Genomic DNA, 114,780 nt, shown 5'->3' with positions numbered 1-114,780 from the left:
CTTCGGCGGCAGTGCAACCGTCGCGGTCATGCTTGCCGAGATGAGCGGGACGCCCCGCGAACAGGTTGCAATCGTCCTGCTCGTCGGTATCCCGCTCATACTGCTTGCTGCCGTGCAAGCCGCACTTGCTCCGGCAATCGAGACGGTCCTGAACGAGGAGACCATCAAGCGCTTCGCTGCAGTCGTCATCCTCGCGATCGCCGCAAAAACTGCAAGTGCGACTATCGGCGAGTATCTGCCAAGTCCGGGCGTCATCATCGGACTCGGGCTGATCGCGAGTATCGACCCGAACGGCGCTGCGTTCACCCTGATGGACGACCCCGCACTCGTCGTGAACGCGACGCTCGCCGCGGTGTCCGGCGTCGCGTTCGCACTCGCGATCGCAATCAGCGGTCCGTACCTGCACAAGTACATGGACATCGACCGCTTCCGGTTCGGAAGCGCTGTCGCGCTTGGACTGCTACCACTGTCGCTGCTCGGCATGGCCTTCGGACAGGCCCCACTGGCCGCTCTCGTCGTGGCGGCCCTCTTCGCGATCGACCTCCCGTTCGAACGCGACTCGGACTCGGCCGGTTCGGACGGTCCATCTGACGGTTCGTCACCGGTTGCCACGACTGCGTCAGCAGCCACGAGTGTCAGCACGCCATCACCGAGCCCAACGGCATCGTCGAACTCGTCACCAACCCCGTCGTCGTTCGTCCCTGCCGTCGGAACCGGACCACTCGCCGGTGGCGGCGAGGATAGTTCCGACGAGTCAACGCCTGTTACAACCGTCGCAGACGGTTCGGGATCGAAGGGGGGTGCAGAGGCGACTGCGGCCGAAACCAAGCGTGAGCGCGAGAGTAAGAGTAAGGGCGAGAGTGGGCGTGAAGCCGATCCTGAGTCCGAACGTGAACGTGAACGTGAGCACGAGCGCAAACAGACACAAACACAGGTTCAGGCCCAGAGCCACAGCCACGACCAATCGACGAGCCAGGATGACGACGACAACGGACCCTACCCTGGTGACGACACGACTGAAACCGAAGGACGGGCCCCATGGCTGTAGTCCGAATCGAAACCACTTTAGGCACCATCCCCCAACGAGATATCGAGGGGTCGTGGCCAAGCCAGGGATGGCGACTGACTCCAGAGGCACCGCGCCCGGGACGACACTCCAGACTGATATACTGATCGGACACCTGATCAGTGTCCGTGTGATGACCCTCTGGAGTTCCGAGGCGCACCGGAGATATCAGTCGATCGGGGGTTCAAATCCCTCCGACCCCATACCTCTGCGCCGAACAAACCCGTGAGGTGCAGGTATATAATTCGGAGGAGTTGAATCAGGGAGCAGCTTTGCTGCGACTGTGGTTCAAATCCCTCCGACCCCATTTCCTCACTGCGAACAATTTCGTGAGCGGTGCGTAATGGACGAGCGATGGATGTGAACGAGACCGAGGCTCTGCGAACACAGTGAGCAGGTTCTCGGACGTTATTCACATCCCTCTGACCCCATACTTCTGCTGCGAACTAATCCGCGAGCAACAGCAATTGAACAACGAAAGCCTGAACGAGACGATTTTCGCACCGCACACAACACCGTGCGCGAGATAGAGTTTCATAGAAGACTGTTCACGGTGTACTCGAGTCTAGCTAGCAACCATAGCCACAGAGTGGACGTGGATAGTGGTGAGGTTTTCGAGAGGGCAACTGTGCCAGATGAACTCCAAGCACGATAGCGGTTTGCGGGGCTCCTGGCCAGAATCTATGTCACCGACAGGTAATTCATGCGAAGAGTGTCAGGGTAGTCATCCCTGACAGACAAAATACACGTGTTGCAGACGTGTTGGAATGCTAGCCTCGCAGTAGGGGGTACTCCGGCTACGAGACCGTTCCGACATTGAGGGGAAACCGTAATAACGCATTATTTGCGGGCAAGTGTTGCCATCACATACCATAAAGGGTAAAACGATAGTTTGTCAGGTGAACTGACCGTCGTTGATGGTGAGAGACGGGATCGTTTTAGCAGGGCGGTTCCTATGAGTGTTGATGACACCCCCAGTACCAGCGAATAATGAGCGGCGGCTTCATCGAGCCCAACGACGTGATAGTCGGGGACGACATGCCCAGCACGTCCGTTCCAGTATTGCCCGATCGCAGCGACTCAACCCGGTCGTACCGTTCGGCCAAAGCGTTCGGGGAGACCGTTCAGTAGTTAATCAGAAGACAAGGCGGGATGCAGGTGATGACCCCCGTGAGAGTGACGAAGACGAAAACGACGAGAACACCGAACGCGATGGATCAGCGTCCAAGGACGACCAGGACGCTGCTCGGCAGGCAACCCACACGAATCGCACACACCGACGGACGAGGCGACGTGGCACGCAGACACACAGCAGGGCGCGATCACTTCGGGAGAGACGGCTGACGCCATCGAAAACCAGTGTCGACGACCGAGGGAGTGAACGCACTGTCACCGTTCCAGAGCAACAGCTCGTGCAACTTCAGAATACGCTCATCGCTGTCGCACGTGCGGCAAATATCTCGATTGGAGCACCGTGTACGCGCTGTGAGCGCAGTTATCTGATGGCGTCGGATGGCCTGTTGTTCTGTCCGCACTGTAAGTATCGACGCTCGCTCTGAGCCACGTTTGACCCAGCACAAGCGGGCGAAAAACGGTGGATGTGAGGGGTGGATGGTGAGGGGAAGTGGGAAGCGGATAAGCGCGTGAAGCGCGAGTGACCGTTTGGCCACTTCGGTGTGAGGTCGTGTGGGCGGGGACTGGGTCACGACCTCGGTGGCGAACGCAAGCTATCGCAGCGGTACGAACCGAAACACACCGACGGGGTACGTCACACGCCGGTATCCCGTCGTAGATGCGCTGCAGGCGACGACTTCTGGTCACGTCGTCCCTGCGTTTCGTCCCTGTATACCGGAACACGTCCGGCAACCGTGACAATCACGACGGCCTACGTATAGTCACTTCCGTCTCGCGTGCTGTGAGAACCACTGTTTACCAGACCTGTATCGGCAGGAAACGCGACGAACGGGTAGTTGCGCGGCCTCCATTATTGAAAAACCAAACGAACGTATTGCCAACCAGTGTTCAGAAGACTAACGTGCAATAATATCGGTGAGGGAGGCATATTAGCCACAACAACTAGATTGATTAGTGGACAGACCGTTACTTCTCATGTCGGCTANACTAACGTGCAATAATATCGGTGAGGGAGGCATATTAGCCACAACAACTAGATTGATTAGTGGACAGACCGTTACTTCTCATGTCGGCTCCCCGCCGACCCCGCGACGCATTGGCTACCAACTGACAATTGCGAGTGCCGGTGGAACACTCTGCTCAATCGTCGGCGGCAGGCATTCGTGGCTGTGTGCCTGTCGCCATCTTCCAGACACACCTTTTGCGGTCCAATCCAGACTGACTGAGAACCAGCGCGGTCGCGTCCAACACTGACGAGATGGATCCATTACTACCCTAGCCGTTAAAACACCAAATACAGCATCTGACACTGGCGTTCAGGACCTTCACTCAAACGGCAGCCACCCACGGTGAGTTCCCGGCGACCGTCAATCAGCGCGGGAACGAGTGCTCACCGTCGGAGAGTCGGTCGCCGTCTCGAGTGCACGGTGTGCGTAGAACGCGACCGAGAAATCTTGGGGGCTCGGAATCGCACAGGCGAGCCAGCCGATCGCGATAGCAGTCGCAATCGGCGTGTCGATGTCAACGGGAACTGCAACAGGCGAGACGAAGCCAGCACCAACGGCGAAGACGGGGACTGCGAGTGCCAACGGCGCGAGCGCCGCGACCCGAAGTATCCACGCGGGTTCGTGCCCGCGGGGTTGCGGATGCACGACTGCCCACGGACGCCCAGCGAGTATCCCTGCGAATCCCGCAGCGCTCCCTGGGAAGTACGCGAGCTTGTAGTCGATCCGCGCAACGCGAAGGACGAGTGCGTGCATCCACTCGTGTGCCAGCAGGCCGACGACGACCGCAACCGCCAGCGCCCCACCACTCAGGGCCACCGTTACCATACTTTCACTCATCGTTCGGACGGGAACCACCCGAGTGACACATCCCATCGCCGTGATATCGTTCGTCCAGCCATCCCACCACCAAAGTGGTTAGCGTCGATCAGCAAATCCACCCGCCTGCATCGATGGGCGCTTTAAGTGGGGGCGAGTATAGCGCGCCAATGGTTAAGTGGCATCGAATGGTGTTGTATACCATGGCACTACGAGACACACTCGAGTTCGGCCACGCCGACCGGAAGGCCATCTACGAGTACGTCGAGCGCCATGGCACCGTCCCCCCCGAGGAAGTCCAGGAGCGACTCGGGATCGATCCCGGCGGCTTTCGCCACCACGCCGCGATCCTCAAACGCGACGGACAACTCGAGGAGACTGATGGTGAGCTCCACGTCACGATCGACGCCGGAGCCGAAGAGGAGTACGCCGCCGGCGAGGTCGCGTTCCACATCCGACCGGCCAGACAGGAAGACCTCGCGGGTATTGTCGGCGCAATTCGACAGGTTGCCGAAGAGAAAACCTACATCGAAGGCGAAAGCGTCGCCGACGAAATCGATCACGAACAGGCCCTGCTCAGACACAACGAACTCGAGTCCCGGATGTTCTTCGTCGCGACCGTCGAAGACGAGGTCGTCGGCTGGGTCCACCTCTACGCGCCCGAACTCGAGAAGTTGAGTCATACGGCCGAACTCACCGTCGGCGTTGTGGAAGGCTACCGCGGTCACGGGATCGGTTCGCACCTGCTCGCGCGTGGACTCGAGTGGGCTGGTTCGAACGGGTACGAGAAGGTCTACCAGAGTGTTCCCTCGAGCAATGAGGAGGCGATTGCGTTCCTCGAGGCACACGACTGGGAGACGGAGGCTGTTCGAGAGGACCATTACAAGCTCAACGGCCACTACGTGGACGAGGTCATGATGGCGATTGAGCTGTAGGGATACCTCTCCCGATACGATGGTGATCGACAGCTGTCAGAACTCAGTCTGTCACGGTTGACGGCCAGCAGAACAGTCGGCTTGGGATCGAGCCGGTTTCGACTTCAGCTTCGGCCTCGTCTTGGTCTTGGTCTTGGTCTTGGTCTCACTCTGACTCTCGGTTTCGAGCCACTCTACTCGAGTAGGACGAGTAAACCGGGAGTGAGCGAGTAGTGCCAGCGGCGACGGGTAGTGACTCGCGGCCAGCAATCAGCGTGGACTCTCCTCCTGTTCGGCCAGCTCGAACAAGTCGCCGTACCCTTCGTCCGTCGGCAACTGGTCGCGAACGTCGTCGATCGCGCCCGGTTCGACGGCCTCAGTCACGACCTCCATGACGATCTGAGCGTGAAACGCGGCGTCGGCCCGGTCGTCCTCGCCAACTTCCGAGCGTTCGCTGACTCGGTCGATGAACTCCTCGAACTCGAAGCGTTCGACATCGTCGACGTCCTCGAGGAACCGGCCGAGCTCTTCCGGCAGCTGTGCGCCCAGGTTCTCGGCCTCGCCCGGCTGGATGCGCTCCGAAAGCGTCGTCAGTGTCGCCCGCGAGATGCTCAGCGCGGCCTCTCGTGAGTCGAGCTGTGCACCGTGTTGAACCTCGCCGATGACGTCGTCGTACTGCATAAGTCGGCCTTCCGTCCCACTGCAGTTGAGATTGAGCCCTCAGCAGAAAGGTGGCTGAGACGAATTGCAGATTGTCGGTATAGCGCGCTACACGCCTCGTTTTCGTTGTCCATTGTTCCCGACCGGTTGCTCGTGTCGCCGAGCCGTCCCTGTAGAACCGTGTCCCAGAACCGAAAGACAATTTGAGCGGACGGAGCTACTGGTTCCCATGCTTTCGATCGCACTTGCCGGAAAGCCAAACGCCGGCAAGTCCACGTTCTACACCGCGGCGACGATGGCCGAAGTCGACGTCGCCAACTACCCGTTCACGACCATCGACGCCAACCGCGGTGTGAGCTACGTCCGCACCGACTGTCCCTGCCTCGAGCGCGACGAGCGCTGCAACGCCGACGACTGCGAGGATGGCAAACGCTACGTCCCGATCGAACTCATCGACGTCGCTGGTCTCGTCCCCGGCGCACACGAGGGCAAGGGCCTCGGGAACCAGTTCCTCGATGAACTCACGAACGCCGACGTCATCATCAACGTGATCGACGCCTCCGGCGGCACCAACGCAAAGGGCGAACCCGTCGACATCGGCGAGCACGACCCACTCGAGGACATCGACTTCGTCGAGGAGGAGATGGACCTCTGGCTCGCGGATATCGTCGCGCGAAACTGGGAGTCCGTCGAGCGGAAGTCTCGCTCGCCCGACTTCGACATCGACGAGGCGCTCGCGGACATGCTCTCGGGCTTCGGTGCCTCGCCGACACAAATTGCGACTGTCCTCCGGGATCTGGACTACCCCGAGGACCCAATTCAGTGGGAGGACGAGCACCGCGAAGCCCTTGCCCGCGACGTCCGCCAGCGAACCAAGCCGATCGTCGTCGCAGCGAACAAGATCGACGTGGCTCCCCAGGAAAACGTCGAGCGACTGCTCGAACTCGACAAGCCCGTTATCCCGACCACGGCCGAGGGCGAACTCGCACTCCGCCGTGCTGCCGACAACGACCTCGTCGACTACGACCCTGGCGACGAGGCACTCGAGATCGGCGACGGCGTGAGTGACGCACAGCGGGAGGCACTCGAGGGCCTCGCCGACACGATGGGCGAGTGGGACGGAACGGGAATCCAGTCGGCGCTGGACTACGCAGTCTACGACTTGCTGGATCACCTAACGGCCTACCCGGTCGAGGATGCGTCGAAGTGGTCCGATGGGAGTGGAAACGTGCTTCCGGATGCCTTCTTGTTACCAGACGGGGCGACGCCGGTCGATCTCGCGTATACAGTGCACTCCGATATTGGCGACGGGTACCTCCACGCAGTCGACGCGAAGTCGGGCCGAGACGTGGGTGAGGACTACGAACTCGCAGAAGGTGACGTTATCAAGATCGTATCTACTAACTGACTCTATTGTGACAAATAAGACTCTGCGTTTTAGGCGGGCGCGGTGATCAGTACAGGCGAAGGACTGAGCGAACAGACAGACATAACGCAGGGAGATTTATGTCTTCTTGATTACCAATCACAGTATGGTCAGTAGTGGTACTCTTTCGGGCGTGAAAAATTCGGAAATCTCGTTGCTAAATGCAGTTTCGATTGTTGCCGCTACTGCACCGTTTGGATACCTCTTCGAGTTTCTTTTCACGGTTCACGTAGTCTCTGATGAGACGAGAGCGGTGTGGTTAACAACTGTCGCATTCGCCGTTCTGGGCTTGATTGTCTGGTCTATTCGGTCTTAAGCCAGACTGGTCAATTTGCACCAGTAGTGACCGCGAAGGTCGAAGCAGATCAAGATGGAGTTTATAGTTGTGTACACTGTGTGTACTCAGATATGGTTATCAAGATCATGAGTACGAATTAAAGAAACCAATACTTCCTCGTTCCTACTTTTGTCGAGGGGCTTCCCTCTGAAATTTGGAAGCAGCACTGTAGCGGATGGGTGCTACGGTCCTACACCCCGGAAAAGACGGATCAATGCGACGATAGGGCGGATCACTTTCATTACCGCATCCGCGATAATCAGGTCTCGTTCGTGTCTGCGATCGTAACTGTACAGGCCGGGGACAAGCACCAGTGGGAGAATTAGTAATAGCACTCCGACAACTGGTTCTGCTCTTCCCAGTAGTTCTGTATCAACCCAGTAAAGACTAAACCCGACCAGAAGTGTTACCATTCCGGTAATCGCTATTGCATAGGCGATTCGCGATGCCTCAAGGAGTACTGTCTTGCGTGAATAGCCGAAAATCCGGTCCGAATTGCTGGCCATTGTTTCCCATACGTTCTGGTTGGATAATAGCGTTGGGTGTTCTGTCCCATACTGATCCTGTACAGTTACGGACCACTCGAGTACCACCCACAACTGCGGAAATTCCAGTGAAGAATTTGTGCCGGGGAGTGTCGTAAAACCAGGCCGGACCACGGAGTGATCGCTGGAAATCTATTCGACTGTGGAGTCAGTACTCCGGCCGTTGAGCCTGAATGACATCCGAAAGCTGCAGGTGCTCGTCGGCAAGGAGTTCGTTGAGGTCATCAGCAGTGATGATTCCGACCAGTTCGTTACTATCGTCACAAACAGGGAGCCGACGGATACCATGCTCACTCATCAGTTCGGTTGCCTCGTAGAATCCGGCCGTCTGATCGACAGTTGTGATATTGTCGGACATAACATCACTAGCTGTCGTTTCTGCGGGATCCATCCCGTCACCGAGTACGCGCGTTGCGAGGTCGCGGTCGGTAACGATCCCGATCGGTTCGTCACCGTCAGTGATCACAACGCTGCCGACGTGGGACTTATCCATGCGTGTTGCGAGTTCCTGAACGGACTCATCTTCGTGTGCCGTTACGACATCGCTTCGGGCAAGGCTTTCAATAGGCATGAACCCGCCTCGCTGTCCCACTAACACCGATATAAATCCCCACCGTACCACCAACTCACCATGACTTTCAGGCTCGGTCCCGAGAAGAAAGCACAACGTGGTCTGCCGCAGGTCCATCCCTCATGACTGGTCGATCCACCTCACTCCCCCCGAGTCGGCGGCCACAACCAGCAGCGCTTCGTCGCGACATCCCATCCGGCATATCGACGACGCTGGACGAGACTGAAGATGTGCGGAGAAGTCAATTCTCTGCGAGAGACTCACCGACGCTGCTTTTGGATCCCGTCCAACGCGGCCGAACGGGATGGGTATCCGATTCCGAGTGCATCGCAGTCCAAACACTCCCAGCGGTACTCGCCTCTGAACCCCCGGATCGAAACGACGCCATCGCAGTCGGGACAGCGCTTCCGCCGGCGTGACTCTCGTACCTGTGTGAGAATATCCATGACGTTTCGATTCTCGTTCATTCCAGTTCCACTTTCTGTTGTCTATCGTCTCGGTATAGGCTTTCTCGTTCGTGGCTCCGACCGGTAGCTGATACCACGTTGGAATCAGTTTTGACAACTGCGTACGCGATTGGGTTGCTCCAGTAGTGAGCGGCCAGCCCATGACAGTGCGTCTCCACAGCGCACAATGCTGGCTCTCGGGGGCGAGTACCGGTAAACCAGGACACCGATCCGTAGGAGAGGGTGAATCAGTAAGATGTGGCTGTGTCCGTCGAACGTCGCTGCGCGAACGCGGATGGGAGGGGTATGCGGTCAGTTGAGCCAGGATCAACGCCCGGACCAGTCGTCGGTGAGTTGAGTAGTTGGAGTGGGTAAAGTACCACGTGTCAGGTGACCCGTGGAACTCTCGCTGTTCTCTTTAGATGATGCCCATCGCGTCGAGACGCTCCGGCAGATACGTATCCGTCACGAAGTCCAGACCGTGAGACGCGAGCGACTGCTGTTCGGACTTCTTCTCGATCTCTAACTGCAACTCGATCTGCTCCTCCCAGTACTCCGTCTGGAAGCGCGGGTCCTCGAGTTCACTCTCCAGCGCGTTGATGTCCGAATCCGACAGCGGGTCGGTCGGCAGGTCGTACTCGACGATGTCGGCGGGCTGGATGCCGATGTACTTGGCCTCAGGCGTTGCGAGGTACTCCGAGAGGTGTGCCGACTTGATCGAGCCGTAGGCGACCGAGCCGTAGATGCGGTACGACCACGGGTCACCGTCGGCGAAGACCGTGACCGGCAGGTCGAGTTCGTTGTGCAGCCGCTTCGTGATGCGCCGCGTCGCACGGGCGGGCTGGCCCTTCAGGTGGACGATCAGTGCGTTGTACTCCTCGTCGAAGCCGTTCTCGACGAGGCGGTCGCGCATACCACCGGTCTCCACCGCGAGGATGAAGTCCGCGTCAGTGCCTAAGAACTCGATCGTGTCCGGGTTGTTCGGAATCTGGTAGCCACCCTCGCCAACGTCCTCCTGACAGTGGATCTCGCGCTCGCCGCGACGGGTCTGCTCGCGCAGGTGCAGCGGGCCCATGAGGGTCGCACCGGATTCTTCCGGGCGCATGTGGAAGTCTTCACGGGTGACGCCGGAGACGATCTCCAGATCCTCGATCAGACCGTTGGACTCGTCCTGGTCGTTGAACTGGGCTTCCTTGTTGTCCCAGCTTTCGGAGAGGTAGTAGAGTTCACGCAGGGTCGACGAGCGGTCTTCCTCTAACTGGTCCGCGAGGAACTCGATGGTGTAGACGGCCTTCAACAGTTTGCGCGCGCCACGGACGGAGTTGGCCGAGCGGGTCGATTCGCGGTCGCCATAGACCCAGACGTCCATCTCCTCGTCGTACTCGATGTTGTTCTTCGTCCGCGTCGGCACGGACATGTGCGGAATCTCGCCCAGTTCGAACTGGTCGTAGAACTGTGCCGCGAGATCGATCAACTGCGCTCTGGCTTGCTCGTTGTCTGCGCTCATATTACTGTTTCACCGTCAGTTTCTCGGTTTCGACACCCTTCACGTCCAGATCGAAGCTCGCGTCGTCTGCGACCTCATACTTGAGTACCGCGTCGTCGCCGCTCGACACGTCGGCCTCCCACTTGATGAACCACTCGCCGTCCATCTCGACGACGGTCGCGCCGTCGGAGAGGCCGGCCGGTTCGGCCGAGACGATGTCGGTAATCTCGAGCGTCTTGTTCGTACTCGAGTTGTTCTCGACGACGACGGAGACGGCCTGGCCGTCGCCGTTCTGTTCGAGTTCGCGCTCGACGAGCACGTTGTTCATGATGCGAGCGATGGCGTCGTCGATGTCAGGTTCGTCGCGGCCGGTGACCTCGGCGACCTTCGTTGCCATTTCGGGCAGGATGGTTCCGAGGACGTTCTGTTTCTTCCGGCGCTTTTGCATCGAGCGGCGCTTGTTGAGGAAGCTTTTGAGGTCGCGGGCGGCTTCCCGAATGGCGAGTTCGATCTCGTCTTCGATTTCGGGGACGTTCGCGACGGCGTCTTTCGACTCGCTGGTGAACGGGACGTTCGTCGAGGCGACGTGGATCATGATGACGACGGGGCCATTGGGGAGTCCGGAGCCGCCGGGTTGGTCGAGTCCGTAGTTGCGCCAGCCGATGGACTTGACCACGTCGGTCGTCGCACACGCGCCGCGCTGGTAGACAAGCGGGACACGGTTTGCGAATCGCATCACGTTCGCGCTGCCCTCGGCCGGCAATTCGCCGCCGTAGGCGATGCCGGCTTCGACGACGAACGGATCGCCGCCGTGGACCTCGGCGTCTCGTGTCGCCGAGGAGTAGAACTCCGCGTCGAACTCCTTCTCCAGACCGGCCTGGATGAGATCGTCGGAGATCGGCGAGAGACACCGTGTTGGCGGGGCCATGATGTCGGTTGCACGCATTCCGTCGACCAGATCGCTCGTCGCGTCGCGGTCGCCCTCGAGTTCGCGCACGAGCGGCGGGTCGTCGGGGACGGTGGCCATTACGCCCCAGATTGCCTCGACGACGTTCTCGCGGGCGGTGTCGCCGAACGCGACGTCGTCGTACTCCTCGGTGAGTTCGGCCGCGCGGTCGACGTACTCCCGCAGTGTCTCGTGGGTGAGCCGGTGGCGCGGGTCGTCTTCGGTCTCGTCTTCGAAGGTGCCAGCGAGCCGGACGGCGAAGGCCTGGATGACCTCGTCGTCCTTGCGGGTGCTCGTGGCGTCGTCGGCGAGGTCGTAGAGGTCTGCAACGAGGCGGGACTCGCTCTCGATAGCGTCGTCGGCCGCTGGGTCGTCTGTTTCGTCATCGTCCGCCGGTACGGCGTCGATGAGTTCGAGCCAGACCGCGTCGATGGCGTTCTCGCGGACGGTGTCGCCGAACGTCGTCCCGTGTTCGTCTTCGACGTCGTCAGCAGCCGAATCGACCACATCGCGCAGTTCGTAGTGAGCGATCCGATCGGTGTCGGCGACCTCGTCTTCGATCGCTCCAGCGAACGCAGCCGTCGCGTCGGCTCCCTTGTTCGCGGTGGCGTCGGTGACCGCTGCGTCGAGATCAACCGATTCGTGGCTCGCAGGTGGTCGCCAGCGCATCTCGCGGCCGTAGTGACGGTCGCGGAACGCGTCGATGACCGACTCAGCGGTCTTCTTCCCGACGCGGGTGAACTCTTCCTGTAAGAAGCCGGAGACGGTCTGGGAATCAGTCGCCGCGAGCATCTTGATCACAGTCCCGAGTTCGACGCCGTGTGGGTGTGGACGGATCTCCTCTGTCTCCTCCGGCAACTGATCCGTCGCCCGCTCGAACTTGAAGTGTGCCTTGGGTTCTCGAAGCTCGAGTCGGGCGTGGGGGTTGACGACCGCCGTATGCTTGATGTAGTTGTGAAGCTGCTGGCGGGCGCGCATATTCGCCTCCATCTCGAGTTCGATGCGCGTCCCGTGTGGGCGGTCCCAGGTCGTCGTCTCCTCGACGCTAATCTCGGGTTCGTTGTCGTCCGTGTCGACGATGAGTTCGAAGTACTGTGCTTCGCTCGTGCCTTCGGTCCGGCTGGTGATCTTCGCGGGTTTGCCGCTCGTAAGCTGAGAGTAGAGCACGGCGGCGGAGATACCGATCCCCTGCTGCCCGCGGGATTGTTCGCGGGCGTGGAAGCGAGAGCCATAGAGGAGCTTCCCGAAAACCTTCGGCAGCGATTCCTTGGTGAGTCCCGGTCCGTTGTCCTCGACGATCAGGCGGTAGTAGTCGCCTTCCTCCTGTATTTCGACGTAGATATCCGGGAGAATACCGGCTTCCTCGGCGGCGTCAAGCGCGTTGTCGACGGCCTCTTTGACGGCCGTGACAAGGCCTCGAGCACCGCTGTCGAAGCCGAGCATATGCTTGTTCTTCTCGAAGAACTCGGCGATGGAGATCGCTTGCTGGCTCTCTGCCAGCTCCTCGGCGATCCCCGATTCCTCACCGAGTGTCGACTGGAACGACGTCATCGTTCCCTTGTACTAACGGGGAGGCTAAAAGGTGTGTGCTACCGGAGTGAAAGTGATACTGGCGTGGGCAATACTGGCCAGCCAGCCACTGGACGGCAGCTCCGGTCGGTGTAGCAGTCGAGATTCTCCCGCTACAGACGCTCACAAAGGTTTAACCAGCAGCGAAACTTTGTTCGGGACAAGAGAATACATGGATCCAGACGAGACGGACGAGCGACAGGTGGGCGACACTACGGGAGACAGCCGGTCGTCTCCTCAGTCCGACCCCACGACGGAGGCGGACAGTCGGAGCGTCTCCGACTCAACAGCAGCCGACACCACTGCCGACGCCGACGCTGCTGGCGACACTCGGAGTGACGCCGACCATAGCGCTGACAGTGTGAGCGAGGGAAGCAAGACCGGCGAGGGCGGCGAATCGAGTGAGACAACCGAGAACGACGACACCAGCGAGGGCGTGCGAACGGTCGCCGTCGAAGAAGTCGACCAGCGTATCGTTGACCTGCTCTCGTGGATCCTCGACACTGAAACCCGCGCGAAAATCTACGTCCACCTGCTTGCACACCCCGCAAGCACCTCGGAGGAGGTCGCGAAGGGGACCGGCCTCTACCCGAGCACCGTCCGTGAGGCCCTTGCCGAACTCCACGACGAAGAGCGCGTCACACGACAGAAACGCGCCAGCGAAGGCGCGGGGAACAATCCCTACGAGTACACCGCAATCCAACCGAGTGACCTCGTCGGCGGCGTCGTCGACCAGGTTCAGCAAGAACTGAACACCATCTTTACGCTCGACCGCGTACTCGACCGCTCCGCAGACGGCACCGGTGATTCCCAGGCCAACGGCTCCGAGCCGGTGACTATCACGGTTGACAACAACGACATCGACACAACCGATACAGCCGAGGACACAAACACGACCGGCAACGAACCAGCAGTCGACACGAACTCTGCCCCTGACACTGACTCGTCAGAGGCCCGCGACCGATAACAGGTCTTGAGCCGCTATCTGCCGAAATTCGGCCACTTCCCGCGACTACGATTTGGTACCGCTTCGTTGGGAAGTCAGCCTAACTCGAGTATGGCTGGGCGTTCGATTTCGAGTTCGAGGTTGTACTCGCCTTCGCTTTCGCTTTCACTTTCACCTTCGTCTTCATTTTTGTGCCCGAGCGCAGCCTCACCAGCGGACCCAGCGGCCTGCACCGTCGTTGTCGGCCAGCGATCGGTTGTCGTCAGTACCTCAAACTCGCCATCAGCGAGCAACACGGTATCCTCGCTTTTCGCGCCCTGGATCATCGGGTTCCAGGCGTAGGCCATGGGCTCTACGACGCTCGCTTCGTGGCCGGGTGTCGCGATCCACTCGCGGCCGGAGAAGCCGGCAGCACCGCCCTGGTGATGTTCTTTCCATTCACCGGGATAGTCGACCTCATCGTAGGCGTCCTGAATCGCGCCGAACACGTCACCGGCCGTGCCATCGGTTTCAGCGGCGTTCCGCGTCGCGGCGAGTGCGGTTGTCTCGACGCGTGCGGCGGCCTCGTGGCGCTCGGTCAGCCACTCGGGTGCGTCGAACGCGACGGTCCGGGTACAACTCGCGTGGAGGCCAGCCCGCTCGGTCGTCACCGAGACGAGTGCGTAGTCGCCGAGTTCGGCGTCGGTTGGCGTATAATGGCGATAGCGCTGTGCACGCTCGGAACCGCCGACGAGGATGACGGGAGCTTCGATATTCCGCGCTGAGAGCGCAACTCGCAGGGCAGAAGCGACCTCGTGTTCGCTGTCTCCCGACCGGAGCTCCCGGCAAACGGATTCGACGGCAGCGGCAGTCTCCTGGCCGAGTCGCCGGTAGCGTTCCCGATCCTGTTCGGTCAGTGGCTGCCGGAGCGGCGTCGGATCGACTCGCTCAAGGCCAGGTATGTCCACGTCGGCAGCGGCGCGCTCGTCCTCACCGACGCGGGCAGCGATCACCTCGGCGAGTGAATCGGTGTGCCAGCCGAACTGCTCGACGGAGACGATGTCTGCGTCGAGGTCCGGTAGCTCCTCATCCTCGATTCGGTTCGCTTCGTTGTTCGTCGTCACGATTCGCACGTCGTCGCCGTCGTAGCCGACAACGGCCACGCCCGTCGGCGTCTCCCGGTCGACAACACTGTTGCCGCCAGTCAGCCAGGCGAAGGCGTTCGGCCGGGCGAACCAGACCGACTCGAGTTCGTTGCGCTCGAGGAAGTCGTCCAGTCGCGCGCGTTTGTCCATGCCGGGTGCTGGCGTGGCGGCGTCTTGAATCCGACGGACCACTGATTCGACGGCACCGTCCTGAGAGTGACTCCTGTACGTGTTCGGCGACCTTTGACTGAGGCGGACTCGGGCAATGTAAGTACGGCTGGTCCTAACCTCCGCGTATTCGTGTCGTCCGACAGCCAAACCGCCGATAGGGGACTTCGCTCGCTGATCGCCAGGTTCGGTGTGCCACACCTGCTCGCGACGACGCTCGTGCTCGTCGCCGGAACGATCCTGCTCGGCATCGCCGCGAAGGCAACCGGGTCAGGACTGGCCTGTGAAGCGAACTGGCCGCAGTGTGATGCCGGGCCGTTCAACCTGCTGCCCGCCAATCTGCCGAGTTTTTACGAGTGGTTCCATCGCTTCGTTGCGATGTTCGCTGGCTTTGCGATCATCGGCTCTGCCGTCTCGGCCTGGCGCAGCCCTGACATTGACCGCCGTGTTGCAGCGCTGGTCGTACTCGGAATGGTCCTGACGCCGATTCAGGTCTATCTCGGCCGCGAGACCGTCTTGAGATACGAGATGGAGATTCTCTCGCTACACTTCTGGACTGCGATCCTCATCTTCGCGATGTTCGTCGTCGCGACCGCGCTCGTCTGGAAACCGCGTCTTCGGTCTTCCCACGTGCCCGCCGTGCTAGCGCTCGGGCTTGTCTCCGTTCCGCTGCACGTCGCGCTTAGCCCGACCGATCTGGGGCTTGTTTCGGACTACTCTCCGACCGTACAGTTGCTCCAGTACGGCGTCACCCTCTCGCTGCTCGCATCCGTCATCGTTGCCACCATGGTAACCAACTGGCGAAAAGAGGATCAGACACTCCTCGGTTTGCTCGCCGGGACGACCGTCCTCACGCTCGCTGTGACCTATCTTGGCCGTCGTGCAGTAATGACGCTCAATCCGGCACTCGATCAGCTCTATCTCGTCCTTGCCGGGGTGCTCTTCCTCGCGTTCGGCGTCGTGATTTATCGAAGTCGCAAGTAACGGATCGGCTCTTTTCTCAGTTACCGAGTTCCTGAGCTCTACTCTCTGGTCCCGGTGGTCCCATATCATGGGTCACGCCTGTGCTTGCTGGCCAGAATCGTCACCCGACCATCGTCACGATTCCTACCGCACAAACGACGGCACCGACACCGAGTCCGAACAGTACGTAATTCGCGATTGGGTTCGCAGCCCGCGTCACGTCGAGCGTGTAGTGGCGACCTGAAAGCGGCCAGAACGGTCGAACCCCCATCGGCGTGATAACATCCGCAAACAGGTGTGAAATAATCGCAAGCGTGCCGACGGCGAACGCAAAGGCGATCAGCCCGAGTCCGACAAAGGGTGCCGACTGCCCGACCAGCACGGCAGCGGCCGCCGCGACCAGGATTCCCACGAGCAGCGCAAAGCCGACCGTGTGCGTCGGCCCACGGTGCTCGAGCATCGGTACTCGCTGATCGAAATCCGGGAGCGTCGAGAGCGCGATAGTGACGAACCCACCGATGAGTGCCAGCCCCTCGTATCCTCCCACGGCGACGGCAGTGCCAAGCGGCGCATAGACCAGTAGGGCAGCCCCGTAGTGGCCGACCTGATACATTTGTGGCCAGAGAGGCAGCGGCTGCTGATAAACCCTCCGCGAAGCGGGCGGGGCTGGTCGCTCTGGCTGTTTCGAGGGTCGTCAGAAAGGCAACGATGGTTCCGTTCAGCATAGGTGTTGGAACGATAATAAAAACAAGATGGATCCACTGGATCGAATACGAAGACAGTGATAAATGACTTCGATATCTAACGAGGACTTACTTGTAAGTCCGTGGGAATGTATCACCAAAGATAGTTAGTATGCATAGCCGAGGGAAAACTGAGCGAATCCGTCCAAAAGAGCCCCCCGTGAACTCGAGTCCACGTCCCCAGCCGACCGCTGTCAGCACCACCGCCGACAGATGAGTGTCATCGCTACTGTCGCCGTCCCTGCAACGGCGTTTCCGCTCGGATCAGTGCTGGATACAGCCGGTGCAGACGATGCAACTGTCACCATCGAAACAACGATTCCCACGAGTGAGGGGGTGATCCCTTACCTTTGGGTCCCCGTTGACGTCGCCGACGCTATCGTCACGACACTCGAGTCCCGGTCGATGGTGTCCGGCGTCTCGGTCATCGACGAGTTCGACGGTACGGCCCTCATCGAAATCGAATGGGCAACGACCGTCAACGGAATCCTCGCGTCGATCCAGGAGAGTGACGCACTCGTAACGAACGCTATGGGAACCGCTGACCAGTGGACGTTTCGGCTTCGCTTCCCCTCCTACGACTCCCTGTCTGCGTTCTACACTGCCTGTGTCGACCGCGAAATCCCGATCGAACTCCTCCAGCTCCACGAGGCCGTCGGCGCGAGCGACGACCAGCGATTCGGTCTCACGACCGCCCAGCGGGAGTTGATCGTCGCCGCCTACGAATCAGGGTACTTCGACGTTCCCCGAGGAACGACACTCGTCGAACTCGGCCACGAACTCGGTATCTCTGACTCCGCAGTCTCTCAGCGACTCCGGCGCGGCCTCTCAACGCTGATCGGCTCGACACTAGCTATCGATCCCCACCATACCGAAGACGGAGATGCGGACTCGGGGTACTCGAGTATGGCCGCTGCGAACGCAGACACAGCTGTCGATGGTGACAGGATGCAACGGATGCCATCGGATGAGGGTGATGCGGACCAGTACGAATACGAGTATACCGACGAGTCGACGCCTGCAGCTGAAGGCGAAGATGTTGCAGACGAGACGGAGTCCGACACTGCAGATGGACGTGGTGGAGAGGGTCCAGAACTGCAGTCGAACGGGGCAAACGGATCGAACACGTCGAACGAGTAGGATCGGAACCGTGGCCGATAGTAGACAGCGAGCGATACCCCATCGTTCAGTAGGTGAAACTGGTCAAAATGAGATCACAGCGGTGAATCCGAAAGGGGAGAAGCAATTGCACCAAATAGTCTACTGCACGAACAACGCTAGTGGAGAGACAGCCCCAACTGACCACACAGACACAATGTGCCACAACCGCGGCCGTTATGGGTCAGCCACTCCTTCGGGCGAACGTGCAAAACGTCACCGACAGGACGAGTAACCCGTTCGGACTCAGACCACCGTTCGACCGGAGCGGCCCCGACGAACGGACCGCCGTCTTCGGCTACGGTGACGCCAACGCTGACTTCCACGTCATCGGCGATCACCCCGGCGTCCACGGCGGCAAGCGAACCGGTGTGCCCTTCACCGAAACCGCGAACGGGAACGCGATTCAGGACGTTCTTCGCGGCCCCAGAATCGACTTCGCGAGCGGTCCCCGTGACCGACCTGTACTCGAGAACTGCTATCTGAGCTACGTTCACATGTGTAGTCTCCCGGACGGCCACCAGCCGACCGTGAGCGAGTACGCGGAACTCGAGCGCTACTTCGATGCCGAACTCCGGGCGATCAACGCGCACATTCTGCTGCCGGTCGGCGAGCAGGCGACGGATCACGTCCTCCGGGAGTACACAACCCAGCGTCGCCGGATCGATCTGGACATGGCCGACCTCCACGCGACGGAACTCCGCGGCCGCGGGTTCATGGTCGTCCCGGTTCGGAATCCAACCGAGTGGGATGACGGCGACCGCGAGGCGATTCTCGAGACGCTACGTGGGATTCTGGCGAGTGATTATCGGCAGACGAAGGGCGTGGCGACGCGAATCGGGTAGACGTACTGCTGCTGGTTCCGTCTCATCGCGTCTGTCGACAGCTTTTCACCGACCGAGGTACTTTCTGATCGTCGCCCGCAACGGGAGCCCGAGCGCCCCGAGCAGCGGCAGGACGACGAACAACACCAGATCGAGCGGTAGCGTCGCGTATCCTACAGATCCGGCAGCAAACCCACACAGCGGGGCCAATACCGGGAGGACGTACGCGTACGACGGCGTCCAGCCGGGCCCGCGTCGCGTGTGCGTGAGGATGACGGTAAACAGGAACGGCATCAACACCGCACCGGCGAGCAGCGGCCCGCCGAACAGCGTTGTCGAAATCCCGAGCGCGATTGCGAGCAGGATCGTCTCGTCGATCGAGAGCGGCCGCCAGGGCTCTTCTCGCCAACCGAGTCGGACGGCAAGTATCGCACCGAGTACGAGCGCGACGAACCCGCCCAGCGCAGCGTACCACTCCATCGGCGCGACCGGCGGCGGTACGATCTCCGAGCGCTGGACGAACACCGCGCCGGTGTCGATGCCGTACCGTCCGCTCTCGAGTACCCCCCAGATCGCGGCGGGATCGGTTCCGACGGCAGCCAGTTCTGTGCGAAGTAACTCGAGTCCCGTCTCGTTGCCGAGCGCGAAGTCGGCGAGACCGGCGAGATAGACGAGCACCGAGAGCCAGAGCAAGGCGAGTCCGAAACGCTGGCGACGCCACCAGCGGACGACGGGGTTGGTTCGGAGCCAGGCAAAGCGGGTGTTCGAGTCGTCGGTGTCGGAGCCAGTGTCGGCGTGAGAACCGGCAGCTGTACTCGAGTCGGCAGTGCCAGTGTTGTTCGCTGTTCCGCTCTTTCGCCCACCAGTAGCTGCCCCCGATCCCTGTTGCGTGCGTGTTCTCGAGTTCCGGTTGGTCGCTGTTCCACTCGAGGTGCTGGCCGACGCCGCCTCTGCCTTCGTTTTGGAACGCGAACGCGAATTCGAACGGGAACCCGATGACGAACGCGAACTCGAGTTCGATCCCGACGACCCACTCGAACGGCGGCGTGAACTGGACGACTTGCTACTCGAACTCGAACTGGGGTTGGAACGGGAACCGGACGAACTGGTGCTGGAACGGGACCGGGAACGAGAACTCGACGACGAACTCGAGTTCCGACTGGAGCCAGAGCCACCCCTAGCGTCTGTACTAGAGGTAGGACGGGACTGGGTGCGGGAGTTTCGGCTGGAGCTGGACGAACCGCGTGTCGTTCGGTTTCGGCTGCTACTGCTCTGCCCGCTTTCACCGCTTTTACTCTTACTCGTTGACCGTGACGTCGACGTGGAAGAACGCCCAGATGTCGTTTTTGTCTTTGTCTTCGTTGTTCGTCTGCTACTCGAGCTTGAACCCGTGTCCGAACTGGTTCTGGAACTGGAGCGTGAACGTGAACTTGAACTTGAACTCGTACTCGAGTCGTCGTCCGAACTCGCCCAGACTTCGGGGTCGGGAATGCCACTGGTCCGTTTGGCGACGTAGTCTTTGTGTCCGAGGCGGTCGTAGGCCTGGCGCTCGACCGGTTCGCTGAGGATTTCGTAGGCTTTCTTGACGGCGACGAACTGCGCTTGCGCGCGGTCGTCATCGTTCAGATCTGGATGGTAGACGCGGACCTTCTCGCGGTAGGCATCTTTGATCTCCTCTTGGGAGGCGTCGGATGGAAGCTCGAGAAGGTCGTAGAAATCCTCAGTCATTGACGATCGAGAGCGTACTGTCTACGCTGCTGTTGTGCGGGAACTGTTATAATATCAGTGTTCTCGTCGTTCCAGCAAGTTGGAACGTCGGTTGGCGCGAGAACAGCGGGTTTCCGAGTGACCGAGACGGGTAGCTGGTGACACTGCTTTGCGGGAGCTACGTGAAATCAGCTAGTATCGTTTGCCCCTCAGGTACCCGAGGAGTTGTTGTAGCCGACGTAGTTTCGGACGGAGTGGTTTCAGCGTTGACTTCATCACTCTTCTCGATGGATGCGCTCTCGTCGGTGGTTGTCGCGTCTTTTGGGGCGCTATTGTGTTCGGGACTGCCTGTGAACGCTGTCAGTGTTTCCTGTCCGGTAGCACTCACAGCGGGACCAGGTTCGGTTTCGGAGTTGGATCCAGTTTCGGGTTCGGACTCGGCTTCAAACTCGTAGAGGGCAACGGCGTCTGTCTCGGAATCTGATTCCGGATCAGTGCTAGACTCCGGCTCCGGCCACGTGTCGGACTCTGGTTCTGGTTCTGGCTCTGGTTCTGGTTCTGAATCTGGGTCTGGGTCTGGGTCTGAATTGGACCCGAGTACTCCTTTTTCCTCATACTCTTTCCCCACATCCGCTGTCTCTTTGTCAGGCCCACTGGACGCTGTCGCTGCGCCGTCCCAGCCGTCCAGACTCGTCTGGTCTGCCGTCGCGAACTCGAGATTGGCCACGCGAACACCCAACTTGCGAACCGGCTCTGTCTCGAACTCGGTGAACAGGTCGCGGGTAATCCGCTCGACGAGGTCAGGATCGTCGACCGGACCGGGAAGCGAGCGGGCTCTGGTGTTAACGTCGAACGGCGGCAGGACGGCCTTGACGCCCACGGTTCTGTACAGCGCACCCTCGCGCTGGGCGCGGTCGGCGACGGCCGCCGCGAGGGTCTCGATCTGCTCGTATTTGGGTTCCGGGTCGGAAACAGGCTCGGCGAAGGCCGACTCGCGGGAAAAGCTCTTGGGGTCACCCTTCGGTTCGACGCGGCGCTCGTCCTCGCCGCGGGCACGATCGTAGAGTTCCTGACCGCGCTCGCCGAAGCGCTCGACCAACGGATCAGGATCGGCCGCGGCCACGTCGGCGGCCGTCTCGAGTCCCATCTCTCGGAGTTCGCGCGCCGTCACGGGACCGACGCCGTGGAGCAACTCGACGTCGAGCGGGGCGAGAAACTCCCGCACCTCACCGGGTTCGACGACGGTCAATCCGTCCGGCTTGTCGAAGTCGCTCGCGATCTTCGCGGCGCTCATCGTTGGCGCGACGCCAATACTGACGACGACACCGACCTCGCGCCGAATTCGATCCTTGACGTGCCGAGCGAAGCCGTCCGCGACCTCCCAGGCAGTGCGCTCGGTCACATCGAGGTAGGCCTCGTCGATGCTCACCTCGCGGACGATGTCCGCGCAGTCGTGGAGGATTTCCCGAACCTCAGCTGCGATGGACTCGTAGAAGTCCATATCGACAGGGCGGTAGTAGCCGGTCTCGTCCTCAGTCAGGTCCGGATCGTGGTCTTCTGTGTCTGGTGAAAGGGCGGCGCGCCGCGGCAGGGACTCGAGTGCGGACGAGATTGCCTGGGCGCTTTCGACGCCGAACTCGCGGGCTTCGTAGCTGGCGGTGGCGACGGCACCGACGGTGTCGCCGGGTTCGTAGCCCATGCCGACGACGACGGGGTCGCCGCGGAGGTCGGGCTCGCGGAGTCGCTCGCAGGCGGCGTAGAAGCAATCCGCGTCGACGTGGAGGACGATACGGTCTACGGTGTCCTCGGTTTCGACGCCGGGTAGTTGTGGCCCGTTGGACATTGGTTGTGTGTTTGTGTGAGTTGTGCCTGGATCTGTCCCAGTGCGTTCGTCTAGCGGTAGGGGAGGGACGTTGTGAACGTTGCGTCCGGTGCTGGCGGTGCTGGCGGTGCTGGGTGAGGTCCCAGCCCTGACTCAGTTGTAGCCCCGCCAGCGATGGCCACACTCTGTACACTTGAAGAATCGCGTCGGTGGCTCGTCGGCAGAGGCCGTCTGCTTCAGTGTGTACCAGGCTTCCTGTGTCCCACACTCGTCGCAGACGACATCGGTCGCCTTCGGCTTGCCTTCGAAATTCGCGTTCTCGTCGGACTCGATGACCTCGTCGTCGGTCTGGGACTCGGTCGTGATGAACTCGTCTTCGCGGTCGCGGTCGCGTTCACTCGCGGCACCACAGTTCGTACAGACCATCCGGTCGTCCTCAGCCATCATCATCGAGCCGCAATCGTCACAGAACTGCATACCCCGACTGTACGGTCGGCTGTGCAAAAAATACGTCGTCACCGTTCATGTGGGACGCTGTCAGCGCGACAGTAGCTCTACCTCCCAAGGACCAGCAGCATCGACGGTAACGTAACCAATTCCCTCAACCGAGAACGTCGTCTCGCCCTCGAACTGATCCAGTTCGTTGAACACGAGCTCGGGGAATGTAAGTCCGAACACCGACTCCTCCTGGGGGAGTATTTCGACGATGAAGTTCCCCTGTCCCTCGTGGACACCGCGCGCTTCGCCGAGCCCGTCGAACTGAAACGGCCCTGCCCAGTCTGGGGTATCTCCCGCAAGCGAGGCGGGCAACGACTCAGCATCGTCGTCCGTCGCCTGTGGCTGCTGGATCTCGATCTCCCAGCTCCCATCCGCATCGACATCCAGCAGGTACTGTCCTGCTGCGGCGATGAGCCCCGTCGCACCGGTGTACGCACCGATCGTATTGACGAGCAACTCTGCCCGATTGCCGGTAGTGGGAACGAGATCCACAATGAAGTTCGAGTCGCCGTCGTGTACACTTTCGACGATCGTCACGCCGTCTTCGAGTTCGAACTCGTCAGTGACTGTCGACCCAGCATCGCTGAACGTAATCGGCTCCGATTCCACTGTCTGGTCGGTATCCTGCCGTGCACTGGCACTCGAGTACAGTGTGCTTCCCATCAGTACCATGCCCCCAAATCCCAGACCCGCCGCAAGATAGCGTCGTCGACGCATAGAGAGGCCTCAACCCAGGAGCGGCTTCGAACCGTCTCCGTAATCGCTACGACTGTCGCGTTGGCTGGCACTATCGGCGCAGGTGGTGCTTCTCGACCGTTGCACCGCTCGTTGCCGCACGCGACACGAGCACTTCACCAGACAGCCCGCGTTCTGCGAGTGCATCCTCGGCCGCGGCGACCGCTTCTTCGGCGTGGCCGCGGTCCGTCACGCCGTACACCACTGGCCCCCACGAGGACTGCCCGATCCCCGAGAGAACCGGACAGGACTCGAGTGCCTCCACCAGTTCACCGGCGGGTGGGCGGAAGACACCACCCTGGGCGTCAGCGTACCACGCGCCGTTCTTCCGGCCGATTTCGCGGATGGCTTCGCCGAAGGCCTCGAGTCGGTCCGCGGCCGCGGCGGGGAGCAATTTTCGGGTGACGACGCCGGCGAGTTCGTCCGCGATGGCAGGGTCGGCGCGTTCGACGACGGTGCGCATACTGGCATCCTCGTTCTCGCCGCTGCGGCCAGGGTCTGCGTCGGGGACGACGACAAGAAAGCGCCAGTCCTCGGGGAGGTCGTGGCGGGCGACGACGGGCGGGACTGTCCAGTCGCCCTCTTCGGGTGGCGCGGTCGTAAAGCGATTCGTCGGGTGGCCTGCGTCGACGACGAAGCCACCGTTCTCGAAGGTGGCGACGCCGACGCCGCTGCGGCCGCCCCGACCCAGTGCGGGCGCGTTCGCCCTGACCTTCGGATTCAGGTCGTAGGCGTGGGCCGTCGCTGCAAGCACCGAAAGCGCGATCTGGGTCCCGCTCCCGAGGCCGACGTGTCGTGGTAGCGGCTTCTCGAGTCCGATCTCGACGCCGGGAACGTCGAGGACGCCGAGAGCCCGTTCGGCGTACTCGCGTACGAGCGAATCGTCGGCGACGAGTTCGTCGGCACGGGTTGCTGTGACGGTTACTTGGGGGGTTTCGAGACCGATACCGATACCGCCGTAAAGTCGTTCGCGAGCGAGCGAGAGGTTCTGGAAGCCGACGTGGAGACGAGCGCCGGCGCTGACAGTGACGGCGTGTTCTCTGTCGGCCTGTGAGGGGTGCCCAGTGCTCGGGTCGCTCGCGTTCGGCATGTGTACGCACTATTGGTCGGTCTTGGAAAGGAGGTTTCGACGCTGGCAACGCCTGACGACAGTTGCTGTGAGACAACAGAGAGGTGGTGGAAGACAGGAGAGAGTAGGTAGTAGAGGGCAGACAGTACGCAGTAGACTGTAGGCAGCAGACCGCAGAATAGGGGCGTTACACGCAGCGATTACCGACTCGGTGCGCCGTAGTCGACGTGGACCGTCGGCGTGCTCGCTGATTCCGGAGCGGGAACACCGTTCCAGTCGACCACGTGGACGTTCGCCATCTCGCCGGCGAACCGGAACCGCTGGACACCCACATCAATCGTTCCCTCTGCAACCTTCTCAGAAACCACGACGCCCTCGGAAACGGGATCGTCTGCGACCATTTCGATCTCGCCGTCGACAGCGATTTCGAACATCGAGGGAACCCCGCGACCAACGATCGTCACGAGATTGGGGAGTTGGTTGGCTGATTGTGCGTCCGAATCCTGTTGTACCGGATCGTCGCGTGCCATGCTTCGATGAGATAAATGGGAGGGTATAAACTTTCTTCCTCCAGAATCGGTAAGAATCTGTGAACATCACGCGAGTTGGACAGAGTGTGTCCGTATGGTGACACCCCTGCGACCGGTCCACTCAGCCCATGGAAAGAACAACCGACAAACGGTGACTTATGGTCTCCCGACGCAAGGACCGAGCATGAGCAGCGACGAGTTCGACTACGGCAAAGACGAGCGCCTCCGGAGCCGCGAGGTCACCGAAGGGGCGGAGAAGGCACCCCACCGAGCGATGTTCCGCGCGATGGGCTTCGACGACGAGGACCTCTCCTCACCGATGATCGGCGTGCCGAACCCGGCGGCCGACATCACTCCCTGTAACGTTCACCTCGACGATGTCGCCGAGTCCGCACTCGAGGGCGCGGACGAAGCCGGCGGGATGCCGATCGAGTTCGGGACGATCACCATCTCGGACGCGATTTCGATGGGAACCGAGGGGATGAAGGCCTCGCTCATCTCGCGGGAACTCATCGCTGACAGCGTCGAACTCGTGACGTTCGGCGAGCGGATCGACGGTCTCGTCACCGTCGCGGGCTGTGACAAGAACCTGCCCGGGATGATGATGGCCGCGATCCGGACGGATCTCCCCTCGGTCTTCCTCTACGGCGGTTCGATCATGCCGGGCCAGCACGAGGGTCGGGACGTGACCATCGTCAGCGTCTTCGAGGGCGTCGGCGCGTACGGCACCGGCGAGATGGACGCCGAGGAACTCGACGACTTAGAGCGCAGCGCCTGCCCCGGTGCGGGCTCCTGTGGCGGCATGTTCACTGCGAACACGATGGCCTCCATCTCCGAAGCGCTCGGCCTCGCACCGCTTGGCAGTGCGTCTCCGCCCGCAGAAGACGAGGAACGCTACGAGGTCGCCCGCCGCGCCGGTGAACTCGCCGTTGAAGTCGTCGAGGAGAATCGGCGTCCCTCCGACATCCTCACCCGCAAGTCCTTCGAGAACGCCATCGCACTCCAGACCGCGATCGGCGGCTCGACCAACGGCGTGCTTCACCTGCTCGCACTCGCCCGCGAGGCCGGCGTCGACCTCGAGATTGAGGACTTCGACGAAATCTCCCGGCGCACGCCGAAGATCGCAGACCTCGCGCCCGGCGGCGACCGTGTCATGAACGACCTCCACGAGATCGGCGGCGTCCCGATCGTCATCCGTCGCCTACTCGAGTCCGATCTCTATCACGGCGATGCGATGACCGTCACTGGCCGGACTGTGGCAGAGGAACTTGAGCGTCTCGATCTGCCAGCAGACGACGAACTCGAGGCGGACTTCCTCTACACCGTCGACGACCCCAAGGAAGACGAGGGCGCGATCAAGATTCTCTCTGGCAACCTCGCACGCGACGGCGCGGTGCTCAAGGTCACTGGTGACGACGAGTTCTATCATCAGGGACCGGCCCGTGTCTTCGAGGACGAGGAAGCTGCCATGCAGTACGTTCAGGAGGGTCACATCGAGAGCGGCGATGTAATTGTCATCCGTAACGAAGGCCCGAAGGGTGGCCCTGGGATGCGCGAGATGCTCGGTGTCACCGCCGCGGTCGTCGGTGCGGGACACGAGGACGACGTGGCGCTCATCACGGACGGCCGCTTCTCCGGTGGCACCCGCGGACCGATGATCGGCCACGTTGCCCCCGAGGCGTTCGTCGGCGGCCCCATTGGACTCCTGGAGGATGGCGACGAGATCACGGTCGATATTCCAGAACGGGACCTCAAGGTCGACCTCGACGACGCCGAACTCGCTGCCCGCCGCGAAGAGTGGGATCAGCCTGCGCCGACGTACGATAGTGGCGTGCTGGCGAAGTACGGCCGCGACTTCGACTCCGCGTCGAACGGCGCGGTGACGAACCCTGGCGTCACTCGCGATTCCGAGTCAGGCGGCTACTGATCGGGGCACCGACCCTCTCGTTCACGCCTTCTATTTCCTGCACGAGACTTTCTTAGTGGTACAACGGACGACGATGTAGATGCACAAGTACTGTCTGGAGTGTGAGTGGCAGTGCAGTACCTCTGACGGACGGACCGAAGCCGAGGTTTCGAAGCAGGCGATCGAGCACTTCGTCAAAACTGGTCACACAGTTGATTCGCTTCGGTTACCGCCACCGACTGTTCGACTCAACTGAGTTCGACTCACACTTTCCTGTGACTCAACGATCAGTTGCGAACTACGTACACTAAGGAGCGGTCACTCCGTGGTTGCAACGACCTCCAGCAACCGAAAATGGTGTGTTCTCGTCGTAAACGACCACGGGTCGGTGAGCCGTGGAACTATCTGCGCTCGCGTTAGAACGGCGGCGAGTTCGAAATCGCGGTATCGAACTGCTCGATCGGGCGAACACCGAGACCGTGGAAATCAGGCGTTCGTGGGCCCTCTTCCTCGTCGTCCTGAGCGAGTTCGACGTGCTCGTCGTCGAACTCCGAAATTGGGAACGGCTCGAGAACGTCGACGTGTTCGCGGTCCTCGACGCTGATAACCGAGACGCCAGGCGTCACACCGGTTGCAGCGTGTGGGTCGCCAGAGAGCGGAGCGGGACCGCGAAGGCTGACGAACATGTACTCGCCGTCGGGCGAGGTCCACATAATGTCCGGTGCGTCACTCTCTCCAGGATCGTCGTCCTGAGCGGGACCGTAGGCGTCGATCGTCTCTTTAACCTCGTCGGTCTCGGGATCGACGATGACACCGTCGTTGGTCTCGCGGTTCAGCACCCACAGCTCCTCGCCATCCGGCGTGAACCAGAAGCCGTGTGCGTCGATTCCCTCGGTCGACTCGCCATCGACGATAACCTCGTCCTCGGCGGTGTCGTAGACGTAGTAGTCACCGACACCGTCGCTGTCGCTCGATGGCAGGCCAGCAGTGAGATAGAACTTCTCCTCGGTCGGGTGTGGCATCGTGCCACAGTTCGTCGGCAGCGTGTCACCGGAAATCGCCCTATCGACGGTGAACTCCTCGTGGTCGACGATTACGAGCGCTCCGTCGTGGTAGCTCGGTCCGAGCGTGTGCAGCGAGCGCCCGTCGTGGGCGTACTGGTGACAGATCGGCGAACCGCTCTCGATACCGGCGTCCTGTACGATGTCGTCCTCCAGGACGACGATCTCGTCGACGACCTCGAACTCTTCGCTGTCGAGGTCGGATTCGACGCGAACGATCGCACCCTCGCCAATCGCGTCGACGTGGATGTACTCGTCTGCGGGAGAGAACGCAGCCATGTGCGATCCCTCGCCGGTGTCGATGTCGGCGACGAGTTCGTGGTCCTCGGTTCGGAAGACGAGCGTCCGCGCGCCGGCCGTACAGGCGATGGCGGCGTACTCGTAGTCCGAACTGAAGTCGATCATGTGCGGAACGATGCCCTCCTCCGGGAGGCCTTCGAGTTCGTTCAGGTTGATGTGGTTCGTCAGTGCGAACTCGTCGTCACCCTCCGGGGCTGGTTCGTACGTGAAGATGTCGTCGCGGCCCTGGTCGAGTGCCCAGAGTTCGTAGGAGCCGTCTCCTTCCCCGAGTTCGGCGTCGACAGTGTAGTCGAACGCCGCGGCCTCCCCGTTTTCGTCGCCGTTCTCGTCACCGTTGCCATCCCCGTCACTGGCACAACCGGCGACTGCAACGATTCCTGCAGTCGCACTGCCCGCCAGAAACGTCCTGCGAGTTGGATCGGTCTGCATAGTCGTTTCGTGTGTACTCCACATTCAAAAACTTGCGGATTCAGGGCCTCTACCCGGCAATTATGGCTGTTTTGGGTAGATAGGGGAAAGAATTGACGGGGCTTCGAGCAGGTACGTTTGGGGTCGCTCGCATTCGAGCGTCAAACCACTGCTCGCTTGCAGCTTCGTCGTCGACAACGGCAACTATTGCACGTGTCTGAGTCAGACTGTTTTCTCACTCCGAGTGAGGGTTGTGCCAGCACACGGAGCCGAGTCAACGTGAGGCCAGACAGATTTGATCCAGAGGTCTACGGTTGCCCGCGTCGTTCAAGAATTTGGTCGATTATCAATCGGGTCGACAGCAATTCGTCCTCGCGTGCCGACTCGCAACCGCTTGCACGCTCAACAACACAGTCGATCCCACGCCGCGCCAGTTCGTCCTCGATGGCCCCTCCGTCGTGGTGCTGGTCGTGGCCAAGCGCGATCACGTCCGGGTCAATCCGTTCAATGGGTGCGAAGATATCCTCCTCGTGGCCGAGAATGGCTTCGTCGACGACTTCGAGCGCGTCGACGACATCCCGTCGCTGTGAGGCCGAACAGATGGGCGCTTCCTTGTGATCAACATTCGACTTGCGAGCGACGATCACGTACAGTTCGTCGCCCATCGTGGCAGCCTCCTCGAGATAGTGAACGTGGCCAGGGTGTAACAGATCAAAGGTTCCCTGGGCGATCACCGTTCGTGGGTTGTCGTTCGTCATAGATTCGTCCTCAGTTCCGTCCTCGAAATCGAGGGTCGTCGCGGTTGTCGCTGGCGCTTCGTGCTCGTCTGCTGGATCATCGTATGGATACCAGTGTCGGTCTCACGTTCGGGTTCGGTGTCTGTGTCTGTGTCTGTGTCTGTGTCTGTCTCAATGTCCATCTCACGCTCACACAGTTCGCCATCTCAGTACAGTTCCTCGTCGATATCCGCTTGCGTGAAATCGAAGAAGTCCTCGCTCTCGGGCAGGTCAACGTCGATCACGTTCAGGGTCGTCCGCTTGCCCTGTGAGTCGAACGCCTTCCAGTCGCTCTGTCGGTACGGTGCGCCGATAATGATGTGCACGCTCCCCCGCCCGAACGTCTCCAGATCCGCGCTGCTCGGTCTGATCACGCCGTTCGGATGGGAGTGAACGCTGCCGAGTGCCTTCACGTCGTTCGGAATCTGGCTCGTCTTGACCGTCGCGCTCACGCTGTTTGCCTCCGTCCCCGGCACCACCAGCACGTCCGTGATGACGAGGCCGTCTTGCTCAAGTCCCAGCTGCGTCGCCTCGGTGCCTCGTAGAAAGCCCATGTACTCGTTGGGATGAGAGGCCTCCGAGGATTCGATCGCGAACTCGAGTGTCTCCTCGGCGATGCCGAGGATTTCGTTCGAGCGAAACAGCGCGTCGAGCAGCCCCATACACCATCATCGGAGGGTGCGGTTGCTAAACGTTCCGATGGTCGCGTGGCGATGGTGTGCTCACCGTGTTTCAGCGGCCCAACCCCGTCTTTCCCCGCACCAACGGAGTCGTCACTCCAGCACCACCGCTACTGCCCGCAGTTTTCGGATCGACGGCTGTCATCCCTTCTTGACAAGGGTTATACGCCGTCATCACTAACCGAACACTCATAGATGACACGTGAGTCCGCCGGGGTCCCCGGCGAAGACGACGGGGATTCCGTCGTCTACGATCTCGATGCAGATTGTACCGCAGAGGATGTCGAGCAGAACCAACCTTACCTCGCTGAAATTAACGGTATCGTCGACTATGGCGTCTTCGTCGATCTCTCCGAATCCGTCTCGGGACTCGTTCACGAGTCCGTTCTCGAAGGCACCTTCGCCGTCGGCGACGAGCTCGTCGTCGAACTCGAAACCGTTCGCGACAACGGCGATATGGCGTTCGAGCCAGCCGGGATCGAACTTGATGACAGTGACACCACGATTGAATCTGTCACCCACGATTATACCCTGACCGGCACCGACCGTCTCAAGGGTACCATCGGCGAACAGGTCCACCTCGAAGGCGAGGTCGTACAGGTCAAACAGACCGGCGGCCCAACGATCTTCCACATCACCGACGAATCCGGCGTCGTCCCCTGTGCCGCCTTCGAAGAGGCTGGCGTCCGCGCGTACCCATCCGTCGAGGTCGGCGACATCGTCCGCGTCACCGGCACGCCCGAACACCGCGAGGGTTCCGTCCAGATCGAAGTCGACGGGCTCTCGAAACTCGACGGCGAGACCGCTGACGAAGCCCGCGAGCGACTCGAGAGCGCACTCGAAGCGCGCGCCGAACCACACGACGTTGAGCCACTGATCGACTGGCCCGCGTTCGAAAAGCTGCGTGAGGACCTGCGGGAGGTCGCCACCCTGTTGCGCCGGACGGTACTCGAGGGCCGCCCGATTCGCGTTCGCCACCACGCGGACGGCGACGGGATGTGTGCCGCAGTGCCGGTCCAGATCGCACTCGAGCGCTTCATCGCTGAGGTGCACGAGGACGACAACGCGCCACAGCACCTCATCAAGCGCCTGCCCGCCAAGGCCCCGTTCTACGAGATGGAGGACGCGACGCGCGACCTGAACTTCGCACTCGAGGACCGCGAGAAACACGGCCAGCAGCTTCCCCTCTTGCTCATGCTGGACAACGGCTCGACGGCCGAGGACGTGCCTGCCTACGAGACGCTGGCACACTACGACATCCCGATTGTCGCGGTGGATCACCACCACCCTGACCCGGACGCTGTCGGTGGCTTGCTCGACGCCCACGTCAATCCGTACCTCCACGACGAGGACTACCGAATCACGACGGGGATGCTCTGTGTCGAACTCGCGCGGATGATCTTCCCGGAGATCACGGACGAACTCCGCCACGTCCCCGCCGTCGCCGGCATTTCGGACCGCTCGAAGGCCGACGCGATGGACGACTACATCGACCTCGCCCTTGAGGAAGGCTACGACGAGGATCGACTGCAGGACGTGAGTGAGGCGTTAGACTACGCGGCCTTCTGGCTGCGCTACAACTCCGGCGACCAGCTCATTCAGGACCTGCTCCAAATCGACAGCGACGAGGAGGAGCGCCACCGCGACCTCGTCTCGTTCTTCGCCGACCGTGCCGGCGAGGAGGTCGACGAGCAACTCGACGCCGCGATGGCCCACCTCGAACACGAGGACCTGGACAATGGCGCTCATCTCTATCGAATCGACGTCGAGAACTACGCCCATCGCTTTACCTACCCCGCACCGGGCAAAACGACCGGCGAGATCCACGACCGGAAAATCGAAGAGACCGGCGACCCCGTTATCACGGTCGGCTACGGCCCTGACTTCGCCGTGCTCCGCTCCGACGGCGTTCGCCTCGACATCCCGCAGATGGTCTCCGAACTCGAGGAGGAGGTGCCGGGCGGTGGCGTCTCCGGCGGCGGCCACCTTGTCGTCGGCTCGATCAAGTTCGTGAAGGGCAAGCGCGAGGAAGTCATCGACGCCCTGGTCGACAAGATGGAAGAGGCCGAGATTGACGAGGCGCTCTCGAGTGCAGCGCCGATCGACGACTGACTGAGCGGGTACAGCGGTCGCGCTACTCGAGAGCAGCCGAGACAGCGGTTGGTACTATTCCTGTGCCGTTTCGTCGTTCCGACAGTTGCACAGTCACACCTGACACAGAGATGTCAGTCGTTTTGATAGGGGAGGAATTTGTGGATGATAGCGTCAGTGCTGTGTTGGCAGCGAGGACGGCAGGATCCACGTCCCGCGGACGAGCCACACGACGGCGATTACCGACGAGATGATGTAAGACAGCGCAATCGCATACCACACGCCAGTGATACCCGCTCCGAACCAGGCGAGTGCTGCGTAACTCAACGGGATGCGGAACACGAACAGTTCTAGCGTGGCCAGTAGCATTGCGAGTGTCGTGTTTCCGCTTCCGCGAAACGCGCCAAGAGTGACCTGAAACACGGCGAAGAAGACCAGTGCTGGTCCGACGATACGGACAAAGGAGGCACCGTTCTCTCTAATTGCATCAGCAGCCACGGCACCACCTTCGACGCCCAGGAACACGCTCACGATGGATTCGGCGAACGGGTAGGCAGCGGCGACGATGCAGACGAACAGGACGCCAGCCATTCCCGCAGAGAGGTATACCGCGTGTTTGGCACGGAGTTGCTGGCCGGCACCAAGATTCTGTCCGACGGTCGTCTCTACCCCGCGCGCAAGGCCGAGCGAGATGACGAACAGGATTCCGACGAGGTACTCAGAGATACCGTACGCCGCGACGGCAGCGTCTCCTTCGATCGCAAGAACTGCCGTCAGGATCGCGACACCGCCTGCGCGAGCACCCATCTCGACTGCGGTAGGAGATGCGATCGTGACGATCTCGACGAGTGTCGAACGACGTGGTCGCAGAGACGCCAGTGTCAGCTCGAATCCGATTCGGCCGGAGAAGAGGATATACAAGCCGAGTGCAGCGGCAATCGATCGGGCAAAGATCGTTGCGATTGCAGCACCCTCGATGCCGTAGCCGGCGAACCCGGTCCAGGCGTACAGCGAGTGCTCAAGCGAGTGGAGTCCGGCCCACTCGAAGAGCGGATTCGCCGAGAATCCGTGAATCACGAACGGATCGATGAGGATGTTGACGAACGCGCTGACCCCCATCAGTTTGAGCGGGGTTTTCGTATCTCCCCATCCGCGAGAGAGTGCGTTGAAGACGAAGAACCAGAACATGGGGACCAGACCGAGGAACGTGATGCGCGTGTATCCGACGGCCTGGATGTATGGCTCCGTACCGGGAGTTGCACCGACGAGCGTGAGCAACCACGGTGTGAGGATGTATCCAATGATCGCGAGCACGAGAGAAAGGGCCGTTACGAACGAGATGGTTCCCCCGGCTACTGATTGAATCGCGCGTAATCGACCTCCACCTTTGTGCCGTGCAACGAGGACTGTCCCCGCCGTTACCACCCCGAGTCCGATACTCATTCCGAGGTAGACGATCGGCCACGAGTAGGACATCGCTGTCACCGCATTGGTTCCGAGATGACCAATCCAGTAGAGGTCAACCAGGAAGTAGACGATATCGAGCCCCTCTGCGAGAACGATCGGTGCCGAGAGGACTAACAGCGGCTTGAACAACTGGCCATCGGTTACGTTAATCGATTGACTCTGTGAGGGAGTACCCGTTGTCGTGAGATCTTGTGAGATGGGTTCATTCGTCGTTGATTCGTCCATCGGGTATACCTGAACGGAGGGGACGGACGCAGATCACTGGAGACCCACATAGTCCGGCTTTTAAATAGGGTTGTCTGAAAGATAGTGTTCAAGAACGTGGGCCTGACCACGGTGGAGTCGTTCGGCAAGCGCTGATCGGGAGATATCGAGCGAGTCAGCAACGTCCCTGAGCGATGCCTGTCGAGGGACATCGAAGTAGCCCGCCTCATAGGCTGCACGAAGTGCTTCGTGTTGCTTCTCGGAGACACCAGGGATACGATCGTCGTCGCCGCTCGACTCGTATAGCCGGTCGAGTCGGAAATCGATACCCATCTTCCGGCAACTATCACGATAGGCGGCGAGTTCGTCACGATCGGCGAACTGCTGTTTGAGATGTTCCCCGTCGCTCGTCACCCACCATCGTTCGACAAGCGTCTTGTTGAATAGCAGTTCATCCATCTCCTCGGGATACCGATCCTCAAAAACCGTGTGATAGACACGCACCGAATTTTCGTCGCTGATGGTCGTGAATTCCAGAACCGCGGGTTCATTTTCGAGGGCTGCCTCGAACGTCTCGAACGATCGACAAACAGCGCGGAGAACGAACACGATCGGTCCGGCGGCGGTCTGCTCGTCGTGTTCGACGGTGAGCGTACACTCCGGTACCGCACGGGCGAGTTGAATCAACGGGTCGGATTCTGAGAATAGCCGAAATTCAGCAGTCAGCCCCATGTATACTGCATGTGCGCCCACTAACTAACAGTCTTGTACTCGATCGTCACTGAGCGTTGACTAGCCGATTGTAACTGCTCTCTCGGTTTTGGCGTGCAACACAAAACAACCTGCGGGCGTTTTGCAGACGAAAATCGCAGCCTCACCCGTGACACGATTTGAAAGATGGTCGGGTGTCGATACGAGTACTGTGAGACGACGAGTTAGTCCGAACCGTGACGTGGCGTGAACCCACAGTCCGTACACTCAAAGGAGTCGTATCGGACGGCGAGGTCGCCCGCACACGCTGGACAGCGGTACGTCGTTTCGGTTGCGTTTTGACTGATAGCCATGTCTACAGCCGGGTGGTCGAGGCCAATAAGCGCACCTATTATCCAGATCTAAGAATAAGTTGACATTATAAGACATACGATAGTCACTCCCACCCGTTTCTTGGTCAAAGTGGAACGACACGCCAACAGTACTACTCGAAACAGCAAACACAAACGAACGTGTGACCTGTGAACGATCGAAGAGCGACAGCCGTCAGAACTGGTACCGGCGCTCGTCGTCCATCGTCGGATACTGATTCGCACCCGTCATCTCGTCGAACGTCATTCCCGTGAGGTACTCGTCGTAGGTTACGTCAAAGCCCGAGCGCAGATGGAAGTCCATCGTCCCCGTCTCAACGGTCGACTGAAAGAGCATGTGGATTGCCCGTCGGACGAGTTCGTCTGTCTCCTCCGGCTCGAGTGCCGTCTCAAGCATGGCGAGTTCGTTTCGCGTCTCGCGATCGAGCGAAACGGTGAGTTCCTCACCAACATCGCTGTACGATTCCTGCATCTCCTCTGAGAGTTCGTCGAGACTCATAGCGGGGTGGAAGCGTGCCTGCTGGAAAGTCCTTTCGTGGTTTCGCTGTGGGTGTGGGTGATACGATAGAACACAGCCAGGACAGAATACAGGCAAGACAAAACACAGGCGAGGTAGAACAGACGTGGAGACGAGATGGTGCGCTCACCTGCGATAGATCCGAGTTCCGTCACGACTCTAACTGCGCCACGACCGCATCGTGAACCCGCTCGAGTACAACTGGATTGTCGCTTGGCCGGCCCACACTCACGGCATCCGCACCGTACTCGACGTACTCCCGCACTGTCTCCGCGTCTCGAACGCCGTTGTTCGCAATCACAAAGAGATCCGTTGCGTCCGCAATCTCGGCGATAACCGACTCCGTATCCATCGCGTCGACGTGGACGAACGACGCGCCGGCGGACTCGAGTACCCCAGCTAGCGCGGGCAACTCGACACCGGGAACCTCAGCGCGAACCTTCACACCGATGGTTGTGCCGGTGTCAGCCGCTGTTTCGACGTAGCTCGCAAGGCGTTCGCTGTCGGCCAACAGCGTCTCGCCGCAGCCGACCGCGCACAACTCGTCTTGCCGACAGTGGGCGTTAATCTCGAGAAAGGCATCGTGGTCGTCACAGAGTCGGGCCGCCTCGCGAATCGGCTCTTGGGTCGCGCTGCGGACGTTGACCGCTGGCTGAATTGAGGTGGACTCGAGTTCGAGTGCCTGAAGCTGGCGATCCACGAACGCAAGGGGATCGTCGGGCAGGAACTCAGTTCGGTCGCGGGCGACGAGTTCGCGCGCGGCGGCTCTCGACCGGTCGTCGATGGCGATCCCGCCGAGAAAGGCACAACCGGCGTAGTCGGCACCGGCGCGAGCCCACTCGGCGTCAGATTCGCCGCTCAAACTGGCGAGGGCGATCGGTGGGGAAAACATCCTAATTGACGATATCGATTGCTTCGGCGATAGCGCGGATAACTCGTTCGGCATCGGCCTCGTCGTCGATCCGGATATCCGTCTGGATCGTCGGCCGGTCGAACTCCGCGTCATCGTTCGTATCGATGACGTAGGCGTCTGCGAACGGGTAGGCGGCTGCGAGCCCCTCGGTGCTCGGCTCGGCGTTGACTGCTTCCATCAAATCGCCCGCAGGGCCAGAGAACGCCTCGTCCCCGAGGAACGGCGAGACGGCGACGACAGTCGTCTGGGCGAGCGCGTCCGCGAATCCCGGCAGCGCGAGCATCGGGCCGATACTGGTGACCGGATTCGAGGGGCCGATAACGACGGTGTCCTCGAGTGCCTCGAGCACACCGGGAGCCGGCTGTGCCATGGACGACCCGCGGAATTCGACGGTTTCGACGGTTGGTTCGCCGCGGTGGCCGACCCAGTACTCCTGGAAGTGCATCATTCCCTCCGGTGTGTGAATCAGGCTCGCGACGGGGTCGTCGCTCATTGGGAGGAGGTCGACCGAGAGCCCAAACGCGTCGGCGAGTTTGGCAGTCGCCTCGCTTAGCGTATCGCCCTGATCGAGGAGGCTAGTTCGCGTGAGGTGGACCGCCCGATCCCGGTCACCGATCGTCATGAACTCGGCGACACCCGAAAAGCGACGCCAGTTGGCGAGGTCGCGGCTGGCGGTCTGTTTCTCCGCGGGGAGGTACTGTGGCCCCTCGGGGAGATCAGCCGCTGCCGCGATGTCCATCAGCGCCGAGTTCGTTCGGTGTGTGTCGCCTGCGATGCCCCACCACGTGTCGCGATCGAGGATCCCACCACCCTGAAAGAGTACCGTATCGACATCCGGCGAGACGAACAGTCCGCCGAGTTCGATATCGTCGCCCGTGTTGGCGACGATCGTGGTCTCCTCCGGTGAGAACGCGGCACCAGCACCATCAAGCAACTTCGGCGTTCCGGTGCCCCCGGAGAGGAAGGTAACCATATTCCAGACTCTTGCCTGTGAATACTTAATCACTTGTGGCCCAGAGAATGGTACCACACCTCACGATTATTCAACCGCCGGTGGCGAATACTTGTGGACCTCGCCGCCCGTTTCCGATTCAGCCCTCGCGGCCTATTGCCGGTTCCAGGCAGCGCCGTCCGTTACTGATTCCAAGCTGCGTCGTCCGGATCGACCAGTCGCTCACCTGCGTCGAGGTCGGCGATTCGGTCGCGGTCGTCGTCGGTCAACTCGATCTCGTGCGCTTCGTAGTTCTCGTGGATGTGCTCGCCCGTCCCCTTCGGAATCGGGACAACACCCTCGCGGTCGTACTGCCACGCCAGCGCGACCTGGATCGGCGTCGCGTCGTGGTTGTCGGCAATCTCCTGCAGAACGTCGATTTCCGCGACTTCAGCCTTGGCAATTGGACAGTACGCGACCGTCTGGACGTCGTGCTCGCGGCCGAGCGAAACGAGTTCATCTTGCTGGAGTTCGGGATGGAGTTCGATCTGGTGAGCCACAATCGGTGCATCGAGCATGGAGACGGCCTCCTCGAGGAGATTCGGCGTGAAGTTACTCACGCCGACGTGGCGCGTCAGTCCCTCCTCGACAGCCTCGTCGAACGCTGGCAGCGTCTCTTCGGCGTCGTATTCACCCATTGGCCAGTGGACATACAGTAGGTCGACCGTGTCGACGCCGAGTCGGTCGAGACTCTCACGGGTGGACTCGAGTACGTCCTCCGCGGCCAGATTCGACGGGTGGACCTTCGTCGCGAGGAAGACCTCCTCGCGGTCGACGTCGGCCTGTTCGAGCGCGCGACCGACGGCTTCCTCGTTGTCGTACAGCTGCGCGGTGTCGATGTGACGGTAGCCGGACTTGAGTGCGGTGACGACGGCGTCGGTGCACGACTCCCCTTCGTGGCCGGACGTGCCGAGACCCGGCTGTGGGAGTTGTGGTGGTGACTGTGATGACATAGGACGGGCTACGGGGACACGGTACACGGGCGTGGGGGAAGCGGCAAGCGAGGACGGTGGGTATGGTCGGTCGAAGACAGCGTTGAAGTAGTCGGTGGTAGTCAGTGCGCTCAGTCGCCGATCCAGTCAGCGAAGCTTCCTTCCAGCAGCGTCTCGCGCTGGCGACGCACGTACTCTCGTTGCATGGTTTCGATCGCCGTCGCCAGATCCGCGCCGTCGTCGACCGACGAACGAACCTGGTCGTGCTTCCACCGGGCCGGTGTCAACTGTTGGCGGACCCGTCGGCGAAGCGGATAGAGATACTTCGCGGCCTGTTCGTCGGTTAACCCACGACTCGTCAGCCCGTCCTCGGCGTGGGCCAACAGGTCCTCGTAGAGCGCCAGCGTATCCGTCGTCTCCTTGCCGTTGTTGGTAATCCAGACGATGTCGGCCTCGAGGCCGTCGCGCATGGCTGCGTAGAAGTTCTTGCGGGCGGTTTGCCAGTCGAGTTCGTGGACAGGGTGTTCGAGCCGAACCAGACTCTCGAGGAGGCCGGCGAACGCCGCAAGGAACGAGACGGAGTCCCGGACGGTCGGCTGGGCGGGAATCGGCCGGAACTCGATGCGTGCGTTCGCGGCCGAGCGAGTCGGGCCGCCGAACACGGGCCGAACCCATCGCCAGTAGGTGCCGTGCTTGCGCCGGAAGTGGGGGAACTGGTCGTCGAAGCGCTCGCCGGCCTCGACGGGCATCGGAACCATCGTGTCGTCGGTGGCAATGCGGTCGACGGCCTCCTCGACAGCGTCGAGATCCTGCGGAAACCGCACCTTCCCTTCACCCGTGTTCGGGTCGTTCAGGACGGTTTCGAAGACGCTGATCCGGTGCTCCATCCACCCGTCGGCGAGCACGTCCTCGGCCGTCGCCTCGTCGTCGTAGAGGTCGGCAGGGAAGAACGGCGAGTTCACACCGAGTGCGAGCAGTGGGGCGGCGGTCCGGACGGCATAGTTGAAGTAGGTCGGCAGATCAGGCGCATGGGCCACCTGATAATGGGGCTGAATCGACGTGATCAAACTCTCGGGCATGACCGTATCGGCCTGCAACGAGACGTGCGGTGCCTCGACTCGCATGCCGGCAACGTCGGCGCGGTCCGTGTTAGCCATCGCATGATACCGCGCCGATCCGCTCATATTCGTTGCGACACGAATCGAGCGGTCGCCGCCCTCCGCAGCCTCGTCCTCCACGGTGCGCTCGACGCTGTCCGTGAGGTACGTCGTCGCGTCCTCGCCCTCCGGTGGAATCGTCCAGATACCGTCGCTCACCAGTCGCATGCGCTCTGATTCGGTCACCTTCAGCGCCGTCTGCAGACGTGCCTTGACCTCTGACTCCTGAGCCGCCAGCCCGTGGCCGTTCAGTGGCTGCGGACTCGTCGTCATCTCCGCGTTGTGCAGGCCGAGTTCCTTCTCGAAACCGATCAACTCGAGTAGCCGCCGCGGCACTCGCCGCAGCGTGCAGTCGTCGTCCTTGATCGCGTAGAACTCGTACTCGAGTCCGACGATGGCCTGTGGGTTATCGAAGATGCCGTCCTCGATTGCGTCTTTGATCACCTCGGCGTCCGCCTCGGCGTGCTCGCGGTAGCCGTCGGCGTCGACCGACAACACGTCTGTGACCCGCGCTGCGAGGTCCCCTGGTGGCATACGTCGGTGTGGGTGCGCGACTGGTTTAAATGCACGTCCTTGATTTGGCGCGTTTACACGCCCTAATATGGTAAAAATAATAAAATATATGTGAAAAAAGTCGAACGTTGAAATCGTGCCCTCCACAGAAGACAAGTCGACTCGTAGGACGTATCTGAAGCGACTATCGATCACTGGTGGTAGTGCTGTCAGTCTCGCAGGCTGCACCGAACTGCTTGCCGAAGACGACCGTAGTCGGTGGAAAGCCCAGTTGGGGACGGACGTTCGAATATTCCCGACTGTGCATGATGATCGAGTCTACGTCGGCAGCCAAGCAGGCGGCGTACACGCTTTCGAGACGGATACCGGCGAAAGAGCGTTGAGCACTGGCCCTCGGATGGACGACGAGGTCCGGGTCACACCGGCAGTAACTGACGACGGAGTGTACGTTGGAAGCACCGGCCGGAGTGGGATCCTGGATCTGGTTCACGCATTTCACCTCGACGGGAGCGAGAACTGGTCGTTTTCGCCTACTATCGGACGGCTCCCAATCTTCTCGTCACCGACGGTTGCAAACGACACCGTCTACATCGGCAGCAACGACTCGTTTGTATACGCACTCGACGCTGTCGACGGAACGGAAGAGTGGGCGTTCGAAACGGGAGACAGCGTCCAGACCTCTCCTGCAGTCGACAACGGGACAGTCTACGTCGGCAGTCGTGATGAGTCGCTATACGCCCTCAACGCTGCAGATGGGACTGAAGAGTGGGCGTTCGAAACCGAGAGCTCAATTGTCTCTGATCCGACCGTCGTCGATGGAACGATCTACGTCGTGAATTCCGACGGCGTCCTCTCCGCGGTCGATACCCACGGTGAAGAACTGTGGTCGTTCGAGACGAACGGGGGGACCAATTCAACTCCCACTGTCGCTGACGGGACAGTGTACGTCGGCAGTGGCGATGGCAACCTATATGCCGTCGATGCCAGCGACGGAACCGAGGAGTGGACGTTCGACACAGATGGACTTGTCTTCTCGCCTTCGTCCGCCGACGGAATTGTCTACGTCGGATCCGCTGATAGCTCACTATACGCAGTCGACGCAGCTGACGGAAGCGAACGCTGGTCGTACCAGACGGACGACGAGGTCGGATCAACGCCAACGATTAGTGACGAACTGGTTGTCGTCGGTAGTTTCGACGGCACGCTTCACGCACTCGAGCGATAGCCCTTCCAGAAAGCGACCTCAGTCAGCCGGTCTCAGAACCGTTTTAGCCTCCCCGGCGATAGACACCGCCGATGGAGTTCGCCACGTTTGCCAACCGCGCCGCCACGATCGAGGCCGAATCCGCGGATCTCGAGATCGTCGCCCATGTTCGCGACCTCCTCACAGAGGCCGGCGACGACCTCCCAATCGTCGCCCGATTCGTCCAGGGCCGGGTCTTCCCCGCCTGGGACTCGACCACGCTCGATATCGGGCCGAACACCTGCTACGAGGCCATCGCCCGCGCTGCAGGGACGAACGTCGGCGCAGACGACGTGGAGGAGCGACTCGCCGAGAGCGGCGAAATCGGCGCAGTGGCGGCGAGCTACGACTTCGGCGGCCAGCAGGGGTTGGGCGCATTCGTGGGCGGCGGTGGCAGTGGTGCTGGTGGCGCTGACGACGACAATGACGACAACGGCGGCAACGGCACCGACGACCTCACCGTCCGCAAGGTACACGACACACTCACCGACCTCGCGGCCGCTGAAGGCTCGGGCAGTCAGGACCGAAAAGTCGACCTCCTCTTCGGGCTGTTCAACCGCTGCTCGAGCGACGAAGCGCGCTACCTCGCTCGCCTCGTCCTCTCGGAGATGCGCATCGGCGTCGGCGAGGGCACCGTCCGGGACGCCATCGCCGAGGCCTTCGACGTTCCCCAAGAGCCGGTCGAGCGCGCGCTACAGGTCTCGAACGACTACGGCCAGGTCGCCGAGACCGCCCGCAATGACGGTGTCAGCGGACTCGACGAGATCGAACTCAAGATCGGTCGCCCAGTCCAGGCCATGCTCGCACAGGCGGGGACGGTTACCGATGCACTCGAGGAGTGGGACGCTGCGGCCGTGGAATGGAAATATGATGGTGCTCGCATCCAGTTGCATCACGATCCAACGAACCCTGGCAATCCAGACGGCGACAGTAACGGCGAGACGCACGTCTTCTCGCGTAACATGGAAGCGGTCACCAACGCACTCCCGGAGGTCGTCGAATTCGCCGACCAGCACCTCGACTGCCCCGCGATCCTAGATGGCGAGGTCGTCGCGATCGACGACGATGGCAGTCCCCTTCCATTCCAGGAGGTACTCAAGCGCTTCCGGCGCAAGCACGACGTGGCGAAGGCCCGCGAAGACGTCACCGTTCGCCCGGTCTTCTTCGACTGTCTGCACGCCGACGGCGACGATCTCCTCGAGGAACCGCTCACTGCGAGACACGACCAACTCCAGTCGGTACTCGCGGCGGAGCCCCAGCAAGAACCCGAGGAGATCGACGGCTTCTCACTGCTGTGGGTCACCGACGACCCCGACGAAATCGAGGCCATCGACGCGGATGCACTCGAGACCGGCCACGAGGGGATCATGCTCAAGAACCCCGACTCGACGTACTCGCCGGGCCGGCGCGGAAAGAACTGGCAGAAGCGCAAACCGGACGTGGAGACGCTCGATTGCGTCGTTACCGGCGCAGAGTGGGGCGAGGGCCGACGGGCGACGTTCCTCGGGACGTTCGAACTCTCGGTTCGGGACGGCGACGACCTGGAAGCAGTCGGCAAGGTCGCGACGGGAATCACGGACGAGAAGCTCGAAGAGTTGACGGAGTTGTTGGAACCCCACATCGTCGCGGAGGACGGGACGGCAGTCGAACTCGAGCCGGCCGTCGTTTTCGAGGTCGGCTACGAGGAGATTCAGACCTCACCGACATACTCGTCGGGCTATGCGCTGCGATTCCCGCGATTCCTGGGTGTGCGATACGACAAGGATACCGAGGGAGCGGAGACGCTCGAGCGACTCGAGACGCTGTTCGAATCGTAGCAGCCTACTGCTTCTGCAGGTAGCACCGTCGGTTCAGTCGGCGTTGGCATGTAGATGAGCGCTCCGGGCGTCAAGAAACATACAATGATTCTTTGAGCTAGCTAAGGTAATTTATACACAACGATCGTAGTGTGCGTATGACTCAGTACACCCGACGCGACGCACTCGTTGCGACGGGGTCGGTAAGTACACTCGCCGTCGCTGGCTGTCTGAACGACGGTGGCGCAGATGAGCCGAACGGTGCCAACGGCACCCAGGCAGGCGGAACAAACGCTAATTCGCACGTCGAGTCGGTCGAAACGTTTCAACTCGGTGGGTCACTCTCACGACCGGAGTGGGCCCAGGCTGACGACCGAACTGGACTCGTCTCTGTCGCCGAGTCGCCACAGGATATCGCGTGGCTCGTCGCTGATCCGGAACGCGTCGACGGGCTCGAAGCCTGGCTGTCGGAAACTGACTTCGACGACGCGGTCGTGCTGTGCGCCCAGACCGTCGGACCGAACACCTGCGTCGACGAACTCGCCGTTTCGGATGTCGCAGTTACTGACGATGTGCTGGAAAACGAATCCGAGCCCCAGACAGCCATCACCGCCAGCATCCACGCAGTCGACACGAGCGAGGAGCGCGAGGCCTGTGGTGAGACGATCACCTACCCCGCCGCACTCGTTCGAATCACCGGCGACGATCTCCCCTCGGTAGCCACCGTCTCGATCACGGACGGCTGGGGTGAGACGAGCGAGGTCGACACCACCAGCGGGCTGCTCGACGCGTCCAAGTTACCCGGCTTTGTTCAGCCACCCCACGATCCGCAGCCAGCCAGTGTACTCGAGTGACCTGATGATGAGGTCGACCGGCATCCGAGCAGTGACGAGGATGACGTCGTATGGGGCGACGACCACGACGAGTCCGGTGTCTCACAACTCGCGCTGCGGGTCGAGAATCCGCAGTTCGATGGGAGTGGTGATAGTGGCGGTAGTGGTCGTAATGGTAGTAGTAGTGGTGATGGTGACGATGCGGCAGACGCACTCGAGTTCGAACGCGGTGACGAGGTCCACGTTCGGCTCTGGAACGTCTCCTCCGAGACGGTGATGACGGGGAACGCAGCCAAGTACAATTTCGAGAAGTTGACGAACGGTGGTTGGCAGGACGTTCGTGTCGGGAGCGACAACGTGGCGTTCACGTATACCGACGAAGGGGTGTTGCATCCGCCGGGAGAGGCGTTTGAGTGGATGTTCGAACTCATCGAAAACGGAAGTCTCGAGGGCCACATCCACGAAGACCGACTTACGGTCTGTCCCGAACTCAGCGCTGGCCGGTATCGATTTTCCTACTGGGGGACTGCCGGACGGAGTACGATCGCGGTCGGGTTCGATCTCGTCGAGTGAACAGGTGGTGGCTCCCATGACGAACGATCAGCGACGAACAGCGCCCCGCACTACGATATGGCGACAGTAGGTGAGCACGCTTAAGAGCCACGGCGAACAGGCTTCGCGTATGCAACCGCGCGATCTGTCCGATCACGTCGCCTACGAGGCGGGTCGGGGCATCGAGGAAGTCGCCCGTGAACTCGGGCGCGACCCCTCGGAGTTCGTCAAACTCGCCTCGAACGAGAACCCGCACGGACCCTCGCCGGCCGCCGTCGAGACTATCCGCGAGGCTGCCTCGAGTGTCAGTTCGTATCCGAAATCCACGCACACAGACCTTACCGAAGCCGTCGCCGACCACTGGGATGTCTCACCCGCACAGGTCTGGCTGGCAAACGGCGGTGACGGGGCGCTCGACTACCTCTCACGGGCCGTCATCAAACCCGGCGACGAGGTGCTCGTTCCGACGCCCGGATTTGCCTACTACGGCATGAGCGCCCGATTCCACCACGGCGAGGTGAGCGAGTACAGCCTCGACCGCGAGGGCGGATTCACCCAGACCGCAGCAGCCGTCCTCGAGGACTACGACGGCGAACGGATCGTCTATCTCACCAGCCCGCACAACCCGTCGGGCTCGACGACCGACCTCGCCGAGATCGAGCGCCTGGCGGAGGAAACCGACGAGGAAACGCTCGTCGTCGTCGACGAGGCCTACGGCGAGTTCGCCGACGTCGACAGCGCCGTCGCGCTCATTGAGGGCCGAGACGGCTTCGACGCGCGCGACGATATCGCCGTCTTGCGGACGTTCTCGAAGGCCTATGGCCTCGCCGGACTCCGACTCGGCTACGCCGTGGTTCCCGACGGGTGGGCAGACGCCTACACGCGCGTGAACACGCCGTTCGCCGCGAGCGAACTCGCTTGCCGAGCCGGGCTGGCCGCCTTCGGCGACGACGAACACGTCGAGCGTACCGTCGAGACGGCACGCAAGTCCCGCACGGCCATGCGCGAGGAAATCGATGCGCACGTCTGGGAGAGTGAGGGAAACTTCGTCCTCGCCAACGTGGGCGACGCCTCGGCCGTGGCAGACGCGATGCAGGAACGCGGCGTCATTGTCCGGGACTGTACGAGCTTCGGGCTACCCGGCTGCATCCGCATCACCTGCGGCACCGAGGCCGAAACCGAGCGCGCGATCGAGACGCTCAACGAGGTGCTCGCAGCCCCCGACCTGGACTTGGACCTTGACATCGATCCTGCAGCTGACCGCCAACGTGAGGTGACCGACACGTGAGAATCGCCGTCACCGGTACCCCGGGAACGGGAAAGACGACCGCGACGGAACTGCTGGCCGATCGGCTCGCCGGGGAGGAAGAGGCGGACAGCGAAGACGGGAATGCGGACGGTGAAGCCACTGACCTCGATGAGTTCGAAGTCGTCCACCTCAACGACGTGCTCGCCGAGGAAGGACTCTACACCGAGGTCGACCCCGACCGCGAGAGCAAGGTCGCCGACCTGGACGGGCTATCCGAGTGGCTCGACGACCACGACGCCGATACCCTCGTTGTCGACTCCCACCTCGCCCACCACTTCGACGCCGACCGCGTCGCCGTCCTCCGGTGTGCCCCCGAAGACCTTGCGGATCGTCTCCGAGAACGCGGCGAAACCGAAGGAAAGGCAGCCGAGAACGCCGAGAGCGAAGCCCTCGACGTAATCCTCTCGGAAGCCGTCGACCAGCACGGACTCGAGTCCGTCTACGAAATCGATACGACGGATCGTGAGCCGGCAGCCGTCGCGGACGAACTCGCGGCCGTCGTGGCCGGCGAGCGCGCGCCGAGTGCTGGCGAGGTCGACTTCATGGAGTATCTCACATGACACTCGATAAGTTCAGGCCGTACGTCTCGCGCTTTCTGGACCCGTTCGTCAAAGGATTCGACCGTATCGGGATGAGCCCCGACGGCGTGAGTGTTGTCGCGTTCGGGATGGCAGTCCTGGCTGCGGGGGCGTTCTTCCTGGGCGGACGAGCCGCGCCCGTCTGGTACGCCGTCGCCGCCGTGTTAGTCTTTTTGAACGGCTGGCTCGATATCGTCGACGGCGCACTCGCGCGTGAACAGGAGGTTGCGTCGGCGGGCGGCGACCTGCTCGATCATGTGCTCGACCGGTACGCCGACATCGTCATCATCGCCGGGCTCGCGGCTGGCATCGGTGACTACCTGCTCGGCTTCCTCGCCGTCACGGGCGTCGTGATGACCTCTTATCTTGGGACGCAGGCCCAGGCTGTCGGCCTCGACCGGGTCTACGGCGGTCTCGTCGGTCGTGCGGATCGACTGGCGATTATCGGCGTCGTCGGCTTCCTGGCCTACCCCATCCCGGGCGAGGTCGCCGGCCTGACGCTAATCGGCTGGCTGCTCGTCTTCCTCGCCGTCGTCGGCCACCTGACGGCGCTCCAGCGCTTTTTCTACTCCTGGACGGCACTCGAGTAACGCGCCTCGAGTAACCGGCATCGCGCTGTATGGGCGAGTCTCTTCGGATCAGCAACGCGCCGCATGGTTTATGACTCGCCGCGATATAGGTTCGCGCATGGTTCAGTGCGAGATGTGTGGCGCCGAGACGTCGTCTCCGAAGACCATCAAGGTCGAGGGCGCGAAGTTAGACGTGTGTTCGAACTGTACGGACTTCGGCACCGAAGTCAGACAGACCTCGAGTTCGAGCACGTCCACCAAGTACTCGACCGGCTCCTCGTCTTCGTCCTCGAATTCGGGCGGCCAGTCCGCCGGTTCGGGCGGGACGAGTAGTTCGTCTTCGTCGAGTTCTAGCTCCAGTTCGAGTTCCCAGCGTCGGACAGACATGTTCGACGATATGGACCAGCTCGCACCCGATTACGACGACCTCGTGCGATCCGCACGCGAAGACAAGGGTCTCAGCCAGTCCGATCTGGCCAACGAGCTCAACGAGAAGTCGAGTCTCATCCGAAAGATCGAGCGCGGTGACACGCTGCCGAGCGATCGTGTCCAGTCGAAACTCGAGCGCTTCCTCGAGATCGATCTGAGCGCAGAGGGGAGTTCGGGCGATGACTCCGAGTGGTCCGGCGGCTCCTCGTCGGGCAGTTACACGCTCGGTGACGTCGTCAAGCGCAAGGACTGAAAGCAGCTTGCACCGGCAGATGGTATAGACGCGCCCGGTGTGACGCGGGCGCGTCGTCTGTGCCACTCGAGTACTATAGTAACAACTGCAACTAGTTACACACTGATCGCACGTTCGCGGTTCTCGCTCAGTTCACTCGCTCCGACCCGCGCTGCCGTCGTGCGATCAGGTNCAACTGCAACTAGTTACACACTGATCGCACGTTCGCGGTTCTCGCTCAGTTCACTCGCTCCGACCCGCGCTGCCGTCGTGCGATCAGGTATGTAGTGACTTGCAGTGGCTTCTATAGCCGCTGTCACCTCCTGTCTCCCAGCGTCGGCGGAGTGGCGCGACGTGGCGTGCTGACTCGCAAGCTATTTCTTTCGCGGGACGGGTCTCTCTCCTATAGCGATGTTTGTCCTTGTCAACCTAAAGACATATCCGTGTGATCCAGTTGCCGTTGCGGAGGCCGTCCGCGATGTCAACGAGAATACCGACGCGCGCCTCGCCGTCGCACCCCAGGCGGCACACCTCGAACGCGTCGCCGAAACGGGCGCAGAAACGTGGGCGCAGCATGTCGATCCGATCGAGCACGGGAGCAACACCGGCCACACGCTCGCCGAGTCGGTCGCCGACGCAGGTGCAGCGGGTACCCTGATCAATCACTCCGAGCAGCGCCTGAAGCTCGCCGATATCGATGGCTCGGTGCAGGCGGCGGAGCGCGCCGGCCTCGAAACGGTTGTCTGTGCGAACAACCCGGCCCAGATCGGTGCCGTCGCGGCGCTCGGGCCGGACGCCGTTGCCGTCGAACCGCCGGAGCTTATCGGGACGGGAACGCCGGTCAGTCAGGCTGATCCTGATGTCGTCGAGGACGCCGTAGACGCAGCCGAGAGCGTCGACGACAGTGTGTCAGTGCTCTGCGGTGCAGGTATCAGCACCGGCGACGACGTGGTCGCTGCCGGCGACCTCGGCTCCGAGGGCGTCCTGCTCGCAAGCGGCGTCGCGAAGGCAGACGATCCGACGGCTGCACTTGAGGATCTGGTCGACCCGCTCTGAGTGACTCCTCGCCAAGTCGTCCTCGCGGCAGCGATTGCTCAGCGACGGTGTGCAACACGGCCGCTCAACGAAGTCGCTTGCAAGTCGTACACAAAGCCGGCACAGTACACACCCGACCCAACACCTTTTCTCACAACACGATAACACGTGTCGTATGAGTGACGAGCGGCCCGTGGCTGTCGCACTCGAGAACCGGCTCATGAGCCACGGCATCTACGTGACGGCGTTCGAACAGGGGGATGGGGACAAGAGCGAGAACGAGAGCGAGAGCGAAAGCGAGGCGACGGATCAGACTGCGAGTACCACCGAAACACACACTGAGAAGGACGCTACCAGCGGTGACGAGCAATCGGCTCCGATCGTACTCGAGTACGAAACCGTCTCGGAGGCACCGGGGGTGACGAGTAACGAGGTCGGTGCGGTGCTTCGGACGCTGCTGGCGGTTGCCGAGGAACGGGAGTGGCAGCCGGGGCGACTCGAGGTTACGTCACTGACGACGGATGGAGACCGGCGAGGGAGCTGGCACGTCGAGGCTGCGTGGTTCGAGAACCTCTCGAACGAACTCTCGCAGGTGGCGTTCTCACAGCGGGTCCTGGAGACGATTTCGCAGGAGTAGTTCCTGCATCGGCCACTGGTGGTGAGTCACGAGAGTAGACACCTTAATAATAGCTCACGCCCCAACGTTTCGACGAAAGAGTATGTCCGGAGAACAGGTCTTCGTCTCGCATGCACCAGGTGATCTTGAGCTCGTCCAGGACCTGTTCTCGACGGTGAAGAACTTCCCGTTCGGCGTCCACATCGTGCTTGAGGAGGTCGAATCGGGTGGGTCACGCGCGCGTCTCGAGGGCCGGCTGGCGAACAGCGATGTCGTCGTTGCGGTGCTCACTGAACGAGCGATGACCAGCCAGTGGATCAATCAGGAGATCGGTTACGCGCTGGCGAAGGGCATCCCCGTGTTGCCGCTGTACGACGACGAGCGCCGCCGTGGCGGTTTCATCAGCGACGTCGAGGGCGTCGTCATCGACCGCGAGAATCCCTCGGTGACGATCTTCAACCTGCTGTGCCGACTGCGGAGCGAACTCGCCCCGCTCGGTGCGCTTTCGGTGCCGAACTGGTACGTCCGGTTCCCGTGTACCGTGCCGAACTGTGACCAACCGGTGACACTCGAGATCGAACGCAACCAGACGAAGCTCTGGAAGCTCCACCAGCACGGCCAGGCGCTGTCGACCGACTGTAGAAACTGTGGCTCGCGCTACTATTTCGATCCGGGGACGATCGGGTATCTCCGTCGAGAGGACGGCAGTGCTGAGACGAACGCGCAATGATGTTCGCATCCACATCCATAGCCACATCCAGCGGTCCAGTTTGGGACTCCATACGGCGGCTACTCGAGTAGTATGCACGCCGTACACCGGACAGGCTGTGCTCCCGACTGCTGGAAGAGTGATGAAGGGGTCCGATAACAAAGCCGCTCCCGTTCGTTCGAGGGGACGTGCGAGGACGTCCTCGCACGGAGACGCTTCGTCCGTTGGGACGACATGCGGCAACTCGGCGATGCCAGTCGCCGGGTTCCTCCTCCCCTGTCAATTCCTGCCGGCGAGTGGGCGATGTGATGAGCCAACGCAGCGGCTGAAATCGGGACATCAATAGGGATACGGCCCCGAGCAGCGTGTATGGACACTGCAGTGCAGGCGGATGAGCGCACATCGATCTTCGATCGCGAAACGTTGTTGATCGGTACCGTCGACGTCGCCTTGCTGACGGCGTTGATCCTGTACGGTCAGTACTCCCACGGTCTAGTCGACGGTGTTCCTACCTTACTCGAGGCGCTGGCCCCGTTCCTGCTGGGCTGGGGCGCGATGGCGGCACTGTCTGGGCTGTACATCCGCGACGCGACAGCGTCGGTAGCCGGGACAGCGCGGCTGACAGCACTGACGTGGATCGCGGCGGCGAATATCGGTCTGTCCCTCCGTGTCTCGCCGTTCCTCGATGGGGGTGCTGCCTGGCCGTTCGGCCTCGTCATCACTGGCTTCGGGCTGGTTGCCCTCGTCGGCTGGCGTGTTGGGTATGCCGTGCTTGTCCGGCGGTAACGCTCTGGTCACTGGTTATCTGTGTTCTCGAACATATCAGGTATGAGGAACAATATTGTGGCACTGATAGCAGTATAAACTATTGGACTGTCTCGCTCGACTCATAAATGACTAGTGTCAACACTAGCCATAGTCATCCCGTCGTACGGTTTTACGTCTCTATTTGACGTTGTATCGTATCTTCGACGAATATCTCTGTCATCACATGATTATTCTTATCCATATCTACTCGTCGATAAGCAACTCATAAGTTATGGATATCCAGTGCCCAGAATATGGATTAGAAACCAATCCAATATCAAGCGATTATGGGAAACACTTATATACGCATTTCACGTACTATTGGATAGATTATGACTGGATATTACGACATTGTTCTTGGCCTTATCCCAGTCGCACTGGTTGGAATCACTGCAGCCCTGACGTTCGTCGGCATCTCGCTGACCGCAGCCGTCCCGATCGGCGCGTTCACCGCGATGGCGATCATCGGTCATGCGATGTTCGTCAATACGCCCGCAGACGTCTCCGACGAAGCCCGTTCCGCCAAGCCACCGCTCAACGCGGACTAGTCGTCCACTCCAGTCATTTTATTCCCTTCTCGAACCGTTTTTCCCTACCACAGTCACCGTCGTGTTACCCGTGAGCGGTCACTGTGCAGCTGTACTGCCAGAACAGTACAGACGAGCACGCAAGAGCAACAACCGACCACACGATAGAGAGATACGAACTATACAACGGACAGCGGCTATACAACGGCCAACAGCGCTGACCACAACGGTAGCACGATGCCGGGTTCGAACTCGACTGCAGGTGATCGTTACGCTGCTGGCCGAACCTTGAATCCGTACCGCGTCACGCCCTCCTGCGTGTATATCCGCCGAATCGTCGTCTCGATTTCATCGTCGACTGCGAAGGCGTCGGGTGCAGCGTCGGTCCCCATCGCGGGGAGGCTCACGGTCCCCTCACCTGTCTCCGTTCTCGAACTCTCTGCAACCGGAAGTTCGACGATCGCCGCCGCGTAGTCACCGGCCTGTGACTGCTGTGGCGCGAACTCTGGTGGCGCACCTCCCTGCGAAATCGTCGTTACAGCCTCAATACGGCCTGTGTCCGCGAGTTCGACTGCTTCATACTCAGCAAGCGACCCACACTCATCACAGGCACCCTCTGGTGGGAACGAAAGTGCACCACACTCCGGACAGCGGCCCGCCTCGAGTCGGTACCGCTGTGGAATCGACCGTCGCCACGACGGAACGCTGACGTACGCACCGCCGCCCGAGGGTGGTCCCGCCGTGACGACACCGCGCTGGCGGAGGTACTCGGCGTACGAGAGTGTCTGTTCGTCGTCTGCGCCGTTCGTGTCTGTCTCCAAGTCAACCTGTGCCGGAACGCTCCCACTGCACTCGAGTACCAGCGCGTCGGCACCGGCTCCACTACCGAACGAGACGCCCAGAATCGACTCGTGGTCCTCTGCAAGCGCACTGGCAAGCGAAACTGGAACGCTCGCAGCGCCGAGGTCGCCGAGGTCGTGAACCGTTGCAGCGGCCTGGATCTCGTCGGTTCCCACGCCGGCCGCGCCGGCGGCGCGGTAGGGGAGTTTCCCGTTCGGAGCCTGGATAGCGGCGGACGCTGGCTCGAGGTCGTCGCTGGAATCGGACTCGAGTGCGTCGACAGCGCCGCCAATCGTTTCGGTGAACGCCTGGCGGTCGTACTGGGTGACGCCGAGGCCCTGAGTGTCCTCCTCGCCGGTGTTTCTGAACCGGGTGCCGGGGTAGGGGAGGGAGTGCTCGGCACGGTCGACGATGTCGGCGGGACCGCTCGCTTCGAGGGCGAACGCGGCGGCACCCGCACCGGCGGCGTGGTCGAGTTCGCTATCCGGTTCGCCGACCGGTGCGTCGGCGGCGACGACGAGCCCCGTCGTGGTCTCATCCGCGTCGACTGCGTCCATACCCGCCCAGAGCGCGCGGGTGCCGGCCCGCGTGCTGCCAGTGAATACGTGACGGGTGGCCGACTCGTTGACGGCGAGCATCGCGCCCAGGCGAGCCGTCAGGTCCTCCTCTGCGACCGGTGGGTGAGAGGATGCGAACGCGAGCCAGTCGATAGCGTCGCCAGTGAGTTCCGCTGCCTCGAGTGCGCGCGTCGCGGCCTCGTAACCCATCGTCAGGGCGTCCTCGTCGGCTGCGGGGACGGCCTTTTCCGAGATACCGGAGGCCTGAAAGTGGCCCCAGGCATCTGCGAATTCCTCGGCCGTGATCCGGAATCGTGGTGCGTACGCGCCGACGGCGGTGATGGCGGCCATCAGACGCTCACCTCCGTTTCCTTCTCGAATACGTGAATCACAGATGCACCACCGCTGCCGCCAACGTTGTGCGTGAGCCCGCGTGTGGGGTTCTCGATCTGACGCTCGCCGGCTTTGCCCGAGAGCTGTTTGAACGCCTCGACGACCTGGCCGGCCCCGGTTGCCCCGATCGGGTGCCCCTTCGATTTGAGGCCGCCCGACGTGTTGACGGGGAGTTCACCGCCGAGTTCGGTCGCGCCGGACTCGATGAACTGACCGGCTTCACCCTTCTCACAGAAGCCGAGATCCTCGTATGCCAGCAGTTCGGCGATCGCAAAGCAGTCGTGAACCTCCGCGAAGTCGAGCTCCTCGGGGCTGATGCCAGCCACCTCGTAGGCCGTCTCGGCGGCACGCTGGCTCGCCGGGACGCCAGTGTAGGAGTCACGCTGGAAGAGTCCAACACTGTCGCTGCCGGCACCGACGCCGGCGACGCGGATCGGATCGTCCGTATACTCGTCGACGACATCCTCGCTGACGATCAGCGCGCAGGCTGCCCCATCAGAGGTCGGGCAGCAATGATAGAGATTGAGCGGATCTGCGACGACCGGTGCCGACTGGGCCTCCTCGAGTGAGCACTCGAAGCCGAGCTGGGCGTGCGGATTTTTCGCGCCATTCGCGTGGTTCTTGACAGCGACGCGCGAGAGCTGTTCGCGCGTGGTGCCGTACTTGTCCATGTGAGCACTGGCCATCTGGGCATAGACGCCCGAGAAGGTGGTGCCGGAGAGGCGCTCCCACTCAGTTTCGCCGGAGACACCGAGCCAATACTTCGTCGCGTCCGAACTCATGTCCGTCATGATCTCGAAGCCGCCCGCGAGAGCGACGTCCGCCATGCCGGACTTGACCGCCTGAACGGCTTGGCGTGTCGCAAAGCCACTCGCTGCGCAGGCGTTTTCGACGCGCGTACAGGGAACACCGTCGAGACCGACGTGTTCGGTTACCGCCGGGCCCGAGAGACCGAGCTGACGGCCACCGACGCCGAGCGTGCCAATGAAGGCTTCGTCAACGTCGCCCGTCTCGAGCCCGTTCGGAACACTTGCTACTGCGTCTTCGAACGCTGTCCGGAACAATGACCGGTAGCTCTCGGATGGAAACGCCCCGTAGGCCGACTGTCCCGCACCGACGAGGTAGGCATCTCGCATACTCGTGAACGGAGTGCCCGGTATGAAATAGATTTCGTCAAGGATTCGCATGGCGACAACACTGACACGTCTCGCGGCGATTTCCCGGCGGCTGCCGGATTGGGCGGGACATGTCGATAGTAACGTCTAAGTATGAGCGATGACCTTTGGTTTGACCACCCGTACGGCCATTGAACCGAGCTCGTATTGGGGTCATACGAGTGTGGGCCGACTTCAACTGACATAATCGTGGTCTCTATCGACATTCGACAGCAGTATACAACAACATACCGCAGCACAACGGACCCCTACACCAATATATCAGCAGCATACGACTCGGGCCGACACAGATCCACTCGAGTACCCTCAGTCAACGAGCCATTGGCTCGCGAGACGGTTGCCGATGGGTCTCCGTACCGTCACTGGGTTCAAACGGCTGTTTCACGTATTGGATGACGACATGTCACGCGCGGCCGATCTCGTCTCGGTTCTCGAGTCCGCCTCCTCGCTCGTCGTCGTCTGTCACGACAATCCGGATCCCGACTGCCTGGCCAGCGCGCTCGCACTCGAGACGATTGCCGACGAACACGATATCGGGGAAGTGGTAATTACGTACGGCGGCGAGATTTCACACCAGCAGAATCGAGCGTTCGTCAATATGCTCACACTCACGGTCGTCCCTCTCGAGGACGTGGCGTTCGAGGAGTTCGACTGTGTTGCGTTCGTCGATCACGCGAGCGGGCAGAACACGTCGCTCGAGACGGAGGTCGAACCGGATATCATCGTCGACCACCACCCTGACGACGGTGGCGACGCTGAGTTCGCCGATGTTCGGACGGAGTACGGCGCGACGGCGACCATTTTTGTCGAGTATCTCGACGAGCTCGATATCGAGTTGACCAGTCGGCTCGCCTCAGCACTGTTGTTTGCACTCCATCGCGAGCGCCTGGATTTCGTCCGTGACCCGTCCCGACGGGAGTACGAAGCTGCACTCTGGGTCTATTCCGATGCAGAACTGGAGGTACTCGAACAGCTGTATGGAAGTGCGTTCTCGCCGGGGACACTCGATGCGATCGGGCGGGCGATCGATACGCGCGAGCGCCGGGGATCCTCGCTGGTCGCGAGCGTCGGTAAAACATCCGAGACGGACGCGCTCCCCCAGGCAGCGGATTACCTGCTCAATCTCGAAGGGGTCGATACGGTGCTCGTCTACGGTATCGTGGGCGACGCGATCCGAATCAGCGGCCGTTCAATCGATCCGCGAATCAATATGGGCGAGACGCTTGACGCCGGGTTCGGCGACCTGGGGTCCGCGGGTGGCCACCACGACATGGCGGGTGGGTACATCGAGCTCGGTATTTTCGCAGACGAAGTGGGCGACGCAGAGCAGCTTCTGGACTTCGTCAGCGGCCGGATTTCGAGTCGCTTCTTCGAGGCGCTGAATCTCGACGCCTGACAGCAACCGACGGCGGACTCCCCCGGCCAGTTGACTGGGGTTTAGTCGATATCGATCCGGTGGGACTCGCTGTCCGGTTCACGCTTTGGGAGCCGTATCGTCAGAATTCCGTTATTGATCGTCGCGTCGATTCCGTCGGCGTCGACGGCGGCCGGAAGCGTGACCTTGCGGCTAAATGACTGGACCTCGCGCTCCCGTCGAATGTAGACGCCGCGATCTTCCTCGTCATCGTGACCTTCCGCACGCTTGCGTTCTCCCTCGATGGTGAGTAGTTCGCCTGACAGTCGAATATCGAGGTCGTCAGTCTCGTATCCGGGAACGTCGACGGTGACGACGAACTCCTCGTCTTCGTCTGCGATATCGAGGCTGGTCGACCCGCTTCCAACATTCATCGAAAGATCAAGCCGCCGCTGGCTTTGATCCTCAATACTTTGCTCCCAGGATCTGGCGGCCGTCTCGAGCTGGCGGTTGAGCTTTTCGAGCAGTTCCTCGATGCCGTCGAAGGGACTCGATCTGTCTGCCATAGTCACCATGACATACACCACGGACGCCAAAAAAGGCCACTTCAGCTCCGTCTGACCGTCAGCAACGATAACGTGTTGTGCCATGGTAGCTTTGGCTGTGCATGATGAAGACAACGTACGGTAGGTGCTCTCGTAGCCGACACAGCAACAGCAGCGAGCACTCAGAACGGTACCGGCGACAGCATCGCCGACCGAAACGGAAAACGGTGACACGGTCCCGGCAGCACCCTCTGGTGGTGGTGGAGTTTTCAGGCTGCTCGGCGTAAGACTGTCTCCATGACGCGCGCACTATTCGTCGTTAGCGAGGAAGGCTACTGGGGAGAAGAATGCGTCGAGCCACTCGAGACGCTCTCGAATGCGGGCGTCGAAATCACGGTCGCAACGCCCTCGGGTGGGCCGCCAGAACTCGACGAGACATCGGCCGATCCGGACGAGGTTGGCGAGGAGACCGCCGAGCACGTCCGAGAGGTCCACGAGAACGACGAGCGACTCAACGATCCAATTCCGACGGCCGAAGCAGATGCCGCGGAGTACGATGCCGTCGTCTTCCCCGGCGGGCACGGCACTGAATGGGACGTGAATCAGGACAGCGACGCTCGGCGACTCCTACGGGACGCGGTCGAGGGCGAGGGCAAGGCGCTGGTCGTCTGTCACGCCGTCGGCCTGCTCGCGTTCGCCCGCGGCAGCGATGGCGGCTTCATCGTCGAGGGCCGCGACGTGACCGGCTTCCCGACCGAGTGGGAAGCAGAGATCGTCGACGAGAACGACGTCATGCCGACGGGTCGCAAGCTACCCTACTGGGTCGAAGACGAGGTTGAAGCCGCAGGCGGCAGCTGGGACGCCGAACTCGACCAGGATACGAGCGTCACTGTAGATGGCGACCTCCTCACAGCTCGTGGACCGGAGTCCTCGAGTGCGGCGGCGGAGACGCTGCTCGACGAGCTCGGAGTCTCGGCAGCGTAAGAGTCAGAGACCGGTAGACGTTCGTTTTGCTGGCAACTCCGTGTTATCGCTGGAGCATGTCGATCGCTCGTTCGATCGTTCGAACGAACGAAAGCGTCGGCGTTCCAGGCAGGTAGACGGGGATATCACCGTCGTCGATCGGGACGTTCGTAATCGGGTCTCGACGTTCCATATCAGTGGTATACACCGCGTGCAGTTACGCGTTCGGAACTATTCTTTCACCATCCAAAATTAACGGTCGTTATTGAGTAAGGTGGACACGGTGTTCATTCTCACTAGATACTACCTATCACACACACACACACCGAAGTCGTCACTTGAGCCAGTATACGAGAGAAATTCGACGGGATAGCGATACCAGTACGTTCTGATCACACTCACATCGTCAAGGAGAAGGTGCTTGAGGACTGATCCGATCACAGCTACTGATGAGGCGTCGGAGTGCGCTCGCCGCGGTGACAACACTCGCAGGCACAGCCATCGCGGGCGTCGTGAGTCGACCCGGCGGCAACGATCCACTGCTTGCAGCGGCGCGGGAAGGGAGGGACGACATCGTTACCGAGACGACACGACTGCTACCCGATACTGTCCACGAAACCACGCTGTACGAGCTCACGGCTCCCGAACCGGGACCGACGGTGATCGTCTTCGGCGGCGTTCATGGCGACGAACGCAACGGCATTGAGGCCGCCCACGACGTCACCGAGTGGGCACCCGATGCTGGCCGACTCGTCGTCGTTCCCGAGACCGACCGCGTCGCCGTCGAGAACGACGAACGCGGTGGCGTCGACGGCGATCTGAACCGCCACTTCCCGGCTAACCAGGACCCAACCAGCGACCTCGCACGCGGCATCTGGAACGCGGTCGAGCGGTACGACCCCGACGTCGTCCTCGATCTCCACCGCTCGCTTGGGATCTACGGCTTCCACCAGGAGTACGTCGGCCAGACACTCTTTCACTCCACAGACGCTCACGGCCGCGCCATTGCCAACGCGCTCACCGCAGACGCCGTCCCCTGGTACCTGCCGTTCCACCGCTTTACCTCACAGGAGAGCACCGCTGGCGGCCCACTGCTCTTCCAGAAGGCCGCCGCCGAACTCGATGCGACCTCCTATCTCTTCGAGACCACCGCCTTCCTCCTCGACCACGCAACCATGACCGAACAGTCTCGGCTCGCGACCGCACACGTCCTCGCGGCTCATGGGGGACTCGAGTACGACACGGGAATTGGCGTAGCGGGTGCACCGGAGTCAGGACAGGAGTCCGAAACGGAACCAGACGGAGGGACAAACGCATGAGCGGAGACTCTCCTAGACCGGAGTCGGGGAGAGGATCGGAGCCATCGACCGGGCACGCAGGCCGGCTCGAGATCGGCCGCCGAGCGCTCACGAGTCCGGCGACGGTCGCGACTACAATCTTGTTGATCGTGCCGTTCGCGTTGGGCTGGCTCCGGACGGCACTGTTCTCGCCGCTGGCGTTGCCGGGGTACGTCATCTACAGCATCGGGACGGCGATTGGCAACGCCATCGAGCCACGGTTCGAGTTCTGGGTGTACTGGGTGCCGTTCCTCGGTGCCTGTTACGGTATCGCGGTCAGCGTCGGCACCGCCTACGAGTGGGTTCGCGTTCGGCGCGCTGCTGGCGACAATACGGGGTCAGATCGCTCACCCGGCGAATCCAGCGAATCTCGCCAGTTGGACAACTGAGACGAACAACGTCGTGGTGAGTGTCTTGACGCCGGTGAGGCGGTGACCAGCCGGTGGCAAGACGAACTGGCGCGACCACGGGACTACTTGAGAGGGCGGTGAATCAGTCCCTTTTTACGCGACGGCGGGGAACTGCGACTATGAGCTTCGAGAAAGACGACAAAGTCGTCCTGACGGACAAGCACAGCGATTTCAACGGCGATGTCGGGACGGTCACCCAGACCATGGAATCGATGTTCGGCGACGTAACCTACACCGTGAGCTTCGAGGACGGACAGGAGACAGGCATTCCGGAAGAAGATCTCGAGGCGGCCGACGTTGACGTGGACGAGGACGAGGACGGCGACGACGAAGACGAAAACTAACGACAACGACACCAAACAGCAACTACCGACAGGCGCTCCCCCCGAAACCGACCGAGCCATCTCGTTGAGAGTTCGCAGCCGTATACGACACTACAGATGCCACAGATTCCGCTTCACTACGTCGACATTCGAACGTTCTGCTACGCCACGGAGGACGAAAAGCGCGTCGAGGAGGCCCTTCGGACCTTCCTCCCCGAGGAGTTCGAGATCGAGCGCGTCGAATCAGAGGGTCACTACGGCGATCGCATCCTCGTTCTCTCAGCCCGCGTCGAGAACGCAGACGAGGTGCGCCACGTCCTCTCGCGGCTCACCGATCTCGAGTCGTTCGACACGCTGCTTGCGGAACTCGACGATCGCGTGACTGAGAACACCGAACTCTTCCTTAGTCTGGACAAACAGGCCGCTTTCGGGGGAACGATCCGCGTCGGCGACGGCATCATGCTGCGCGCGAAGGTCGAGGCCTACCCCGCAAAAAAAGAGCAGGCACTCGAGAACGCCCGGGAAGTACTCGAGCGGCTCCGAGACGAAAGCGCTGAGTAAGACTGGACAGGCAGAGCTTCGATTGTAGCGTTTCTGCTCCCGATACTTCGCGTTTCTCGTTACGTCGTTCGCTTGGTGTGAAAGTTCTGTAGGTTCGGGCTGATTCTGCACGTAGGGTCTGAGTTTGTTTCTCGAGTTGATCTCACTCACCCGGGCTGATCTGGACGGTCGTTTCGGCCGTTAACCCCTTCTCTTCGGCGTCAGGAACGTTGATGTGGACACTGATCGTATGCTCTCCGAGGTCGGCTTCTTCCCAGTCACTGTCCGAGACCTGAAACAGTTGGTGCCACACCTTTCGGAATCGCTTACGCTCCCCCCGCTGGAAGTTGAACGCGCCGGTCTCGTCCGGAGGGTCGTAGCGCGCAACGTGTGAGGCCTCCGTAACGTCGTCGACGTGCCACGTCCACAGCAACGGCGACGCAGTCGAGAGGGTGACCGGAACAGGAAGTGCGTTTCGCATCGTGACGGTAAACGGAATCGGTTCACCAACCGAGTACGTCGTTTTCGGTGTCGAGACATCCACCGAGATCGCCCGGTGGTGGAGGGTCGTCGGGACGAGCAGGTTGCTGAGTGCTGAGGAATTTACTGACCGGAAAGACTGGACAGTGGCGGATGAGGTCCGCTTGTTCGGCGTGAACGGTTCCTCGTCACGCTGGAGGGCGTCCGACTCGTAGATCCGACGCATAGGGGTCGGGAAGGACTGGGTCACCTAAAACGTTCGGGTATGCATGACGTGGTAGTTGGTAGCTTGCAGTTAGCAGGTGACGCGGTGACACAGTGACACGAATAGTGTCGTCGTCCGATGTACGGCGTATGCGACATATCGGTCCTGCGGTAACCAAACGGTATACTCTCTTGGAGCAACCATCGCGCGGCTGGTGTGGTTAATTGTACACTGGTGTATATATCTTTGAATGGTTGCGTGTTGGGTCGGGGAGAAGGTGAACAAAGAACCACTTCTCGTTCAGCAGCCTGTGCCATCATAATTCGTGATCAAAATCTATATATGACTACCATCATATGGACAGGTTGTAGTGTTGGCAAATGCAATGTGGTCACTCCCCACAATGTATGCTGGTCGAACCCAGTGAGCCTCGCCGACAGCATGTCGGGGGGAGGAGCCACATCCAACGTAACGGTGTTTATAAACACAATGTCGAAAACAACGAAATCGCGAAATTCGAGCCTCGATCGCCGCCGACTGCTGCAGGGAATTGCAGCCGCCGGTGCAATCGGTGTTGCGGGCTGTCTGGGTAATGGTGACGATGACGACGAAGAACTCGACGTCAGCGACGCACTAGAACGCAACGACGTCGACTTCGACGAGATTCAGGAAGGTGGACGACTCGAGTTCGCAATTCCACGGAACAGTATCTCTGACTACGACCAGGCCCAGAGTACCGCTGCCGAAGACTCGGTGGTTTTCGAGGCAGTTTACGACGGCCTGACGACGGTCAACAGCGACGGTGAGTACCTCCCCTGGATGGCCGCCGAACACGAAGCCGAGGAGGCGAACGATGTCGATGTAACCGACTACGAGGACTACATGGTCGAGTTGGAAGCCGACGACGCAGACGATGGCTTCCCGTTCTTCGATCTGGAAGACGACAACAATCTCGTCCTCATGCAACACCCTGACGACCTGCCGGCTGAGGAGGGCGACACAGTCCGAGTGTTGACCCGAGAGGAAGCCGGCGACGCCGTCGCTGATGGCGTCTACGGAACCAGAGTCGAGGGACGCTTGCACGAGGGCATCGAGTTCCACAACGGTGATGAGTTGACGGCCGAAGACCTCGTCCGGTCCTACGACAGATACGTCGGCTCTGACAACGAAGGTCAGATGTTCGACACGTTCATGTACGCCGAGGCCCTCGACGGTGACGACGGCTACACGTACGCGCTGTATTCGCAGGAGCCGGACGCCGCAGCGTTCGTGGAAATGAATCCGGTCGTGTATCCGGCCCAGCATGCCGACGTTCCGGCTGGTGAACTCGATCCACGGGACGACGAGGACATGGTCCCGATCGGTACAGGACCGTATCAGGTTGAAGAGTTCGAGGAGGGCTCGCAGCTGCTCCTCTCCCGAAACGAGAACTACTGGGTCGAGGAAGTCGGTCTCGACAACATTCCGTGGTGGGACGGCCCCGGCGAATTCCCAGAAAGCCCGGTTATCGACGAGATCAACATCCGCTTCGTCGAGGAGTCCGTCCAGCGGAGTTCTGCACTCGAGGACGGCGATGTCGACATCGCCTACGAACTGCCATCGGACGCGCGTAACAACTTTTACGAATCTGACGACTACGTCGTCTCCGCGACGGAGGCCTTCGGCTTCAAGTTCATGCAGTTCCCGGTCGAGGAGACCGATACTGGCGGCGCGTTCGCCGAACGAGAGATCCGGCAGGCGGTCAGCGCACTGATCCCTCGTCAGCAGATCGTTGACCTCATCGAACAGGGCTGGGGCGATCCGGCGCGGGTTCCATTCCCGGAACCTGCTGCCGACCTCGCAACAACTGGCGAGTACGAAGACCTCTTCGAGGAGGAGTGGGCGTACCCGCTTGAGCCTGACGTCGAACAGGCCGAACAGCTTATCGAAGAGTCGAGCCAGGAAGCGCCGGTTGAGATCGTCATCCAGACGAACGCCGAGGACGACGAGCGTATCGACAAGATGCAGCTGGCTGTCGACGAGTTGAATCAGAGCGGTCTTTTCGAGGCCGAACTCGAGACGCCGGCTGCACTCGGCGACTGGGTGCCGGAACTCTACACCGACGGTGCACGGCACGACGCCGCCGAGGACAACGCTGCGACAGTCATCGGACTCGCTGGCACGCCGGAACCACACGGCTTCCCGGAAACGATTCACGATCCGGACAACTGGAACGGCTGTTGTAACTTCTTCTTCCCGGAAGGAGCGCTGCCAGACGACTTCGTTGATCTGCTCCGAAGCTGTCGGTTCGACACCGATGTCGCCGAAGACGAAGACACCCGCAGAGAGCGCTACGACGAGTTGTGGCCCCAGCTGGTCGACCTCTCTGCGAACACCATCGTCGACTACTCACTGAACACCGGCACGACCAACGACGAGGTTGTCGGATTCAACGTTCATCCGCAGACGCAGGCGATCCTGAGCTACGCAGTGTACAGTCCTGCTGACGAGCAGATCATGTACCTGGATCGCTAACCGACTGCCTTCGGACCTATTTGCACACGTACACGCACACGCACAAGGTATGAGTTTACAAAAATTCATTCTTAAACGGATACTTGCCTCAGTCCCGGTATTGTTTGGCGTTTCGGTGGTCACGTTTGCGCTTATGCACATCACACCGGGTGACATCGTGGATCAGTTGGTTGCGGCGAATCCCAACGTTCCCGCACACGAATCAGCCAGACTTCGGCGCGAATTCGGTCTGGATCAACCGGTCTGGGTACAGTATCTCAACTGGATACAGGGGGTATTGACTGGCGACTTCGGCGAAGTGTACTCGAGCAGTCGCGACGTTAGTTCCGTCGTACTGGCTCGGCTTCCCGAGACGATTATACTCGGTCTGTTCGGCTGGGTGTTTGCGGTGCTGATCGCTATTCCAGGCGGCATCTATGCCGCGGTTAACAAGGACCAGCTCGGTGACGACGTGAGCCGATTCGTCGCACTGTCGGGCATTTCGATCCCGAACTTCTGGCTCGGCCTGATGCTGATGGCGATCTTCGCTGTTCGCCTCGATTGGTTCCCAACGCTTGACCCGCAGACATCGTTGCTCTCTCCATCGATGCTCTGGTGGCTGATTCTGCCCGGTGTCACGATCGGGACGGCAGCCGCAGCGAACATGATGCGAATTATGCGCACGTCGATGGCCGAGGAGTTGAACAAGGAGTACGTCACCGCCGCGCGTGCGAAAGGATTGCCGGAACGAACGGTCATCCTCAAACACGTGCTCCGGAACTCACTCATCTCGGTCACGACCGTCGCCGCGTTCCTGACCGCGAGTATCGTCGCCGGATCGGTCGTCGTCGAGACGGTGTTTGGTTGGCCTGGTCTCGGTCTCGAACTCATCCAGGCAGTCCACCTCAGGGAGATCAACCTCATTCTGGCGATCACCCTGTTTACCGGCTTCTTCATCGTACTCGCGAATCTGCTCGCGGATATCGTCTACGCACTGCTCGACCCACGAATTAGAGACGAATACTGATTACAACTATGTCAACAGAAAGAGGACGAATACAGATTTCAGGGTTCGATACCGAAGATATCGACGACCAGGATCCGCTTGCCACTGCGAGCGAACTGGAGAGCAAGGAGGTCGAGAGTCGGTGGCAAAAGATCGTGTCGAATATCGTTCGGGACCGACTCGCGTTGGGGGGTTTTGTGGTCGTGGCCGTAATGGGACTCGCTGCGCTTCTCTCACAATCGATTTCGGTCGGCGGAGTAACCATTCAGCCGCTCTCGATCGTCCCGTACGATCCGACGGAGACTGCAGTCGGCGCTCGGTACGCCGCGCCATCGCTCTCGCATCCGATGGGAACCGATCGACTCGGGCGAGACCTGTTCTCGCGAGTGGTTACTGGCGGCCGATACAGCATCTCGATCGGACTCGTCGTCACCGCACTCGCGGCGACGTTCGGCGTGATCTACGGCAGCATCTCCGGCTACTTCGGCGGTCGTGTCGACGAAGTTCTCATGCGGATTCTCGACATCGTCTTTGCGTTCCCCGGCCTCGTGCTGGCACTCATCCTCGTCGCTCTCTTCGGCGGCGGCTTCTGGCCACTTGTCGGTGCGTTCGCACTCGTCGGCTGGGCAACCTACGCACGTATCATCCGCGGTGAGATCTTGAAGGTGAAACAGAACGAGTACGTACTGGCGGCAAAGGCGCTCGGCGCACGCGACCGAACGGTGATCTTCCGGCACGTGATCCCGAACGCTATCGCCCCGGTTATCGTGCAGGCAACACTCAGTATCGGAACCGTCGTCATCGGCGTCGCAGCGCTCGGATTCCTCGGCCTCGGCTTCGACCCCGGCACGCCCGAGTGGGGAACGATTCTCGACGCAGAATCTGATACGCTTGCGACGGGTGCCGGTGGCGATTGGTACTGGTGGGCGACCGTCTTCCCTGGCCTCATGATCTTCGTGTTCGTCATGTCGATGAACATCATCGGTGACGCAGTCAACGACGCACTCGATGCACAGGTCGACGACATCGGAGGTGGTGGCTAATGGCGCTGCTTGAGGTCAACGACCTGACGGTGTCGTTCTACACGCAGGAAGGCGTTGTCACCGCCGTCGACGATCTCTCCTACACGATCGAACGCGGGGAGAAGTTCGGCGTCGTCGGCGAGAGTGGTGCCGGCAAGAGCGTCACCGCCCTCTCGCTGCTGCGACTCATCGAGAGTCCCGGTGAAATCGAGAGCGGTGAAATACTGCTCGACGGCGAAGATCTCCTGCAAATGAGCGATTCCGAGGTCCGCCAGATACGCGGTAATCGGATCGCGATGATCTTCCAGGATGCCCAGACCGCGCTCAACCCGGTCTACACGATCGGCGAACAGATCGCCGAAGCGATCAGACACCACCTCGACTACGACGAGGAAGACGCACGAGAGCGCACCATCGAACTGCTCGACCAGGTCGGCATTCCGGACGCCGAGAACCGCTACTCCGACTACCCACACGAGTTCTCCGGCGGGATGCAACAGCGAGCAGTGATCGCGATGGCGCTGTCGTGCGATCCAGACGTACTGATCGCCGACGAGCCGACGACCGCACTCGACGTGACCACCGAGGCAAAGATCCTCGACCTTCTCGAGGACCTCACTGACGAGTTCGACACGGCTGTCCAGCTCATCACGCACGACCTCGGCGTCGTCGCCGAACTCTGTGACCGTGTGATGGTCATGTACGCCGGACAGGCCGTCGAAAAGGCACCGGTCGAAGAGTTGTACTACGATCCCAAACACCCCTACACGGTCGGACTCATGAGTTCGATTCCACGCGTCGGAGACGACAGCGACCGGTTGCGAACGATTCCCGGATCGATGCCCGATCTGATCGATACGCCGACCGGGTGTAGTTTCCACCCGCGCTGTCCGTACGCAGAGGAAGCCTGCACTCGGACGGAACCGTCCATGATCGATGTCGGCAACGGTCCTGACGCACGAGAGCAGTCGGCGCGGTGTCTCGAGTATACCAACGATCTGCAACACGGACTCGGCTTCGACGTGTCGATCGACGAAGACCTGAGCGAACGCGTCCCGGGTGATCTGCATGAGTAGCGATACTGAGCCAATCCTATGGACCGACGACCTGACGAAGCACTATACGACCGAGGGCGGGTTCATCGACAACCTCCTTGGCCGGAAACAGACCGTGCAGGCAGTCAACGATATTTCCCTCGAGCTGTACCCCGGCGAAACGCTCGGCGTTGTCGGCGAGAGTGGCTGCGGGAAAACAACGCTCGGTCGCGCACTGTTGCGGCTCATCGAGCCGACCGACGGCTCCGTCTACTACAGACAGCAGTCGGACGACAGTCCAAGTCCAAGTCCAAGTCCCAGTCCCGGCGGCAGTCGTGAGGAAATCGAACTGACCGGGCTCTCGAGTAGCAGGCTTCGTGACCTTCGGACGGACCTGCAGTACATCTTTCAGGACCCCTTCTCGAGTCTGAACCCGCGTCTCACCGTGGGAGACATCATCGGCGAGCCACTCGACATCCACGGCATCGCCGACGGCGAAGACCGACTCGACCGGATTCACGAACTCCTCGATACTGTCGGGCTCAATCCGAGCCACGCCCATCGGTATCCACACGAGTTCTCCGGCGGGCAGCGTCAGCGAATTGGTATCGCCAGGGCGCTTGCCGTCGACCCCGAAGTGATCATCTGTGACGAACCGGTGAGCGCTCTCGACGTCAGCGTTCAGGCTCAGATCCTCAACCTACTCGAGGACCTGCAAGAAGAGTTCGATCTGGCATACATCTTTATCGCACACGACCTGAGCGTCGTCGAGCATATCTCGGATCGGATCGCCGTGATGTATCTCGGCGAGTTCGCCGAGGTTGGGACGACTGAGGAGATCTTCTCCGAACCCCACCACCCCTACACTGAGGCATTGCTCTCGGCGATTCCGGAACCAGATCCGCTCTGGGAGGGAGACCAGATCTTCCTCGAAGGACAGGTCCCATCGCCGATCGATCCACCGTCTGGGTGCCAGTTCCACACGCGTTGTCCCCGTGTGATTCCGCCAGCGGAGTACGACCTCGAGCAGCCGGAGTGGCGGTCGCTGTTGACGTTCAAACTGCAGGTTCGGGAGGCCGAGGAGGTCACCCAGCTCGTGACGCTGACCGAATCGGATAAAGATATCCGTGAGGACCAGTCGCGACTCTCACGAGAGCGACTGGACGGTCTCGTTCGTGACGAGTTCGGGTTGCCACCCGAACTGTCGGATCACGCGGCCGAATCGGTACTGTCGGACGCGATCAGCGACCTTCACGAACGTGGCACTCACGCGTGCGAGGCGACGCTTGAGGACACGTACGTCTCGCCGTGTGAGACGAACGATCCAGTCTACGTCGAGCACTCGCCGACACACGATATCGCGTGTCTATTACACGGCGATAACTACAGCCAGGCTGCACCCGAAGCGAACCAGTTCGGCGAAGAGTACGACGGCACGGTCGTACAGGAATAACGAACTCGAGTCGATGGCTGCGCTGTGAGTCAGATTCGGCGGCCAGCACTCGTCAATTTTTGTGTCGGGTCAGCCAGTTTGCGACAGTGCTGTTGTCAGTTCGTGTCGCTTTGGACTCCCTTACCACCACAGTCGCACAGTCGTACACCATCTTAGTAGTGCAACATCACAGTCTCATCTGTACTCGAGTGCAGTTCTGATTCTCGCTCTCGCATCGGGTATCGGGATCTTATTCCGACTCTGTTCGTGACTCTGACCCTGGTTCTGGTCCAGATTCAGATTCAGATTCAGATTCAGATTCTGATTCCGACTCTGTCCGATCCGTCTCGCTCGGGATTGATTCGAGCCCCTTCAGTGCCAGTTCGGGAGCCGCTTGGTCGTCGATGCCCGCCCCCCGGTCGTGGAATCGAGCGAGCACCCTCTCGGGGAGATACCGCTTCGTGAGTTCGGGCGTACCGGGAACGAGATAGCCTCGGACGACGATCAGACCAAGCGAACAGCAGAGAACGATTGTTCCGACGCCCAGCGAAAGGGTCAGGCCAGCAGCAAACCACGTCAGCGCAACGGGTATACCGGAGAAGATCACTGCGAGGACGACGTTGACGGCGGTACACGGAAGACAGCGATTCGCGCCGGTGAACTCGGGCTGGTGAAGGCGATCGATAGGCTCCGGAAGCGCCATTGCTCGCGAGTTGTGTTCGAATCGACAAGAGTGTTGCTTACGGTGGCAGATTCTCGGCGAGCGACGGCATCAAGGGCCGATCACCGTGTTTCGGCTGTGCTGTCCACAGTCGACAGCGGCTGCGGATCTGGTGATTCTCGTCAGTCCCGACTCTCGGCCAGTGTCACCGGCCACCGTCTAGAGCGCCGATCGCTACTCGTCTCGGAGCGCAGTCGCGAGGGACTCGAGTTCAGCCTTGCGGAAGGGGTGTCCTGCCCGTTCGGGGTCGACCTCGTCTTTCTCGCCGATTGCCCAGCGGATTCCCGCTCGCAGCTGTGATTTGGGTGGCAAGCGGTTCGTGTTCCGGTCATAGTCATAGCCAACAGCTTCACAAATCGCAGCAAGGGCTTCCTTCGTGAAGGCAGTCGATTCGGTCCGTTCGTATCTCCCCACGGCCAGCCGTATCTCGTTCCGGAGATCATCGACGGTACGTGACATGTAAACGATACTGTGGTGGTCCGGTCTGTATATTTCGGTTGGCCGGTGATCCTCGTCTATGTGGAGTGTAATTTGGGGTTAGGTTTGGTGTGACAAGTAATTCGTGTGGGGATGGAAGTCCAGAGCCGATCAGGCAAACTATTGGCTCTCACTGACACACGCCTGAAACCAGGTGAACGGATTGTGACTCGTTATATCCTAACGCCAGAGTTTTCTCCGACTTCAGCCGGTGAGGGGTGTCAAACTTCTGGAACTGAATCGGGGGTGAACTCCAGGAATCGTCGTCCACAGTCGGTACACGAAATCGTTACGACCTCGACGTTGCTACAACAGGACTCGACCGTCTGGTCGCTGATCGAGAGCGCACCCGTACAGAACAGACACTGCTCCTGGAAAGACCGAAGCGACTGAAGGATTCGGTAGCGCTGTCTGGAGGGGACATCAGTCCACTCGTCGGTTACCGCACGAATGCTCTTGTCGACAGCAACGTCGAGCTGGACTGCGCCCGCAGAGGGCCAACTTCGCACCGTACTCCCGGTCTTGTAGGCGGGATAAGACCGGTCGGACTTGGAGACGTTGTCGTCCGAAACACCGAAGATAGAACCGATGTCGGTTGGCTCGACGCCGTCGACTTGCAGTCGATTGAGGCGGTTCTCGACACGCTCGGCGAATTTGGGTGTGAACTGGAGGCCTTCCTCGCCGTCGGTCGGCTGAATCGCGTCGATATCGAGGAGAAATGCCTCGGGATCGACTGCGTTGCGTCGGCGCTCCTTGATGCGCTCTGCCGCGGACCCGTCGAACATGCCCTAACCGTGTGTTCGAGTTGTCAAAAACAATTCGGTGACAACGACTCTCTAGCGTCATCCAACTGGCTCCTTCGGACAGGTGTGGTAAACGATGTACACAGAGAGACGCTGATCACATCCCTCATCGTTTCTGCGTTCGTACAGTCATACTGCCGGACAGAAGTCAGTGAGAAGTCGATCACGAAGTCGCAGCCGCCTCCAAAGGTGATGGCCGCAGTAGCGCGACCGATCTTCGAATAGTTCTGTCCGGCAGTATCAGTATACACTGACGGCGACAGCCCGGTACCGACAGCGGTGGTCGTGAGTCGTGTGTTCGGTCTTAGCACCATATTCGATACTTGAATTATTCTCCCCGAGAACTACCTGTACGCAAGATTGGAGATCGAAAGTTACTGGCGACGATATGGCCACACTGGTGACCGGTCCGCCGACTCGAGTGTCCGGGTTGATTGAGGGTGCAGAAACAACGAACGCGGGGGTACACTTACTATCCTCCGGGTATTACACACCGTATGATGGAGACACCGGATGGAGGCGTCGTCCAAGACCGGTGGGAGCAGTTGCTACGGTTGCTGTCGGCCCGGCCGCGCCGGCAGATTGTCGTCTCGCTGCTCGATGCACCTGCCGATCAACGTCTCCCGTTACCAGCCGTGGCGCTCACATCACCGTCACAGGCTGATCCCGAACGAATCGCAGTCGAATTACGACACCACCATCTTCCTGCACTGGCGAGTGCCGACTACATCCGCTGGGAACACGAGCCGTTCTGCGTCCGTCGCGGTCCGCGGTTCAGCGAACCGGCCGCCGTGATGAGGCTCTTCCAGGAATCGGTCGACCAACTGCCAGAGACGCTAGAGCAGGAGTGGCTCGTCGAAGCGCATGAGTCGTCATAACGAAATTATCTACGAGGTCGTTGCAGCGCTCGCTGCGGCGAACGGGACTGATCCGGGCTCATTAGAGTACACGCTGGCGGATTATGTCGACCCGACAATGATTGAGCGAGTCGTCGCAAGCAACACGGCCACGGAGCTGTCGTTTCAGGTCCCTGGCCACGAGGTGACGGTAACCGCCGACGCCGAAGTATTCATCGACGGTATTTCGTACCGCACGGGACGTCGGTCGCCGATTTCGACCAGCGAACGAAGTGTCGACGGCAATCGAGAGATGCCGGATCAACGGCAGCTCCAGCGGTTTTTCACGAACCTTCCCTGTACGGTCTACCAGTCGCGCAACGAGGCGGGCTGGCCGATCGAGTTCATCAGCGGCAACTGCCACGAGCTGACCGGTTACGAGCCGAACGCGTTCATCATCGGCGGCGTCAACTTCGGCTTCGATCTGATCCACCCCGACGACTGTGACCGTGTGGACGCGGCAGTTGACGCCGCCATCGAGAGCGAATCACCGTTTTCGGTTATGTACCGACTCCAGACAGCCGACGGCGTGGAGAAAAATGTGATCGAGATCGGCATGCCACTGTTCGATGGGTCAGAACCACTCTCTATCGTTGGGGCAATCGTCGACCTAACCGATATGAACCAGGAGCAGGCGCAGGCAGTTTCGTCTCTTGAGCAGGCGAATCCACACAAGTAGTCAGTCCACACCGGTAGTCCGTCCACAATCGAGCGCCAGCCACAAGTCCGATCGCGGCGGCGCAGGTCTGGTTTGCGTCCGAATTTCGGTTGTAGTTTCGTTTTGGTTGTAGCATCCCCTGCGCGCTTCGAATGGTAGCTGTTAGCAGCCCGCATTATTCGCTGCTGCCGCTCGGTTTCCCTCCAACTCTTCGTCTGTGTAACTCTTCGTCGGTGTTGTACACGTCGGGAGAGCGAAAGCCGTTCCTCGGGCGGCGGATGACCGTCCATATCGGCCTCTCCTCGAGAACGATCAGATTCGGTCGTGGAGCTGGCATCGGCTTGGTAGGGAACTGGATTGTTAGGGACAATCGATACCTCTCGAGCGGGAGACGTCACACTATGAGTCATAGACACATAGCCCGGTCTGAGAGAACACGACTGGGGTCGCTTACTCTTCGGACGGTTATCGGGAGGCCAACTACGCCGAACGGCAGCCCCACCGCGTTATGACCGTTCATTGGCACCGCCGGGACCTTCGAGCCGCGGACAATCGCTCGCTTTCCGCTGCGGCGGAAACCGGGTCAGTGATACCAGCATTCGTCTTCGACCCGGCGGTCCTCGAGTACGCCTCGCCGCCCAGGGTAGCGTTCATGCTCGAGTCGCTTTCTGAACTTCGGGCCTGGTATCGCGAGCGCGGCAGTGACCTTGTGGTAGCTACCGGTGACCCTCGAGACGAACTGCCTCGAATTGCCCGCGAGCACGACGCAGAGTCCGTCTCGTGGAACCGAGACTACTCCGGACTTGCTAGCAAGCGAGACGAGGCGGTCCGCGAAGCGCTGACCGACGCCGGACTCGAGGCCACGTCCGTCGACGATGCACTTCTGTTCGAACCCGGTTCGATTACCACCCAGCAAGGTGAGACGTACGCTGTCTACTCGTACTTCTGGAAGAAGTGGCGTGACCGCGAGAAGGAGTCACCCGTCCCGGCACCCAACGGCGAGCAACTGGCGTCAGTCTCCGGGGACCCGCTTCCGTCTCAGGAAGCCCTCGGATTCGACGAGCCCGAGGCGAATATTCCCGACACCGGGATGGAGGCCGCACGCCGTCGGCTCGAGACGTTCTGTGCTGACCCCATCTATCGATATGCGGACCAGCGAGACGACCCCGCGGCCGACGCCACCTCCGGCCTCTCACCGCACCTCAAGTGGGGGACCATCGGCATCCGCACGGTGTATGAGGCGGTCGAACGTGCGAAATCGGAGGCACCGGACGACGCAACGGCCGACTCCTGTGAGGAGTTCGAATCCCAACTCGCGTGGCGAGCGTTCTACGCCCACGTGCTCGCCACGAATCCACACACCGTCACGACGAACTACCGGTCCTACGAGAACCCGATTCAGTGGCGGACCGATGCCGCTGCACTCCAGGCCTGGAAGGACGGGACGACGGGCTATCCGATCGTCGACGCCGGCATGCGCCAGCTTCGAGCCGAGGCGTTCATGCACAATCGACTGCGCATGATCGTCGCGTCGTTCCTGACGAAGGACCTCCTGCTCGACTGGCGCGAGGGGTACGCCTGGTTCCGCGAGAAGCTCGCGGATCACGACACCGCAAGCGACGTCGGCGGCTGGCAGTGGGCGTCCGGAACCGGCACTGACGCACAACCGTACTTCCGAATATTCAACCCGATGACCCAGGGAGAGCGCCACGACCCCGACGCCGAGTACATCCGAACGTACGTCCCGGAACTCGAGGACGTTCCCGCCGAGACGATCCACGAGTGGGTTGCCCTCGAACCCGACGAACGGGCGAGCGTCGCACCCGAGTATCCGGACCCGATCGTCGATCACGCAGAGCGCCGCGAGACGGCGATCGAGATGTTCGAAGCGGCTCGTGGTGACGAGTAGGTTTGATTGTCAGTCGACACCGATACCAGCGTCTGACAGTAGCTGATTGGCTTCTGCCCGAGTTCGCCTGCCCCGTTCGCCAGCGCCGGTCCACTCTGCTTTTGGCTCGCGGAGATGGCTTCAAATTCTGGCTCCGTAGCGACTGTGCAGTCGTGCCCACCGGCTCAATCGAGCCGATTCGACCAGATTGCTGTACAAAATCGCCCGACTCCACAGTGACAGCCGCCCATTTAGAATTTTATTCGACTCGTGACGCTGGCTAGTAACGCTTAAAACAAAGTGCGCACAATACCCTCCACAATGGCGAGCAACAAGATTCTCGGAATCGACCTCGGTACGACGAACAGCGCGTTCGCCGTCATGGAAGGCGGCGATCCGGAGATTATCGTCAACGCCGAAGGCGAACGGACGACCCCCTCCGTCGTCGCGTTCACCGACGACGACGAGCGGCTCGTCGGCAAACCCGCAAAGAACCAGGCGATCCAGAACCCCGAAAAGACAATCGCCTCCATCAAGCGCCACATTGGCGACGACGACTACACCGTCGACATTGAGGGCGAAGAGTACACACCCGAGGAAATCTCCGCGATGATCCTCCAGAAGATCAAGCGTGACGCGGAGGAGTACCTCGGCGACGAAGTAGAGAAGGCAGTCATCACCGTCCCCGCGTACTTCTCGGACCGACAGCGCCAGGCGACCAAGGACGCCGGCGAAATCGCTGGCTTCGAAGTCGAGCGCATCATCAACGAGCCGACGGCCGCCTCGATGGCCTACGGGCTCGACGACGACTCCGACCAGACCGTCCTCGTCTACGACCTTGGGGGCGGCACCTTCGACGTTTCAATCCTCGACCTCGGCGGCGGCGTCTACGAGGTCGTCGCGACCAACGGTGACAACGACCTCGGTGGTGACGACTGGGACGAGGCCATCATCGACTTCCTCGCCGAGGAGTTCGAGGCCGACCACGGCATCGACCTCCGCGAGGACCGCCAGGCCCTCCAGCGGCTCAAGGACGCCGCCGAAGAGGCCAAGATCGAACTCAGCAGCCGGAAGGAGACGGAGATCAACCTGCCGTTCATCACGGCCACCGACGACGGCCCGATCCACCTCGAAGAGTCTCTCACACGCGCGAAGTTCGAATCGCTCACCCAGGACCTGATCGACCGCACCGTCGATCCGACCGAGCAAGCGCTCGAAGACGCCGGCTACAGCAAGGACGACATCGACGAAGTGCTCCTCGTCGGCGGCTCGACCCGCATGCCACAGGTCGGCGAGAAGGTCGAGGAACTCACCGGCAAGGAACCCCAGAAGAACGTCAACCCCGACGAAGCCGTCGCACTCGGCGCGGCGATTCAGGGCGGCGTTCTCGGCGGCGAGGTCGACGACATCGTCCTGCTCGACGTGACCCCGCTCAGCCTCGGGATCGAGGTTAAGGGCGGCCTCTTCGAGCGCCTCATCGAGAAGAACACGACCATCCCAACCGAGGAATCGAAGATCTTCACCACCGCCGCGGACAACCAGACCACTGTGCAGGTCCGTGTCTTCCAGGGTGAGCGTGAACTCGCCGAGAAGAACGAGATGCTTGGGGAGTTCCACCTGACTGGCATCCCGCCGGCACCTGCGGGCACTCCACAGATCGAAGTCACGTTCTCGATCGACGAGAACGGCATCGTCAACGTTTCCGCCGAGGACAAGGGCAGCGGCGAATCCGAAGAGATCACCATCGAGGGCGGTGCTGGCCTCTCCGACGCCGAGATCGATGAGATGCAGCAGGAAGCCGAGAAGCACGCTGAAGAGGACGAGAAGAAGCGCCAGCGCATCGAGGCCCGTAACACCGCGGAAGCCACGATCCAGCGCGCCGAGACCCTCCTCGAGGAGAACGAAGAGGCAGTCGACGACGCCCTTCGCGGTGATATCGAGGCTGCCATCGAGGACCTCGAAGCCACGATCGACGACAACGAGGCGACCGCCGAGGATATCGAGGCCGCGACCGAGCACCTGAGCACCGAGCTGCAGGAGATCGGCAAGCAGATGTACCAGGATGCCGGTGCAGCGGGCGCTGGCGGTGCTGGTGCAGCAGGCGGCGCAGGTGCAGGTGCAGGCGCAGGCGCAGCCGGTGCCGGCATGGGTGACATGGGTGGTATGGGCGGCGGCCCGAACCCAGGCCCAAGCGGTGCAGCCGGCGGCGACGACGAGGAATTCGTTGACGCCGACTTCGAGGACGTCGACTTCGAAGTTGAGGACGAAGACGACGGTCAGTAAGCCGGACCGTCCACCCAGGCGATCGCAATTCTTTCGGCCGGAACAGGTGAACGACTAAAACCGGGTTCGCTCGGCGTCTCGTCACGCTGATAGCGACCGGAAACGCTGTTCCGTACCGACTGCCTTCCTGGACGGAAGGCGTGGAAAACGTAGACACCGCTGTCGAGATTCGGGTCTTCTCGCCGATGTCCCCGTTTCCCGTGGCACGATAGCGAATAGTCCACGTGGCGCGGCCGGAGACCTCTGGTTAAGTGTTTTGGCAATACCATAAGACCGTCGATAAATATTTAGATATGGTTTCTCCCATATTCTAATATGTATTCGTTTCCGGACTGTCCGATCCCATGATGGAGCAAAGAAACCGATTCAAAGACGATTGAGTCATTCAATAATCAGAGCAATACGTAGAGAAATTATTTGTACCACAATAACTTATAATTCCTATTGTAATGTAATGTTCATGTGGCGATAAGTTATATTAGTTCTGGCTATCTGGCACTAGTTGCATGGGAGACAAGGCAAGTATGCTCAACCGGCGTCGGTTCATCGCCGGAACAGGAGCAGCAGTTGCTGGCAGCACGATAGCATCGTCGGCGAGTGCAGCCGTCGATCGAAACCAGGGTCAAGGCCGAGAAAACGCGTCCCAGTTCGACGATCGGGCGACAGTCATCGCACATCGCGGGTTCGCTAAAACGTATCCCGAAAACACGCTCGGGGCGTTCGAACAGGCCGTCAAGGGCGGCAGCAACGACCGGGCGGCCCGACGCGGTGCGGACTGGATCGAACTGGACGTCCATCCGACTGCCGACGGCGACATCGCGGTTTTCCACGACCGCAATATCGGCGGACAGACCGACACCGACGGCAAGGTGTACGACCTGCCGTCCGACGAGGTCTTCTCGGCGGAAGTGCTCGACAGCGGCGAAACCATTGCATCTCTCGAAGAGGCGATGGAGGTCATTCCGGACGGCGTCGGCGTCAACATCGACATCAAGGTTGGGTCCGAGGAACTCGACTGGGCGTGGGGAGCCACGGACCCGGTCCACTACGACCGTCCCGAAAGCGGACAGACGGACTTCGAGCGTCCCGAAGAGGAACTCGAACAGTGGAAGTGGCTCCAACCGATGTGCGACATCGCCGCGCAGTACGACAACGAGATCCTGCTCTCGACGTTCTGGGAGGGTGCCCTCTGGGCGCTTGAGAACGAGATCGATCACGACTTCCCGGTGGCGTTCCTCTCGTGGTACTCCAACGAGGAAGCCCTCGACATGGCCGACGAGTACGACATCGTCGCGATCAACCCACCGATGGCGGCGATCAAAGGGACAACGATGTTCGACGAGGATCTCTACGCGGGCGAAACCGACGTCGACATCGTCGAGGAAGCCCACGCGCGGGACCTCCCGGTGAACGTCTACACGGTCGACACGTGGCACGAGACCGAACAACTCATTGACGCCGGTGTCGACGGGCTCTTCCTCGATTACAGCGAGATCGTTCGCTGGGGAGCTCTCTAGAGCGGCCCGACCTGTTTCGTCCCCGCCAGCTGCTCTCACAGAAACGATCGTCGGCCCCCGACGAGTCGGCGAGTGTCGCGACACCGGATCGGCTAATCAATGCCCCGCCGCTCCCGGTCGTGAAGGGGAAATACGGAAGATTTTCGGAACCGATCAGTCGGGAACGGTCGTTTCAAGTGCCTCAACCGAGTATCGGTTCGACAACGAATGAGCGAGGACTTCTACGACGCACTCGGTGTGAGCCGCGACGCTTCCGCCGAGGAGATCAAACAGGCGTACCGGAAGAAGGCCACGGAGTACCATCCGGACGTCAGCGACGACCCGGACGCCGAGGAGAAGTTCAAGCGGATCCAGAAGGCAAAGCAGGTACTCACCGACGAAGACAAGCGCGAGGCCTACGACCGTATGGGCCACGACCGCTACGAACAGGCCGAAAAGCACGGCTTCGACGCCAGCGAGGGCGGCATGGGCGGTGGTATGGGTGGCATGGGCGGCGACCCCTTCGGCGGAATGGGTGGCGGCATGGGCGGTGGCGGTCTCGGCGACATCTTCGAACAGGTTTTCGGCGGTGGCGGCCGCGGGCGTGGTCGACGCCGTCCCCAGAAGGGCCGCGATCTGCGTACCGAACTCGAGATCGGTCTCGGCGAAGCCTTCGAGGGTGTCGAGAAACAGTTCACCGTCGAGCGCCCCGAGGAGTGTGCTGACTGCGATGGCGAGGGCCACCCGCCGGACGCCGACTCCCGGACCTGTTCGGAGTGTCAGGGCCGGGGCCAGGTGACCCAGGTCCAGCAGACGCCGCTCGGTCGCGTCCAGCAGACGACGACGTGTCCGCGGTGTGAGGGCGAAGGAACGCTCTACTCCGAAACGTGTAGTTCCTGTCGCGGCGAGGGCTACGTCCGCAACGAGGCGACCCTCACCGTCGAGGTTCCCGCGGGCATTCAAGAGGGCCAGACCCTCCGCATGGAAGGCGAAGGTGCACCCAGCCCGGACGGCGGTCCCCATGGCGACCTGCTGATTGACGTTGCGATCCGCGAGCACGAGGAGTTCGAACGCGATGGCAACGACCTGCGCTACCGGCTGCCGATCTCGTTCCCGCAGGCGACCTTCGGCGACACCGTCGAAGTGCCGACGCTCGATGGTGCCGTCGAGTTCGATATCCCGCGAGCGACCCAGAGCGGCGAAACCTTCCGCATCCGGGGGAAGGGAATGCCCCGACTGCGCGGACGAGGTCAGGGAGACCTCTTCGTGAAGGTCCAGGTCGTCACACCCGACTCGCTCAACGAGGAACAGCGCGAAGCACTCGAGGCGTTCGCCGAGGCTGGCGGCGACGAGATCGACGTCAGCGAAGGGTTCTTCGAGAAGATCAAGCGGGCGTTCTGATCGCTGCCACGCCAGCCGTCCGTTTCGGCGCGCTTTTTTCACCGCGGGTCACAGTAGCCAGTATGACCGCGCACGTCGCCACCGTCGACGAACTGTTCACCCGGGAGCGCCGCGACGAACGGACCGTCCTCGTCGACACGACACGTCGCGACTACGACGCCCACTGGCTCTGTACCTCTGCCTGGAAGGCCGGCAACTTCCTGCGCCACGCCGGCGTCCGCGAGGGCGTCACCGTCGGCGTCGCCGGTAACGGCCCGGTGGCCCTGCTTGCCTGCTTCGGCGCGACACTCCTTGGGGCCACAACCCGCCCAAACCCGCCAGCGGATCTTGCCGACGAGACCAACCTGCAAGCGATCGTCGCACCCGTCGACGAACTCGAGTCCGACCGCTACGAGCTCCCCCGTGGAACCAGCATGCTCGGCTACGGCGATAAGCCGGAGACGCCGGGGATCAAGAACTTCGACGCCGGCCTCTGGAGTGAGAACCCCTCGTTCCCGCCGCAGTCGCTTTCACCCGAGACCGGCCTGCTCACCGACGGGAGCCGCACCGTCTCGCACGCACGGGCACTCGAGTCCGCCCGGAATCTGATCGACGAGTACGAGATTGAGGCGGGTGACCGCGTTGTGGTTCGGGAGCCGCTTGCGGCTGTCGAGGTCGCCATAGCGGGCGTGTTCGCGCCGTTACTTGCGGGAGCAGTGACAGTGCTGGAGGGAGAGTCTGGAGACGAAGACGAAGGCGACGACGCTGTGCGAGAGCGTGCCGAAGTGGACGAAGACGCCACCGTGTACACGATCTCGGACGCAACGACAGAGGAGTCGGCAACTCAGATCGATCCAACGGTGCTGTCACTCTCGGATCGAACCAGCTGAGGCGGGTTCACGCCGTCTCCGTTGCCATTTCGTAACAGAAGTGGGCACTGCTCTCGATGTGATGAACTGGGCGACGGTCGAACTCGAGTACCGGTCGCGATGAGCACAGGGATGGAGCTCCGGTAGTGAGCCTGCGAGACAAGTTCCGGCGTTGCTCACAGTCACTCGCCGAACACGGTCTCTCCTGGCGACAAAATCGTTTATCGGCTGGTCCGTAGTCGGAGTAGCGTATGTCCGATGTGATCATCGTCGGCGGCGGCCCCGCTGGCCTGAGTGCGGCACTGTTTACGGCGAAGAACGGCCTTGAGACCGCTGTATTTGACACTGACAAGACGTGGATGCACAAGGCCCACCTGTTCAACTACCTCGGGGTTCGCAGCCTTGGTGGCGACGAGTTCCTGCAGATCGCTCGCGGACAGGTCGAGGACCGCGGGGCGGATTTGCATCTCGGCGAGCCGGTCACTGCCGTCGAGTCTGCAGACGACGGCTTCCGTGTCGAGACGGACGACGATTCCTACGAGGCGACCTACGTCGTCCTCGCGACGGGTGCAGATCGCTCGCTCGCCGAGGACGCCGAACTGGATATCGCGTTCGACGACGAGGGAACCATCGACGTCGACATCGATATGGAAACCAGCGTCGAGAACCTCTACGCGACCGGTGCGATGGTCCGCGCGGAGGAGTGGCAAGCCGTCATCGCGGCCGGTGATGGCGCATCGGCCGCACTCAACATTCTGAGCAAGGAGAAGGGCGAACACTTCCACGACTTCGATACGCCCGCGGACGTGCCCGACCTCCGCTCCGAGTGAGAAACGGTCGTGTAGCGGCCGTCTATCGCCGCGACCGTCGCCTACAAGACATCCCACGAGAAACACTCGCACATCGTGCAACTCGAGTGCGTGCTCTTCGGGCCGTTTCGTGATACCGTCGGCGAGAAGACACTCCATCATGAGACCAACGCCGAGACGGTCGGTGACTTACTCCGGGAGTTCGAGGACGAGTACCCCGGCCTGTCGGGCGAACTGGTCGACGAGGACGCGGAAACACTGGCCGGGGATACGGTCGTCACGATGGACAAGAAAAACGTAACTCACATCGACGGATTGGCAACCGAACTCCGGGAGGACGCCGTGATCCGCCTCGTTCCGTCAGTCTACGGGGGCTGAGCCACACGATGGAGGGCACCGACCGCGACATCGCCGAGTTCACCATGCTCGGACACGCGACGTTCCACATTTACGAGCTAACGATTCCGCTGTTCGTCGTGCTCTGGCTCGACGCCTTCGACGTGTCGCCTGCGGTTCTCGGAACGGTCGTCGCGGTCGGTTACGCCCTCATCGGTGTCGGCGCACTCCCCAGTGGCATCCTCGCGGACCGCTACGGCTCGACGCGTCTCGTCGTCGTCTCGATGCTCGGCATGGGCGGCGGCTTCGCACTCATTAGCCTCGCCGCGAACATCTGGTTGCTCGCCGCGGCGCTCGTCCTCTGGGGAGCCACAGCCAGCCTGTACCACCCGGCCGGCCTCTCACTGATCACCCGCGGTGCAGACAAGCAGGGAACCGTGCTGGCCTACCACGGTGTCGCCGGCAACGTCGGCACCGCACTCGGCCCACTCGTCGCGGCCATCATGTTGACAGTCCTCGACTGGCGCGCCGTCGCCGCGCTGTTCGTCGTGCCCGCGCTCGTCGGTGTTGTCGCAGCGACCCGACTCGAGTTTGACGAGATGGCGGCGATGGCTGAAACAGTTGACGACACAGGAACTGTCACGCAACCAGCGGCCGACGGCTCGGGCACTGGGTCCGGTACTGCCGGGGACAACCGACCTATTGTCGACACACCGTCGACACCGTCGCTGCGAGAGCACGTCGCCGCGTTCACGTCGGAGTCCAAGCTGCTGTTTACCGGCAGCTTCGTCCTCGTGTTCACCATCGCGATGCTCGCCGGGACCTACTACCGGGGCGTCTTCACCTTCCTGCCGGACGTGCTCGCCGGACTGGCGGTGTTCGAATCGGTCGAGATCGCCGGCGAGACGGTCAATCCGAGCCAGTACGCCTACGCCGGTCTGCTGTTGATCGGTGCGGTCGGCCAGTACACGGGCGGCAAACTGAGCGATACGCGCTCACCCGAGCGGGCGATCATCGTCGCGCTCGCCGCACTGGTCGTCGTCTCGATACTGTTCCCGATTGGGGCCTCGGCCGGTCTGGCGGCGACGCTTGCGGTCTGTGCTGCGCTCGGCTTCTTCGTCTACATGGAAGCGCCGATTCATCAGGCGCTGATCGGCAAGTACGTCGCGGCCGACGTGCACGGTCTCTCGTTCGGCTACACCTACCTCGGTGTCTTCGGGATCGGTGCAGCGGGAGCCTCGATCGCTGGCATCGCGCTCACCTACGGCGGGATGGGCGTCCTGTTCGCGATCCTCGCGATTTTCCCGGCAGTTGCACTCATCATTGCGATTTCGCTGCTCATCTTGGCCTAATCGAAGAACGTGGGCGGTGCGAATCCAGCTAACTCAGTCGTCCGAAGGAACTGCCGTTCCGCTTGAGGCGACCGCGTCCGTCGTCTCCGGAACCGTCCCGTCGTCGTTCCAGCCGCGAGCCTCGTAGTACTCTTCGACCGCCGCTTCGAAATCCGGAATCTCGTAGGGGAGCACGTCGTCCGCGCGGTCGAGTCCGCGCTGGTTGTTGAAGTGGCGCTCGCGTTCGATCGTTCGCTTCCCAACCGCGAGGAGGTCCTCGTAGTCGGCGTCGAACAGCGTCTCCAGGCGCTCCTCGGTGACGTAATCGCCGCCGAAGGCGCAAACGATGCCCGTGTCGCGGAAGGCATTGTGGTTCTCCTGGTCGACCAGCACGTCGGCCTTGCCGAGAGTCCCTTCCGGATCAAGTTCGCCGGCGTACTCGAGACTCAGCATGCCGGCGTACATGTGGTCTGCGCCGCGGTTCGCGACGGCGTAGGACAGGCCCTGGCCGTGGAGGACGCGGCCGTCGTGGGCGGCGAACTCCATGCCCTTCACGGTGAGGTTCTCGACGCCGAGGTCGTCGTGACAGCGTTCGACGCCCTCCGCGAGCGTGTCGCCGACGCCCTCTCGGCGTGCGATCTTCTCGGTGATCTCCTGGGCGAGTGCCGCGTTCCCGAACTCGTCCTCGCTCGACAGGTAGGCCGCAACGGTGACACCCGCAGAGATGGTGTCCATCCCGTAGTTGTCACAGAGTTCGTTCGCCTGCATGACGTCGACGATGTCGCCGACTCCCTGCATCGACCCGAAGGCATAGACGGTTTCGAACTCCGGCCCCTCCGTCTCGACGCCGCGCTCTTCGTCCCGTGTCGGCAGTTTGCAGGCGTAGGCGCAGGCCGAACAGGCCCCTTTCTTGTACTTCTTCTCCTCAACGGCGTTGCCGCCGATTTGGTCTGCGTCCTCGAACTCGTACCCCTCGAAGTACCGCGTCGGCAGCGAGAAGTTGTCGTTGATGAACTCCGTGCCGCCGGTGGTCCCCTGGCGACGCATCCGGTCGTCCGAGGTGGCCGCCTCGCGGTGGATGTCCATCTCCGGTGGGTTCGGAATCTCGACGTCGACCTCCGGTACTGCGTCGGCATCACCCTCGAAGGTGACGCACTTGACGTTCTTCGAGCCGAGAACCGCACCAAGACCGCCGCGGCCGAACGCCCGCGAGTCGAACGTCATCACCGACGCGAAACGGACGAGGTTCTCGCCCGCCGGACCGATGGCGATGCAGTGTTCGGGGCCGAGGTCGTGGTGGTCGGCCATGTAGTCGGAGGTCTCGGGAACCGTCGCGCCCTCGAGTTCGGGTACTTCCTCGAACTCGACGCCGTCGTCGGTGACGTGGATTGCGAGCAGTTCGTCGCTCTCGCCAACGACCTCGAAAACGCTGATGCCGGCCTCGACGAAGTTGCGCGAGAGGTAGCCGCCGGCGTTCGTCGAGACGAGTCCCTCCGTCAGCGGTGAGAGGCCGGTCATGTTCATCCGGCCCGTAAAGGACATCTGGGACTGCTGGAGCGGTCCCGTCGAGAGATAGACGCGGTTCTCGGGTCCGAACGGCTCCGCATCGAACGGAATTCGCTCGTGTGCCAGTGCGGTCGCGGTCGCCCGTCCGCCGACGGTTTCGGCGAGCAGGTCGCCAATCTCGGTCTCGGTGGCCGTTCGCTCACCGACGTCAACGGTCAGCAGCGGCCCTTTCGCATGACGCATAGCGCACAGTTGTTCGGCCGGGCCCTTAGCTGTAGGCCACTGGGTACCAGACCGGTTCTCCGGCCGGCCCAGACGGGGGTACCCCTGCGCACGGATGTAGCACCCAAAATTTCGAGGGGACTCGAGTACCCACTGCCACAGACCGGCGGGTCACAGACAGCCCCGACGCAGCCAGCACCTGCCCATACAGGCCCTCGTTTCAGGCCGATTCGTGGCGCAGAAGAAGACACGATGGCCACAGGGAAGACCACCTGGACGATCCCTGAGGGGTACATTCCCGAAGGGAGCAACGGTCCCGAACCCGAGATGCTGAGCCACGAATCCGTCTGCATCCAGAATACGGCTGATGAAGACGCCAGCGTCGAGATTACAGTCTACTTTACCGACCGCGGACCAGTGGGACCGTACGAGAAGACGGTGCCCGCTGAACGGACCAAACACCTGCGGTTCAACGAGTTCGAGGACCCCAAGGAGATCCCGAAAGGGACACCCTTTGCTAGCGTGATCGAATCCGACGTACCGATTGTCTGCCAGCACACCCGGCTGGATTCGCGACAAGCCGAGAACGCGCTGCTCTCGACGGTTGCGTATCCGAGTGATTCGTAGCGTCAGCTCTCTCGTGTCCCGAACGACGGTTGCACCACGTAGTCACCCCACCATACTGTCACCTCGAGTGCCGAGCGATCAACACCCCGAGGAGACGAACGCCTCGACCGCCTCCTCTCGAACATTGAGATTGACTTTCCCGCAATCGGACTCGACGTAGTCCGACAGCTCCAGCGTCTCGAGTGGCGATCCAGCCAGGCCGTACTCGAGTATGGACGCGCCGTGATCCTCGGGAAGGTCGTCCGCAATCACCGTCGATGGGACGACCCTGTCTTCGGTGTTTGCGTCGAGACTGACGATGTTTTCGTACGCGGTTTCGCTGCCGTCTGTGAGGTGCACTTCGACGCGAACCGGTTCCGCAGTGAAGTTGGCGACGGCCAACCGTGACAGGCGTGGGGACTGCCCTCGTGCCAGACAGCCGGGGACAGAAACGAACAGTGGGAAACAGAGCGACGTGAGGAGGGCTCGTCGTTCCATATGCGGTGCTCTGTCACGACGGCCATAAGCTTGTTTCTTTACAATAGGATCGTGGGGTAGAATAGTGGGAAGAAACAGCAGACAGCAGTTGGAGATCTGTGCACCTGCTTGCCACCGCTTTTTGCCCGCTGCTGGTGGAGAGGCCGCCATGAACGATGACCGATGGAACGACCTCCGTACAGCGTGTACCGAACTCGAGTCCGGGGCCGTTCTCGAGACGCCAGTCTCCGAGCGGCGATTCGATATCGTACGGTCGGCGGACGACCGGATCGTCGTCCGGTTCGGGGACAGCGGGGAGACGCACACCCTCTGGCGCGAGCAGTTCGACGTACTCACAGCGCAACTTGCGGACGGCGACCAGAACGGACTCCCAGTCGACACTCTGCAACCGGGCGTCGAGCCCTACGCAGTGCTACTGACGCTCTCTGGAGCGTACACGGTCACGGACGACACCATTCGTCGCGACGACGAGGCTGTGGCCGGCGAGAGTCCGTACCTCGTCTCCGCAGCCGAGGCGCGCACCCAGCCTGAGCGCGTCCACGACGATGGGCTATTGCTCGCCGCGTTGCTCGACGGACTCGAGAACGCGACCGAACCAGGGGTACTCGAGACGGACCCCCTCACAGATCTCTACGTACTCGCCTCGGACGTCCAACACGGTGCGGACCGGCTCCGTCGGTCGGCGCGGAACGCGCTGCTCGACCGACTCGGTCCGGACCAGGAGCTACACGGCCGGTACGGCACCGTTCGGCGGACGGTTCGCGAACGGCGGCGACCGATGGACGAGGAGGCAATTTTCGAGGCGCTCGACGAGCACGACGTGCCCCGCGAGTGGGTTCTCGGCGTCGACCCGGAGAAACTGGATGTCGTCATCTCGGTGACGGACCTCTCGGAAGCCGAGGTGTACGAGACGGACGAAAGCGTCTACGTCCAGAAGACGAGCGTCGACGAAGACGAGAAGTACTCGCGGCTGCAGGGACTCGTCGAGCGGATCGACGCGCTGGAGGGCGAGGAAGGAGAGGCACTGCGCAACGAACTCGACGAGATCGAATCGCGCCTCGAGGCGGCGCTGGCGAGCGGCTAGCGCCTCAGTCCTCTGCCACGTGCTCGGCAGCGTCCACAGGCTCGTTGCCAGCCCGTCGCTGGAGGAAATCCGCGAGCAACTCGAACGTCCGTAGCTGCTGGCGCTGGTCGGTCGACGCGTGGCCCTCCTCGCCGAGTTCCTCGTACTCGACATCGCCGTCGGGGCCGAACTCGTAGCCAAGGGACTCGAGTGTCTCCCGATAGCGACGGGACTGCGAGACAGGGACGCGGGTGTCGTTGACGCCGTGAACCATGAGCAGCGGCGCGGCGAGGTTCTCGGCGTGCGTGATCGGCGAACGCTCCTCGTAGAGGGCCGGGTTCTCCTCGGGCGTGCCGAGATACTTCTCCATGAGTTCGATCCGATAGTGGGGCATCGTCGTCTCGTACTGTTCTTCGAGGTCAGTGAGGCCGATCCAGGCGATGCCAGCGTCGTACAGCTCGGGATACTGCACCGTCTGCCAGTAGGCCGAGTAGCCGCCGTAGGAGCCGCCGAAGACGACGACGCGGTCCTCGTCGAGCCAGTCGCGCATTTCGAGGACGTGCTCGGCGACCGTCGCCACGTCACCCTGCTCGGCACCACCCCAGTCCTCGAGGAGTTCCTCGACAAACTCGCGGCCACGACCGGTCGAGCCGCGGTAGTTGACTTCGAGGACGGAAAAGCCCTGCATGACCAGCATCTGCGTGTAGAGGTTGAATCCCTTGGTGTCCCGGCCGCGCGGCCCGCCATGGACTTTGACGAGCAGCGGTGACGGGCGCTCGCCGGAATCGTACAGCAGCGCACCGATCTCGAGTTCGTCGGCTGGCTCGTGGTCGACTGCTTCGGCGGGCGTCTCGGGAACACCGTCGGACTGTACTGTGAGGTACTCCGCGTCGGCGAAGTCCTCGGGCGAGAAGGGACCGTACTCGGCCTCGAGGAGCGTCTCGTACTCGTCGGTTGCGAGGTCGTACACCAGCAGTTCCGGTCGGGTCGTCGGACTCGTGTGCTGCAGTAAGAGGCGATTCTCGTCGATGGCAACATCGCTCGGTCCCATGCGACCAACAGAGGTCACACCCTCGGGAACGTCGAGTTCACGGCTCTCGCCGGTCCCGATGTCGTAGACGACGGGGATCGACTGGGCCGCACGGTCGCGCAGCGCGAAGAAGTGCTCGCCACCGGGCAGGAATCCGGTGGGAGATTCCTCGAAGTCGCTGTCGCTGAACCAGGAGACGGCGTCGTCGGCTGCTGTCCGGGCGTTGATGTCGTCAGCGCCGCTTTCGGTGTCGCCATCGGCCTCGACCCCAACCTCGTCCAGCGCAGCGAGATCGACGACACCTGCGCGGCTGAGGTCCTCTGTGTTGTCCGTGACCAGCAGCCGTTCTCCGTCGGGCCCCCAGTCTATCGGTGCCGACTCCGCACCCACGTCGCCGAGCGACAGATTTCGCGGCTCGGAGCCGTCGGCGTTCGCAACGTAGACGTCGACGTTGTCGAAGTCGTCCGTCTCGTTCGTCGCGTAGGCGATCCGGTCCCCGTCCGGCGAGAACGACAGCGCGCCGACGGCGCGCTCGTAGTCGGTGAGTTTGGTCACCTCCTCGGTCGTGCAGTCGTACCGATACGCGTTCATCTGTCCATCACGGTTCGAGGTGAACAGCAGCGACTCACCGTCGTCGCTCACGTCGTTCAGAATCGCCTGGCCGTCGATTTCAACGATCGACTCGACCGTCCCCTCTCGTGAGAGCGCGTAGATATCGTTCTGCTCGTCACCGTCCTCATCCTGGTGGAAGAACACGCGTTCTCCGTCCGCATCCCAGCGGAGGAACCAGCGCGCATTTCGCGGCACGTCGCCGTCGGACCACTGCTCGAGTGCACCTGTCTCTGCATCGAGCACGTGGAGTTCGTTTCGCCCCGTCTCGTCGTAGTAGAACGCGATCTCCGAGCCGTCGGGGGAGATGGTCGGATGCGCGATTGTCGGGAGCGATGCGAGGGACTCGAGTACGTCCGTTGTTTTGGTATCGAGGTCGTCAGTCGCGGCCATTGGCGACATGTCACATGGCTATGTTATAGATGTTCGGGAAGCCAAACATCGGGTGATCTTCGCGATGCCGCCGCTACTGCCGCGCAAACCCTTTTGGCCGTTCGGGACGAATATCAAATCATGTACGTACGGGACGCGAAAAACCGGGAGGAGGTCTGGCTACTTGACCACATCGAGTCGATGGGGCTCGACGAGACGGCGTTCCGGTCCCGTGACTACGTCATCGCGATCGACGAGGAGTCGGGTAAGAAGGGAGGCTTTGGCCGAATACGGATCCATAAGGATGGCGGGAGCAGTGACGAGGGAGCGGCTGGTGGCGATGGTGACAGCGCGGACGATGCTGACGACGCAGACGACCAGCGAACCGACGTCTGCGAACTCACAAGTATCGGCGTCCTCGATAACTGGCGCGGCCAGGGCGTCGGCGCACACGTCATCGAACGACTCATCGAGTACGCAAGCGACGAGGGGTTCGACACCGTCTACTCGCTGACGAGCGAAGGAGAGTACCTCGCACAGTTTGGATTCCGCCGAATCGAAGAATCGAAACTTCCCCCAGCGCTCCAGCATCGGCTCGAGGCGAAACGAGAGCAAACCGATCCGGATGCCGTCGCCTACGCACTCGAGATCGATCGGTTCCGGATGCCGGATCGTCTCAGGGAGGCGTTCAAACAGGCATCCGAGCGCGACGCGGAGATGGCCGACGAGGACAGCCCGGAGGATTTCGGTATCGACAGCGAATCAGCGACGTACAAGTACGATACCGGTCGCTAAGCGCTGTGTCCATCAGGGAGTCAGCGTGTCTCTCAGCACCCACCTGTGCCAATGACCACCGACGATCCCGACGCTCACGACACCCATTATTCGAGTTCATCCGACGAGCTAGCTGATCGGACGGCTGGTGAGAGTGGTGATGGTAGTGATGGTGGTGGCGGCGATGGCAATACCAATGAATCCAAAACCCGCGTCTGGCTCGTCGAACGAACGTACGGCGACGACGAACTGAACCTGATCATCCTCGTGTACGCGACACCGGACGGTCGCTACTACCACCGTCGCGAACGCGCGCTCACGAGCTTTACAGGCCCGGAACGGGAGACGAAAGCGAGCCTGACCGTTTCGCGCAACGACCTCGGCACGGTCGACAACCGCGAGACGCGGGATCAGTACGCGACCGAGGCGACTCGAGTAGCGGCGCGTCACGATCCGGACGACGCGGTTTGATCGCCTGATGGTGGGATACGTGGATGGTGGGATACGTGGATGGTGGGATGCGGGGTCGCCCCCGATGGAGGGGTGGTTGATCACGCTGATTGCGGAGAGCCACCGTACAACCGCAGGACCGTACTAGTGAGAGCCGATGGCAACACGGGCACGTTCATCAACCTTCAAGCCCCGGCCGGTCGTCGGTATTCGTAATGTTCGACCCCGAGGAACTCGAGGAGATCCGTGCCGGCCGGGAGGACTGGCACGACGACGACGTCGAACCGGTCCTCGATCGGTTCGGTGAGCGCCAGGAGACGTTCACGACCGACACGGGTGGCCAGGAGGTCGACCGACTCTACACGCCGGACGATGTAGCGAATCTCAACTATCAGGATGATCTGGGCTACCCCGGTGAACCGCCGTACACGCGCGGGGTCTACTCCACCGGCTACCGGGGCCGCCTGTGGACCATGCGCCAGTACGCCGGCTTCTCGACGCCCGCAGATACGAACGAACGCTATCACTACCTGCTCGATCAGGGCCAGACTGGGCTCTCGATGGCGTTCGACCTGCCGACGCAGATGGGGTACGATTCCGACGCCGACATGGCCGCCGGTGAGGTCGGGAAGGCCGGTGTCGCCATCGACTCGCTGGCGGACATGGAGATCGTTTTCGACGGCATCCCACTTGACGAGGTCTCGACCTCGATGACGATCAACGCGCCCGCCTCGGTCCTGCTCGCGATGTACATCGCCGTGGGCGACCAGCAGGGCGTCGACCGCGCCGAGCTACGAGGAACGATCCAGAACGACCTTCTGAAGGAGTACATCGCCCGCAACACCTACATCTACCCGCCCGAACCCTCGATGCGGATCATCACGGACATCTTCGAGTTCTGCGCCGAGGAGACGCCGAAGTTCAACACCATCTCCATCTCGGGCTACCACATCCGCGAGGCCGGCTCCACGGCGGCACAGGAACTCGCCTTCACCCTGGGGAACGGCATCGAGTACGTCGAGGCCGCCATCAAGGCCGGACTCGACGTCGACGACTTCGCGCCGCAGCTTTCGTTCTTCTTCAACGGCCACAACAACATCTTCGAGGAAGTCGCCAAGTTCCGCGCGGCCCGCCGGATGTGGCACGACATCATGGACGAGCGCTTCGACCCGGACAATCCCAAGTCGAAACAGCTCAAGTTCCACACCCAGACCGCGGGCTCGATGCTCACCGCCCAGCAGATAGAGAACAACGTGGTCCGCGTGGCCTACCAGGCGCTCGCCGCCGTTCTCGGGGGCACCCAGAGCCTCCACACTAACGGGAAGGACGAGGCGCTTGCCCTCCCCACGGAGGAGTCCGTCCGTACTGCCCTGCGGACCCAACAGATCCTCGCCCACGAGTCCGGCGCGGCCGACACCATCGACCCGCTCGCCGGCAGCTACTACGTCGAATCGCTCACCGACGATGTCGAAGAAGAGGCCTACGAGATCCTTGAAGAGGTTAACAGCCGCGGCGGTATGTTAGACGCCGTCGAGCAACAGTGGGTCCAGCGCCAGATCCAGGACACCGCCTTCGATCGCCAGAAGGAGATCGAAGAGAAAGAGCGCATCATCGTTGGTGTCAACGAGTTCGAAGTCGACGAGGACCCTGAAATGGATGTCGAGGAAGTCACCGAGGAGGACGAACGACGCCAGATCGAGAACGTCCAGGCCGTCCGCGACGACCGCGATGAGGACGCTGTGGCGGAGGCACTCGAGTCCCTCCGTAGCGCCGCACGAGGTACCGAGAACCTCATGCCACACATCATCGCGGCGGTGAAGACGTACGCGACGGTCGGCGAGATNCCGTAGCGCCGCACGAGGTACCGAGAACCTCATGCCACACATCATCGCGGCGGTGAAGACGTACGCGACGGTCGGCGAGATCTGTAACGTGCTGCGCGATGAGTTCGGGGAGTATCAGCCGGGAAGTGCAGTCTGAAGCTGTTGGAGGATTTATTTAAGTTAATTATATATTCAACTAACGATGTCGAATTCATAGAGGTTTTGGAGCCAATCAGTGGTGTGGAGATAGAACCCGAAGTTATTACAAGTACAGGTATGATTGACATGTTTAGCTAAGTAGTAATTATATCTAACCCATGTGTAGTTCCGGGCATTCGATAAACTGTTTACACCGGGTTCAATTCGGTAGTAAATGCCAGTAGAATCACAACCACCTGTTGGTAACGCATCTACTGTATTTATATCCCACCACCACTGTTCTCGATTAGGATCATCCGAGTAGTAGCCGTCATCGAAATCAACTGGGTTATAGCCGGCTAGATACGCCTTTACTGCTGCAGAACCGCCTGCGACTATCGGGTGGTTGGAGGCACCATCAACTATTTCAAGAAGCGATTCAACCACCCAATTCTCATAATTTCCATCACCGTCAGGGCGAGGATCAGCGAATGACCACTGTGTATCGTCATAGTCCTGATGATGGCGAATAATGTATTCAACGCTATCCAAATAGGAATCATAGAGAGGATCATCATCAGGGTCACAAGTATTCCAGATGAGTGGATCCGGGGTACTTGAGAACCAACTATTTAGGAAATATCCCTTATACGATCCGTGGATTTCATCATACGATTCACTTGGTGCGTCAACTGGATTAACAGTATGATCAATATGAGAGTTAGTAACAAAGTGGATTTCGCACTCTTCGTGATAGTCATCAACAGAGTGATATCCTTCGCTTAGCTCATACGAACCATGATCGCCACGACTGGTCCCACTACAATTGCTTGCTGTAATTTCGCGGCTGACATCATCACAGATCTCTGATTCATCTTTTGTTGCATTCTTTTGGTCATCTGGTCCGGTCCGCGTAGGGATTCCTGAATCTGGAAGCGACTTAATGGGGTCCGTTGGCATAAAATTGATGTCAGTACTTAGGCCCGAACGGATAGCATCCGTTGTCAGACCTTCCTTTCGTGAACCGAGTGTAAATGCAACCTTCACATATCGAGGATTTGGGCGCGAGACGTATCCAGTCACACCGTGATCATAGTACTTGAATTTCACTTTAAGTGGCAAATCGTCTTTGGTGTACTGCTGATCGTTGATTGTGTAGTCGATCTCTGGACGCTCTCCAGTCTCAATCGCAACAGCATCTGTAGAACGTATTGGAATATCGTAGCCGGCGGCTTGAAGCGTTCCTTCAAAGAGCCCGTTATTAGTCCTAAGATGTGCGACCGAACTGTCGTACTCTTGGTGAGTGGCTGGATTGTACGTGACCCCGACCCATTCGGATTCATTATGATTGACTGATGCACCCGCGCTTCCGAGGAGTGAGAGCGACCCTGTACCGATGATTGATGCAGTACTTGATAGCCGCAACATTGTTCGTCTGCTTACTCCGTTTGATAGTCGTTTTCGGTTATTTCTATTGGTCATATCCCAACTCCAGTATGGTTGTAATACAAACATTTACTTAATTATTTCTACAGGGGTAACAGATGAATATCTGAATGACAAAGTGATGACTTTCGCGATCTCCTTTTATATTGCCCGTTTTAGAATCTCCCCGGATCGGTCTTTCAATCAGTTTACTCTGAGTGGGTGATTCACATCTTCTCATATAAACATCATAAGTAAGAGATATACTAATGCCAGAATAGTATTATTACTAATTATTACTCCTTTGAGAAGACAACATATCTTCTACCAAGATCAATAATAGATTGATTATTTACATCGACTTGATTTAATCCTAATATCTCCCCATTCAGTGATGAGAATTCGAAGGCGATCATCAACATTTTCGTTGCCGATACAGGTCAGTGACCAGTACGTGTCAAACGTCTCGCCCGTTGATGGCTTCCGCACAACAACATAGAAATCATCTCCATACCGACCTGTGACGACGTTCTCCCGCTCGAGTCGAACTTGCTCTCCGTCTACCGTAATCACCTCGTGAAATAGTGGGTCGCCCCCGTATTCGGGCGAAATTCTAATTTCGATTGTCAATTCTTCTGGATGACTGCTTCCAATGGATAATCCTACACTCTCACTCCGGAGGTAGGAGAGACAGCCGCCAGTTGCACTGGCAACTCCAGCGGTGCCGAGCAGTAATATTCGTCGCCGCGTACACAACATTGGTGGATAGTCGTTACTCATTAGTTATAGTCATTTGGTAGCTTGTCTTTCTACCTTGGATTGATAAGTCGTGAATATCTGTTCACGCTGCTCGGAAAAAATAGTACTAAGGCACTTATTAGACTGCTGTCGGCTGCACACATGATATAGCTAGTATAATATTTTTGGAAAATAAAGTTGCTCTCCTGAGTGCAACATGTCACCGCTGGCGGCACCAACATCCCAGTCCTCGGCTTCGGCGCCGCTCGCATGACCAGCGTCGGATGGCCGGTGAGCCGTCGAGGACGCGCTCGAGTCCCTCCGTAGCGCCGCACGAGGTACCGAGAACCTCATGCCACACATCATCGCGGCGGTGAAGACGTACGCGACGGTCGGCGANCCGTAGCGCCGCACGAGGTACCGAGAACCTCATGCCACACATCATCGCGGCGGTGAAGACGTACGCGACGGTCGGCGAGATCTGTAACGTGCTACGCGATGAGTTCGGGGAGTATCAGCCTGGGGGGACAATGTAGGACAGGCACTGCCAGTTGCCGCTGTCCGTTTCTCCGACGTTTGTTTCCACAGCACTGTCGACAGTCGCCCATCGAACAGCGGTGAGCGGAGACTCATCGCGAATCGTCTACAGGCGGAGCAGGTCGAGTGCCTCGGGGTCGTATGGAAGACTTTGTCTTCCGTGATGACGAGACGCTCCGCGTCTCGAACCACTTGACCCGAGGCGGTTCACGCGAACGGACGACTGTAGTCGTTGCCGACACAACCGCGGCCGTCCGGCGATTGCGCCGGTAAATCGTTACAGCAACCGTCTCAATCCCCGTCGGATCCGGTCGTCTCGAAGCTATCGAACTGCTCCGAGAGTTCGGACGCCTGCTCGGCGAGTTCACTGGTCCGTTCGGACACGTTCGCCATCGAACTCGTCTGTTCCTCGGCAGCGGCCGCGACGTTTTCCGCCTCGGCCGTCGTTTCCTCGCTAATGGTCGCAGTCTCATCGACCATCGAGGAGACTTCCTCGAGTGAGGCGGCCTGATCGTCGGTAGCGTTGGAGATTTCTTGAATTCCGACGTTCGTCTCGTCGGCGTACTGCGTGATCCGATCGAGTTCCTCGACTGCGGCGTCGACCTGATCGATCGCGTCGTCGATCCGATCGCTCGTCATCTCGACGGTGTCGACCGATGTCTCGGTCTGGGCCCGGATCCGCTCGAGTCGTTGCTCGATCTCGTCGGCAGCCTCTTTTGCGTCACCCGATAGCTCTTTGACTTCCTGAGCGACGACGCTGAAGCCGCGACCGGCGTTGCTACTCCCTTCGGCGCGTGCGGCCTGGACGTTCGCATTGACCGCGAGGAGGCTCGTGTCGTCCGCAATAGTCGATATCTGGCTGATCAGTTCGTCAATGTGGGCAACCTCGGTCTCCAGGTCGCGGATCTCGGAGACTGCCAGTTCGGAGCTCTCGTCGATTTCATCCATCGCAGAGGCTGCCTTCGAGGAAGCTTCTTGACCGGATTCAGCCGCGTCAGACGTCTGCTTTCCGAGATCAGCGACCTCGGCGGAAGAGGCAGCGATTTCCTCGGTCGTTGCCGACAGGTCACTTAGTTCGTTAGCGGCGGTTTGCAGTGCGTCGTGTTGCTGGGACGCGCCCGTGGAAATTTCCTGAACCGACTCGGCGACGCGCTCGCTCGCTTCACGGACTTCCTGGCTTTCGGACGTCACGTCCTGGCTCTCAGTGGCGACGGCCTCGGCAAATTCGCTCACCTCGTCGATCATGCGATCGATTTCGGCGATCATCTCGTTGTATGCGGTGCCGATCTCTTCCATCGCCTCGTTCTGGCTGTCGGGATCGACCCGTCTGGTCAGATCACCGTCCGTGGCCGCCTCCATTGCATCACGGTACGCATTCGCTTTCGTCTGGAGGTGTTCGAGGAGTTCCTCGGCCGATTGACGAGCCGCTTCGGCCTCCGTCTGTGCCTCTTCTGCGGTCTCTTTCGCTCGCTCGGCCTCTTCGGTCTTGCGCTCGGCACGCTTTCGGGCCGCTTCGGACTCCTCGATCCGATCGACCATCGACGTTCGCATGTCGTCGATCGAGTGGTAGAGCGTTCCGAGTTCATCCTGTCGGTCGGACTCGAGGACGACATCGTACTTGCCGGCTCTGATCCGTTCGGCTTGCTCCGAAAGTGTGGTGATCGATTTTGCCGTGTTCCTGCCGATAGTCCCGCCGACGAAGACGACCCCGACCAGTGCGAGACCGATGAACAGCAGGATCCCACGCTGGATGTCGCTGCTCAACTGGTAGGCGTTCTCGCTCGGTGCGTGCGTGATGACGACCCAGTCGGTTCCCTCGACGGGAGCGTACGCGACGACGTGTTCGTCCTCGAGTTCGGACTGTTTCGTCGGCTTCTCGAGGAAGTCGCTGTTTCCGTCGAGGCCGTCTCTCAGTTCGGGGACATCCCGCTGGGTCGCGTTGGGGACGTACGAACCGAGCTCGCTGTCGCTGGTGCCGGCATCGGCGTAATTCGAGAAGAGGACTTGCGTTGATCCGCCGGTTGCTCGAATGACCTCGGTAAACGTCCCCTCGATCGAACTATCGAAGTTTTCGTCGACCGCCGATGCGTCGACGGTCATCACGAGGACCCAACCCGGCTCCTGCGGGACGGGGCTCATGAACGTGATGACGGTCGACCCTTGATCGTCGGTGTACGGCTCCGAAGTAACGACATCGTCGTAGCCGCTAAACGCCGTCTGTGTGATCCACGGCTCGTCGCTGACGCTCTCGCCGACCTGCGAGTCGTCGGTGCTTGCGACGGTGACCTCGTCGATGGTGTTGACGAGACGGACCGTCTCGACACGGTCGGGAAGATGCGATTCTTGTTCTCCAACAAGATACTCCTGGACAGTGTCTGCGTCCTCGGCGAACGAGGGATGGTCCGAGATCAGCCGCGTCGGCAACTCGTTACTCTCGATCCATTCGCCCAACTGTGCGGCATCGGCTTCCACCTCAACAGTCATCCCCTCCTTAACGTCGCTGTCGAGCGTGTTTGCCGCGTCACCGTAGACGTAGACGCCCGCGATACTGATGATAACGATGATCACCAACAGTGCGAGTGTGAACTTTGCAAGGTACGACGATCGAATACGATCGACGACGCCCTCGAAACCGTTCTCACCCTCGTCGGTGTTGTTCTCGTCGCCCATAGCTCAGATCAACCCCTGATCGCTAAGAAACGAGTTCGCGACGTCCTGTGGATCTTCGCCGTCGACATCAACCCGTGCGTTCAGTTCCTGCATCGTCCCCGGGCCGCCGATTGCAGGGCCAATTCGGTTCAGTTCGTCACGGATGTCTGGCGTGCTCTTATCCGCAGCAATCACCGGAATTGGGTTATATGCAGGCCAGAAATATTCGTCATCCTCGAGCAGTTCGAGATTGTACGTAGCGAGTTGCGCGTTCGTGCTGTAAGCGATACCGAGATCGGCGGTTCCGAGTTCGACTTCGTCATAGGTCAGACCGACATTGACGACGACGACGCCGTCTGCTGCCTCCCACTCCGCAAGTGCCTCGTCGTCGAAGCCGTAATGTTCGGTCAACCCGGGCCAGCCGTCGTTTCGCTCGTAGAAGTCGTCTTCCACAGCAACCGACAGGTCGTAGTTGCCATCGTTGACGTACGCCGCGAGATCGCTGAGAGTTTCGATGTCGGTCTCATCAATCGTCTCCTGATCAGCGACGATTGCCCAGGTGTTTTCGAACGGAGCCATATCGAGTACTTCGAGGTCGTGTTCGGCCTCAGCCTCCTCTTTAACGGCTTCGTACTGCTCTTCCTGACCGATAACCGGCTCGTCGTTTTGTGGCGGGTTCGTGAGCCACAGCGTCCCGGTGTAATCCCAGTATAGGTCGATGGTGCTGTTCTCGAACGCCCCCCATGTTTCCGCGTTGTTTCCGTAGTTCGTCTCGTCGACCACGCTGGCGTCAGTGTTCGCGTCGAGCACCTCGTACGCCATGTAGCTCAAAATAATCGATTCGGTGAAGTTCTTTGACCCGACGACGATCTCGAGCGAATCGTCCCCGTCTGCGCCCGGATTCTCGACCGAGGAGCATCCCGCCAGCAACCCCGCGCCGGTGACTGCTCCCGCCGTCGAGAGTAGCGATCGGCGCGAAAATCCATCACTTTCAGATCTAGTCATGCCTCTGACCATAATTTTGCAAAGGCCACGTAAATCAATAGTGGCCAATAACGGCCGATAAGACGCCGTGAATGGTGACTTATGTGTCTTTCATTAGCATGGGTTGGCGTTAGTGACAGCAAAAATATACAGACACCCTTGGGCGGGCGACCGTTCTCGTTCGCGGGGACACAAGCCCAAGCTGACGATCACCCGTGAGTTCAAGCCGACGGAAAACGATTCATCCGGCATGGTACTGGGTCCAGATGAGTCGACGGCGACCGTCTCGTCCGGAACCGCCGAAATCCCGAAACTCGGCTTTGGCACAGCTCGAATAACCGGCGACGATTGCAAGCGCGCCGTCAAAACCGCACTCGAGTCCGGCTACCGCCACGTCGACACCGCACAGCTGTACGACAACGAGGCGGCCGTCGGCGCTGCGATTGCAGAGAGTCCCGTCGATCGCGACGACATCTTTGTCGTCACCAAGGTCCACCCCAACAACGCCGCGTCCGCGGCCGTTCACGAGACGACCCGAGCGAGTCTCGACCGGCTTGGCCTCAACGCCGTCGATCTGCTCCTGCTTCACGCACCAAGCGACGAGGCACCGCTGTCAGCAACGCTTGGTGCGATGAACGAGCTACAGGATGAGGGCGTCGTCGACCACATCGGCGTCAGCAACTTTTCGGTGGGGCAACTCGAGTCCGCCCGCGAGCATTCCGAAACCCCGATCGTGACGAATCAGGTGAAATACCACCCGTATCATCACCAGGACGAGTTGCTGGAGTACTGCGTCGACCACGACATCTGTTTGACTGCGTATAGCCCGCTCGCGGAGGGCGCAGTGCCGGGTGACGACCGGCTCGCGGCGGTTGGCGAACCCTACGGCAAGTCAGCCACGCAGGTCGCCTTGCGATGGCTGGTCCAGCAGCCGACCGTCGCGGCGATTCCGAAGTCGGCGAGTCGCAAGCACATCGCAGCCAACGCGGCTATTTTCGACTTCGAGCTCTCGGACGACGACATGGAGACGGTGACCGACGTTGGCGACGGTGTCTGGACGCAGTTGGCGGCGGTGCTCGGACTTCGCTGAGTTGTCGGTTGCGGCGAGCGCGAGCGACACGCCACGGCGAGCGTCTCGCACAATCCCATCGCTATTTGCCGTTGCCGGCCGACGACTCCGCGTATGCACTTCGAACACGCCGGCATCGCAACCGAGAACGCGCGCGAACTCGCCGAACTCTACACCGACCTCTTCGGCATCCAGAACGTCCATGAGGAGGAGTTCGACGGCATGCGAATCATCTTCCTCGACTGTGGCAACGGCTACTTCGAACTCCTCGAACCGTTCGAGGACGGCACTATCGCTCAGTATCTCGAACGAAACGGGCCGGGTATCCACCACCTCGCACTCCGGACCGACGATATCGAGGGGGCACTCGAGACGGCCCGCGAACATGACGTGCGCCTGATCGACGAAGAGCCGCGGCCGGGTGCGTGGGGGCATACGGTGGCGTTCCTGCATCCGTCGGATACGGGCGGGATTTTGCTGGAGCTCGTCGAGCACTAACGCAGTCTGGCTGTCTCGCTGTCAGCATGTGGCTGTGGGGTGCTGTCACTCCAGTAGCTCCTCCCGCAGGAACCACCACAGCAGAACGTCGTCACTCGGTGGGTAGTGCCCGAAAAAGTCGAAATACGCCGCAGTCAGCCGTATTACAGCCGGGTGACGTTGGTTGCTCGTGGGCCCTTGTCGGCCTGCTCGATGTCAAACTCGAGCTCCTGTCCCTCTTCGAGGTCCGGGCCGCCAACGTCTTCCATGTGGAAGAACACGTCGTCGTCCGCATCCTCAGTTTCGATGAATCCGTAGCCGCCTGTGTCGTTAAAGAAATCGACAGTTCCTTTCGCCATTGCTTTTCAAGAGATGCGCGTCACACAGATAAGCGTTCCGTAAGGCAGGCGAGCGAACACACCTGGCTGTGTGCGCCGACAAATCCGAAGTCGCCAGTATATCGGGCTTAGCGGCCTGGAAAACCCACTCTTTTGGATCAGTGGGCACTCGAGTCCGACTCGCACCTGTAAATTGAGATTGGGAAGTGGTATCGAACGACAGGTCGGCGGCACCATTTAACGATCGGCTACATTCTCGAAACCTACATATGGCGGAGATTTCAATATACATGAACGATGGGAAGGAAACCTCCACGCGGACTGTCCCTCCAACGGTTCGCGGCACTTGTGATGGCAGTGGTATTGATCACCTCAGGTATTGCTGGCACGGCTGTTGCCGGATCTGAGACGGGTATTGACCAGGCAGACCCGGCGGACGAAGTGTTCGTCACTGATGACGGTGACGCCGTTCTCCTCTACGAGGACGACGGTGACGACGATTTTGACGGGAGCGCCGAGTTCGGTCTCGACGCGAGCGAATCAGTCGTTTACGCCCTCATCTCCGACGACATCGAAGAAGACATCGACGCGGCGTTCTCGTTCGCTCTTGGAGAGGACGGGATCGAGTCCGATGGTTCGTTCGTCGCCGACCGTCCAGACGCGATCACGGACTTCTCGATGAACGTCGACGGCGAGCAGAGCCAGGAGACGAGCGAATTCGATGCGGACCTCGAACTCATTCTCGACACGCAGGAGTTCCCCGAAGCGGACTTCGTCCAGTCGGCAACCTCCTCCGGTGAGATGGTCTCGAGTGCAGACAAGTTCGCCATGGAAGGTGACCTCAGCGTCTCGCACATCATGCCCGACGAGGGACCCGAGACCGGTCTCGATCTGACGATCACTGAGACTGACGGCAGCTACACAGTCGACGTCAGTCAGCAGGACACCCTCGAGCCGTTCGAGGTCGATCAGTGGGAAACTGAGGCCGACGCAAAGGCAGCGCTCGAAGCCGAGTACGGCGTCATCGCGCAGGAACTCGGCGGCGACGCGACGGTCACCATCCACGACCACGAGTTCGAGGCCGACACGGCCGGCGGCGGCTACATCGACGTCGAGTACACGATCGAACTCGAGAACGTCAAAGACGGCCTCGAGCAGCTGATCGCGGACGAGCTCACGAACGATCCCGAACTCGATATCAGCCAGTCCGACGCCGAGGAGGTCGCGGCTGACATCCTCGCCGCCGAACTCGACGCGTTCGAGTTCTCCTACGTCGTCGGCGAGAACACGGTCGATGCGGAGTGGAATATCGCGTTCAGTAACTTTGAAACGACCGCAATGGCGGTCCTCGATCTCGTTGATGCTGTCGACGAGATGGACGAGGAGTTCGGTGACGAGTTCGACGACTACGCAGACATGTACGAGGCACAGATCGAAGCTGACCTCACGCAGACTTCGACCTGGGATCTCCGATACGAGGCATCTGGCGCGAACGAGGCAACGCTCGCCTTCGAGTACGCCTCTGATACGGAAAACTGGGATGCGTACACGGATGAACTCGCAGAGCGCGATATTGACTCGCCTGAGTTCGTCATCGACGCGACAGCAACGACCGACGACGACGAAATCAGCGTCGAGATGGCACTCGAGGTCACGCAGGAAGACTTCCTCGAGACTGCGATCAGCGCGATGGTACAGGACTTCCAGAACGATCCGATGATGGATGACGAGGCAGTCGCACTCGCAACGGCGTTCGAAGAGGCGGAACTCGAACTCGCGAAGTTCGACCTTGACATGGACGACGGCACGGTTACGATGGAAGCCGGTGCGACGTTCGACGACCTCAGCGCGTTCGAATCACACCTCTCCGATGCGTACCACGGCCTCACCGTCGCACACGTGTACGCCGACACCGACGACGAAGCGGCGTACGTCCACGCGACCGGAATGGTCGACGCCGATGCAAGTGAAGATGACGTGCGCGAGCACGCGATCGTCGACGACGCGACGACCGTCCACATGCCCGGTGAGTGGGACGAAGAGCACCCACGACTCGACATGGGCCAGGTGACCGAGTTCCTCGGAACCGACGCGACGGAATCCGAGACGGAATCTGATGACGACGGTCTGCCAGGCTTCGGCGCAGTCGCCGCGCTGGTCGCGATGCTGTCGGCGCTTGGACTGGCACGCTGGCACAACTAACGGCCCCTCAATTTTCGCGTTTTTTGCTGGCTGTGAGCGACGCGGCGGTGAGTTGGTATCCAAGTTGCTCGCAACTGTAACAAATGCTTATCAGAATCGTTCGAGTAGATGGCGTATGAGCCTGTTCGAGCGTCTCGGGGAGAAGGTCGAAGAATTCAAACAGGAGGCTGAAACCGCACGAGACGACACAGCGCCGTATCTGTGTCGCGACTGTGGCGAACGATTCCACCAGGCACAGAAGACGTGTCCCGCGTGTGGAAGCGACCAGCTCGCGGTGCGAAAGGACGTTGCAGCGTCTGAGGAGGACAGTGCGTCTGAAACCGAATCAGAGTCCGAAGCCGAACTCGACCCTGATCCCGACTCTGACTCTGACTCTGACTCTGAGGGAGACTCCGACCTCGAGCCCGCGTCCGACTCCAACTCTGACTCAAACCCAGCGGACACAGCACTCGAGGAGTCCGACGATCCGGCAGCACTGATTACTGAGGCTGAATCCGAGGAGGCAGAACAGACCGACGACGGAGCGCAACAGTAGGTTCCGATTTAGACCGCTTATCCGAAGTTCTCGATCAGCGCCTCGTCCGAATCGCCGCCCGCCTCTTCGATCGTCTCCGATACCAGCGTAACGAACTCCGCGAAGCCGAAGGCATAGACCTGTCCCTCGTCCAGATGCCCTTCGATTGCGGCCACCAACTCATCGTCCGCATCGTCCTCGACGATCGTGACTGGCGCGCCGTCGTCCTCGAGTACATCCAGTCGCTCGCGGTGGGCGGGCGCGTCGTCCTGATAGATGACGACGGCGTTCTGGCCGGCCGCGTGAGCGGCTTCGGCGATCGAAATAGCGGGGCCGACGCCTGGTCCGCCAGCGATGGCGACGACGTTTTGGTCGCCCTCGTAGGTGATGTTGCCGAACGGCCCATCAATGTGGATGGTTGTGCCGGAGTCGAGGTCAGCGAGCCACGGCGAGAGGTCGCCGTCGGGATCGATGCCGACGGTGATCTCGAAGGTGTCGCCGACTGACGGCGATGACAGCGTGTAGTGGCGGGCGAGTTCCTCGTCGACGCCGTCGGGTTCGGCGCGGACGAGTACGAACTGGCCGGGGAGTGCGTCGAATTCCGCTGGTGTTTCGAGCTCGAGTGCAACGGTGTCTGGCCCGACCTCACGTACCGATTCAACAGTGACTGGCGTCCCTTCCATACCGGGACGTTCGGCCGGCGGTCGAAAAGGCGTTCCGTTCCAACTCTCCACTCCCCAAACACCGACCAAACGTACAAATCTTGTGGGCTCTCGAACGGCCGGATTGTGCTTTCAGAAGCCTTTTTATTGGCTGGCAGCAAGGTTCGCCTTAACATGGCTGAGGACCTCAACTGGGCGGTCGGAGGCGAGGCTGGCGATGGCATCGACTCCACTGGGAAGATCTTCGCCCAGGCGTTATCCCGAGCCGGACGGCACGTATTCACGTCGAAAGACTTCGCGTCGCGAATCCGCGGCGGCTACACAGCCTACAAGATTCGCACGTCGGTCGACAACATCCAGAGCGTCGTCGACCGCCTCGACATTCTCGTCGCGCTCACCCAGCGTACCATCGACGAGAATCTCGACGAACTCCACGAGGGGAGTGCAATCATCTACGACGGCGAGCGCTCCTGGGAAGCCGATATTCCCGAGGAGATGTCCGCCGTCGACGTCCCCCTAAAATCGCTCGCCGAGGACGCCGGTGGCGCAATCATGCGCAACATCGTCGCACTCGGTGCTGCGTGTGCGATCACCGGCTTCGACGTCGAGTACCTGGACGAAGCACTCGAGAAGCGCTTCGGTGGGAAAGGCTCGAAGATCGTCGAGAACAACAAGGAAGCCGCCCGCCTGGGTCAGGAGTACGTCCAGGAGAACTACGATCTCGATCTCGACTATAATCTCGAAACGACAGACAACGACTACGTCCTGCTCAACGGCAACGAGGCGATCGGGATGGGGGCGATCGCTGCTGGCTGCCGATTCTACGCTGGCTATCCGATCACGCCCGCAACGTCTATTATGGAGTACCTGACGGGACGTATCGAGGAGTACGGCGGTCACGTCGTGCAAGCCGAGGACGAACTCTCGGCGATCAACATGGCACTTGGTGGGGCACGCGCTGGTGCGCGGGCGATGACGGCAACCTCCGGTGCTGGGATCGACCTGATGACCGAGACGTTCGGCCTGGTTGCGACGAGCGAGACGCCGCTCGTCATCACCGACGTCCAGCGCTCCGGTCCCTCGACCGGGATGCCGACCAAACAAGAACAGGGCGACCTCAACATGGCCCTGTACGGTGGCCACGGCGAGATTCCGCGCTTCGTCGTCACCCCGACGTCGATCGACGAGTGTTTCTGGAAGACGATCGAGGCGTTCAACCTGGCCGAGAAGTACCAGACGCCGGTCTTCCTGGTCTCCGACCTCGCGATGTCGGTCACCGAGCAGACCTTTGAGCCAGACGCGTTCGACATGGACGACGTCGAGATCGACCGTGGCAAACTCGTTGACGAAGACGAGGTCGAGGAGTGGCTCGACTCGCAGGGCCGTTTCCGCGCCCACGCAAACACCGAGGACGGTGTCAGCCCCCGTGCGATCCCCGGCATGGCCGACGGTGCACACATGTCGACCGGACTCGAGCACAACGAACTCGGTCGCCGAACCGAAGAGCAGGACGTCCGCGTCCAGCAAGTCGACAAGCGAAACCGCAAGGTCGAGACCGCAAAAGAACAGGAAGAGTGGGACTACCGCGAATTCGGCAACGAAGACGCCGACAACCTCGTCATCTCGTGGGGCTCGAACGAAGGTGCACTCGTCGAAGCACTCGACTATCTCGAGGACGACGGTGTTGACGTGCGCGTCATCTCGGTGCCGTACATCTTCCCGCGGCCCGACCTGAGTGACGAGATCGCTGCCGCCGAGGAGACGATCGTCGTCGAGTGTAATGCCACCGGACAGTTCGCCGACGTGATCGAACACGACGTGCTCGAACGCGTCAAGCGTATCAACAAGTACACGGGCGTTCGCTTCAAGGCGGACGAACTCGCCGAGGAAATCACCGAAAAACTCTCCCAGGAGGTACCAGCACAATGAGCTCCCAATCCGACGTTCGATTCACTGACTTCAAGTCCGACAAGCAGCCAACCTGGTGTCCCGGATGCGGTGACTTCGGGACGATGAACGGCATGATGAAAGCCCTCGCCGAGACCGGCAACGACCCCGACAACACGTTCGTGGTCGCCGGGATCGGCTGTTCCGGCAAGATCGGGACCTACATGCACAGCTACGCGCTGCACGGGGTCCACGGCCGCGCACTGCCGGTCGCGACCGGTGTCAAGATGGCGCGCCCGGACATCGAAGTGATGGCCGCCGGCGGTGACGGTGACGGCTACTCGATCGGTGCCGGTCACTTCGTCCACGCCGTTCGCCGGAACGTCGACATGTCCTACGTCGTCATGGACAACCGCATCTACGGCCTGACGAAAGGCCAGGCCTCCCCGACCTCGCGCTCTGACTTCGAGACCTCGACGACACCAGAGGGGCCACAGCAGCCGCCGGTCAATCCGCTCGCGCTCGCACTCGCCTCGGGTGCGACCTTCATCGCGCAGTCGTTTGCCTCGGACGCGCTGCGCCACCAGGAGATCATCCAGGAGGCCATCGAGCACGACGGGTTCGGCTTCGTCAACGTCTTCAGCCCGTGTGTCACGTTCAACGACGTCGACACCTACGACTACTTCCGCGACTCGCTGGTCGACCTGCAGGAAGACGAAGACCACGACCGCCACGACTACGAGGACGCCAAGGAGGTCATCCTCGACGGCGACAAGGAGTACCAGGGCGTCATGTACCAGAACGAAAACTCGGTGCCGTACCACGAGCAGCACGGCGTCACCGAGAACATGTCCGAGATTCCGGACGGCGCTCCCGAGGACGCGATGGATCTCGTCCGCGAGTTCTACTAACGGCGACTGCGGTCATCCGCCATTCGCCCCGGCGGTCAGCGGTTATTCGAAGTGGATTAACGGTTTGATTATAGCGTCCTTTTTTCGTCCATCAGTTGAAACGCCTCTTCGATCTCGTCGAACTCGAACTCGTGTGTCGTCATTTTCGTTGGATCAACGCGGTCGTTTGCCAGGAGCCGCAGGAGCCGCTTGATACGCAATCGCCCTCCCGGGCAAAGATCGGTCACGATATCGATTTCGGCCATCCCAACTCCCCACTCTTCACGTGGAATATGCCGATACTCACCGTCACCATGGTAGCCGACGTTAGAGACAGTTCCACCTGGTTTTACCACTTTGATCGCATCCTGTAACGTTTGGTCGCTGCCAAGTGCTTCAATAGCGGCATCGACGCCCACACCATCAGTTAGCTCCATGCTCTCTTCTACCGCATCTGTGTCTCCGAAATCAACGACGTGGTCGGCACCGTACTCTCGAGCGAGTTCTTGTCGTTTTGGAACGGTCTCGACGGCGATAATCGTTCCTGCTCCCTGTAGTGACGCCCCTTTCGTTGCCATCAACCCAACCGGCCCCTGCGCGAATACCGCGACTGTCCCACCGATTGGAATGGCTGCGTTTTCCGCCGCTGCAAATCCAGTAGACATCATATCCGTTGTGTACAACGCCTCGTGAGCGCTCACCGCACCAGGGATGTGTGCAAGGTTTCCATCGGCGTCGGTCACGTGGACGTACTCCGCGAACGTCCCGTCCTTTACATTTGCAAACTGCCACCCGCCCAACGCGCTTTTCGATTGGGAGGGGTGGCCGTCTTGTGCCGCTTCGGAACTCCAATCCGGTGTAATCGCACCGACAGCCACGCGGTCTCCCGGCTCAAAATCAGTGACTGCTTCGCCGACCGTATCAACGACGCCGACGACTTCGTGCCCAAGGGTGAGATTTTCTCGATCCCCGATCGCACCGTGGACCGTGTGGCAGTCTGACGTACAGATGAGGCCCTTCGTGGGTTGAGGATCGCGTCACTGGGCCCGTACTCGGGACGATCTTTTTCGGTTAGCCCAGTTTCTCCGATCCCGTCCATTACGAACGCTTTCATTGACATGCACCACTGAGCACGGCGAATAACATGATCACACTTTCACAGGAAACTCTGTAATTCGCCTCATCTGGCCATGACTCTCGTGCTTGCTGTTGGTGCCATACTGTCGAGAGCGTATGGTATACCGTGTAAAACCCTGCACGTAGTAGATGAATAAAATAGCGTACAACATCTAGCGGGTGAACACAGCAGTTGTGAAGAGTAACCTACGATTTCGCCCCCATAATTAACAGCAATGGCGTGCAAATGAATGACATAGGGTGACAGAATCATGGAAAAGAACGTCGGCGGTATCGATCGTCAAGGACGGCTTATCATCGGTGTTATTCTAGCTATCGCTGGCATAGCCGCTCTCGGTGGATTCTGGGCTGTTGGTGCCGTTACCGGCGCTGTGGCACTCGTCCTTGGAATCATCCTCCTCGTGACAGGAACGACACGAAAGTGTCCTATCAACGAGATGGTTGGGATGGATACCTCTGAGCAAGTGGAGGAGAGGGAGTAAGCTACCGCTTTGATCGCCTTTCCTATCGATAGTTGATCTATCGCGAACTGTATTCCGCACTCTGCTACAGACAGCGATAACGCGAACAACTCAGACCGGATGTTCGACCGACTCGAGTAGCTCCTCGATATTCGCGGATTCCTCGGCCAGCATTTCGGGGTGCGTTCCGAGTAAGACGAGCAGGTCGTCCTCGTGGACGAGCGAGGTCAGCGTCAGTTCGATATCGATTTCTTCGCCGTCGAACGTCGACTGGCCAACGAACGTGTCCACGTCGTGGCCGTCGCCGAGAATGTTCAGGCCGAACGACTCCGTGTGCTCGATATCCTCGATCTGGCCCGCCTCGCTGTCGACCTCCTCGAGCAGGCGCTCGACCAGTTCGTTGTTGCCCAGATCCTCAAGCGGGTTGAACGACCGACCGAGAATTTCGACCGCCGGCATCGAGAGCGCCGTAAACAGCGCGGCTTCCTCAGTGCCGATCGGAGCGAGTTCGACGTCTTTCACGTACGTCGACTGCCAGAAGCCAGCCTTGATCTCGCGCTCGATACCCGCGCCGACATCGACGGACTCCTCGAGTGACTGCTCCTCGACGGACTCCTCGGCGTAGCCGGTCTGCTTGAGCGCGTCGTCGTGCGGGGCGACTCTGTCGGCGCTGAACTCGAGTGGGCCGTTGCCGAGCGCGAAGTCGAGACAGCCGGCGGTCAGTGCAAGCGAGGCGGTGGCACCGGCGGCGAGTAGCGAACGCCGTGAGGTGGTACTTGTTGACGATTCCGTTCGTACTGACGTCGCTGTCATGTCATGAGCGCGCGTAGAATCGCGAACCACGTCCTCACTGGAGGTGTGACTGTCACGATTCGGTGACGAATCAGCCATCATCACAGTGTTCGAAACCAACACCATAATCGTTGTGGTCCGGTCTACGGGCCTGACTCACCGTTCAGTCCGTATTTCGAATAGTTAAGTAGAATGTCTGGTGGAAGCCGGTGCTGGCTCTGGTCGGAAGACGGCCATCGTGTGTGAGTGAGAGACACATCAAGAGTTATCGGGATTGCCCGCACCCATGTAGGTATGACCGAGTTTGCAACCCGGGTCGAGGACGTGTCAATAAGTGGCATCCGCGAAGTGTTCGAGGCCGCGGGCGAGGACGCGATCAACCTCGGCATCGGCCAGCCGGACTTCCCGACGCCGGGCCACGCCCGCCGGGCGGCGATCGAGGCCATTGAATCCGGGCAGGTGGACGCCTACACGTCGAACAAGGGCATCCATCAGCTTCGGGAAGCCATCGCGGTGAAGTACGACCGTGACTATGGGATCGAGGTCAACCCTGAGCATACCATAGCGACCTCGGGCGGCAGCGAGGCGCTCCACCTCGCACTCGAGGCCCACGTCGACCCAGGCCAGGAGGTTATCTTCCCCGATCCCGGCTTCGTCTCCTACGACGCGCTGACGCGGTTCGCCGGCGGCACGCCGAAACCACTCTCGCTGCGCGAGGATCTCACCCTCGATCCGGCGGCCGTCGAGGAGGCCATCACCGACGAGACAGCGGCGTTCATCGTCAACAGCCCGTCGAACCCAACGGGAGCCGTCCAGAGCGAAGCCGACATGCGCGAGTTCGCGCGGATCGCCGACGAACACGACGTGCTCTGTATTTCCGATGAGGTCTACGAACACATCGTCTTCGAGGGCGAGCACCACTCGCCGCTGCAGTTCGCCGAGACGGACAACGTGATCGTCGTCAGCGCCTGCTCGAAGACGTACTCGATGACTGGCTGGCGACTCGGCTGGCTCGTCGGGTCCGGTGACCGGATCGAGCGCATGGTTCGAGTCCACCAGTACGCCCAGGCCTGTGCCTCCGCTCCGGCGCAGTTCGCCGCTGAGGCGGCGCTGACAGGGCCGCAGGACCCAGTGGATGAGATGGTCGCCGCGTTCGAGGAACGCCGTGACGTCGTCGTCGACGGCCTCGTGGACGCCGGTCTCGAGGTCTCGACGCCGTCGGGTGCGTTCTACGCCATGCCGAAGGTTCCCGAGGGCTGGTGTGAGGAAGTGCTCGAGCGCGGCGTCGTCATCGTCCCCGGCGACGCCTTCGGCGCGAACGGCGCGGGGTACGCCCGTCTCTCCTATGCAACCAACATGGAGGACCTGAAGGACGCACTCGAGATCATGGACGACGCGACGACCGCGGTTCAGTAGCGACACGCTGGCTGGCGTTCGGTTCGGTCCACTTTTCGAGAGTATATAAGCAATCCAACTGTGCAGTACGAACGGCCATCGACGGCTGGCCCGTACGTGCTACTGATGGCGACCGATACTGGCAGCCACTCGAGTAGTGCAGAATCCAAATGGGCCGTCCGCGTGCCGACGGCGGGGCTCGACGAGCGACTGTGGCTCGTTCTCGGTGCGAGCGCACTCGTCGTCGTGTGCACGTCGATGCTGATCGCGACCGCGCTTGCGCTGGGTGTGTCAGGTGGGCCGGCCGCCGAACCGGCCCCGGGTCTGATCTACGGTGCGAGTGCGATTGGCTTGCTTGCGGGAGTGGGCCTTTGCTGGTGGCGGTTCGACGAGGCCGAACGGCGGGCGGCGTTCCCGCTCTCGCGACCCAGTCGGACCGAACTCGGCTGGACGCTTGCCTTCCTTCCGCTCGGCATCGGTGGCTTTCTCGCAGGCGAGCAGGTCGCGGCACTGCTTGGCTTCGATCTCCCCGCCTTCTACGCGTACGATCTGACCGATCCCACGACCGCGCTGGGTGTCGTCCTCGGTGCCCTTCTCGTCGCACCGCTGGCTGAAGAACTGCTCTTTCGGGGCGCGCTCGTCGGCGCGGTACTCGAGTCCCGCCGCTCCGTCGTGCTCGCTGGGGCAGTGTCGGTCGCTCTCTTCGCGGGCTATCACGTGTTTGCACTGGGCATCGCGGGCGTCTTCGCCATCGCGGGCTGGGCGATCTTCCCGACGATTCTCCGCTTCCGGTTCGACAACCTCGCGGGGGCGTGGCTGTTGCACCTGCTCAATAACCTGTACGCCTACATCCTGATTTCCGTGCTCGCGGTCTGATGGGGCTGCTGATGGCGTCTCGTCTGTTGTCTCCCTGCTATCGGCCGCTTGCCGGAGCTACGACAGCACCGACCGCATCACCGCTCGTTCCGCCCGCCGAAGCAGATCCGAGGCCGTGCTCTCAGTACAGTCGAGTGCCGCCGCGATATCGGCGAGACTCCCCTCGCGCGGAATCTCGTAGTAGCCACAGTCGACGGCCTGGCGGAGCGCCCGGTGCTGTCTGGCGGTCAGTTGGTCCGTGACCCGTGGTCCATGGCCGTGGTAGTCTCCGATCTCCTCGATTTCGACGCTCACTGTCGCTGAGAGATCGTCGACGACCTCGCGCAGCACCTCGAACTCGCCGAGCAGCGTCAGCCGGACGACGCCGTCCTCGACGACGACCGGCGGCACGTGGATGAAGTCGTGGCCGAAGAAGGCGGCCCACCACGACTGCTCGGCGTCGGGCGACTCCTCCTGGACGTACGCGTAGAACCGCTCGTCGTCGACCGGTTTGAGTTCGTAGCCAACAATTTCCGGGGCCGACTCGAGTGCCGCCTCGTACACAGTCCGGTCGCCGACGACGAACAGGAGCTGGTTGAGCACGTCGTTCCAGCTCATTCGCCAGTTGAGCAGTTCCTCGCGGACAATGGCGTCTTCGCCGGCGATCCGCGCGTCAAACGAGCGGGCGTCTGTGGGAGTCGTTTCGTCGTCACTGGCTTCGCTTTCGTTGTCGCCTTCAACAGCACTCTCCTCGCCCCAGTCGTCTCCCTCGACGGTCACCTCGACGAATCGCATCTCCTCTGATTGCGCGTGCGTGCCGAATAAAACTCCGGGTCACTCCTGTCCGATGTCAGCCCTGGCGCTCCAGAAACGCCTCGAGTTCCGGGCGAACCGTCTCGGGCGAGTCGTACTCGAGTACCCGGACGCTGTCGTTGCCCCGGATCATGGCCGAGAGCTCGTGAGGCGAGTCCGGGCGGTAGAGACAACAGACCGGTTTCTCGAAGGCCACGGCGCGACCGAGTTCGTAGCCGACGCCGAGACTGGGAGTGGTGACTTCGGCGACCACGACATCGGTCTGGCGCAGCCATGCCAGGTCCTGTTCGTAAATGTCGGTGTCGGTGAGGTTCGCAGCAGCTTCGTTCGCTTCGATGCCATCGGTCCCGACGTGTTCGGTGAGGACGGTGCCGTGGGACTCCAGCAGTGCGATGAGCTCACGATAGAGGGCGGCGTCGTCGCGGCCGCCGCGGATGGAGCCGGCGAAGTAGATGTCCATGGCGGCGTGGTTCCGACCAGTGGGCAATCAACGTTCGGGTTGGGGTTGGGCCGTCGCCGCGACTGGCGAGCCCGGAAGTCGTCGCCCTATAGTAACAACTGCAACTACAGTGCGCCAGTGACGGCCTCCATCGTCGTCACCTTGTCCTCCTCGGAAACGCCCCTGGCGAAGCCGACGCGGACCGCGTCGACGCCGTCGATGTCGGCGTACGTTTCGACCCACTCGCGGACCTCCGCGGGGGTGCCGGCCGGCGCGAGGTCGTCGAGCACGTCCTCTGGGAGTGCTGCCGCCATCGCGTCCGTGTCACGGTCTTCCCAGGCGGCTCGGATCTCGCTTACGACATCCTCGTAGCCCTGTTCTGCAACGGAATCGCCGTAGTAGGGGCCGTAGGCCCCGAGCATGAACGCCGTTGTGCTGCGGGCGAGTTCGCGTGCTCGCTCGCGATCCTCGGATGCGACCCCGCGGACGATCGGTGCAACACGCAGATCGTCGAGGCTCTTATCCGCGAGTTCCGCGCCGCGCTCTAGGTCCTCGAGACGGTCACGCAGGCCGTCCGCGGTGAACAGCTGTGGTGCCCAACCGTCGCCAAAGCGGCCGGCCATCTCGGTTGCCTTCGGGCCGAGGGTAGCGACGTCGATCGCCGGTGGCGTGTCGGGGACGGCGCGCTCGTAATCGAGTCCGGGAATGTCGAAGATATCCCCCTCGTAGGCGGGCGAGCCGGTCTCGAAGACGGTGCGAATGATCTCGATAGTCTCGCGGGTGCGACGTAGCGGGCGGTCAAACTCGGCCCCATGCCAGCGCTCGGTGATTGCGGGCGAGCTCGAGCCGATCCCGAGGCGGAAGCGCCCGTCGGAGACATCGTGCAGCGTGAGCGCCGTCTGGGCGAGAATCGCGGGCGAACGCCCGTACGGCGAGACCACGTCGTTCGAAAGACCGAGGTCGTCTGTCCGGTCCGCTGCGAGTGTCAGCGGCGGCACAATGTTCCAGCCCGTCGTCTCGCCCGTCGTGATCCGGTCAAAGCCGAGTTCTTCAGCCTGGGCGGCGCGGTCGGCCACGTCCTGCGGACGCTCATAGTCATTGAGCCCGATCAGGAGGTCGAGTTCGGCGTTCATGGTCTCACTCTCGGTCACGGTGCTTTCCTCCGTCCTCGTCGGTCGCGTCAGTCGGTTCGTGTGACACAAGTCGTCCCATCACCACCTACCGCGTGACCGACTGGCATAAAATTCAGCGTTCCCGACAGGGTCGTCGCAGCCCTCCGTGAGCGCCACCGCGCGGAGAAACGTTGATACGGATTGTCGCTAATGCGAGCGTATGACACACGAGTGCTCGTTTCTCGCGGACCTCCCACTGGACGACGACCAGGTTTCGTTCGCGACGGGCCGACGGGAGGCCCACGCGGCCGACTGGGGTGCACAGCAGACCGGCGAGGGCGTGGTCCCGGACGCGGTCGTCTGGGCAGAGGAGACCGAGGATGTGGCCACCGTACTCGAGTCGGCCACCGAACACGGCGTCCCCGTCACACCATACGCGGCGGGGACGGGACTCGAGGGCAACGCCGTGCCAGCCGAGGGCGGTATCAGCCTTGATCTGACGCGAATGGACGATGTAGTTGACTACCGACCGGATGACTTCCAGATCGATGTTGGGCCGGGAATCATCGGTGACGACGTCGACGAGTACGTCGCGGGTGACGGCCTCTGGTTTCCGCCGCTGCCCTCCTCGGGTGACATCTCGACAATCGGCGGTATGATCGCGACCGACGCGAGCGGCATGCAGACCGTCAAGTACGGTGAGGTGGCCGACTGGGTGCTCGCACTCGAGGCCGTCCTCGCCGACGGCACCGTGATCCGGACCGGCTCGCGGGCGAGCAAGACCTCGAGCGGTTACAACCTCACCGACCTGCTCGTCGGCAGCGAGGGTACCCTCGCCGTCATCACCGAGGCGACACTCGAGTTGGCCGGCCGGCCACAGCAGATTCGCGGCGGGCGAGCGATCTTCGAGACACTCGACGATGCGGCCGAGGCCATCTTCGACGCGATTCGGACGGACGTCGACGTGGCGCGGATCGAACTCGTCGACGAGTTGAGCGCCCACATGGCAAACGAGTACCTCGGCTCGGAGTTACCCGACGCACCGATGGTCTTTCTAGAATTCCACGCGAATCACGGCATCGAGGAGGAGATCGGTCTCTGTCAAATGATCTTCGAGGACCACGACGTGGTGCAGTTCGAGCTGAGTTCAGACGACGCGGAGATGGCGGAACTCTGGGAGGTACGCCGGGAACTGGCCTACGCGGAGGCGAATTACGATCCGGAACTGACGCCGATCCATCCAGGTGACGTGACGGTGCCGATCAGTTCCTATCCCGAAATCGTCCGTGAGGCCAAGCGAATCGCGGGCGAGACCGACCTCCTGATTCCGTGCTTCGGCCACGCAGGTGATGGGAATCTCCACTATACGGTCCTCGTCGACCCCGAGGACCCCGAGTTCGTCGAGCGCGGTGAGCAGGCCTATCGGGAACTCGTGGAACTCGCGCTGGACATGGGCGGCACGGCGACCGGCGAGCACGGTATCGGTCAGGGCAAGCAGGCATATCTTGTGCCCGAGCACGGGGCCGGTGCGGTAGACGCAATGGGTCGAGTCAAGCGCGCACTTGATCCGACGGGGACGCTGAACCCGGGGAAGATTTTCCCGGCGGATGGCAGGGAGTAGTAGCCACTGAAAGACACTGTACATTTGATCGCACGATAGTCGTTCAATCGGCGTGTCACTCGTTTCCGGTGTCGACACCAGCGAGGACGAACTGACCATCGAGTACCGAACGGATGGTGACCTCTTGAATCGAGACAGTGCCTCGGTCGGCACTGACTCAACGTTCTACAGAGAAAGCTCTCTTGAATTACTTGTCCCCGAGGGTGAAGCCGTCGAAATTTTCACTAATTACCAGATGACGAATCGTCTGAGACGGACTGCGCACACCAATTCCGTCGCAACTGTATCCCAAATAGACGGTTGTTCCGGAAGCTCGTTACAGCACCTCATCTGAACCGAGAAAGAAACGACCAGTTAGGCTGGGGGATCGAAGAACGCGGTCCACCAGACGTCTGGCGGGCTCACTGGTGTCTCCAGAATCTCGGGCATCATGTTGGGGTCGAACGCGCCGTGGGGTGCCACCGCCACGTGTACCTCCGCTTCAAGGGGCCGCTCGAGGGATACACCGATCGGGTCACCGTTCTCGAACACCTCGGTTTCGGTTGTGACGACCCCGTTCATGGTGAGTTGGTCGCCGGTCGGAATAGCGCCGTCAACGCCGAACCCGCCGCCGCCAGCGGGCTCACCCAGGTCATCGCCGCCGCATTCGCCCACACCCCCTTCACACTCTTCGGGTTCGTTGAACGTGAGCACCCATAGCGTGAAGGCCTCAAGCTCTCCGGGTTCGTCGGTCCACCACTCACCTTCCCGTTCCGGGGGCTCGCTTGCGTACGTGTACTCACCGGGCACTGGGGTCGGCATGGTAAGTTCGGTCACGAGCGCGTCATCCGTGCGGTAAAGCGCTGCGCCGTCTTCAGCCACGACCTCACGATCTGGATCCTGGCCCAAGACATCGGCGGTCTGAGTAATGATCTCTTCGGACACTTCGTTTTCCTCTTTTCGCGTATCGGTTGCAGTCCCGTGGTCGTCGGCGGTTGCAGCTCCACTCAGCGCGACCACACCTGTACCAGCCGCCCCCGTTTTTAAGACTGTTCTCCGTGACACGCCGTCGACTGATGTCAGTTCATCGTTCATCGCGCACCCCCCTACCATAGATTTCTCTAAATGAGTGTGTCATAGAAAGCGTCACGTACGAAGCAGCAGGGTGCGCGAAGTGTGTCCAACACAAGCGCAACCCTGCAAGACGTAGCTTC

Annotated in this window: 106 protein-coding genes, 1 tRNA gene and 4 pseudogenes (1 of these 111 only partly in view); 62 read left to right on the top strand and 49 right to left on the bottom strand. The window is 61.0% G+C overall.

Going from position 1 to position 114,780, the window contains the following annotated elements; translation table 11 throughout:
* A protein-coding gene (locus C482_RS07955) for a DUF5794 domain-containing protein (protein ID WP_006167019.1) crosses the window boundary here: on the top strand, positions 1–1,048 show its 3' portion. It extends 173 nt beyond the left edge of the window; 1,048 of the gene's 1,221 nt are visible here — the last part of the coding sequence; its start codon lies beyond the left edge, outside the window; it ends in the stop codon at positions 1,046–1,048.
* Between the two features lie 46 nt (positions 1,049–1,094).
* Positions 1,095–1,269 (top strand) — tRNA-Trp (locus C482_RS07950).
* Positions 1,270–3,567: 2,298 nt separating this feature from the next.
* Here the strand turns inward: C482_RS07950 and C482_RS07945 are convergent.
* On the bottom strand, positions 3,568–4,032 hold the full coding sequence (locus C482_RS07945) for a hypothetical protein (RefSeq protein WP_006167018.1): 465 nt from the start codon (positions 4,030–4,032) through the stop codon (positions 3,568–3,570).
* Between the two features lie 194 nt (positions 4,033–4,226).
* Between C482_RS07945 and C482_RS07940 the strand changes: the two genes are divergently transcribed.
* Entirely contained in the window at positions 4,227–4,958 is a 732-nt protein-coding gene (locus C482_RS07940) for a GNAT family N-acetyltransferase (RefSeq protein ID WP_006167017.1), read from the top strand.
* A 249-nt stretch (positions 4,959–5,207) separates the two neighbouring features.
* Here C482_RS07940 and C482_RS07935 read toward each other — a convergent pair whose 3' ends face one another.
* Positions 5,208–5,618, bottom strand: coding sequence for a DUF2267 domain-containing protein (locus C482_RS07935; protein WP_006167016.1), 411 nt, complete (start codon positions 5,616–5,618; stop codon positions 5,208–5,210).
* A 208-nt stretch (positions 5,619–5,826) separates the two neighbouring features.
* Here C482_RS07935 and C482_RS07930 point away from each other — a divergent pair, with 208 nt between their 5' ends.
* A complete protein-coding gene (locus tag C482_RS07930; protein WP_006167015.1) occupies positions 5,827–7,005 on the top strand; it encodes a redox-regulated ATPase YchF in 1,179 nt (392 codons plus the stop codon).
* 537 nt (positions 7,006–7,542) lie between these two features.
* On the opposite strand, the gene C482_RS07925 is transcribed toward C482_RS07930, so the two are convergent.
* The 4 genes from C482_RS07925 to C482_RS07910 all read right to left on the bottom strand — a co-directional run bounded on the left by C482_RS07925 (position 7,543) and on the right by C482_RS07910 (position 12,905).
* On the bottom strand, positions 7,543–7,866 hold the full coding sequence (locus tag C482_RS07925) for a hypothetical protein (protein ID WP_006167014.1): 324 nt from the start codon (positions 7,864–7,866) through the stop codon (positions 7,543–7,545).
* A 187-nt stretch (positions 7,867–8,053) separates the two neighbouring features.
* Positions 8,054–8,476, bottom strand: coding sequence for a CBS domain-containing protein (locus C482_RS07920; RefSeq protein ID WP_006167013.1), 423 nt, complete (start codon positions 8,474–8,476; stop codon positions 8,054–8,056).
* 864 nt (positions 8,477–9,340) lie between these two features.
* Positions 9,341–10,429: a DNA topoisomerase IV subunit A gene (locus C482_RS07915; protein WP_006167012.1), complete on the bottom strand. Its 1,089-nt coding sequence runs from the start codon at positions 10,427–10,429 to the stop codon at positions 9,341–9,343.
* Position 10,430: 1 nt separating this feature from the next.
* Positions 10,431–12,905: a DNA topoisomerase VI subunit B gene (locus C482_RS07910; protein ID WP_006167011.1), complete on the bottom strand. Its 2,475-nt coding sequence runs from the start codon at positions 12,903–12,905 to the stop codon at positions 10,431–10,433.
* Positions 12,906–13,095: 190 nt separating this feature from the next.
* Between C482_RS07910 and C482_RS07905 the strand changes: the two genes are divergently transcribed.
* Positions 13,096–13,890, top strand: coding sequence for a helix-turn-helix domain-containing protein (locus C482_RS07905; RefSeq protein ID WP_006167010.1), 795 nt, complete (start codon positions 13,096–13,098; stop codon positions 13,888–13,890).
* Between the two features lie 74 nt (positions 13,891–13,964).
* Here C482_RS07905 and C482_RS07900 read toward each other — a convergent pair whose 3' ends face one another.
* A complete protein-coding gene (locus C482_RS07900) occupies positions 13,965–15,143 on the bottom strand; it encodes a M24 family metallopeptidase (RefSeq protein WP_006167009.1) in 1,179 nt (392 codons plus the stop codon).
* A gap of 150 nt (positions 15,144–15,293) precedes the next feature.
* Between C482_RS07900 and C482_RS07895 the strand changes: the two genes are divergently transcribed.
* Positions 15,294–16,145 (top strand): COX15/CtaA family protein, encoded by an 852-nt coding sequence (locus C482_RS07895; protein WP_006167008.1) that lies wholly within the window; start codon positions 15,294–15,296, stop codon positions 16,143–16,145.
* A 100-nt stretch (positions 16,146–16,245) separates the two neighbouring features.
* On the opposite strand, the gene C482_RS07890 is transcribed toward C482_RS07895, so the two are convergent.
* A complete protein-coding gene (locus tag C482_RS07890) occupies positions 16,246–16,737 on the bottom strand; it encodes a metal-dependent hydrolase (protein ID WP_006167007.1) in 492 nt (163 codons plus the stop codon).
* Between the two features lie 2 nt (positions 16,738–16,739).
* On the opposite strand from C482_RS07890, the gene C482_RS21480 reads away from it, so the two are divergent.
* The 3 genes from C482_RS21480 to C482_RS07880 all read left to right on the top strand — a co-directional run bounded on the left by C482_RS21480 (position 16,740) and on the right by C482_RS07880 (position 18,870).
* The gene (locus tag C482_RS21480) at positions 16,740–16,916 is read left to right on the top strand and encodes a hypothetical protein (RefSeq protein ID WP_161605592.1); all 177 of its coding nucleotides are present in this window, start codon (positions 16,740–16,742) and stop codon (positions 16,914–16,916) included.
* A 164-nt stretch (positions 16,917–17,080) separates the two neighbouring features.
* Entirely contained in the window at positions 17,081–18,007 is a 927-nt protein-coding gene (locus C482_RS07885; RefSeq protein ID WP_006167006.1) for a helix-turn-helix domain-containing protein, read from the top strand.
* A 197-nt stretch (positions 18,008–18,204) separates the two neighbouring features.
* Complete coding sequence (locus C482_RS07880) at positions 18,205–18,870, top strand: uracil-DNA glycosylase family protein (protein ID WP_006167005.1); 666 nt, start codon at positions 18,205–18,207, stop codon at positions 18,868–18,870.
* A 45-nt stretch (positions 18,871–18,915) separates the two neighbouring features.
* On the opposite strand, the gene C482_RS22315 is transcribed toward C482_RS07880, so the two are convergent.
* Entirely contained in the window at positions 18,916–19,527 is a 612-nt protein-coding gene (locus tag C482_RS22315; RefSeq protein ID WP_241431906.1) for a molecular chaperone DnaJ, read from the bottom strand.
* A 232-nt stretch (positions 19,528–19,759) separates the two neighbouring features.
* Between C482_RS22315 and C482_RS22310 the strand changes: the two genes are divergently transcribed.
* Positions 19,760–20,365 carry a hypothetical protein gene (locus tag C482_RS22310; RefSeq protein ID WP_241431905.1) on the top strand — a complete coding sequence of 202 codons (606 nt, stop codon included), beginning with the start codon at positions 19,760–19,762 and terminating at the stop codon, positions 20,363–20,365.
* Between the two features lie 77 nt (positions 20,366–20,442).
* Here the strand turns inward: C482_RS22310 and C482_RS22305 are convergent.
* From C482_RS22305 to C482_RS07840, 6 genes and pseudogenes are all read right to left on the bottom strand, one after another.
* Positions 20,443–20,577: pseudogene (locus C482_RS22305) on the bottom strand (DnaJ domain-containing protein); the annotation flags it as partial.
* A 157-nt stretch (positions 20,578–20,734) separates the two neighbouring features.
* A complete protein-coding gene (locus C482_RS07860) occupies positions 20,735–22,399 on the bottom strand; it encodes a Y-family DNA polymerase (protein WP_006167001.1) in 1,665 nt (554 codons plus the stop codon).
* Positions 22,400–22,531: 132 nt separating this feature from the next.
* Positions 22,532–22,855 carry a transcription factor S gene (locus C482_RS07855; RefSeq protein ID WP_006167000.1) on the bottom strand — a complete coding sequence of 108 codons (324 nt, stop codon included), beginning with the start codon at positions 22,853–22,855 and terminating at the stop codon, positions 22,532–22,534.
* A gap of 60 nt (positions 22,856–22,915) precedes the next feature.
* On the bottom strand, positions 22,916–23,593 hold the full coding sequence (locus C482_RS07850; protein WP_049896561.1) for a hypothetical protein: 678 nt from the start codon (positions 23,591–23,593) through the stop codon (positions 22,916–22,918).
* A gap of 70 nt (positions 23,594–23,663) precedes the next feature.
* Positions 23,664–24,701, bottom strand: coding sequence for a beta-ribofuranosylaminobenzene 5'-phosphate synthase family protein (locus C482_RS07845; protein WP_006166998.1), 1,038 nt, complete (start codon positions 24,699–24,701; stop codon positions 23,664–23,666).
* Between the two features lie 179 nt (positions 24,702–24,880).
* A complete protein-coding gene (locus C482_RS07840; protein WP_006166997.1) occupies positions 24,881–25,210 on the bottom strand; it encodes a hypothetical protein in 330 nt (109 codons plus the stop codon).
* A gap of 184 nt (positions 25,211–25,394) precedes the next feature.
* Between C482_RS07840 and ilvD the strand changes: the two genes are divergently transcribed.
* Positions 25,395–27,137, top strand: coding sequence for a dihydroxy-acid dehydratase (ilvD, locus tag C482_RS07835; RefSeq protein ID WP_006166996.1), 1,743 nt, complete (start codon positions 25,395–25,397; stop codon positions 27,135–27,137).
* A 395-nt stretch (positions 27,138–27,532) separates the two neighbouring features.
* On the opposite strand, the gene C482_RS07830 is transcribed toward ilvD, so the two are convergent.
* From C482_RS07830 to C482_RS07820, 3 genes are all read right to left on the bottom strand, one after another.
* Complete coding sequence (locus C482_RS07830) at positions 27,533–28,906, bottom strand: YncE family protein (RefSeq protein WP_006166994.1); 1,374 nt, start codon at positions 28,904–28,906, stop codon at positions 27,533–27,535.
* 287 nt (positions 28,907–29,193) lie between these two features.
* Entirely contained in the window at positions 29,194–29,643 is a 450-nt protein-coding gene (locus C482_RS07825) for an adenylyltransferase/cytidyltransferase family protein (protein ID WP_006166993.1), read from the bottom strand.
* A 185-nt stretch (positions 29,644–29,828) separates the two neighbouring features.
* Entirely contained in the window at positions 29,829–30,323 is a 495-nt protein-coding gene (locus C482_RS07820; RefSeq protein ID WP_006166992.1) for a Mov34/MPN/PAD-1 family protein, read from the bottom strand.
* Between the two features lie 213 nt (positions 30,324–30,536).
* Here C482_RS07820 and C482_RS07815 point away from each other — a divergent pair, with 213 nt between their 5' ends.
* Positions 30,537–32,453, top strand: coding sequence for a DHH family phosphoesterase (locus C482_RS07815; protein WP_006166991.1), 1,917 nt, complete (start codon positions 30,537–30,539; stop codon positions 32,451–32,453).
* Positions 32,454–32,606: 153 nt separating this feature from the next.
* On the opposite strand, the gene C482_RS07810 is transcribed toward C482_RS07815, so the two are convergent.
* The 8 genes from C482_RS07810 to C482_RS07780 form a co-directional block, all read right to left on the bottom strand.
* Positions 32,607–34,124, bottom strand: coding sequence for an MATE family efflux transporter (locus tag C482_RS07810; protein WP_006166990.1), 1,518 nt, complete (start codon positions 34,122–34,124; stop codon positions 32,607–32,609).
* 60 nt (positions 34,125–34,184) lie between these two features.
* Complete coding sequence (locus tag C482_RS07805; RefSeq protein WP_006166989.1) at positions 34,185–34,835, bottom strand: helix-turn-helix domain-containing protein; 651 nt, start codon at positions 34,833–34,835, stop codon at positions 34,185–34,187.
* Positions 34,836–35,038: 203 nt separating this feature from the next.
* On the bottom strand, positions 35,039–35,167 hold the full coding sequence (locus tag C482_RS22650) for a hypothetical protein (protein ID WP_006166988.1): 129 nt from the start codon (positions 35,165–35,167) through the stop codon (positions 35,039–35,041).
* A gap of 193 nt (positions 35,168–35,360) precedes the next feature.
* Entirely contained in the window at positions 35,361–35,684 is a 324-nt protein-coding gene (locus tag C482_RS07800) for a hypothetical protein (RefSeq protein WP_006166987.1), read from the bottom strand.
* 169 nt (positions 35,685–35,853) lie between these two features.
* A complete protein-coding gene (locus C482_RS07795; RefSeq protein WP_006166986.1) occupies positions 35,854–36,594 on the bottom strand; it encodes a tRNA-dihydrouridine synthase in 741 nt (246 codons plus the stop codon).
* A 1-nt stretch (position 36,595) separates the two neighbouring features.
* Positions 36,596–37,588, bottom strand: a complete 993-nt coding sequence (gene cofD, locus C482_RS07790; RefSeq protein ID WP_006166985.1) for a 2-phospho-L-lactate transferase — start codon at positions 37,586–37,588, stop codon at positions 36,596–36,598.
* 161 nt (positions 37,589–37,749) lie between these two features.
* A complete protein-coding gene (locus C482_RS07785) occupies positions 37,750–38,559 on the bottom strand; it encodes an aldo/keto reductase (protein ID WP_006166984.1) in 810 nt (269 codons plus the stop codon).
* A 110-nt stretch (positions 38,560–38,669) separates the two neighbouring features.
* Entirely contained in the window at positions 38,670–40,229 is a 1,560-nt protein-coding gene (locus tag C482_RS07780) for a hypothetical protein (RefSeq protein WP_006166983.1), read from the bottom strand.
* Positions 40,230–40,344: 115 nt separating this feature from the next.
* On the opposite strand from C482_RS07780, the gene C482_RS07775 reads away from it, so the two are divergent.
* The 3 genes from C482_RS07775 (at position 40,345) to C482_RS07765 (ending at position 44,101) form a co-directional block, all read left to right on the top strand.
* On the top strand, positions 40,345–41,433 hold the full coding sequence (locus C482_RS07775) for an outer membrane protein assembly factor BamB family protein (RefSeq protein WP_394295536.1): 1,089 nt from the start codon (positions 40,345–40,347) through the stop codon (positions 41,431–41,433).
* Positions 41,434–41,504: 71 nt separating this feature from the next.
* The gene (gene ligA / locus C482_RS07770; RefSeq protein WP_006166981.1) at positions 41,505–43,268 is read left to right on the top strand and encodes an ATP-dependent DNA ligase LigA; all 1,764 of its coding nucleotides are present in this window, start codon (positions 41,505–41,507) and stop codon (positions 43,266–43,268) included.
* A 137-nt stretch (positions 43,269–43,405) separates the two neighbouring features.
* Entirely contained in the window at positions 43,406–44,101 is a 696-nt protein-coding gene (locus C482_RS07765) for a hypothetical protein (protein WP_049896560.1), read from the top strand.
* Between the two features lie 81 nt (positions 44,102–44,182).
* Here C482_RS07765 and C482_RS21475 read toward each other — a convergent pair whose 3' ends face one another.
* The gene (locus C482_RS21475; protein ID WP_161605591.1) at positions 44,183–44,323 is read right to left on the bottom strand and encodes a hypothetical protein; all 141 of its coding nucleotides are present in this window, start codon (positions 44,321–44,323) and stop codon (positions 44,183–44,185) included.
* Between the two features lie 33 nt (positions 44,324–44,356).
* Here C482_RS21475 and C482_RS07760 point away from each other — a divergent pair, with 33 nt between their 5' ends.
* The 10 genes from C482_RS07760 to C482_RS07710 all read left to right on the top strand — a co-directional run bounded on the left by C482_RS07760 (position 44,357) and on the right by C482_RS07710 (position 51,464).
* Complete coding sequence (locus C482_RS07760) at positions 44,357–44,653, top strand: hypothetical protein (protein WP_049896559.1); 297 nt, start codon at positions 44,357–44,359, stop codon at positions 44,651–44,653.
* Positions 44,654–44,762: 109 nt separating this feature from the next.
* Positions 44,763–45,920, top strand: a complete 1,158-nt coding sequence (gene hisC, locus C482_RS07755) for a histidinol-phosphate transaminase (RefSeq protein WP_006166980.1) — start codon at positions 44,763–44,765, stop codon at positions 45,918–45,920.
* Positions 45,917–46,501, top strand: coding sequence for an adenylate kinase family protein (locus C482_RS07750; protein ID WP_006166979.1), 585 nt, complete (start codon positions 45,917–45,919; stop codon positions 46,499–46,501). Before hisC ends, C482_RS07750 begins: the two co-directional genes overlap by 4 nt.
* Positions 46,498–47,109, top strand: a complete 612-nt coding sequence (locus tag C482_RS07745) for a CDP-alcohol phosphatidyltransferase family protein (protein WP_006166978.1) — start codon at positions 46,498–46,500, stop codon at positions 47,107–47,109. Before C482_RS07750 ends, C482_RS07745 begins: the two co-directional genes overlap by 4 nt.
* A 97-nt stretch (positions 47,110–47,206) precedes the next feature.
* Positions 47,207–47,770: a multiprotein bridging factor aMBF1 gene (locus tag C482_RS20360; protein WP_083858593.1), complete on the top strand. Its 564-nt coding sequence runs from the start codon at positions 47,207–47,209 to the stop codon at positions 47,768–47,770.
* A gap of 390 nt (positions 47,771–48,160) precedes the next feature.
* Positions 48,161–48,805 carry a triose-phosphate isomerase gene (gene tpiA / locus C482_RS07730; protein ID WP_006166975.1) on the top strand — a complete coding sequence of 215 codons (645 nt, stop codon included), beginning with the start codon at positions 48,161–48,163 and terminating at the stop codon, positions 48,803–48,805.
* A 154-nt stretch (positions 48,806–48,959) separates the two neighbouring features.
* Complete coding sequence (locus tag C482_RS07725; RefSeq protein WP_006166974.1) at positions 48,960–49,421, top strand: hypothetical protein; 462 nt, start codon at positions 48,960–48,962, stop codon at positions 49,419–49,421.
* Between the two features lie 82 nt (positions 49,422–49,503).
* Positions 49,504–50,130: a toll/interleukin-1 receptor domain-containing protein gene (locus tag C482_RS07720; protein ID WP_006166973.1), complete on the top strand. Its 627-nt coding sequence runs from the start codon at positions 49,504–49,506 to the stop codon at positions 50,128–50,130.
* Between the two features lie 348 nt (positions 50,131–50,478).
* Positions 50,479–50,895, top strand: a complete 417-nt coding sequence (locus tag C482_RS07715) for a DUF3054 domain-containing protein (RefSeq protein ID WP_006166972.1) — start codon at positions 50,479–50,481, stop codon at positions 50,893–50,895.
* Positions 50,896–51,248: 353 nt separating this feature from the next.
* Positions 51,249–51,464, top strand: a complete 216-nt coding sequence (locus tag C482_RS07710; protein ID WP_006166971.1) for a hypothetical protein — start codon at positions 51,249–51,251, stop codon at positions 51,462–51,464.
* Between the two features lie 248 nt (positions 51,465–51,712).
* Here C482_RS07710 and C482_RS07705 read toward each other — a convergent pair whose 3' ends face one another.
* Together C482_RS07705 and C482_RS07700 are read right to left on the bottom strand one after the other, a co-directional pair.
* Complete coding sequence (locus tag C482_RS07705) at positions 51,713–53,191, bottom strand: zinc ribbon domain-containing protein (RefSeq protein ID WP_006166970.1); 1,479 nt, start codon at positions 53,189–53,191, stop codon at positions 51,713–51,715.
* Complete coding sequence (locus C482_RS07700) at positions 53,191–54,369, bottom strand: thiolase domain-containing protein (protein WP_049896569.1); 1,179 nt, start codon at positions 54,367–54,369, stop codon at positions 53,191–53,193. Before C482_RS07700 ends, C482_RS07705 begins: the two co-directional genes overlap by 1 nt.
* 382 nt (positions 54,370–54,751) lie before the next feature.
* Between C482_RS07700 and C482_RS07695 the strand changes: the two genes are divergently transcribed.
* Positions 54,752–55,804 (top strand): DHH family phosphoesterase, encoded by a 1,053-nt coding sequence (locus C482_RS07695; RefSeq protein ID WP_006166968.1) that lies wholly within the window; start codon positions 54,752–54,754, stop codon positions 55,802–55,804.
* Between the two features lie 41 nt (positions 55,805–55,845).
* Here the strand turns inward: C482_RS07695 and C482_RS07690 are convergent, their stop codons facing one another.
* Positions 55,846–56,328: an Hsp20/alpha crystallin family protein gene (locus C482_RS07690; protein WP_006166967.1), complete on the bottom strand. Its 483-nt coding sequence runs from the start codon at positions 56,326–56,328 to the stop codon at positions 55,846–55,848.
* Between the two features lie 276 nt (positions 56,329–56,604).
* Here C482_RS07690 and C482_RS07685 point away from each other — a divergent pair, with 276 nt between their 5' ends.
* Entirely contained in the window at positions 56,605–57,291 is a 687-nt protein-coding gene (locus tag C482_RS07685) for a DJ-1/PfpI family protein (RefSeq protein ID WP_006166966.1), read from the top strand.
* Positions 57,292–57,334: 43 nt separating this feature from the next.
* Here C482_RS07685 and C482_RS22645 read toward each other — a convergent pair whose 3' ends face one another.
* On the bottom strand, positions 57,335–57,463 hold the full coding sequence (locus tag C482_RS22645; protein WP_006166965.1) for a hypothetical protein: 129 nt from the start codon (positions 57,461–57,463) through the stop codon (positions 57,335–57,337).
* Positions 57,464–57,719: 256 nt separating this feature from the next.
* Here C482_RS22645 and C482_RS07680 point away from each other — a divergent pair, with 256 nt between their 5' ends.
* From C482_RS07680 to C482_RS07665, 4 genes are all read left to right on the top strand, one after another.
* Complete coding sequence (locus C482_RS07680; RefSeq protein WP_006166964.1) at positions 57,720–58,589, top strand: succinylglutamate desuccinylase/aspartoacylase family protein; 870 nt, start codon at positions 57,720–57,722, stop codon at positions 58,587–58,589.
* Positions 58,586–58,996, top strand: a complete 411-nt coding sequence (locus tag C482_RS07675) for a hypothetical protein (RefSeq protein ID WP_006166963.1) — start codon at positions 58,586–58,588, stop codon at positions 58,994–58,996. Before C482_RS07680 ends, C482_RS07675 begins: the two co-directional genes overlap by 4 nt.
* 140 nt (positions 58,997–59,136) lie before the next feature.
* Positions 59,137–59,361: a hypothetical protein gene (locus C482_RS07670; RefSeq protein WP_006166962.1), complete on the top strand. Its 225-nt coding sequence runs from the start codon at positions 59,137–59,139 to the stop codon at positions 59,359–59,361.
* A gap of 96 nt (positions 59,362–59,457) precedes the next feature.
* Entirely contained in the window at positions 59,458–59,901 is a 444-nt protein-coding gene (locus tag C482_RS07665) for an RNA-binding protein (protein WP_006166961.1), read from the top strand.
* Positions 59,902–60,043: 142 nt separating this feature from the next.
* On the opposite strand, the gene C482_RS07660 is transcribed toward C482_RS07665, so the two are convergent.
* On the bottom strand, positions 60,044–60,586 hold the full coding sequence (locus C482_RS07660) for a hypothetical protein (protein WP_006166960.1): 543 nt from the start codon (positions 60,584–60,586) through the stop codon (positions 60,044–60,046).
* Positions 60,587–61,054: 468 nt separating this feature from the next.
* On the opposite strand from C482_RS07660, the gene C482_RS07655 reads away from it, so the two are divergent.
* From C482_RS07655 to C482_RS07635, 5 genes are read left to right on the top strand one after another with little or no spacing between them, the layout of a single operon-like run.
* Positions 61,055–63,079 (top strand): ABC transporter substrate-binding protein, encoded by a 2,025-nt coding sequence (locus C482_RS07655; protein WP_006166959.1) that lies wholly within the window; start codon positions 61,055–61,057, stop codon positions 63,077–63,079.
* Positions 63,080–63,128: 49 nt separating this feature from the next.
* Complete coding sequence (locus tag C482_RS07650; RefSeq protein ID WP_049896558.1) at positions 63,129–64,085, top strand: ABC transporter permease; 957 nt, start codon at positions 63,129–63,131, stop codon at positions 64,083–64,085.
* 8 nt (positions 64,086–64,093) lie between these two features.
* Positions 64,094–65,107, top strand: a complete 1,014-nt coding sequence (locus C482_RS07645; RefSeq protein WP_006166957.1) for an ABC transporter permease — start codon at positions 64,094–64,096, stop codon at positions 65,105–65,107.
* A complete protein-coding gene (locus tag C482_RS07640; RefSeq protein WP_006166956.1) occupies positions 65,107–66,162 on the top strand; it encodes an ABC transporter ATP-binding protein in 1,056 nt (351 codons plus the stop codon). Before C482_RS07645 ends, C482_RS07640 begins: the two co-directional genes overlap by 1 nt.
* Positions 66,155–67,573, top strand: a complete 1,419-nt coding sequence (locus C482_RS07635; protein WP_006166955.1) for an ABC transporter ATP-binding protein — start codon at positions 66,155–66,157, stop codon at positions 67,571–67,573. The genes C482_RS07640 and C482_RS07635 overlap by 8 nt, the downstream gene beginning before the upstream one ends.
* Positions 67,574–67,802: 229 nt before the next feature.
* Here C482_RS07635 and C482_RS07630 read toward each other — a convergent pair whose 3' ends face one another.
* The 3 genes from C482_RS07630 to C482_RS07620 form a co-directional block, all read right to left on the bottom strand.
* On the bottom strand, positions 67,803–68,255 hold the full coding sequence (locus tag C482_RS07630; protein WP_006166954.1) for a hypothetical protein: 453 nt from the start codon (positions 68,253–68,255) through the stop codon (positions 67,803–67,805).
* 192 nt (positions 68,256–68,447) lie between these two features.
* Positions 68,448–68,732, bottom strand: coding sequence for a hypothetical protein (locus C482_RS07625; RefSeq protein WP_006166953.1), 285 nt, complete (start codon positions 68,730–68,732; stop codon positions 68,448–68,450).
* 239 nt (positions 68,733–68,971) lie between these two features.
* Positions 68,972–69,535, bottom strand: a complete 564-nt coding sequence (locus C482_RS07620; RefSeq protein ID WP_006166952.1) for a hypothetical protein — start codon at positions 69,533–69,535, stop codon at positions 68,972–68,974.
* 515 nt (positions 69,536–70,050) lie between these two features.
* Here C482_RS07620 and C482_RS07615 point away from each other — a divergent pair.
* The 10 genes from C482_RS07615 (at position 70,051) to C482_RS07570 (ending at position 81,520) form a co-directional block, all read left to right on the top strand.
* Positions 70,051–70,431 carry a hypothetical protein gene (locus C482_RS07615; protein ID WP_241431901.1) on the top strand — a complete coding sequence of 127 codons (381 nt, stop codon included), beginning with the start codon at positions 70,051–70,053 and terminating at the stop codon, positions 70,429–70,431.
* Positions 70,418–71,128 (top strand): PAS domain-containing protein, encoded by a 711-nt coding sequence (locus C482_RS07610; protein WP_006166950.1) that lies wholly within the window; start codon positions 70,418–70,420, stop codon positions 71,126–71,128. Before C482_RS07615 ends, C482_RS07610 begins: the two co-directional genes overlap by 14 nt.
* A 487-nt stretch (positions 71,129–71,615) precedes the next feature.
* The gene (locus C482_RS07605; protein WP_006166949.1) at positions 71,616–73,016 is read left to right on the top strand and encodes a cryptochrome/photolyase family protein; all 1,401 of its coding nucleotides are present in this window, start codon (positions 71,616–71,618) and stop codon (positions 73,014–73,016) included.
* A gap of 300 nt (positions 73,017–73,316) precedes the next feature.
* Positions 73,317–75,278, top strand: a complete 1,962-nt coding sequence (dnaK, locus tag C482_RS07600; RefSeq protein ID WP_006166948.1) for a molecular chaperone DnaK — start codon at positions 73,317–73,319, stop codon at positions 75,276–75,278.
* A 506-nt stretch (positions 75,279–75,784) separates the two neighbouring features.
* Positions 75,785–76,795 carry a glycerophosphodiester phosphodiesterase gene (locus tag C482_RS07595; RefSeq protein WP_241431900.1) on the top strand — a complete coding sequence of 337 codons (1,011 nt, stop codon included), beginning with the start codon at positions 75,785–75,787 and terminating at the stop codon, positions 76,793–76,795.
* Positions 76,796–77,002: 207 nt separating this feature from the next.
* Positions 77,003–78,175, top strand: coding sequence for a molecular chaperone DnaJ (gene dnaJ / locus C482_RS07590; RefSeq protein ID WP_006166946.1), 1,173 nt, complete (start codon positions 77,003–77,005; stop codon positions 78,173–78,175).
* A gap of 62 nt (positions 78,176–78,237) precedes the next feature.
* Complete coding sequence (locus C482_RS07585) at positions 78,238–79,044, top strand: acyl-CoA synthetase family protein (protein WP_006166945.1); 807 nt, start codon at positions 78,238–78,240, stop codon at positions 79,042–79,044.
* A 230-nt stretch (positions 79,045–79,274) separates the two neighbouring features.
* The gene (locus C482_RS07580) at positions 79,275–79,853 is read left to right on the top strand and encodes an FAD-dependent oxidoreductase (RefSeq protein WP_006166944.1); all 579 of its coding nucleotides are present in this window, start codon (positions 79,275–79,277) and stop codon (positions 79,851–79,853) included.
* A gap of 75 nt (positions 79,854–79,928) precedes the next feature.
* Entirely contained in the window at positions 79,929–80,210 is a 282-nt protein-coding gene (locus C482_RS07575; RefSeq protein ID WP_006166943.1) for a MoaD/ThiS family protein, read from the top strand.
* 8 nt (positions 80,211–80,218) lie between these two features.
* Positions 80,219–81,520 (top strand): MFS transporter, encoded by a 1,302-nt coding sequence (locus C482_RS07570; RefSeq protein ID WP_006166942.1) that lies wholly within the window; start codon positions 80,219–80,221, stop codon positions 81,518–81,520.
* 33 nt (positions 81,521–81,553) lie between these two features.
* Here the strand turns inward: C482_RS07570 and C482_RS07565 are convergent, their stop codons facing one another.
* Entirely contained in the window at positions 81,554–83,248 is a 1,695-nt protein-coding gene (locus C482_RS07565; RefSeq protein WP_006166941.1) for an aldehyde ferredoxin oxidoreductase C-terminal domain-containing protein, read from the bottom strand.
* Positions 83,249–83,479: 231 nt separating this feature from the next.
* On the opposite strand from C482_RS07565, the gene C482_RS07560 reads away from it, so the two are divergent.
* Positions 83,480–83,854: a sensory rhodopsin transducer gene (locus C482_RS07560; RefSeq protein ID WP_006166940.1), complete on the top strand. Its 375-nt coding sequence runs from the start codon at positions 83,480–83,482 to the stop codon at positions 83,852–83,854.
* Positions 83,855–83,932: 78 nt separating this feature from the next.
* On the opposite strand, the gene C482_RS07555 is transcribed toward C482_RS07560, so the two are convergent.
* Entirely contained in the window at positions 83,933–84,331 is a 399-nt protein-coding gene (locus tag C482_RS07555; protein ID WP_006166939.1) for a hypothetical protein, read from the bottom strand.
* Positions 84,332–84,479: 148 nt separating this feature from the next.
* Here C482_RS07555 and C482_RS07550 point away from each other — a divergent pair, with 148 nt between their 5' ends.
* The gene (locus C482_RS07550) at positions 84,480–85,415 is read left to right on the top strand and encodes a hypothetical protein (protein ID WP_006166938.1); all 936 of its coding nucleotides are present in this window, start codon (positions 84,480–84,482) and stop codon (positions 85,413–85,415) included.
* 4 nt (positions 85,416–85,419) lie between these two features.
* On the opposite strand, the gene C482_RS07545 is transcribed toward C482_RS07550, so the two are convergent.
* Entirely contained in the window at positions 85,420–87,426 is a 2,007-nt protein-coding gene (locus C482_RS07545) for a S9 family peptidase (RefSeq protein WP_006166937.1), read from the bottom strand.
* A gap of 120 nt (positions 87,427–87,546) precedes the next feature.
* Between C482_RS07545 and C482_RS07540 the strand changes: the two genes are divergently transcribed.
* The 3 genes and pseudogenes from C482_RS07540 to C482_RS07530 all read left to right on the top strand — a co-directional run bounded on the left by C482_RS07540 (position 87,547) and on the right by C482_RS07530 (position 90,609).
* Complete coding sequence (locus C482_RS07540; RefSeq protein WP_006166936.1) at positions 87,547–88,200, top strand: GNAT family N-acetyltransferase; 654 nt, start codon at positions 87,547–87,549, stop codon at positions 88,198–88,200.
* A 51-nt stretch (positions 88,201–88,251) separates the two neighbouring features.
* Positions 88,252–88,650, top strand: coding sequence for a hypothetical protein (locus tag C482_RS07535; protein ID WP_006166935.1), 399 nt, complete (start codon positions 88,252–88,254; stop codon positions 88,648–88,650).
* A gap of 194 nt (positions 88,651–88,844) precedes the next feature.
* Positions 88,845–90,609: pseudogene (locus tag C482_RS07530) on the top strand (acyl-CoA mutase large subunit family protein).
* Between the two features lie 35 nt (positions 90,610–90,644).
* On the opposite strand, the gene C482_RS21100 reads toward C482_RS07530, so the two are convergent.
* Entirely contained in the window at positions 90,645–92,072 is a 1,428-nt protein-coding gene (locus C482_RS21100; RefSeq protein WP_152421983.1) for a hypothetical protein, read from the bottom strand.
* Positions 92,073–93,148: 1,076 nt separating this feature from the next.
* Between C482_RS21100 and C482_RS20345 the strand changes: the two are divergent.
* Positions 93,149–93,289, top strand: a pseudogene (locus tag C482_RS20345) (methylmalonyl-CoA mutase family protein); the annotation flags it as partial.
* Positions 93,290–93,581: 292 nt separating this feature from the next.
* On the opposite strand, the gene C482_RS07520 reads toward C482_RS20345, so the two are convergent.
* Together C482_RS07520 and C482_RS07515 are read right to left on the bottom strand one after the other, a co-directional pair.
* Positions 93,582–95,960: a methyl-accepting chemotaxis protein gene (locus C482_RS07520; protein ID WP_006166930.1), complete on the bottom strand. Its 2,379-nt coding sequence runs from the start codon at positions 95,958–95,960 to the stop codon at positions 93,582–93,584.
* Positions 95,961–95,963: 3 nt separating this feature from the next.
* Positions 95,964–96,944, bottom strand: a complete 981-nt coding sequence (locus tag C482_RS07515; RefSeq protein ID WP_049896557.1) for an ABC transporter substrate-binding protein — start codon at positions 96,942–96,944, stop codon at positions 95,964–95,966.
* A gap of 229 nt (positions 96,945–97,173) precedes the next feature.
* Here C482_RS07515 and C482_RS07510 point away from each other — a divergent pair, with 229 nt between their 5' ends.
* Together C482_RS07510 and mce are read left to right on the top strand one after the other, a co-directional pair.
* Complete coding sequence (locus C482_RS07510; protein WP_006166928.1) at positions 97,174–98,013, top strand: aldo/keto reductase; 840 nt, start codon at positions 97,174–97,176, stop codon at positions 98,011–98,013.
* Between the two features lie 93 nt (positions 98,014–98,106).
* Entirely contained in the window at positions 98,107–98,490 is a 384-nt protein-coding gene (mce, locus tag C482_RS07505) for a methylmalonyl-CoA epimerase (protein ID WP_006166927.1), read from the top strand.
* 143 nt (positions 98,491–98,633) lie between these two features.
* Here mce and C482_RS07500 read toward each other — a convergent pair whose 3' ends face one another.
* Entirely contained in the window at positions 98,634–98,828 is a 195-nt protein-coding gene (locus C482_RS07500; RefSeq protein WP_004214151.1) for a cold-shock protein, read from the bottom strand.
* A gap of 276 nt (positions 98,829–99,104) precedes the next feature.
* Between C482_RS07500 and C482_RS07495 the strand changes: the two genes are divergently transcribed.
* Together C482_RS07495 and C482_RS07490 are read left to right on the top strand one after the other, a co-directional pair.
* Entirely contained in the window at positions 99,105–101,009 is a 1,905-nt protein-coding gene (locus C482_RS07495) for a PGF-CTERM sorting domain-containing protein (protein ID WP_241431899.1), read from the top strand.
* Positions 101,010–101,124: 115 nt separating this feature from the next.
* On the top strand, positions 101,125–101,544 hold the full coding sequence (locus tag C482_RS07490; protein ID WP_006166925.1) for an FmdB family zinc ribbon protein: 420 nt from the start codon (positions 101,125–101,127) through the stop codon (positions 101,542–101,544).
* Positions 101,545–101,561: 17 nt separating this feature from the next.
* Here the strand turns inward: C482_RS07490 and C482_RS07485 are convergent, their stop codons facing one another.
* A complete protein-coding gene (locus tag C482_RS07485; protein WP_006166924.1) occupies positions 101,562–102,206 on the bottom strand; it encodes a ferredoxin--NADP reductase in 645 nt (214 codons plus the stop codon).
* Positions 102,207–102,359: 153 nt separating this feature from the next.
* Here C482_RS07485 and C482_RS07480 point away from each other — a divergent pair, with 153 nt between their 5' ends.
* Positions 102,360–104,114 (top strand): 2-oxoacid:acceptor oxidoreductase subunit alpha, encoded by a 1,755-nt coding sequence (locus C482_RS07480; protein WP_006166923.1) that lies wholly within the window; start codon positions 102,360–102,362, stop codon positions 104,112–104,114.
* Entirely contained in the window at positions 104,111–104,983 is an 873-nt protein-coding gene (locus tag C482_RS07475; RefSeq protein WP_006166922.1) for a 2-oxoacid:ferredoxin oxidoreductase subunit beta, read from the top strand. Before C482_RS07480 ends, C482_RS07475 begins: the two co-directional genes overlap by 4 nt.
* A 42-nt stretch (positions 104,984–105,025) precedes the next feature.
* On the opposite strand, the pseudogene C482_RS07470 reads toward C482_RS07475, so the two are convergent.
* Positions 105,026–106,076, bottom strand: a pseudogene (locus C482_RS07470) (NAD(P)-dependent alcohol dehydrogenase).
* Positions 106,077–106,350: 274 nt separating this feature from the next.
* Between C482_RS07470 and C482_RS07465 the strand changes: the two are divergent.
* A complete protein-coding gene (locus C482_RS07465; protein WP_006166920.1) occupies positions 106,351–106,581 on the top strand; it encodes a YgaP family membrane protein in 231 nt (76 codons plus the stop codon).
* Between the two features lie 90 nt (positions 106,582–106,671).
* On the opposite strand, the gene C482_RS07460 is transcribed toward C482_RS07465, so the two are convergent.
* Positions 106,672–107,373 (bottom strand): DUF6517 family protein, encoded by a 702-nt coding sequence (locus tag C482_RS07460; RefSeq protein WP_193787743.1) that lies wholly within the window; start codon positions 107,371–107,373, stop codon positions 106,672–106,674.
* Between the two features lie 273 nt (positions 107,374–107,646).
* On the opposite strand from C482_RS07460, the gene C482_RS07455 reads away from it, so the two are divergent.
* Positions 107,647–108,768, top strand: coding sequence for a pyridoxal phosphate-dependent aminotransferase (locus C482_RS07455; RefSeq protein WP_006166918.1), 1,122 nt, complete (start codon positions 107,647–107,649; stop codon positions 108,766–108,768).
* Between the two features lie 105 nt (positions 108,769–108,873).
* Positions 108,874–109,623, top strand: coding sequence for a CPBP family intramembrane glutamic endopeptidase (locus tag C482_RS07450; RefSeq protein ID WP_241431898.1), 750 nt, complete (start codon positions 108,874–108,876; stop codon positions 109,621–109,623).
* Positions 109,624–109,680: 57 nt separating this feature from the next.
* On the opposite strand, the gene C482_RS07445 is transcribed toward C482_RS07450, so the two are convergent.
* The 3 genes from C482_RS07445 to C482_RS07435 all read right to left on the bottom strand — a co-directional run bounded on the left by C482_RS07445 (position 109,681) and on the right by C482_RS07435 (position 111,987).
* Positions 109,681–110,397 (bottom strand): helix-turn-helix domain-containing protein, encoded by a 717-nt coding sequence (locus C482_RS07445; protein WP_006166916.1) that lies wholly within the window; start codon positions 110,395–110,397, stop codon positions 109,681–109,683.
* 55 nt (positions 110,398–110,452) lie between these two features.
* Positions 110,453–110,875 carry a nucleoside 2-deoxyribosyltransferase gene (locus tag C482_RS07440; protein ID WP_006166915.1) on the bottom strand — a complete coding sequence of 141 codons (423 nt, stop codon included), beginning with the start codon at positions 110,873–110,875 and terminating at the stop codon, positions 110,453–110,455.
* A 104-nt stretch (positions 110,876–110,979) separates the two neighbouring features.
* Positions 110,980–111,987, bottom strand: a complete 1,008-nt coding sequence (locus C482_RS07435) for a TIGR04024 family LLM class F420-dependent oxidoreductase (protein WP_049896566.1) — start codon at positions 111,985–111,987, stop codon at positions 110,980–110,982.
* A gap of 199 nt (positions 111,988–112,186) precedes the next feature.
* Between C482_RS07435 and C482_RS07430 the strand changes: the two genes are divergently transcribed.
* Positions 112,187–113,587, top strand: a complete 1,401-nt coding sequence (locus C482_RS07430) for an FAD-binding oxidoreductase (RefSeq protein WP_006166913.1) — start codon at positions 112,187–112,189, stop codon at positions 113,585–113,587.
* Positions 113,588–113,941: 354 nt separating this feature from the next.
* On the opposite strand, the gene C482_RS07420 is transcribed toward C482_RS07430, so the two are convergent.
* Positions 113,942–114,586: a hypothetical protein gene (locus C482_RS07420; protein ID WP_049896555.1), complete on the bottom strand. Its 645-nt coding sequence runs from the start codon at positions 114,584–114,586 to the stop codon at positions 113,942–113,944.
* Between the last annotated feature and the right edge of the window lie 194 nt (positions 114,587–114,780).

The organism is Natrialba chahannaoensis JCM 10990, assembly GCF_000337135.1.
Classification (GTDB): domain Archaea; phylum Halobacteriota; class Halobacteria; order Halobacteriales; family Natrialbaceae; genus Natrialba; species Natrialba chahannaoensis.
The sequence above is the reverse complement of the archived record's forward strand: the minus strand, read 5'-3'. Positions and strand labels throughout refer to the sequence as shown.

Excerpts from the sequence above, each read along its gene's own strand:
- C482_RS07945 (WP_006167018.1), bottom strand. The coding sequence starts at position 4,032 with ATGGTAACGGTGGCCCTGAGTGGTGGGGCGCTGGCGGTTGCGGTCGTC.
- C482_RS07940 (WP_006167017.1), top strand. The coding sequence starts at position 4,227 with ATGGCACTACGAGACACACTCGAGTTCGGCCACGCCGACCGGAAGGCC.
- C482_RS07935 (WP_006167016.1), bottom strand. The coding sequence starts at position 5,618 with ATGCAGTACGACGACGTCATCGGCGAGGTTCAACACGGTGCACAGCTC.
- C482_RS07930 (WP_006167015.1), top strand. The coding sequence starts at position 5,827 with ATGCTTTCGATCGCACTTGCCGGAAAGCCAAACGCCGGCAAGTCCACG.
- C482_RS07925 (WP_006167014.1), bottom strand. The coding sequence starts at position 7,866 with ATGGCCAGCAATTCGGACCGGATTTTCGGCTATTCACGCAAGACAGTA.
- C482_RS07920 (WP_006167013.1), bottom strand. The coding sequence starts at position 8,476 with ATGCCTATTGAAAGCCTTGCCCGAAGCGATGTCGTAACGGCACACGAA.
- C482_RS07915 (WP_006167012.1), bottom strand. The coding sequence starts at position 10,429 with ATGAGCGCAGACAACGAGCAAGCCAGAGCGCAGTTGATCGATCTCGCG.
- C482_RS07910 (WP_006167011.1), bottom strand. The coding sequence starts at position 12,905 with ATGACGTCGTTCCAGTCGACACTCGGTGAGGAATCGGGGATCGCCGAG.
- C482_RS07905 (WP_006167010.1), top strand. The coding sequence starts at position 13,096 with ATGGATCCAGACGAGACGGACGAGCGACAGGTGGGCGACACTACGGGA.
- C482_RS07900 (WP_006167009.1), bottom strand. The coding sequence starts at position 15,143 with ATGGACAAACGCGCGCGACTGGACGACTTCCTCGAGCGCAACGAACTC.
- C482_RS07890 (WP_006167007.1), bottom strand. The coding sequence starts at position 16,737 with ATGTATCAGGTCGGCCACTACGGGGCTGCCCTACTGGTCTATGCGCCG.
- C482_RS07885 (WP_006167006.1), top strand. The coding sequence starts at position 17,081 with ATGAGTGTCATCGCTACTGTCGCCGTCCCTGCAACGGCGTTTCCGCTC.
- C482_RS07880 (WP_006167005.1), top strand. The coding sequence starts at position 18,205 with ATGGGTCAGCCACTCCTTCGGGCGAACGTGCAAAACGTCACCGACAGG.
- C482_RS07860 (WP_006167001.1), bottom strand. The coding sequence starts at position 22,399 with ATGTCCAACGGGCCACAACTACCCGGCGTCGAAACCGAGGACACCGTA.
- C482_RS07855 (WP_006167000.1), bottom strand. The coding sequence starts at position 22,855 with ATGCAGTTCTGTGACGATTGCGGCTCGATGATGATGGCTGAGGACGAC.
- C482_RS07850 (WP_049896561.1), bottom strand. The coding sequence starts at position 23,593 with ATGCGTCGACGACGCTATCTTGCGGCGGGTCTGGGATTTGGGGGCATG.
- C482_RS07845 (WP_006166998.1), bottom strand. The coding sequence starts at position 24,701 with ATGCCGAACGCGAGCGACCCGAGCACTGGGCACCCCTCACAGGCCGAC.
- C482_RS07840 (WP_006166997.1), bottom strand. The coding sequence starts at position 25,210 with ATGGCACGCGACGATCCGGTACAACAGGATTCGGACGCACAATCAGCC.
- ilvD (WP_006166996.1), top strand. The coding sequence starts at position 25,395 with ATGAGCAGCGACGAGTTCGACTACGGCAAAGACGAGCGCCTCCGGAGC.
- C482_RS07830 (WP_006166994.1), bottom strand. The coding sequence starts at position 28,906 with ATGCAGACCGATCCAACTCGCAGGACGTTTCTGGCGGGCAGTGCGACT.
- C482_RS07825 (WP_006166993.1), bottom strand. The coding sequence starts at position 29,643 with ATGACGAACGACAACCCACGAACGGTGATCGCCCAGGGAACCTTTGAT.
- C482_RS07820 (WP_006166992.1), bottom strand. The coding sequence starts at position 30,323 with ATGGGGCTGCTCGACGCGCTGTTTCGCTCGAACGAAATCCTCGGCATC.
- C482_RS07815 (WP_006166991.1), top strand. The coding sequence starts at position 30,537 with ATGACACGTGAGTCCGCCGGGGTCCCCGGCGAAGACGACGGGGATTCC.
- C482_RS07810 (WP_006166990.1), bottom strand. The coding sequence starts at position 34,124 with ATGGACGAATCAACGACGAATGAACCCATCTCACAAGATCTCACGACA.
- C482_RS07805 (WP_006166989.1), bottom strand. The coding sequence starts at position 34,835 with ATGGGGCTGACTGCTGAATTTCGGCTATTCTCAGAATCCGACCCGTTG.
- C482_RS22650 (WP_006166988.1), bottom strand. The coding sequence starts at position 35,167 with ATGGCTATCAGTCAAAACGCAACCGAAACGACGTACCGCTGTCCAGCG.
- C482_RS07800 (WP_006166987.1), bottom strand. The coding sequence starts at position 35,684 with ATGAGTCTCGACGAACTCTCAGAGGAGATGCAGGAATCGTACAGCGAT.
- C482_RS07795 (WP_006166986.1), bottom strand. The coding sequence starts at position 36,594 with ATGTTTTCCCCACCGATCGCCCTCGCCAGTTTGAGCGGCGAATCTGAC.
- cofD (WP_006166985.1), bottom strand. The coding sequence starts at position 37,588 with ATGGTTACCTTCCTCTCCGGGGGCACCGGAACGCCGAAGTTGCTTGAT.
- C482_RS07785 (WP_006166984.1), bottom strand. The coding sequence starts at position 38,559 with ATGTCATCACAGTCACCACCACAACTCCCACAGCCGGGTCTCGGCACG.
- C482_RS07780 (WP_006166983.1), bottom strand. The coding sequence starts at position 40,229 with ATGCCACCAGGGGACCTCGCAGCGCGGGTCACAGACGTGTTGTCGGTC.
- ligA (WP_006166981.1), top strand. The coding sequence starts at position 41,505 with ATGGAGTTCGCCACGTTTGCCAACCGCGCCGCCACGATCGAGGCCGAA.
- C482_RS07765 (WP_049896560.1), top strand. The coding sequence starts at position 43,406 with ATGACTCAGTACACCCGACGCGACGCACTCGTTGCGACGGGGTCGGTA.
- C482_RS07760 (WP_049896559.1), top strand. The coding sequence starts at position 44,357 with ATGACGGGGAACGCAGCCAAGTACAATTTCGAGAAGTTGACGAACGGT.
- hisC (WP_006166980.1), top strand. The coding sequence starts at position 44,763 with ATGCAACCGCGCGATCTGTCCGATCACGTCGCCTACGAGGCGGGTCGG.
- C482_RS07745 (WP_006166978.1), top strand. The coding sequence starts at position 46,498 with ATGACACTCGATAAGTTCAGGCCGTACGTCTCGCGCTTTCTGGACCCG.
- C482_RS20360 (WP_083858593.1), top strand. The coding sequence starts at position 47,207 with ATGGTTCAGTGCGAGATGTGTGGCGCCGAGACGTCGTCTCCGAAGACC.
- tpiA (WP_006166975.1), top strand. The coding sequence starts at position 48,161 with ATGTTTGTCCTTGTCAACCTAAAGACATATCCGTGTGATCCAGTTGCC.
- C482_RS07725 (WP_006166974.1), top strand. The coding sequence starts at position 48,960 with ATGAGTGACGAGCGGCCCGTGGCTGTCGCACTCGAGAACCGGCTCATG.
- C482_RS07720 (WP_006166973.1), top strand. The coding sequence starts at position 49,504 with ATGTCCGGAGAACAGGTCTTCGTCTCGCATGCACCAGGTGATCTTGAG.
- C482_RS07715 (WP_006166972.1), top strand. The coding sequence starts at position 50,479 with ATGGACACTGCAGTGCAGGCGGATGAGCGCACATCGATCTTCGATCGC.
- C482_RS07710 (WP_006166971.1), top strand. The coding sequence starts at position 51,249 with ATGACTGGATATTACGACATTGTTCTTGGCCTTATCCCAGTCGCACTG.
- C482_RS07705 (WP_006166970.1), bottom strand. The coding sequence starts at position 53,191 with ATGGCCGCCATCACCGCCGTCGGCGCGTACGCACCACGATTCCGGATC.
- C482_RS07700 (WP_049896569.1), bottom strand. The coding sequence starts at position 54,369 with ATGCGAGATGCCTACCTCGTCGGTGCGGGACAGTCGGCCTACGGGGCG.
- C482_RS07695 (WP_006166968.1), top strand. The coding sequence starts at position 54,752 with ATGGGTCTCCGTACCGTCACTGGGTTCAAACGGCTGTTTCACGTATTG.
- C482_RS07690 (WP_006166967.1), bottom strand. The coding sequence starts at position 56,328 with ATGGCAGACAGATCGAGTCCCTTCGACGGCATCGAGGAACTGCTCGAA.
- C482_RS07685 (WP_006166966.1), top strand. The coding sequence starts at position 56,605 with ATGACGCGCGCACTATTCGTCGTTAGCGAGGAAGGCTACTGGGGAGAA.
- C482_RS22645 (WP_006166965.1), bottom strand. The coding sequence starts at position 57,463 with ATGGAACGTCGAGACCCGATTACGAACGTCCCGATCGACGACGGTGAT.
- C482_RS07680 (WP_006166964.1), top strand. The coding sequence starts at position 57,720 with ATGAGGCGTCGGAGTGCGCTCGCCGCGGTGACAACACTCGCAGGCACA.
- C482_RS07675 (WP_006166963.1), top strand. The coding sequence starts at position 58,586 with ATGAGCGGAGACTCTCCTAGACCGGAGTCGGGGAGAGGATCGGAGCCA.
- C482_RS07670 (WP_006166962.1), top strand. The coding sequence starts at position 59,137 with ATGAGCTTCGAGAAAGACGACAAAGTCGTCCTGACGGACAAGCACAGC.
- C482_RS07665 (WP_006166961.1), top strand. The coding sequence starts at position 59,458 with ATGCCACAGATTCCGCTTCACTACGTCGACATTCGAACGTTCTGCTAC.
- C482_RS07660 (WP_006166960.1), bottom strand. The coding sequence starts at position 60,586 with ATGCGTCGGATCTACGAGTCGGACGCCCTCCAGCGTGACGAGGAACCG.
- C482_RS07655 (WP_006166959.1), top strand. The coding sequence starts at position 61,055 with ATGTCGAAAACAACGAAATCGCGAAATTCGAGCCTCGATCGCCGCCGA.
- C482_RS07650 (WP_049896558.1), top strand. The coding sequence starts at position 63,129 with ATGAGTTTACAAAAATTCATTCTTAAACGGATACTTGCCTCAGTCCCG.
- C482_RS07645 (WP_006166957.1), top strand. The coding sequence starts at position 64,094 with ATGTCAACAGAAAGAGGACGAATACAGATTTCAGGGTTCGATACCGAA.
- C482_RS07640 (WP_006166956.1), top strand. The coding sequence starts at position 65,107 with ATGGCGCTGCTTGAGGTCAACGACCTGACGGTGTCGTTCTACACGCAG.
- C482_RS07635 (WP_006166955.1), top strand. The coding sequence starts at position 66,155 with ATGAGTAGCGATACTGAGCCAATCCTATGGACCGACGACCTGACGAAG.
- C482_RS07630 (WP_006166954.1), bottom strand. The coding sequence starts at position 68,255 with ATGGCGCTTCCGGAGCCTATCGATCGCCTTCACCAGCCCGAGTTCACC.
- C482_RS07625 (WP_006166953.1), bottom strand. The coding sequence starts at position 68,732 with ATGTCACGTACCGTCGATGATCTCCGGAACGAGATACGGCTGGCCGTG.
- C482_RS07620 (WP_006166952.1), bottom strand. The coding sequence starts at position 69,535 with ATGTTCGACGGGTCCGCGGCAGAGCGCATCAAGGAGCGCCGACGCAAC.
- C482_RS07615 (WP_241431901.1), top strand. The coding sequence starts at position 70,051 with ATGATGGAGACACCGGATGGAGGCGTCGTCCAAGACCGGTGGGAGCAG.
- C482_RS07610 (WP_006166950.1), top strand. The coding sequence starts at position 70,418 with ATGAGTCGTCATAACGAAATTATCTACGAGGTCGTTGCAGCGCTCGCT.
- C482_RS07605 (WP_006166949.1), top strand. The coding sequence starts at position 71,616 with ATGACCGTTCATTGGCACCGCCGGGACCTTCGAGCCGCGGACAATCGC.
- dnaK (WP_006166948.1), top strand. The coding sequence starts at position 73,317 with ATGGCGAGCAACAAGATTCTCGGAATCGACCTCGGTACGACGAACAGC.
- C482_RS07595 (WP_241431900.1), top strand. The coding sequence starts at position 75,785 with ATGGGAGACAAGGCAAGTATGCTCAACCGGCGTCGGTTCATCGCCGGA.
- dnaJ (WP_006166946.1), top strand. The coding sequence starts at position 77,003 with ATGAGCGAGGACTTCTACGACGCACTCGGTGTGAGCCGCGACGCTTCC.
- C482_RS07585 (WP_006166945.1), top strand. The coding sequence starts at position 78,238 with ATGACCGCGCACGTCGCCACCGTCGACGAACTGTTCACCCGGGAGCGC.
- C482_RS07580 (WP_006166944.1), top strand. The coding sequence starts at position 79,275 with ATGTCCGATGTGATCATCGTCGGCGGCGGCCCCGCTGGCCTGAGTGCG.
- C482_RS07570 (WP_006166942.1), top strand. The coding sequence starts at position 80,219 with ATGGAGGGCACCGACCGCGACATCGCCGAGTTCACCATGCTCGGACAC.
- C482_RS07565 (WP_006166941.1), bottom strand. The coding sequence starts at position 83,248 with ATGCGTCATGCGAAAGGGCCGCTGCTGACCGTTGACGTCGGTGAGCGA.
- C482_RS07560 (WP_006166940.1), top strand. The coding sequence starts at position 83,480 with ATGGCCACAGGGAAGACCACCTGGACGATCCCTGAGGGGTACATTCCC.
- C482_RS07555 (WP_006166939.1), bottom strand. The coding sequence starts at position 84,331 with ATGGAACGACGAGCCCTCCTCACGTCGCTCTGTTTCCCACTGTTCGTT.
- C482_RS07550 (WP_006166938.1), top strand. The coding sequence starts at position 84,480 with ATGAACGATGACCGATGGAACGACCTCCGTACAGCGTGTACCGAACTC.
- C482_RS07545 (WP_006166937.1), bottom strand. The coding sequence starts at position 87,426 with ATGGCCGCGACTGACGACCTCGATACCAAAACAACGGACGTACTCGAG.
- C482_RS07540 (WP_006166936.1), top strand. The coding sequence starts at position 87,547 with ATGTACGTACGGGACGCGAAAAACCGGGAGGAGGTCTGGCTACTTGAC.
- C482_RS07535 (WP_006166935.1), top strand. The coding sequence starts at position 88,252 with ATGACCACCGACGATCCCGACGCTCACGACACCCATTATTCGAGTTCA.
- C482_RS21100 (WP_152421983.1), bottom strand. The coding sequence starts at position 92,072 with ATGACCAATAGAAATAACCGAAAACGACTATCAAACGGAGTAAGCAGA.
- C482_RS07520 (WP_006166930.1), bottom strand. The coding sequence starts at position 95,960 with ATGGGCGACGAGAACAACACCGACGAGGGTGAGAACGGTTTCGAGGGC.
- C482_RS07515 (WP_049896557.1), bottom strand. The coding sequence starts at position 96,944 with ATGACTAGATCTGAAAGTGATGGATTTTCGCGCCGATCGCTACTCTCG.
- C482_RS07510 (WP_006166928.1), top strand. The coding sequence starts at position 97,174 with ATGGTACTGGGTCCAGATGAGTCGACGGCGACCGTCTCGTCCGGAACC.
- mce (WP_006166927.1), top strand. The coding sequence starts at position 98,107 with ATGCACTTCGAACACGCCGGCATCGCAACCGAGAACGCGCGCGAACTC.
- C482_RS07500 (WP_004214151.1), bottom strand. The coding sequence starts at position 98,828 with ATGGCGAAAGGAACTGTCGATTTCTTTAACGACACAGGCGGCTACGGA.
- C482_RS07495 (WP_241431899.1), top strand. The coding sequence starts at position 99,105 with ATGGGAAGGAAACCTCCACGCGGACTGTCCCTCCAACGGTTCGCGGCA.
- C482_RS07490 (WP_006166925.1), top strand. The coding sequence starts at position 101,125 with ATGAGCCTGTTCGAGCGTCTCGGGGAGAAGGTCGAAGAATTCAAACAG.
- C482_RS07485 (WP_006166924.1), bottom strand. The coding sequence starts at position 102,206 with ATGGAAGGGACGCCAGTCACTGTTGAATCGGTACGTGAGGTCGGGCCA.
- C482_RS07480 (WP_006166923.1), top strand. The coding sequence starts at position 102,360 with ATGGCTGAGGACCTCAACTGGGCGGTCGGAGGCGAGGCTGGCGATGGC.
- C482_RS07475 (WP_006166922.1), top strand. The coding sequence starts at position 104,111 with ATGAGCTCCCAATCCGACGTTCGATTCACTGACTTCAAGTCCGACAAG.
- C482_RS07465 (WP_006166920.1), top strand. The coding sequence starts at position 106,351 with ATGGAAAAGAACGTCGGCGGTATCGATCGTCAAGGACGGCTTATCATC.
- C482_RS07460 (WP_193787743.1), bottom strand. The coding sequence starts at position 107,373 with ATGACAGCGACGTCAGTACGAACGGAATCGTCAACAAGTACCACCTCA.
- C482_RS07455 (WP_006166918.1), top strand. The coding sequence starts at position 107,647 with ATGACCGAGTTTGCAACCCGGGTCGAGGACGTGTCAATAAGTGGCATC.
- C482_RS07450 (WP_241431898.1), top strand. The coding sequence starts at position 108,874 with ATGGCGACCGATACTGGCAGCCACTCGAGTAGTGCAGAATCCAAATGG.
- C482_RS07445 (WP_006166916.1), bottom strand. The coding sequence starts at position 110,397 with ATGCGATTCGTCGAGGTGACCGTCGAGGGAGACGACTGGGGCGAGGAG.
- C482_RS07440 (WP_006166915.1), bottom strand. The coding sequence starts at position 110,875 with ATGGACATCTACTTCGCCGGCTCCATCCGCGGCGGCCGCGACGACGCC.
- C482_RS07435 (WP_049896566.1), bottom strand. The coding sequence starts at position 111,987 with ATGAACGCCGAACTCGACCTCCTGATCGGGCTCAATGACTATGAGCGT.
- C482_RS07430 (WP_006166913.1), top strand. The coding sequence starts at position 112,187 with ATGACACACGAGTGCTCGTTTCTCGCGGACCTCCCACTGGACGACGAC.